Origin of the sequence: Clostridium sp. D5 (assembly GCF_000190355.1) — a bacterium.
Lineage (GTDB): Bacteria > Bacillota > Clostridia > Lachnospirales > Lachnospiraceae > Faecalicatena > Faecalicatena fissicatena_A.
The window spans coordinates 842,142-928,063 of sequence record NZ_GL870809.1; the positions used below are offsets into that span (position 1 = coordinate 842,142).

Genomic DNA, 85,922 nt, shown 5'->3' on the forward strand with positions numbered 1-85,922 from the left:
AATTCCAAATGGTTTCTGATTTCACGGGATATAGAGGTGCAGTTCTTGCCTACAGCGGTGGCAATCTGTTTAAAGGACTGCTGCTCGGAAAGCATTTGTGAGATTGTGATTCTGTCTTCTAATGATAAATGTGTTTTCTTCATAATGAAATCCTCCAATCGTATTCCCAGACACGACTGGAAGAATCATACAAAATTTGTCACACTTAATGCAACATTTCGGATTCTTAAAGTAAATGCAACCGGTAATGGACATAGGGGTTGCATTTACTTTGAAAATTTACAAATGGTGTTGTTTTTGCTTTTTTAGGGAGACGGTCTTGACAAATTTTGGTATCCGTGTATAATATAAAAAATAGCAGTGCTATCTTTTGGGGAGGTGAATGTATGAGTAAAGGGGAAGTGACTAAGCAGCGGATTCTGGATTTGGCGAAGGAGGAGTTTCTTGAGAAGGGGTACGGGGAGCCTCTATGAAAATTTTGTGGATGAGCTGATTGCGGAGGAAGAACGGCAGTCGATGGCGTATCTTAGGGCCATGCGGGAAAAGGGTTTTTCATGTGCGGATATTTCTGAACAGGATCTGCATGTGCTGCTTAGTGCACAGTATTATGCTTTTTTTGAGATTGTAAGGCACAATATGCCAAAGGATGAAGCGCTTAATCGGGTTCGTCTCATTGCTGACTTTTTTCGCCCTGGATGGAAAAATATATATGGGGGATAGAGCCATATATTGTTCTGCGGTTATGCAGCAGAGCCACCCGGGGGTATATTTTTTTGAACATGGGTTAGTTGTATCTAACCTGGTGCATTTTGAAATTGAAAGGAGAACTACCATGAATAATCAAGATCAAACCAAAAAGAAAATTACTGTCCGTGATATTATGACAATCGCGGCCATGATGGTCCTGACGTTAGTTGTAAGCGGGGTAACGGGGCCGCTGACGCTGCCGTTTCCGTTCCTGTATCTGTATGTCTGCGCCGGACTTCAGATGTTTCTGTGCGCAACCTTTTATCTTGTCACAGCAAACCGGCTGAATAAACATGGAATATTCCTTGTGTGGGGTGTTGTCTACGGAGCGCTTCTTGCACTCAGCGGATATATATTTCTGCTTCCTTACTTTGTCGGTGTGGCAGTTATTTGTGAGCTTACCATGACAGGTAAAAATACTTACCGCAGTCCGCTCCGCAATACCATAAGCTGGTCTGTTTGGGGACTGGGTATGATGATCGGCAATGCCGTTCCCATTTGGGCGGCATGGGACTCTTATGTGGAGCAGGCCTCTGCAAGTGGATTCTCTCAGGAAGTCTTTGACATGCAGATTGATATGCTCTCCAGCCCCTGGCATATGATTGGGGCCTGCGCAATCACCGTGGTTTTGTCCGTCCTTGGCTGTGTGTTCGGCAACCGTATTCTCCGCCGCCACTTCCAAAAAGCCGGGGTGCTTCAGTGAGCGGGGAAAAAGCGAAGGAAAAACGAATCAGGCGGGTTAACGTACTGGCGCTGTTGTTTATCACTGTATGCGCATGTGCGGTATCTTATCTTGCCGGGCACATGTGGATGCAAAATATTTTTACCTGTCTGCTGTTCGGGCTGATGGCAGTGCTCGGTTTTGCAAGAACAGGTCTGGGGTTTATGGCTGTTTACCTGATCTGCCACCTGTGGCTGCAGATCAATCTGAATCTTGGCCTTCGCTTTCCATCTCCGATGACATTTTCTTTTATCATTGAGCTTGTTCCAATCCTCATGCCGGTGTATCTGCTGGTGCAGGCACCCTCGGGGAAACTGACTGCAGGACTGCGGCAGCTGCCCCTGCCGACCAGGGTGGCGCTTACGGTCATCGTCATTTTGCGCTTTATGCCATCGGTTATGGCAGAGTTTGCGGATGTAAAGGACGCCATGCGGACAAGAGGATTTTTGCGCTCTCCGTTTCAGGTGCTCCGGCACCCGCTTAACACAATGGAATATGTCATTGTCCCCATGGTTTTTCGCTCCTTAATAATTGCGGACGAACTGGCCTCTTCCTGCATAGTCAGAGGGATCGAAAATCCCTGTAAGAAACAGGGTTACTACCTGAATCAGATGCATCCTGGTGATGGAGTGCTCATGGCCGGTGCACTCATAATTACCGTATTGTTTGCTGTATTGTGAGGTGAAGCGATGCAGACAGTAATTGAAATAAAAAATCTTAGTTTTGCTTACGAGGGAGTGAAGGAGCAGCTCAAAAACATTAACCTGACCGTCCTAAAGGGCGAAGTGGTGGTGCTGACCGGCCCTTCCGGCGGGGGCAAGAGCACACTGACTCGGGTAATTAACGGACTGGTTCCCTATTTCTATGAAGGGATGCTGACGGGAGATGTCCTGCTGATGGGGAAAAAGCTGTCCGATATTCCTTCATGGGAACGGGGCCGTTATGTCGGCAATGTATTCCAGGACCCGCGAAGCCAGTTCTTTGCCAATGAAGTTGCAGGAGAGATAGCCTTTGGCTGTGAGAACTACGGAATGAACCATAAGGAAATTATGGAAAGCGTTGAGCATACGGCCAGGGAGCTGAAAATTGCAGATATACTGGATGAAAAGGTGCGGTTTTTATCCTACGGTATGCGTCAGCGTGTGGCGATCGCCTCAGCCAGGGCCATGGATCCGCTGATCTATGTTATGGATGAACCATCGGCAAATCTGGATATGAAGGCAGCCCAGAATCTTGCCGAGATCCTGCTGGGGCTAAAACGGGAAGGTAAAACGATATTCATCGCCGAACACAGGCTGCATTACCTTCAGGACATTGCGGATCGTATTATCTACCTTCGCGATGGAGAAATCGCTGCTGAATTTCTGCCCCGTGAGGCTGCCGCATTAGCGGCCGGGCACCGCGGACAGCTGGGACTCAGGAGCATGACTCTTGAAAATCTTCCCGTCTTGCCAGACACTGCTGATTCAGAGCAGGACGCTCTCCTGGAAGTTCGTGGACTGAACAAAGCTTTTGGACGGCATTGTGTTGCCGATGATCTGACATTTTCCTGCAGACCCGGCGAAGTGATTGCGGTTGTGGGACCAAATGCAGCAGGGAAAAGCACGCTTGGGAAAATGCTCGCAGGCCTGATGAAAGAGGACTCCGGCGAGGTTAGTTTTGCAAAGAGAAAATTGAAGGTGTCCGGACGGCGGGGGCTGATCTGGTACATCATGCAGGATCTGGACAGTCAGCTTTTTGGAGAAGATTTGATGAATGAGCTGCTGACCGGGCAGAAGAGAACGCCGGAGCGGGAAGAGAGGGCAAAAGCCATACTTGCGTCACTCAATCTCGTGGAATTCATGGAGCAGCATCCAATGACCCTGTCGGGCGGGCAGAAGCAGAGGCTGGCCCTTGGTGTTGCGCTGATGAACGAGTCCCCGGTTATTATTCTGGATGAGCCTACCAGCGGACTCGATGGAAAGAACATGCAGAATGTAAGCAGACAAATCAGGTTGCTTGCAAAACAGGGGCATATTATTTTAATGATTACGCATGACATTGAATGCGCACTGTCCACATGCAGCCGTGCGCTGCATCTTCAGGATGGAAGACTGGCAGATGATTTCAAAATTGAAAGTGCCGGGCAGCTGTTGGCGGTGATGCAATAAAGGAGGAATATCAATGGATGTAAAGAAAAAATCAGGGATATCATACCTGCTGGAGCTGGCGGGAAAGTACAGGCTGCATCTGGCGCTGTCTGCGGTATTCGGGGTGCTGTCCGCTTTGTGTTCATTTGTGCCATATATCATGGTATATCAAACGCTTCTGTTTTTGTTTGAGGGAAATGCGGATACTGGCCTGGCACTGCGGTACGGTATAATTGCGGCATCCGCTATTGTCGGAAAGTTTGTATTTTCCATTATTTCAGGTACATTTTCACATTTGGGGGCATTTAATACGCTCTATAATGTACGCACCCGGATCAGCAGGCATATTGCAAAGGTGAATCTTGGCTTTTTTACAAATCACACTTCAGGGGAGATTAAAAAGGTGATCATCGAGGATGTGGAACGCATAGAAAAATTTCTGGCGCATCAAATCCCGGATATTACATCTGCGCTTTGTGTACCTGTTATCGTATTTATTTACCTGCTGACGGTCAATGTGCCGATGGCCTTCTGCCTGCTGGCCCCGGTTATAATCGGGCTTGTCATTCAGGGGATCGCAATGGCTGTTACCGGAAAACAGATGTCGGCATATCACCGGCTGCTTGGAAAGCTGAATTCGGCCATCATGCAGTTTATTAATGGCATGCCGGTCATGAAGACCTATAACATGACGGCAGAGAGCTACAGTGAATACTCTGATACGGTCACAGAATACAACACCTTCTGGAAGCAATCCACCCGGGACCAGGGATATACATATGGTGTCTTTGTAGCACTGGTGGAAAGCGGCATCCTGTTTGCCCTGCCGGTGGGAGGGTTTCTCTACTTTAGCGGCAGCCTTCTGGTACAGGAGTATCTCTTTTTTATGGTGATGAGCATGGTTTTTCTGTCCAGTCTGCTGAACCTGATGAATCTTGCTATGATGTTCAACCAGATCATGAGCGGTATGAGCCGCATACAGACCATTATGGATCTGCCCTGTACAACAGAAGGGAAGGCAACATTCGAAAAAGGGCAGGAACACAGCGTATCCTTTGAACATGTCACTTTCCGGTATGATAAAACAGACGTACTGCATGATGTAAATCTGACGCTGCCGGCTGGAAGCCTCACAGCCTTTGTGGGGGCGTCCGGCGCGGGAAAAACAACGGCGGCCCAGTTGATACCAAAGTTTTGGGAGGCCGCGGAAGGCGCCGTCAAAATCGACGGTATCAATATTACACAGATCAAAACGGAAAATCTGATGGAACTGGTGTCTTTTGTTTTTCAGGAAACCTTTATGCTCAGCGACAGCATCTATCAGAACATAGCTATCGGAGATGAGAATGCAGTCCGTGAGCAGGTAGAAGCCGCGGCAAAAGCGGCGCAGATCCATGAGTTTATTATGAGCCTTCCGAACGGCTATGACACAAAATTGGGTGAGGACGGCGTTAAGCTCTCCGGCGGAGAAAAGCAGCGCGTCTGCATTGCCAGAGCCATATTAAAGGATGCGCCTGTCATTGTCTTCGACGAGGCTACAAGCTATACGGATATCGAGAACGAACATAAAATCCAGCTGGCCCTTGCGAATTTACTCAAAGGAAAAACAACGGTCATGATTGCCCACCGGCTTCACACGATTGTTGAGGCAGACCAGATCTGCGTCTTTCATCGGGGACGGATCGAAGAGACTGGTACACATAAACAGCTGCTTGCGGCAGACGGGCGATACTCAAAAATGTGGGACGCTTATACAAGGGAGGTGGTATCTTGAACACATTTATGAAAACAATTCGCGAAACAGCCGGAGAACGCATGAAAACCTTATATATGTCCATTGTCCTTTCCTGTGTCGATTCAGTTCTGCACATGGCCATGTTCAGCATGATGATGATTACGATTATTGAGCTGGTAAAGGGCGTATTTACGCCGCAGAAACTCACGCTGTACAGTGGCGTTCTGATAGGGTTGTTCATTGTGCGTGCAATTTTGTATTCTTTGAACTACACCCGCACACAATTTTGCGGCGCTGATATTGCTGCCGATTTAAGGCTGTCTCTCGGCGACCACATCCGCAGCCTGAATCTGGGCTATTTCAATAAAAACAGCATCGGCAGGCTCATGTCCACGCTGACAACAGACATCGCTGACTTTGAACAGATTCTGACACATTCTCTGGCCAGCATTTTCAAAGTGATCTTCTTCAGCGCTCTGGCACTGGCTTTTGCCTTTATGGTATCGTGGCAGTACGCACTGACTGCGGGGGGCCTGATTCTTATTGCGCTGCCGCTTATGAATGCTGGCGGTAAAATGTCACGCAAGTATGGGGCAAGGCAGAAAAACAGCATCAACCGCGTGATTTCCCGTATTGTGGAATACATAAACGGCATCCGGACTTTCAAATTGTATAACCTCACAGGAGAACGCTTCAGACGTCTGGATGACAGTTTTGTGGAGCTGAAAAAGGACTCCGTCAGGCTGGAGCTTTCCATTATGCCTTTTTCCATTCTGTTTTCAATCATTACTTCACTCATGCTGCCTGTTTCTCTGATCATCGGGACGGTCATGCTGCAGGGCGGCAGAATAGATACACAGAGGTTCATAGCGATTATTATGATTGCAGTGTCGCTCTCCAGTATGATGGCGACGCTTGGCAGTTTATATCCGGAGATGACATATCTTGGAAAAGCAGCGGAGAACATTTTGCAGGTCCGGGAAGAAAAACCCCTAGCCTATCAAAAAGATGTGAGTGACTTAAGCGCATATAGTGTGCAGTTCAACCACGTTCATTTCTCTTATGAAAACGACTTGGAAATACTTCACGATATTTGTTTTCAGGCAAAGCCCGGGACCACCACTGCTCTGGTTGGGCCTTCGGGGAGTGGAAAAACCACGATTATCAGCCTGATTTCCAGGTTCTGGGATGTGCAGGGGGGCAGCATTGAGGTGGGCGGTACAAATGTAAAAGAGTTGTCACCGGACAGCCTGACCAGCCACATGGCGGTTGTATTTCAGGATGTTTACCTGCTTCATGATACAATTGCAAATAATATCCGCACAGGACGGCCGGGAGCACCATTAGTGGAAGTGCAGGAGGCGGCAAAAGCGGCACAGTGCCATGAGTTTATTATGGCTCTGCCGGATGGATATGATACCGTTGTAGGTGAGGCCGGCAGTACATTGTCGGGCGGTGAAAGGCAGCGCATCTCCATTGCCCGCGCCTTTATTAAGAACGCGCCTGTTGTACTGCTGGATGAAACCACATCGAGCCTGGATGCAGATAATGAGAGGGAAATCAATAAGGCGTTGGATATGCTTATGAAAGATAAGACGGTTATCGTAATTGCGCATCGCCTTGGTACAGTTGTGAATGCAGATCAAATACTCGTTTTAGAGCATGGAAGGATAAAGGAACGAGGAACCCATACAGAGCTGCTTGCACAAAAAGGATGGTATGCCCAGATGATTGCAGAACAGGAGAAGGCAAAGAAATGGGCGGTATAACCAAACAAGAACAGGGAAGGAGCCCTGTCTGAATACGTACACAAATTGGGGTTGCATGGCGGAAATCCTTTATAGTAAAATATATAGAATAGAGAAAGTAACTATTTTTATTAACAGGAGCATATGCCATGAAGAAAAAAGTGAAGGCCGTACCGGATTATCAGCGGCCATTGATGTTAAGAGTAGTACAGATCAGTATTATATCTGCTGTTGTTGTCCTTACATTACTTGTTTCCATATGGAATGCGGCGGATTTGAAGCGCGTCTTAAACCGAAGCACACAGCAGTATCTTTATGATGTGGCTACGCAGACGGCAAGAGAAATCAGCGAAACCATGCAGCATAAGATGGAGGATCTGGAAGTGGTGGCAGATTCCGTTGCTAAGGGACTGGCGGGTGTAAGCGATGAGGAACTGGCAGAATTTTTAGCACGGAAAGCAGATATTATGGAATTTTCCACGCTTCTTGTTATTGACAGGGATGGAGGAATGGTATCTTCCGGTCTGCATGATGATTTGGAGAGGGAGGAGATGCAGGATATCCTTAATCTTTCCGTTGTAAAGGATGCTTTTGAAGGTAAAGTGGGTGCAAGCTACCTTGAAGGTCAGGAGATTATCTATTCGGTTCCGGTTCCTTCCGGGGGAGAGATACAGGAGGCAGCAGTCGGAATCCGGGAGAAAGAAAAGATGCAGGCGATGATTGCGTCTAAAAGTTTTAGTGGAAATAGTCTGAGCTGTATCATAAACATCCGCGGGGAGGTAATTCTGTCTCCGACCGACCTGAAGCCATTCATGCAGCTGGAAGATATTTTTAAAAATGATTCGGATTCACGGGTGGTTAATGAAATATACGGGATGAAGGAAAACTTGAAAAGTGGCAGAAACGGGATGCTAAAGTTCACGTCTGCCGCACAGGAGGAGCTGTATCTGTCGTACAATTCACTGAACATTAACGACTGGGTTCTGCTTACACTGATACCGGCTGATATCATATCAGAAGGGCTGGATCGCTATGTTCTACGATCTTTTCTGGTTCTGGGATTTTCCGCGGTTGCTTTCTTGTTACTTTTGCTGATTGTTTACCGGCTGTTTCATGACAGCAGAAAGAAGCTGGAAAGATTTGCCTTTATTGATGAAGTGACCGGCGGTATGAATCAGGCGGCTTTCCATATGAAGTATCTGGAGCTGGCTCCGGATATGGAGCCGTCTGCCTACTGCATTGTCCAGCTGAATGTAAAGAAATTCAAACTGATCAACGAACGTTATGGAATCCAGGAAGCAAACGGAATTCTCCGATACATCTATCAGGTTCTGGAACGGAATATTGACAGAAAAAAGAATGAGTTTGCAGCCAGGAGCCAGTCCGATCAATTTTTCCTTTGCCTCAGAGAGGCCAGCCGTGAAGGCATACAGGCGAGGTTGGATAAAATATTTGCAGATATCAAGGCCTTTGAGGATACAGATGTCCCTCACTGTGAATTGTCATTTCAACAGGGGGCCTGCATGATTGATGACCCGTCCCGGGACATAACCATTCTGCAGGACCGTGCCCGGCTGGCATATCAATACGGCGAGATGGGGACGGAGAATTTATGCATGTTCTACAATGACAATATTGTGGAACAGATGAAAAAAGAACAGGAGCTGAATGATCTGTTTGAAAAGTCTATGGCAAACCGCGATTTTCAGGTTTATCTGCAGCCCAAGGTGGGGCTTGAAAGCGGAAGGATTGAGGGGGCTGAAGCTTTGGTGCGCTGGAATCATCCCGAGAAAGGGTTTATATTTCCATCGGATTTTATTCCGTTGTTTGAAAAGAACGGGAAGATCTGCCAGTTGGATCTGTTTATGTTTGAAGAAGTATGTGCATTGCTGAAACGATGGTCTGCGGAGGGAAAGAACCCGGTGCCTGTATCAGTGAATCTTTCCAGGCAGCATTTCCAGAGCAGCCGCTGCCTGGAGCCGTTTATCGAAACCGCGGACAAATATGGCGTTGCTCATGAGATGATTGAATTCGAGCTGACAGAATCTATTTTCTTTGACTATGGACAGATCAACAGGGTAAAAGACGTCATCCGTCAGATGCATGAGCAGAGATTCAGGTGTTCTCTGGATGATTTCGGCTCCGGTTTTTCATCACTGGGCCTGCTCAAAGAATTCGATGTAGACGTTCTCAAGCTGGACCGCCTGTTTTTCCTGGATATGTACAGCGAAAAAGCGAAGGATGTGATCGCCTGCCTGATTGACCTTGCCAAAAGGCTTCACGTGAAGACGGTTGCGGAGGGGATTGAAGATTCAAGACAGCTGGAATACCTGCGTTCTCTTCACTGCGATATGGTGCAGGGATATGTATTTTCCAGGCCGCTGCCGGTGCAGGAATACGAGGGGTGGATATCCTGAGGGAAGCGGCAGAGTGCTTCGCTAAAAATAAAACCCAAAACATAAAAATAGACCATCAGATTCAGAAGGGAGAATAAAGAAAAAACTAAAAAAGTACACATTCAATGGCGCTGCATAAAAATAAACATCACAATCCAAAATTTCTATGACTGGGACTTTTTCCGCAGACAGGTAAAATAAAATCATCAAGAAGATGAGGAATCAACGGAGAAAGGCGGGAAATTGAAACTATGGTTAAAGAATTAGCGGTAGACACTAAAGTGATGGAAAAAATGCCTGCTGGCAGACTCTCGTGGAGCACACGGATCTCTTATGCCAGCGGCGATGTAGCCTGTAATGTAGTATTTGGAATGATCGGGACTCTATTAACTCTGTTTTATACAGATTATGTGGGAATCAACCCGGCGACGGTAGGTCTGATGATGCTTCTGTCGCGTCTGTTTGACGGGGTATCCGACCTGATTATGGGGGTAATTGTAGAGCGCACCAATTCAAAATGGGGGAAATCCAGACCCTGGATTCTCTGGATGAGCGTGCCTTTTTCGCTGTCTGCGGTTCTGCTTTTTACCGTGCCGCATTCTACGGGACTGCTCCAGTTCTTATATTTATTCGTTACTTATAACTTCTGCACCACAATCTGTTACACTGCGATCAACCTTCCCTATGGAAGCCTCTCCGCGATGATGACGCGTGTATCCGAAGAGCGGGATATGCTGAGTGTGGTCAGAATGGGAATGTCGCCCATAGGCAAAATCATTGCGGTTACATGTACGCTTCCTCTGGTCAAGGCATTTGGCGACAACCAGTCGGCGTGGATCAAAACGATGTCGATCTGGGCGGTTATAGCGCTGGTTTTGCTTTTTGTCTGCTTTTTCAAATGCGAGGAAACCGTAAAAATTGAGGCGAAACAGGCGGCCGAAAAGGTATCCCTGAAAAAATCCTTCGGCGTGCTCGTCAAAAACCAGTATTTCTGGGCAGTGCTTGTTTTATGGATGGTGCAGAGCGTATCGTTCGGAATCTCAGGGACGATTCTTCCGTATTACTGTAAATACATATTCGGGAATGACACCTGGATGTACAGCGCCCTCTTCCTGACAGAGACGCTGACGCTGGTGGCCGGTATATTTGCCTGTGCACCGCTGATTAAGAAATTTGGGAAACGAAATGTTGCTCTCGCCGGTACCTTTATTGCACTGGCCGGACAGATTCTGTTCTGTCTGAATCCGCAAAGCTTCGGCTTCATGGTGATGAGCTGCCTGGCGCGTGCCGTGGGCCTGGCTCCCCTGAATGCGGTTGTGTTCGGCATGGTAGGGGATGTAGTGGAATTTGGCCAGTGGAAGACACACATCAGACAGGAAAGCCTGATTTTTGCGGGCGGTTCCATCGGAACAAAGGTAGGGGCAGGGCTTGCCTCGGCCGCCATGACAGGGCTTCTCTCAGTGGCAGGCTATGTCAGCTCCTCAGTGGGAACAGCTGTTCAGCCCGGATCTGCACTGAATATGATTATCAGCATTTACAAATTCGGACCTGCACTTATCGCAGTGGTTGCGATGGTAACGCTCTCACTTTACAAGCTGGATAAAAAATATCCGTCAATTATGGAAGAACTTCTGGCACGTGAGGCCAGAGGAGAGCTTTAGGCAGTGAAACCCTGAAAAGAATATATTTGCGGAAACATCCTGGGCGGTTATAGAATCAGCACAGGATGTTTCCATGTCCGCTGAAAGAAATTGGTCTTTTGGTAAATGCCGGACTGTGGGATATTAGATATAAAAAGCCCCCTCTGTCAGTCAATGTGCAGAGGGGGTTCTGATGTGATCCGTCTTATAGTTCAGGAAGCTTTCCCAATATCATTTCATAATATGCCTTCTGCACCTCTTCCCCTTCACCGTCAGGGCGCAGAAGCGTATCAAGAATCACTCCGTCCTTCAGCAGGACCGCTTTTTTGCTGTAACTGGCAATCCAGGGATCGTGGGTGACCAGGATCACGGTCTTTTTCATGTCCCGGTTGATTGTTTCCAGTGCCTGTATGACCAGCTCCCCGGACTGGCTGTCCAGATTGCCGGTGGGCTCATCTGCCAGGATCAGCTCCGGATGATTGATCAGCGCCCGGCACAGGGCCGCCCGCTGTTTTTCCCCGCCGGACAGTTCGGTCGGATACTTTTCAACAAGATCGGCGATCCCAAAACGGCGGGTCTGTTCCTCCATGCTCTCCTGCATGGTTTTAGAATCCTTTTTATCCAGGATCATAGGAAGCTTGATGTTCTGTTCCACGGTCAGACAGTCCAGAAGGCGCGCATCCTGATGTACAAAACCGATTTCTCTCCGCCGGATATCTGCCAGCTGCGAATCCCACAGATCCTTTGAGTTCTCATCCCTGAAAAACACTTCCCCTTCGGTCGGCTGATCCATCAGCCCAAGTACCCTCAGTAAGGTGCTCTTGCCTCCTCCCGAGCGGCCCATGATGGCAACGAATTCTTCTTCAAAGGCACAAAAATCGATTCCTTTCAGAACCTGGATATTTCCTGTGCCGTATTCTCTAGTCAGGTTTTTTACCTCTATAATCGTATTCATATTACCTCCCATAGTACCTGGTATCCGGTTAGTTTAAGATCTCTCTGATAAAGTGCCGTTCCAGAAAATACATAACCAGCGCGTGAAGAAGGAGATAGAGCGCGGTCTGCAGCAGGAAAACAAGGCTGTAGGACAAAATCTGTGCTCCTGAAAAATGCCGGATTACGGGTGTCAGCACAAAGAAGAACGCAGAGAGAAAAAGTCCCGCGATCAGGGAGCCTGAAGCGTGCAGGGACATTTCCGTGCGGATCAGGCGGATTCTGTCCTTTTCCCGCATCCCGGTGCATTCCAGAAATTGATTCCTGTCCCGCAGTTCTTCGGTATCCAGGCTGTACTTCAGATAGAAGATAAACAGGCCTGCAGCCAGCAGAATCAGTATCACAACGGTAAAAGCCGCTTCCTTCAGGAAAAATTCCGCGGTGATATCGGGAAGGAGCGTATTCTTGTCATAGACGGGCAGGATTTTCGGATCCAGGTAAGAATCCGTCTCGTGTTTTGACGAAAACTCCTTTAGACGATCCTCCACCTGCTGATAATGACTGCTGTCCGTCTGTATCGTAACAAGATGTGTAGGCGTGTCCGCCTCGGCCAGCTCCTGCCCAACTTCCCGGCGGAGTGTGTCAAAGTATTCATCGGAAAAGACGACAATATCTTCCTGGTCACCGCCCAGGAACATTCCTGTGAGAATATACTTTTCCTGGCTTTTTATCTCATAAGCGGGGAACAGGTCATCCATGCTGCCATAGCTGTAGGATGTAAATGCTCCGGCTTTCAGGCGCGGCATCTCACTGTTTTGATACCAGTCCAGCGGATGGGCCTGCTGGGAAGTATCCTGCTGATAGACAATGTGGATCTCCTGATCCGCAAGCCCCAGCGGCTTTACATTCTTTGCGCCCAAAGCTTCTTTCATCTGGATATATACGGATTCCGAGATCCCGATATGTTGTCCAGGCGGGGAAACCATGCCGGTCATACTGGGGGTGAAAAACTGTCTCCAGGAATAGGGCTCTCCCAGGATGGTATTCAGACGCACCATATCGTAATCGTTCAGCTGTACCGAATACTTTGAATCAAGTTCCCTGAAAAAAGATTCATCGTCTTCGTGGGCCAGACAGACAAAATCATAGGGGAGCAGTTCCTTCTCCGGTTCTGTGATGATACTGGCACTTAACCTTGGGATAAATACAGCAAAAGCAAATATGTGGACAGCCAGTAAAAGCACAAAATACTTTGCGTTTGTGCGGAACCGGTATCTCAGAGGAAGAATCTCAAGCAGTTTCTTCAGATAGCGGGCCGGTTTTTTCAAGTACCACTGCATCAGTCTGGAACCGCCGCAGTATACCAGCAGCAGGCATCCCAGCAGCATCCAGAGGATGAGCGAAGTCTGTTCGCCCCACCTGCCGGTCCGGAAACGGCCAACAGACCGTATGATCAGGGCTGCGCCCAGCAGGATACCGGGAGTAAGCAGGTGCCTGGGAAAAGGTTCTTTTTCCACAGATTTCACAATGGACGCAGAGATATCCACATGCTCGAACAGGTGATAGTTAATCAGTGTGGATAACCCGACGAGCAGAAGGTACACAATGAAGGTAACCAGAGCCACCCTACCGTAATCTACGGTTACAACAGCAGATAGATCCGCCGTGTGTATAAAGAGTGCCTTCAGTGCAGGCAGCCCGATCAGTCCAACAATCAGTCCTGCGGCGGCGGAAACCAGAATACAGGCGGCATATTCTAAAGCGATAATCAGCCACAGCGTCTTCTTGCGTATGCCCAGGCTGATAAAGGTTCCGTAATTCTCCATCCGGGTCTTAATATAATTGGATATAATGAGTACAAAAAGCATGACAGAGACAAAAATAACAATGGGAATAAATTCCTTCATAATCGCCAGGAACCTGTCGCCCATTAAAAAGTCTACTTTTTTGTGCAGTGAACCCAGAAATGTCTGCATACCGAATAGAATGAACAAAAGGGCAGCTGACATGGTTCCGGAGATGATAAAGAGTGTGTAACTCTTAAAATTACTGCGGAAGTTGGCCCAGATGACGTCATAGAATTCTCTGGAATACCTTCCGGGGAAATGCATGCGCCTCTTTTTGTCTGCTTTTTCTGCCGTTTCCTTCTGCTTCAGTTCCCGCGCTCTTTTGTGTATTTCCGATCGTTCCACAATATAGCGGCAGCCCAGGGCATCCAGAAGTACAAGGAAGGCCGCCAGCCAATATCCTGCGGTCGGCATATAGAAGAAAAACACCAGGCTGGAAGCCAGATAAATAAATCCGAGCCAGCAGATAATTACCCCCAGCTTCCAGGTCTTCTTATGGAAAAGGAGGAGACAGGAGCGCAGCAGCGAAAGGACGCCTGCGGCAAGCGGCAGGAACAGAAAAGCATAGGCGGGATAGGCGTTGGCTGTCAGTGCAGATGTCGCCGCCTCCTCCATGGTAATATTGTTGGCCGCCGCGGCAAAGGTCATAATACCCCCGGCCTTTTTCAGTGCGTAAAAGTACCCGAGTATCGTGTAAGAGATTCCGTCATAATAAAGCCACTTTGAAAGAAAGATGAGACCGGCTATGAGAAATCCCGTTACTATAGAAAATCTTTCCGCGTATTTTTTCATGTTTTGTACCCCCAAGTATAGTGATCATATGATCTCATAGGAATACTATAGCACTTTTGCCAGGGGAGGTACAATTATATTTGAGCATTCTGAGAAAGAATGTGATGTGAAAAAAGAGAACTCAGAGAGAAAGAATATCTGCAGTAATAAAAAATAAAACTTTGTGAAATGTTGATAAAAACATACAAGTAAAATTAGTGAAAACTCATAAAATCGGTCATATTGCCTAAAAACAATTGACAATAGAAAATGGGATGAGTATAATACAGTTACAACTTGAGAACGTTCTCAAGTTTTTAAAATAAGATAATTGAGAACGTTCTCAAAAAAATGAGAGGGCGGAGGTGGAAGGATGGAACAGAACATTACGATTACAGATGTGGCGAAACTGGCGGGAGTGTCAAGGGCAACCGCAGGGCGCGTGGTCGGCGGATACGGCAACGTATCAGAGAAGAGCAGGGAAAAGGTAATGCAGGCTGTGGAAGCCTTGAATTACAGGCCGAACCTGGTGGCGCAGGGGCTGAGGGGACAGAGCACTAAAACCATTGCCGTGATACTGGGCAGTATCAAGAATAATTACTGCAACAAACTGATATATGCGGTGGAAAAAGAAGCACAGAAACAGGGCTACAACGTTATCGTCTGCAACACCCATGAAAATGTGGCACAGGAAGTCGGGCATCTCCAGAATATGTACGGCAGGCAGGTGGACGGCGTGATTCTGATGTCAACGGTGAAAAAGGAAGACGAGATCAGTGAGCAGTACAGAGAGCTGTATCAGGGCAGCGTCCCGATTGTATTTGTGGACAGAAGAATCAGGGGACTGAATTCCCGGGTAATACAGAGCAATAATGCGGAGGCCTCCTACCAGGCGGCAAAGTATCTCCTGGAACTTGGGCACAGAAAGATCGGTGTGCTTGCGACCGATGATTATTCCACTGTAAATGAAAGAATCAAAGGCTATAAAAAGGCGCTGGAGGAGTATGGCGTAAAATACCGGGACAATCTGGTGATGTTTGCGGCGCACAATGATAAGGAACAGATCCGGAAAAAGACGGCCCAGCTGCTGGACGGGGAATGTCCTACCGCCGTTTATGTCCTGAATAACAGCCTGTGTATCGGCGTACTTATGGAACTGAAAAAGAGACAGATGGACATCCCTGAGGACCTTTCGCTTCTCGTGTGGGATGATGAAGAATTGAACGAGCTGCTGGATATAACGACAGTGGTTCAGCCGATCGAGGAGATTGGTAAGGCTGCGGTGCAGGAACTGATGAAGCAGAAAGAAAAAGTCCCCCAGGAGCAGGGGGAGAAAAGAGAGGTGCTGGAGGCATCCATTGTATTTCGGAAATCCTGCAGAGAAGCCGGTCAGTAAGATAGCAGCACCGAATGGTGTTCTATAAATATTATTTCAAGGAGGAAACAAAATGGATTTAATAATGGGTATGAACAGTGGCTCATCCTTTGACGGAATCGACGTGATCCTGGCAGAGATTGAGATGGACAGCGACGGCTTTCCCAAGGCGCCGCGCTATATCTGCGGAGGTTCCTACGATTGGCCGGGAGAAGTAACGCCAATTGTGAGAGATGCCTTTGAAAACCGCGTGGATATGGTGGGAATCAACAGGCTGAATTACATCTGCGGCGCAGTATTTGCCGAAAAAGCAGTGCAGTTTATGAAAGAAAACAATATCAATCCGCTGGATATCAAAGTGCTGGGGCTGGATACACAGACCATTTACCAGGAGCAGCCAGATCATGCAAAGATCGCTTCCATGTCAGAAGAGGACAAAGGAGACTGGCTCCACAGATGGCTGAACGGACCATATCCGGCGGGCCTGCAGATGGGAGAGAGCTCAGTAATCGCGAACCTGACCAATATCGATACCGTGACGCACTTCCGTCCCGCAGATCATGTATGGGGAGGCGCAGCGGCACCGCTGATGCCATATCTGGATTACATCTTATTCCGCAATGAGGAGAAGCCGGTTATGACACTGAATATTGGCGGAATTGCCAACCTCCATGTGGCAAGTAAGGACAGAAGGGACATGTTCGGATTTGACACCGGCCCGGGAAATGCGGTATCCAACTACCTGTGCAAGAAGCTGACAGGCAAAGAATACGATAAAGACGGTGAACTTGCTTCAAAGGGGAATATCAACGAAGAGATGCTTGATTTCTTTATGCACCATCCGTTCTGGGACAGACCGGTACCAAGGTCAGGCTGGGTAGGAGATTACAATGAGGAATACATAGACAGCGTGATCGCCGGATTCGGACACCTTCCGGTGGAAGATATTCTTGCAACAGCGTGTGCATTTACAGGAGCAGCGGTGGCAAAGAGCATGATTGACAACATCCCTGCGGAAATCATCGAGAAGACAGACAAGCTGTATGCCAGCGGCGGCGGAGTGAGAAACCCTCAGATCATGAAAGAAATCCAGGAAAGAATTCCGGGAAATATCAAAGTGACGACCTCTGCTGAAATCGGCATACCACCGGAATATAAAGAAGCGATTAAGTTTGCGACCATCGCTTATTCAACCATCCACTGTACACCGGGAAATATTCCAGCAGCAGGTCATGCATCACAGTACTCAATCCTTGGCAAAATAGCTCTGGCTCCCCGCCACATAGCAGGAGGCCCGCAACTTTAATTGAATACGTTCTAAATATACCATGAAACCTTACAAATTGCCAGTAATTTAGTGGTTACTACTCACGGCCGTAAGCCGCGTATAGTAACACTTAGCGGGCTATGCGACCAGCCCGCAGATTCGGAAATGGAGAGAATAGATTATGAAAAAAAGAATAGCAGCACTGCTTTGCGCAGCAATGATGGCAGTCTCACTGGCTGCATGCACAAGTGAAGGACCAGGAAAAGATACTTCTGAGCCGGCATCAGATTCCGGACAGACAAAAACAGAGGAAGGAAAGTCAGCGGAAGAAATCACGCTTGGAGTTTCCTTCGGACAGAATGTACATCCATTCTTCGTGGCCATGCAGAAGGGGATTGAGAAGGCATGTGAAGACTATAATGTGAAAAAATGCAATATCCTATCCGCGGACAGCTCTCTGGAGACACAGAATTCTCAGCTTGAAAACCTGGTGACTATGGGATGCGATGCAATCCTGCTGAATCCCTATGATTCAGAAGGCGTAGTCAATGCGGTAAGCGATGCCATGAACGGCGGCGTAGGAGTATTTACAATGGATGTAGACTGTGAAGGTTCCCTTGCATTTGTTGCTTCCGATAATAAAGAGATCGGAAAAATGCTTGCGGAATATGTAATCGAAAAACTGAACGGCAAAGGGAAAATCGCCATTATCGATGGAATTACGGTCAGCTCACTGAAAGACAGGACAGAGGGGTTCATGGAAGTAATCAAGGAGAGCGGGATAGAAATCGTGGCAGAGCAGCAGACCGCACACGCAAGAGATACGGCTCTGGCTTCCGCAGAGAATATTCTGCAGGCAAACCCGGATATCGACGCTTTTGTAGGAATCAATGAAAATTCAGGAATGGCAATTTTAAGCGCGGCGACTTCAGCGAATCTGAAAGACCTGCTGATCACGACCGTGGACGCGACATCAGAGAACATGGCTGCAATCCGCGACGGAAAAGTGGCAGTAGGCGTATCACAGGATCCCTATCAGATGGGCTACAAAGCGGTAGAGCAGGCACTGACCTGGTGTGAAGGCAAAGACGTTGAGGAATTTATCGAAGTTCCTGTTGAGTACATGGACAAGGATAACATCCAGGAATTTATTGACAGAGAAAAAGGATACGGCGTTGAAGTAGATTAGATTGAACTTTTACGGATTTAATTGGAACCATCTGCTTATGTGGATGGTTCCTATCATAAATGAAGAGGTGAAGATATGTCCGATGTAATAGTTAGAATGGAAGGAATATCGAAGGCATTTGCGGGAATCAAGGCGCTGGATAATGTCAGGATTGAACTGCATAAAGGCGAGGTCCACGCACTCATGGGCGAAAACGGGGCAGGGAAATCTACGTTGATGAAGATCATGACAGGAGTGTACTCAAAAGACGAAGGCAGCATGCACCTTTTGAACGAAGAAACCGGACAGATGGAAGAAGTCGAGATGAAATCTCCCCTTATGGCGCAAAAAGCCGGCTTGAGCATGGTGTTTCAGGAACTGAATCTTCTGGAAAATATGAATATAGCAGAGAACATTTTCATCGGCAGAGAGCCGGTTGGCAGGAGCAGGCTGCTGGACAGAGATACTTTAAACAAAAAGGCCAAGGCAGAGCTTTTGAAGGTCAATCTGGATGTAGATCCGGGGACACCGGTCTCCCAGCTGAGCTGCGGTCAGATGCAGTGCGTAGAGATCGCAAAGGCGCTGTCATTTCAGGCCAGAGTCGTAGTGTTTGACGAGCCGACAGCCAGCCTGTCGGAAAAGGAATCCCAGGTGCTTTTCCAGATCATAGAAGATCTGAAAAAACAGGGCGTGTGCATTGTATACATTTCCCACAGAATGGAAGAGGTATTCGAATTATCTGACCGTATAACGGTCTTTCGGAATGGTACATATATAGATACGGTAGAAACAGAGCAGGTGACAGAACCCGATCTGATCAAAATGATGATCGGGCATGAGATTGACGGGCGCAAAGAGTGCGGAAGCGAATTTGTGAATCAGGAGCATGTGATCATGGAAGTGAAGAACGTGCAGGTGTACCCAACAAGCGGTCCGGTCAGCTTTAAGCTCTATGAAAAAGAGATTCTGGGATTCTTCGGCCTTGTTGGTGCGGGAAGAACAGAACTGATGAGGAAGCTGTTTGGCATCGACCCGATCGGGGAAGGTGAAATATATATAAAGGGGAATCAGGTGAGTGTCTCTTCACCGAAAGACGCAATAGGCGCAGGAATCGGACTTGTCCCCGAGGACAGAAAGGGCCTGGGGCTGATACTCGGAATGAGTATCCGGGATAACATGCTCATCTCGAAGCTTGGACAGCTGAAAAGCTTCTGGCTGAACCGGCGTGTGCTGAAAAAGATTACCGGAAACTACATCAGCGATCTGGGGATATCCCTGAGAAATGAAGAGCAGGCGGTTAAAGAACTGAGTGGAGGCAACCAGCAGAAAGTCGTCATTGCAAAATGGCTGGCCATGACGCCGGACATCCTGATTATGGATGAGCCAACAAGAGGAATTGACATCGGCGCAAAGAGCGAGATATATGCATTGATGCGTAAACTGACCGAATCAGGAAAAAGCATCATCATGATTTCATCAGAGATTGCAGAGGTCATGCAGGTAAGCGACAGAATCATAGTCATGCATGAGGGCGGCATTTCCGGTGAAATCGCTGCGGAAGAAGTTTCAAAGAATAGCATAATGCAGGCTGCATTTGGCGGAGGTATGGAAAATGAATAAAACAAAAAAGATAAATCTGAGATCTTTCAGGGAACTGCTTTTGGTTGGCGTTGTAATCATATTATGTATCATCTGGACGATTATGAATTCACAGTTTTTGTCGGCCAACAATATATCCAATATTCTGAGGCAGGCTTCCTACACAGCGATCGCGGCAGTCGGAATGACCATGGTCATCATCATTGGTGAGATCGACCTCTCGGCAGGTTCCCTGGTATGTGCCGCAGGCCTGGTAGGCGCTGTTGTCTGCAAGAATACGGATAATGTATTCTTTTCTGTGATTGCGGCGATTGCAGTAGGCGCAGTGATCGGTACTGTAAACGGTGTTCTCTGTGCAATAGGCAAACTGCCCGGCTTCATCGCATCCCTCGCCAGCATGACCGTGCTGAGGGGGCTGGCCTATATCGTTACGGGAGGTAATTCCGTGGTATGGAGCAATGAAAACTTCACCATGATAGGAACCGGATACATCGTCGGAATTCCTGTACCCGTTATTATCATGGTAATTATCATCATATTCGGCGTCATTCTGACCTCAAAGACCCGTTTCGGCCGCTACATCTATTCTGTTGGCGGAAACATGGAGGCCAGCCGCTGGTCAGGCATTGCAGTAGAAAAGGTAAAGATCCTGGTATACATGATTATGGGAGTCCTGACAGCGATAGCCGGCTTGATCATCACCACCCGTCTCGGCTCGGGGCAGCCCTCAGCCGGCCTGAACTTCGAGATGGACTGTATCACGGCTGCCGTAGTCGGAGGGACAAGCATGTCCGGCGGGCGCGGTAAAGTCATGGGGACAATCGTCGGGGTACTGCTGCTCACTGTGCTAACCAATGGAATGACACTGGTGGGAATGAATACATATTGGCAGCAGGTGTTTAAAGGAGTAATTATTGTAATATCCGTACTAGCAGATACCCACAGCAAAAAGTAGGAATTTGGGAGGCAGTGGGGGTGTGGCTGAGGGGGCGCCTGCTGGAAGGTGGATGCGCCGCTGCCGTCCGGGGAGGTTTATGCTGATTTTGGAAACCGGCCGCTTTGCCTACAATTTCTAACTGTGAAAAAGCCGCATCTTATGGCACCGAGCGTATTCACTTAGAAATCTGATGATTTCTAAGCTCAGACGCTCTTGAAAACTGATTTGGAAATCAGTTTTCAGCCATAAGATGCGGCTTTTTCGCAGTAAGAAATTGTACGGCACGCTAAAGGCTTCCAAAATCAGCATAAGCCTCCCCGGACGGCAGCGGCGCATCCACCTTCCAGCAGGCTGGGCGCATCAGGGCGGACGATATACTGCCTTGGAGGGATTCCGGCGGGGGAAGGCGGATGGGAGTGGATTGGTGGGATAAGTTGGATGGGAGAGATTTTTGAGACTACTGAGTGTATTTTTGCACCACCAGTTCCATTCCATCCGCTGCTCCTGCCTTGATTCCTCCCGTGAGGAGATATTTGTCTTCTGACCAGATGCGTCCAGCTGTGCGGAATTGGAACAGGCATCTCCTGGATGCGTCTTTTAGGGCATTAGCGCCGCTTCATCAAAATCGGAACCGGCATGTGAACTTCCTTCAGGCCCACAAGGCCTGAAGGAAAGCAGACCCGCAGCGAGAATTCATCAGAATTCTCGTGAGTGTCTGCGGTGTTCACCATGCCGGCTCCGATTTTGATTAGCGGCGCTTATGCCCTAATACCGTATCCAGGAGATGCCTGTTCCAATTCCGCACAGCGCCCCTCCTGCCAAAACACCCCCTCTCTAATCAACACTGATAACGTTGACGGGGCAGTTTTCTGCTGCTTCTTCTGCGGTATCTTCTAATTCCGGGGTTATTTCGCTGTAGACCTCTGCCAGGCCGTCATCTGCCATACGGAATACTTCCGGGCAGGTAGCGGCGCAGAGTCCGCATGATATACATCCTTCTCTGTCAATTGCTGCATTCATGTAAATAAGTCTCCTTTCGTAGTGAATCTGCACGGTACCGGCTGGAAGACATGGGTGATTGTTCCAGCGGCCGTGCATGACTATAGTATTGCCCTGTAATCCGAAGAAATACAGTAATTGCAGGAAATTTATTACAGAAAACGGCAGGAACAGTGATATATGAAAGCTGGTATCTGGTTTTTAACTGGTGTATAATACAAGAAAAAGTAAAATGATGGAAGGAGGAGCAAGATGATAGAGATGAATCGTGATTTGTGTATCGGATGCGGGAAATGTGCGGCGGACTGTCCTGTGGGAGCCTTACATATTATAGAAGGAAAAGCTGAATTTTCGGGGCCGTGTTTTCAGTGCGGACACTGTGTGGCAGTCTGTCCGGTACGGGCTGTCGCTATACCGGAATATGAGATGGATGAGGTGGAGGAATATGTACCGGAGACATTTGATATCAGTCCTGAAAATATGCTGCATGCCGTCAAATTCAGGAGAAGTATCCGCAATTACAGACCCGAAAAGATCGAAGGGGAAAAGGTGACAGACATACTGAATGCGGGACGCTATACTGCCACGGCCAGAAACCGGCAGGCATGTACGTTTATTTTTATACAGGATCAGCTGGAAGAATTTAAAGCGCTGGTATGGGAGAACATGCCCGATATCCTTCGGTCACTGCGAAAAGATGCTCCAAGGTATGCTAAGACATTTGAACGGTTTTATGAGAAGTGGAAAGCGGATCCAAAGGACGATAATTTCTTTTATAATTGCCCTGCTTTTCTAGTCATATCAGCGGACAATCATCCTCTGGATGGAGGGCTGGCGGCTGCGAATATCGAAAACATGGCTGTTGCACATGGTCTTGGTGCTTTGTACAGCGGGTATATGATGCGCGTAATCAGCACAAGCCCGGCCCTGAAAAAGTGGCTGGAAATCGAAGGAAAAGGCGTTGCCTGCTGTATGCTGCTGGGATATCCGGCGGTCACATATAAAAGGACAGTGCCAAGACACGGTGGACACATCATAAGAAAATAATCTAATAATAACCCATACAGGCAGGTCAATTCCATCTTAGGAAATGTCCTGCCGTATTTTTTGCCAGACTAACACACTTCCGCATACCCATACCAATCTGCCACTTCCCCGTTCCAACACCATCCGCGATCCGCGTGCCCTGCCGCCTGAGTAAAAGGGGCCGCCTTTGTCTCCCTTGCTGCGGCTCAGCTCCCTCTTTGGGCAGGCGCCCCCTATACAAAAAGTTACTTACTTGGAAAGAAAAAGTTACTTCCTCTATGCTAGGATATTCTTACAAAAGGTTACTGCAGATACTAAGGAAATACAAAATGCGAACTAAATTTCAGAGAGGAAGGGGTTACAAGAGGTGAAAAGGAAAACGAACAGAACATTATACTATTTTCTCATACCGGCACTTTTATTGTATTTAATATTCTGGGTACTGCCGGTTCTGATGTCATTTTTTTACGGCCTGACAGACTGGTCCGGCGTGGGCGATTACAATTTCGTGGGGCTGAAGAATTTTAAGTACTTATTACAAGACGGCACGCTGATTAACACACTGAAAAATACGGGGGTTTATACGATCTTTACTGTTGTATTCGGCAATGTCCTGGCACTGACGCTGGCATTTATCCTGAATATGAAGATGCGCATGAAGGGGGCCTTCCGGACGGTGTTCTACATACCGGCGCTGTTTAGTACGGTTGTTGTGGCTTTTATATGGAGCTATGTCTACGCACCTTACTATGGAATGATTTACAATGTTTTCGATATCTTCGGGGCAGCGGAAGCCGCGCCGAATCTGCTGGGAAGTACGAAGACTGCACTAATTGCCTGTGCTTTCGTGGAGCAGTGGAAGACCTCCGGAACGATGACCCTGATTTATCTGGCCGGGCTTCAGAACCTTCCGGGTGAAGTGATTGAATCCTGCAAAATCGATGGATGTAAATGGCATCAGGAACTGTTCCGTGTGAAAATCCCGATGCTGGCAAATACCATTGCGATTAATGTAATGCTGGGGCTGATCAATGGATTCAAATCCTTTGACTATGTATTTACACTGACAGGCGGCGGACCGGGTTCCTCCACAAGTACACTGATGTACAGCGTCTACAAGCTGGCGTTTGTGGAATATCAGTACGGCCTGGCGGAGGCGCTGGCGGCATCGGCCTTTGTCCTGATTCTTGTAATATCGTGCGTTGTTCTGTTTTTCTTTAAAAAGAGGGAGGTGGAAGCATAATGAAGAAGTCTGTAAAAAAAGAAATTATATTCAGTATTGTCATCGTCCTGTTTTTTGCTATCATGCTTTCTCCGCTATTGATCGCACTGTCGGGGTCTTTTCGTTCACCAGACAATGGCGCATCCTTTTTACAGCTGTTCAATGAATTTTCACTGGAAAGCTATAAAGAGGCGTTCGAGAAGATGCATTATTTCCGTTCCCTGAAGAACAGTGTGATTACCACCTTCAGCAGTGTGGCGATTCTGCTTGTAGTTGCAGCACTGGCGGGCTACGCGCTGGCACGCCTGAAGACAAGGCTGGGCGGATTTCTTCAGATCTTCTTCCTTGCAGGGATGATGATCTCGGCTCAGATGTCAATTATTCCGATTTATAATATCATGCGGTATTTTAAGATCAATAACAGCTATATTGCTCCGATTGTAATGTACGTGACGATATCGATTCCGTTTTCTATCTTCGTGTACACAAATTTTGTGAAGTCGGGTGTGCCGCTTGCCCTGGAGGAGGCTGCCCGGATTGACGGGGCAGGCCGGCTGAAGACATTTTTTCAAGTAGTAGTCCCGCTGACCAAACCGGTGCTGGCTTCTATTATAATTACCCAGGGCGTGCCGATATGGAATGACTTTTTCCTGTCCATGCTGTTTTTATCCTCGTCCACGAAAAAGACGCTGCCTCTGGTTATGCTGTCATTCCTCGGGGATATGCAGAAGCCGACCCAGTGGACCATGCTGTTTGCTGCATGCTTTTTAAGTGCGCTTCCGATGCTGATTGCCTATGCTTTCCTGCAGAAGCAGTTTGTAGGCGGCCTTACAGTAGGTGCGGTGAAGGGATAATGATGCCCTAAACAGTGCAGGATATAGCAGGCGAAAAAGTATGGCACTGCCGGGGCGCGGGCAGATGTAAAGCAGGAAAGATGTGGAAATAAATATCAGGAGTGTAATGTTTTCTGCCGTGTGCGCGCATGTTACAATAGAAGCATGGTGAATTCTCGGAGGTACGGAAAATGAAGAAAAGTTTAAGAACAAAGTTTACACTGGGACTACTGTGCGTTTCTATTATACCGGTCCTGATCCTGTTTTATCTGCACATCAAAAGTTTCTATCAGTTCTATGATGAGAGGACAAGTATTATTGCCAACAGTGAAATGGAAAAGGCGGTTTATCAGATTGATTCCGCCTTTCAGGAGGTGGACGAGCTGGTGGCATCCCTGATACACAGCAGATATGATAACAAATATTGTATACAGTCTATTGCAGATATGGAGTATAACGATACGGATATTACCGCCATGCAGAGACTTACGAACTACAGAGAGTATATTTATATCTGCAGCAACCTGATCTGTAATAATAAATATGTGGAAGGGGTATATCTGTTCACCGAGAGCGGATATACCTATTCTTATACAAAAACAAAAGAGTTTTATCTGGAGCAGAATTTTCAGGATAGCGGCTGGTACAGGAAGATGCGGGATGAAAATCTGTATCAGCTTGTGACATTCTGGGATTCTCCGAGCAGGAGAGTGAACGGCAAAAATATACTGGAGGTCCGTCCGGTTGCGGATGAAAAGGGCCAGAGGACGGGATATATTGCCGTTGTCTGCAACAACAATATTATGGAAGAAATGGACAGCGATTCCGCGCTGGATAACGAGGCCATGATTCTCGACAGCGAGGGCAGGCCCTTATATACAATTATGGGGGATATGGAACTGTCTGAGAAGGAGACCGCCCGAATCAGGGAGAAGGGCAGCGGGATTATAGGTATTAAAGACGGCGGTATCATTTTCCGTACTCTGAGCGTAAATGACTGGAAAATTGTCTCACGTTACGGTGTGGATGAACTGAGTGAGTTATACCAGAAAAATATAATGAATCTGGTCATTTTACTGCTGGTCTGTGTGGGGTTCATTATTATATCTGTTTTTGTGATCGGAAGGCATTTTATAGAGCCAATCGTGAAATTATCCGCCATGATGCTGAAAGTACCGGATGAGGAACCCGTACTGACCCCGGCCTTGCAGAAAAGGGACGATGAAATCGGAATCCTATACAACAAATTCCAGCTGATGGTGATTAAGATTAATGAGCTGATCCAGGAGCAGTATGTCAGCGAGATCAATCTGCTCAAGGAAAAGCTGAACGGCCTGATGTCACAGATTAATTCGCATTTTTTGTTTAATACGCTGGAAAATATCAACTGCCTTGCGGATCTGGATGGAAACCGGAAGATTGCCATGATGTCCAAGTCTCTTGGGGACATGCTGCACTACAGTATGGAATTTGAACGTACAGAGGAAACGCTGGAGGCGGAGATGGAAAATATCCGCAAGTATGTTAAGATCCAGGAAATCCGTTTTGATAATGAGATCCATATTATAGAGGAAATACCAAAGGAACTGAAAACATGCCGGGTCCTGAAGTTTATTCTCCAGCCGCTTGTAGAAAACTCTATTGAGCACGGTCTGATTGGTGAGGAGGATGCGTGGTGGATTAAAGTTGAGGCATGGACCGAGAGTCGTGAACTGTGTATCCGCGTGGAAAATGCCGGTATGTTTATTACGCCTGGGGAACTGGAAGAAATCCGCAGCAATATTACCAGGGAGAAAATCAGGGAGGCTGCGGAATCGGAAGGACTGGAACGCCGGAGAAACAGTATTGGCCTTGTAAATATTCAGCGGAGGATCAAGCTGGTATATTCGGACAAGTACGGCCTGGGAATTTATAACAGAGAAAGCGGCGGACTTGAAGTTGTGATCCGGCTGCCGTTTAAAACCAGATAAGGTGGTGAGCTGATGTATTCTTATATTGTAATAGATGATGAAGTGATTATCCGCAAAGGGCTGATTAAGAAAATCAGTGATATAGAGGGCAGCCGGTATGAATGTGTGGGGGAGGCTGAGAACGGGCTGAAGGGGCTTGAACTTGTGAAAGAGAAAAACCCTGACATAATTATTACCGATATGAAGATGAATAAGATGGATGGAGTACAGTTTTTAGAGACGCTCAGGGACAGCAGGCTGGAGCAGCCGGTAATCGTAATCAGCAGTTTCAAGGATTTTGAATATATGCACAAGGCAATCGAATCCAGGGTGATCGGATATGTGCTCAAGCCATTTTCTTCGGAGGAGATTGGCAGGCAGCTGCAGAAGGCGGTGGAAGAGATCGAGAGCCGAAGCCAGATCGAGACGATTGAAGCCAAAATGCATCTGCTGGATCTGGAGGACAAAAACCGGGGGCTGCAGGATCTGATTATGGGAATCCCGGACGGGCAGGCGTTAAATGAAGGTGACTACCCGGAACAGCTTTACGCACGGCTGATATCCGTGAACCATAAAATAAGGGGGGCGTATGAGACCTGTTTTTCGATCTGTCAGGAGTCTGCCCAGAGCATGAGATGGGCGGTGATAAAAAATACGGTGCAGAAATCCCAGTTTTTTATATTGTTGTACACCGAGAAAGAGCGGGAAAGCTATCTCAAGTTGAAAACGGAACAGATTGCGAAAACTCTTGTGGATAACTTCCGGGAAGAACCGATTGTCTGTGTCATCAGCAGGACGACCAGAAGCATTCACAGATTAAATTCGCTCAGAAAAGATAATGACAGAGCACTTGGCGCCCTGTTTCTGGGGACAAAGAGGGAGATCCTGTATTTTGAAGAGCCGGGGGAAAGCAGGATGATTTATTCCGCGGAGTGCATGGACAGCTGGTTTGGCAGAATGAAGTACGATCCCGGCGAGGTGACGACCGTGATGGACAGTTTCTTTGATAATATCGACATTTCGCAGTTTACGCTGGGGGATGTGCGCAAGACGTGTGAATACATGGTGAAAAAGGTGAACGAATATGCAGAGGAACAGAACATAGAAAAAGATGATATCATGAGATATTTTGACACGAGATATCTGTTTGATGAGAATCTGGACAGAATGAAACGGGAGACTGCCGGTTATATCGCATTGATTTTCCAGTCGGTGGGCGGGCTGGAAGAAAGCGGGCAGGATTTATTCGCTCTGATTGACAGCTATATCCATAAAAACTATAACAGAAAGATTACGCTTTCCATGATTGCGGGAAGCATCTATGTCAATCCCGCCATTTGCCGGAACGTGTTAAAGGAGAAGGGCATCAGCTTTAATGAATATCTGACGGAGATCAGGATCGAACATGCCAAACAGCTGCTGACGAGTTCGGAAGTCAGTATTGAGTATATTTCCAGTGAAATCGGATATACGAATCCAAAGTATTTTTTCAAAGTATTTAAAAAGGCTGTCGGGGAGACTCCGCAGGAGTACCGAAAAAACAGGAGGTAAAGAGCATGATACTGGATGCACACTCTCATCTGGGGGATGATGTAATATTTGACTGCGCACACACGGAGGAAGACCTGCTTGTCAATAACCGGAAATATGGGATCACAGGCGGCATTGTGCAGCCGTTTATTGGCAGGCCTTATATGGAAATTACAAGACAGTACCATGACAGGATATACGAATTCTGCCGGAATAACAGGAATTACTGGGGCATGGCTTCGATTAATCCACATTTCAGGCATGAGGAATATGCAGAAGAAGCCGGGCGCTGTATACGGGAGCTGGGATTTATCGGTCTGAAGCTTACGCCCGTCAGCCATGCGGTGAATCCGGAGTCTGAAGATGGGCTGTTTGTGTTTGAGACGGCCAGGAAGCTTGGGGTTCCTGTCATGGTGCATACCGGGTACGGGATTCCATTTGCCGACCCGGAAAAACTCAGAAAAGCCGCGGCCTTGTACCCGGATGTAAAGATGGTGATTGCACATCTGGGCAGTGGTTTTTATGCAGCCCAGGCCATACATCTGGCGCAGGAATATGAGCAGGTGTATCTGGAACCAAGCGGCTGCGGAATCGGGGAAACCTACGAGGCGCTTCGCGCGCTGGACGGGAAGAAAGTGATGTTTTCATCGGATTCTCCTCTGCAGATACCGACAGAGCTTGCCAAGTACCGGACCATTGTGGAGAGGCATCCTGGCTGGGAGGAGGACATATTCTGCGGGACTGCCTGCGAAGTATTTGGCATATTGCCGGATGGGGAGTAAAAAGTTACTCAGATTCATCAAAAAAGTTACCGGCCCCGTGCTAGGATAAACTTAACAAAAGTTACTGCAGATAACTGAATATTAGATGAAAGGGAGAAATAGAATGAGGAAAAAGTTAGTCAGTTGTTTATTAGTACTGAGTATGGTAGGAACGGCTCTTTTAACAGGCTGTTCTGGAAATGAAAAGAAAGACGATGCGGGGGATAAAAAAGAGACCGAAAAGACAGAACAGACATCCTCCGGCACGGATCCGGCGTTTACATATGACGGGGATGACGTGACCCTGAACTTTATGTTCATCACAGGCGGAGAAAATGAGTTTTATAATGAGACACTGCCGGAGCTGATCAATGAGCAGTTCCCGAACATTGAAATTGAAGTGGAGGAGCTTCCGAGCGATAACTACAAATCTACAATCCAGATGAAGTTTGCAAGCGGCGAGGGCCCGGATATGTTTGAATGGTGGCCGGACAAGCAGGCGGAACCTCTGGTGGAGGCGGGGTACTGCCTGGATCTGAGCGATCTGGAGTGTATCGGCGATTTCCGGGAAGATATGGTCGAATCCTTTACATTTGACGACAAGAATTATGCGGTTCCTCTGGGGTCCAGTTTCCTGACAACCTGGTATAATCAGGAGCTTTTTAAGGAAGCAGGGATATCAGAAGTTCCGATGAACTGGGATGAATTCATAGCATGTTGTGACGCTTTAAAAGAGAAAGGCATTACCCCGATTGTTATGGGGGATAAGGATGCTTATGTGATCCAGTTCGGCACATACATGATGGGCGCATCCTGCATTTACAATGACAATCCTGATTTTGATGACCAGCTCTATACGGGTGAGACGAAGTTTACGGATGATGGATGGAAAGAAACAATCGAGAAATATCAGTATCTGTATGACAACGGATATGTAATGGAAGATACACTGGGATTATCCCACGATCAGGCAAGACAGGCATTCATTGACGGCAAGGCAGCAATGACATTTGACGGAAGCTTTGGCTGGGAGGCACTGATGGCAGACGGCGCTACCGAGTTTGAAAGAGGAATTTTCATGCTTCCGTCTAATGAGAAGGACGAAGAGCTTGTATACAACCTGACTCCGGCGGAAGGAATCTTTGCGGGTGCAAATGAGGGGCATGAGGATGCAATAAAGGCAGTTATGAGCTACTGGTTTACAGAAGGCACCCCGCTGTTTGAGGCATGGTCAGAATCCAATGACAACATTCCGGTACACAAGAGCCTTTCAGATGAGCGCGAGATGATTCAGGAATATATGGCCAGATACGATGGACTGTCCACAATTTACAATCTGAACAACGCATGGCCAAGTGGTGTCAGCGATGAACTGACTGCCAAATTCCAGGAAGTAATTGCGGGAGATACAGATGCGCAGGCGGTTACAAAGGCAATGCAGTAGAAGTTTGAGCAGGTGAAATAAAGGGCCGGAACAGGCGCAGTATGAGACAAACATAATGAAACGGGAACAGCGCCCGGCCAAATACTTATTTTACGATGAAGCAGGAGGATGTCCCAGAAGTTTTTGAGACATCCTCCTTTCTAAAATTAACGAGGTATAGAGATGCTTTATAAGAAATCAGAGGAAGATATATTAGATCCGGAATTATTTCAAAATCCGTCCGCAGAGTACCGGGGGGCCCCTTTCTGGGCATGGAACTGCAGGCTGGACAAGGAATTTCTCATTTCCCAGATCAGCCAGTTTGAGGAAATGGGTATGGGAGGGGCACATATTCACTGCAGAGTGGGGCTGGATACACCCTACCTGGGGGAAGAATTTTTTGATGCCGTATCCGCCTGCAAAGACAGGATGAAACAGGAAGGGCTGCTGTGCTGGCTGTATGATGAGGACCGCTGGCCCTCCGGGACGGCAGGAGGAATCGTTACAAAGGACGAAAAGTACCGTATGCGTTTTCTGGTTTTTGAGCCATATCAACTGCAGGAAGAGCAGCAGGAAGGATATATGGCGGCAGCGAAGGCGGTCAGGAGCGGCAGCAGGACGCTGCTTGGATACTATCGGATCACCCTGGATTCCGAAGGAAAACTGGAATCCTATGAATGTGCGGCGGCTCCAGCTCCGGATGCCTTGCCCGAGGACGGTGCAAAGATCTGGTGTGCCTGGCTGGAGATCTCCGGAAATACGCCCTGGTTTAATAATCAGTCCTACGTAAATACGCTGGATAAGTCAGCCATCGACCGATTTATAGAGGTCACCCATGAAGAATACTACCGGCGGTTCAAGGAGGATTTCGGAACGGTGATACCGGCAATTTTTACGGATGAGCCGCAGATAGCACATAAAGAAAGGCTTGAGGAGCCATTTCAGAAGAAGGCGGTCATCCTGCCTTTTACGGATGATTTCGAGGAGTCCTTTACAGAAACATATGGAATCTCTGTATTGGAGGGGCTGCCGGAATTGATCTGGGAGAAAAAAGGAAATTGTTACTCCCAGGTCAGGTATCTCTACCACCGACATTTGTGTGAACGGTTTTCGGAAGCTTTCGGAGATCATGTGGGCGCATGGTGCAGAGAACATGGAATTGCACTGACCGGCCATATGATGAATGAATGGACCCTGCATTCACAGACAATGGCAGTAGGGGAGGCCATGCGCCCCATGATGAATTTCGGTATACCGGGGATCGATATGCTTTGCGACAGAAGAGAGCTGTCCACGGCCAAGCAGGCTCAGAGCGTTGCCCGCCAGATGGGGCGGGAGGGTGTGATGAGCGAGATCTACGGGGTGACCGGATGGACCTTTGATTTTCGGAACCATAAGCTGGCCGGAGACTGGCAGGCCGCGCTGGGAGTGACGGTGAGGGTTCCCCATCTGACCTGGGTCTCCATGGAGGGGGAGGCAAAGCGGGATTACCCGGCGAGTATCGGTTATCAGTCGCCATGGTACAGAGAATACCATGCGGTGGAGGATCATTTTGCAAGAGTAAACACCGCAATGACCAGAGGGAAGGCAAAGGTAAGAGTCGGGGTGATACACCCGATCGAATCCTACTGGATGTACTGGGGCTGCCAGGCTCACAATGCGGATATCCGGGAGACACTGGATACAGAATTTGAAGAACTTATAGCCTGGCTGCTTTACGGGCTGATCGATTTTGATTTTATATCGGAGTCCATGCTGGAAGATTTGGACAGGCCTGATTCTGATTCCGCAGATGAATCCACAGATCTGTATGGACAAACACCTGATATGGAAGGACATGGAGAAAAGTTGCAGGGCGGGGAACTGCATACGGCACAATTCCTGATCGGTGAGGGGGCATACGAAGTAGTCGTTGTACCCGGCTGTATAACACTCCGTGAGCATACGTATAAAAGACTGCAGGAATATCAGTCTCAGGGCGGAAGAATCTTATTTCTGGGCAAAACCCCCTCCTGCCTTGACGGCAGAGAAAACCGTGATGTTCAAAAACTGGCAGAGAACTGCGGGGTGATTCCTTTCGAGAGGGAAAGCCTTTTGAATGCTCTGGAGCCCTGCCGCGACATTAATTTGTTTACAGAATGCTCAGAGGGGTCTGACCCCTCCAGAATGAAGCACCGGGAAAACCAGCTGCGGACGAAAAATATGTTTTACCAGCTGCGTATGGATAATGGTGCAGAATGGCTGTTTTTGTGCCATGTGAATAAACCCGCGAATGAGGATATCACTTATACTGAGAAACTGACAATTGAGATAAAAGGAGAGTATTGTCCCAGCTTGTATGATACTTTAACCGGGAAGATCACAGCAGAAGCAGCCAGATATGAAAACGGAAAAACCATTATAACGGCATATGTTTCCGCTCATGACAGTCTTCTCTACAGGCTGGTGCCGGGCAGAAGTACTGTGGCGGAGCGCGAAGCGTCACCTATAGTCCTGAGAGAGAAATGCGGTATCTGTCCGGAGGAGAAGAAAAAACTGCTTCCGGAACCGGATCGCTTTATTCTGGAAGAAGAAAACTGCTGTCTTCTTGATCTGGCAGAGTATGCTTTTGACGATGGGGAATGGCAGCCGGAGGAGGAACTGCTCCGGGTGGATAACCGTTTCCGGGAGGTGTTAGGCTATCCGCTTCGAATGGAGGCTCTGGCACAGCCATGGGTGAATCAGGAAAAATCAAAGGAAGGGCACAGACTAAAACTGCGGTTCCATATAGACGCAGAGATACAGGTTGAAGATGTTTATCTGGCACTGGAGCGGCCGGAGAAAATACAGATCTATTTAAATGGTCGGCTGTCCGGCAAGGAAGACAGGGGCTGGTACGTGGATCAGAGTATCCGTAAAATTTATCTGGGATGTATAGAGCCGGGAGAAAATCTTCTGGAACTGCATATTCCTTTTGGAGAGAAAACGAATGTGGAATGGTGCTGGCTGCTCGGAAGGTTTGGCGTACAGGTGCGCGGAAGAAAAAAACTTCTGACAGCATATCCAAAAGAAATATATTATGGGAATTATGCGGCACAGGGACTGCCTTTTTATGCAGGAAATCTTGTATATGAGACGTCCGTGGTTACAGAAGAGGGGCAGCTTTGGACAGAGATTTCCAGATACCGCGGTGCACTTCTGCAGATTGAAGTAGATGAAGAGAAAAAAGGAAACCTGATATACGCACCTTACCGGATGAACCTGGGAAGAGTCAGTGCGGGCAGACATAAGATCCGCATCCGGATCTTCGGAAACCGCGCCAATGCATTTGGCCCGGTGCACAATGCGGACCGGACTGAAACATGGTATGGCCCGAACCTGTGGCGGACCCGTGGAAATAAATGGACATATGAATACCGGCTGGAAGAGATGGGGATTTTGACGGCTCCGCTGTACTGGCTGGAAAAAGAAGAGGAGGAATAAAAGATGAACAAGAAATTTCCTGATGGAGTGTATCCGGTGATGCTGACTCCATTTACAGACGAGAACGAGGTAGATTATGAATCACTGGGAAAACTGGTGGAATGGTATATTACAAGCGGAGCGGCAGGCCTTTTCGCTGACTGCCAGTCCAGCGAGATGTTTTTCCTGTCACTGGAGGAGCGCGTGGAGATTGCGCGGTTTGTCAAGGAAAAGGCAGCCGGCAGGGTACCCGTGGTAGCATCCGGCCATATATCAGATTCCATAGAGGAGCAGGCAGCAGAACTCAACCAGATCGCAGGAACCGGAGTGGATGCGGTGATTCTGCTGACAAACCGTCTGGCGGCAGAGGGGGAGAGTGATGAGGTTTGGCTTGAAAATCTGAAAAAGCTGCTGGCAGAATTACCGGAAGATACAGCGCTTGGATTCTACGAATGCCCGTATCCCTATAAGCGGATTATCTCGCCCGAATTGCTGAAGTGGTGTGCCAACAGCGGCAGATTCTATTTTATCAAAGACACAAGCTGTGATGAGGAAATCATCAGAGAGAAACTGGAAGCCGTGAAGGGCAGCAGCCTAAAACTCTTCAATGCCAACTCTTCTACACTGCTGGAAACGCTGCAGATGGGGGCGAGCGGTTTCAGCGGTGTAATGGCCAATTTCCATATGGATTTGTACGCATGGCTCTGCAGCAATTATGAAAACAGCCCTGAGAAAGCCAGAAAAACCGCTGATTTTCTTACAATCGCCTCACTGATTGAACGTCAGGTCTATCCGGTAAATGCAAAGTACTGCCAGAAACTGCTTGGAAACTTTCATTCAATACATACAAGAACAAAAGATGCGTCACTTCTGAATGCAACGGCAAAATCTGAGATAGAACAGTTAATGCGCCTGACGGACGATATCAGACAGAACATAATGGGGGGAGAACAGAGATGAAAGTACTGGTAACGGCGACCAACTATTCAAAATACTGTCAGCCTGGAAAAAGAATCCTGGAAGAAGCAGGCTGTGAAATTATAGAAAATCCCCATGGCAGACCGTATACTCCTGAGGAGCTGAAAGAGATTGTTGGGGATATAGATGGAGTTATTGCGGGAATTGACACATGGGATGAAGAAATATTTCAGCTTGCGCCGCGTATGAAGGTATTAGCCAGATTTGGAGTCGGCGTGGATAATTTTGATCTGGAAGCAGCAAAAAGGCATGGAATCGTGGTATGCAATTGTCCGGGGATTAATTCCACTGCAGTAGCAGAGCAGACTGTGGCCCTGATGCTGGCGCTTCTCAGACGGGTGCCCGAACTGAATAAGTCCGTTCGAAAAGGAGAATGGACCCGCCCCATGTTCCACGAAATGAAGAGCCGGACAGTGGGGTTCCTGGGATTCGGAGCAATCGCCAGGAATACCGCGGAAAAACTTACCGGTTTTCATCCCAAAATGATAGCTTTCGACAAGTACCCGAACGAAGATGCAGCCAGAAAACTCGGAGTAGAAATTACGACTCTGGACAGAGTACTGGCGGAATCAGATATTCTGTCCCTTCACCTGCCTGCCACAGATGAGACATACCATTTGATATGTGAAGACAGCATTAATAAAATGAAAGACGGCGTGCTCATAGTAAATACAGCAAGGGGCAGCATAGTGGATGAAAAAGCCGCTGCAGAAGCATTAAAAAACGGTAAAATCGGAGGCCTTGGAACCGATGTATTCGAAAGCGAACCGGTGGATCTGCAGAATCCTCTCTTTGGATTCGATAATTATATTGCAGGACCGCATATAGCGGCTGAGACATATGACAACTGTGAGGAAACATCGGTTATGACAGCAGAGTCAGTCCTGAGAGTGTTCAGGGGCGAAGCGCCTCATAATCCGATTGTGTGAAACCACTGGCCGGTTTTAGAGAATCAGGATTGATGAACGCAGTAAATGGTTTATTGATAATTAAAAAGTGATGCTCTTGATATGAAGCAAGGCATCACTTTTTTGTTATCGGATAGCCAGGCCTCATTAAAGATCCTGGAAATCCCGTTATTCATCCCTGACAGGCAACATTCCTCTCGAAAAACATACGCATCTCAAACTGCCTTAGTTTGCGGCTTAGTGCAATTTGTTTTGTTGTTTGTTTTTAAAGAAAACTTTTTACCTTTGTATAAATCCCATCCGCGTCAAGCCCGTACTTAGCAAGCAGTTTTACAGCAGGTCCGGATTCCCCAAACACATCGTTTGTGCCGATCTTCAGTACTTTAGCCGGATAGTTTTCGCTCAGGCAGTCGCATACGGCACTTCCAAGTCCTCCGATAACAGAATGTTCTTCTACAGTTACAATCTTTCCGGTCTCTTTTGCGGCTTTTATGACGAGTTCCTCATCCAGCGGCTTGATGGTGTGGATATTGATGACTCTGGCCTGAACACCTTCAGCTGCCAGTCTCTCTGCGGCTTCGAGGGCTGCAGATACACACAGTCCGGTAGCAATGATGGTGATATCTTTTCCGTCTTTCAGTGTGATTCCTTTTCCAAGTTCAAATTTGTAGTCAGGCGTATCATTGATTACAGGCACTGCCAGACGTCCAAAGCGGAGATACACGGGGCCATCGTATTCATAAGCTGCTTTTACTGCGGCACGTGCTTCCACATCATCTGCCGGATTGATGACAACCATGCCCGGGATCGCACGCATAAGCGCGATATCTTCATTACACTGATGTGTAGCACCATCTTCACCTACGGAAATACCTGCATGTGTGGCACCGATTTTTACATTCAGGTGCGGGTATCCAACGGAGTTTCTTACCTGTTCAAAAGCACGTCCTGCCGCGAACATTGCAAAAGAGCTTGCAAATGGGACTTTTCCTGCGGCAGCCAGGCCTGCGGCTACGCCGATCATATTACCCTCCGCAATGCCGCAGTCGATAAATCTTTCAGGGAATGCTTTCTTAAAAACGCCGGTTTTGGTTGCAGCGGCAAGGTCGGCATCCAGCACTACGAGTTCTTCATGTTCTTTGCCCAGTTCAACAAGAGCGTTTCCATAACTTTCACGGGTAGCAATTCTCTTTACTTCTGACATAATGCTTCACCTGCCTTTTCTAATTCTTCCATAGCAACTGCGTACTGCTCGTCGTTTGGTGCGGTTCCATGCCAGGAAGCCTGATTTTCCATAAAGGAAACTCCTTTTCCTTTTACCGTCTTCATTACGATTGCAGTGGGCATGCCCTTTGTATTCTTTGCCTCGTCGAAAGCGGCTTTCAGCTGGTCAAAGTCATTGCCGTCGGCTACGTTGATGACATGGAAATTAAATGCCTCGAACTTCTTATCGATCGGATAAGGAGAGCATACATCGTCGATTGCGCCGTCGATCTGAAGTCCGTTATTGTCTACGATGACAACAAGATTATCCAGTTTGTGATGTCCGGCAAGCATGGCAGCTTCCCATACCTGGCCTTCCTGAATCTCACCGTCCCCCAGGAGTGCATAAGTACGGTAGGAATCCCTGCTTAATTTTGCAGCAAGTGCCATCCCCACGGCTGCGGATACCCCCTGTCCCAGAGAACCGCTGGACATATCAACGCCGGGGATGTGTTTCATATCCGGATGTCCCTGCAGTATGGAGCCGATCTGGCGGAGTGTAGTGAGTGTGCTTACCGGAAAATATCCTCTGTGCGCAAGTGCAGCGTACAGGCCCGGAGCTGTGTGCCCCTTGGAGAGGACAAAACGGTCACGGTTCGGATCCTTTGGATTTTCGGGATCGATGTTCATTTCCTCAAAATATAAATAGGTAAACAGGTCTGCGGCAGAAAGGGATCCGCCCGGATGGCCTGCTTTTGCACTGTGAACGGAAGTGACGATTCCCTTGCGCACTTCGTTCGCTATTTGCTGCAGTTTTTGTTTATTCATTAGTTGCCTCCTCAAATTTTTTATAGAAATTCTCAATATTCACAGATGTATCCTCGCTGAATACTGAGGAGCCTGCCACAATTACGTTTGCGCCGGCTTTGATGACATCTTTGACATTCTCCAGTTTGATCCCCCCGTCGACTTCAATATCCACGGTAAGCTCCATCTCGTCAATCATCTCACGGAGCCGTGTGATCTTCGGAAGTACATTTGGAATAAATGATGCTCCGCCGAATCCTGGATTTACAGTCATAAGAAGCACCATATCCACATCTTCCAGTACATATTCTATAGAAGAGAGCGGTGTGGCGGGATTCAGAACGACCCCGGCTTTTATCCCCTGGTTCTTAATCGCCTGGATGGTGCGGTGAAGATGGCGGCAGGCCTCTGCATGTACTGTGATGATGTCTGCGCCGGCCCTTACAAAGTCGTTTATATAACGGTAAGGCTCCTCAATCATCAAATGTACATCAAACGGTTTGTCGGTATATCTGCGTATGGACTGGATGACGGGCAGGCCGATTGAAATGTTGGGGACAAACATGCCATCCATGACGTCGATATGTATATAATCGGCGGGAGAGAGATGCAAAATGGTGATCTCTTTCCTGAGTTCTGCAAAATCAGCGGAAAGAATTGAAGGTGCTAATTTTATCATGAGTTACCTCCCGGTTTTCGTTTTTTAGTTAGAAAATGCTGCAAAATTGCGGAAGGTACAATCTTGCAATTTCGCAGCATATTTCAGTCAAATACAGGGCAGCAGTCTGCCTGATATTTGTTTCCCGCGGCAGCTGCCGGATGGGGACGCAAACCCATCCGGCCTGCTGCGGGAATTATAAAGTGAAGGAGTCAATAGGCTTATTTACCAGCGATATAGTCTTCCAGCATAGCGCGGCACTGATCGTCAGGATGCTGTACCGGTGGGTGTTTCATGAAGTAGGAGCTTGGTTCTTCGATTGCGCCTGCAAGTCCTCTGTCTTTTGCGAGCATGCAGCATCTTACAGCGTCAACGCTGATTCCGCCTGAGTTCGGGCTGTCGATAACATCCAGCTTCAGGTTCAGGTTTACAGGAGCACCGCCGAATTTCTGGCCTTCGATGCAGATGATTGCGGTCTTCTGGTCACCCTGGTTGTCAACAAAAGCAAATCCAGGAGCGATCGGCACGTCATGTTTCAAGATACTTGCGATGGCGTCATGCTTTGTAACATGCTTTGTCTCACCGCGCATAACCAGGTTGATAAAGTCTGTATTTCCAGCATAGTTGAGCTGATAAGATTTTGTGATCTTGATTCCCCTGTCTTCGAACAGTTTTGCAAGTGCTCTGTGGACGATGGTTGCACCTAACTGGCTCTTCCAGTCATCTCCGATTACCGGGATGCCTGCTTTTTTGCATTTGTCAGCGATTGCCGGTGTGCTGGCGATCAGCTCAGGAATTCCGTTAACAACGCCGCATCCAGCTTCACATGCAGCATCTACATAAAATCTTGCCGCATCGTGTGATCCTGTAGGAAGGTTGATGAGGATGACATCAACTTTGTAATCTTTGAGCGCTTTTACTACGTCTACCGGCTCCTGTGAGTCATCAATTGTAAAGTAATCTTTGCCGTAGTAGTGCTGCAGATGATCCGGTGCTCCGTCCAGGACAGGTCCTTTTAATACAGGTGCTCCGAGGTTCGGAACGTCACAGATCTTGTATGTACAGTTTGGCCATTCCAGAATTGCCTCGCTGACATCTTTGCCAACCTTCTTGGAATCAATATCAAATCCTACAACAACTTCGATATCGGAAGGAACATACCCTCCCAGGTTATAATGCATAAGTCCGCCGACTTCTTCTGCAATCTCCGGTGTCTTATAGAACTCGATTCCCTGAACGAGAGAGCATGCACAGTTACCTACTCCCACAAGTGCCAATCTGATTTTTTTCTCTGCCATAGTTTTTTCCTCCTGAGATAATTTGGATTATTATGTATTTGATGCTAAAGCAAATGATAAAGTTAACGTTTAAGTAAACGGACAAAAAAATATATATGATGTCCCCTGTATGAAAATGTGAAAAGATAAACTAAATGATAGTTAACGTTAACTGTATCATTTGCTTTGCTTCATGACCCCATTCTAAATCCAAAAAATGAAAAAGTCAATTGGTATATATTCACAAAAAGACGGAATAAATTTAGTCAAAATTATTAAAAAGTGGTATTGAGAACAAAAAAACGGGTTAAGACATATAAAAAATGATTATTTTGAGTATAAAATGTTGGACAATGTTTAAATAGTAAGCTATACTAAAAACTAAGAAAACACGATAACTTTAATGATAACTTAAATGTTACTTATTTTTTCAGTAGATATGTGTTATAATGTGTTTAGAAAAAAGTTATGCCGCTAAGACTGCAGTTTAAGTATTGGCAGGCTGGATGGAGGGGAATTTTAGTGAAGAATGAAAAAGTAGATATTGTTGCCATAGGAAATATTGTAAAAGAGACCATTTTTCTGACGGATAAGATAGTAGGGCCGGTTCTGGGAAGCCCCTGTGCATATACGAGTCTGGCGCTGGCAAAGGCCGGCAAGAGTACAGGTATTGTGACGTACTGTGGGGAAGAGATGCAGAATGTGATCGAAAGGGAGCTGCGTATGGTGGATACGACCGGATGCATCCCTTACTTATATACAACAGAGAACCATTTGATCTATCAGGAAGAAGAGAAAAACAGGGTTGAGTATTTTAAAGTGGCTCCGGTGATCAGTTATGATGTGATTCCGGAGACTTATCTGGAAGCCACGACATTTTTTATCTGTCCCATGGATTACGAGGTGGATATTGAGATATGCAGAAAGCTGAATGCAGCCGGAAAGCGTATTATCGTAGATCTCGGCGGGTACGGTGGTACTACATCATATAACCATTTCCCGATAGGAACATACCGGGGCAGAAAGCTGGTGGATGATTTATGTGAAAGTGCATTTATAATAAAAGCCAGTCAGGATGACCTGCATTATCTGATGCCGGACCAGAGCATAGAAGAGTGCCTGGAGTATCTGACTTCGAGAGGTCCGAAATATGCAGTAGTTACGATGGGCGCGCGGGGAGCGGCTTTCCAGGCGGCAGGAGGAAAAGTGCAGTTCTCCGGAAGTTATGCTACAATGGAAGGAAAGGAAAAGAATCTGACGGGAGCGGGAGATGCTTTCTCAGCAGGTTTGATGGCGGCTCTGGATGAAAAACCAGATGATATCGTTTATGCAGTTGAGTATGCAAACAGTATGGCTTCGCTGATTCTGGAGGAGAACGGAGGATGTGTGGAGAACAGAATGCCGGTCGACAGAATGGTCAAGCTTCGAATGGAGGGAAAATTATAATATGAAAAAAGTAACAAGACTGAAGGATCTGGCAGAGGGACTTGGTGTAAGCATAACGACAGTCTCAAAGGCTCTGAACGGCCATCCGGATATATCGGCAAAAAGGAGGAAAGAGATCCTGGATTATGCCAAAGAAGTGAATTATGTACCGAATCAGGTGGCCCGGAGCTTCCGCCAGCAGAGGACCAACATGGTCGGCATAGTCATCAGCGATAATGCCAATCCATTTTATGCCAGAGTCATCCGTGGTATAGAGGAGACGCTGTCGGCCCACGGTTACCACTGTGTCGTGATGAACAGCCATGAAGATGTGGACAAAGAGATCCAGCTTGTAGATGAGCTCAGAGGTCTGAACGTAGCCGGAGTGATCCTGACTCCTGCCGCGGGAAATAAAAAGAGCTGTGAGCTTCTTCAGAAGTATGATATCCCCTATGTTCTCGTCAACCGTTACCTGGAGAAGGATGAGGACACCTATGTTGTGCTGGACGATTATCAGGCAGCATATATGACGGCAAAGCATCTCTGCAGTTACGGCAATGAAAAGATCTTCTTCCTGAATTTTCTGCCCAGTGTATCGTCCGCCCAGAACAGGCTGGAGGGATACAAACAGGCGCTGGAAGACTGTGGGATGCCGTACGAGCCGAACCTGGTAGTATCCGGCTGCACGGATCAGGCAGACGGATATGAAAGTATGAAGCGGATACTGGAGCGCAATAAGCCCCCCCTGTCAGTCATGTGCTACAGCGACTACATCGCAATAGGAGCAATCTGTGCAATCCAGGAGCGGGGATTCAACCTGCCCCATGATATAGCGCTCAGCGGCAATGACGATATCGGAATACTGTCCTTCGTAAAGCCGCGCCTGACAACCATCGGATCGCCCAAGCTAAGAATGGGGATTGAAAGCGCCAGGCTTTTGATTGAACTGATGGAGGCGAGGGCAAAGCAAGAGGATGACGAGGCAGAAGAAACAGAACCAGAAGAGCAGAAACATGTGGTCATGAAACCAGAACTCATACTCAGAGAAACCTCATAAGGAAGGATTTAGCTCACGAGCTTTAGTCTCGGGGGCGGATGATGGGGGGACGCTTGCCGAGAGCCGGGACGTGCTGTGGAAAGCACCTGTCCTGTTTGATATGCAGGCCGCTGCGCCAACCAGCAGTAAGAGGAAATCCGCAAAATCAGCCGGAACCGAACGCATTCACCGCCTAATCTGATGATTAGGCGGCTCAGGCGTTCTGAAAAGTTGCTTCGGAAGCAACTTTTCTCCGGCTGATTTTGCGGATTTCCTCTAACTGCTGATAGGCTCGCTTTGATGCATTTCAAACAGGACAGGTGCTTTCCACAGCACGTCCCGGCTCTCGGTAAGCTAGGTTCATCAGGCCGGAAGGTAAGAGCGCGTGCACCGGGGGATCCTGGACCGGGGCAGCGGATGGGAATGGCTGTGCGGGAGTGGTGATCTGGGGAGAGGTGATTCGTAAGCTTCCTGTGAGGCCTCCATTTTTTAGCCTAAAACAAATATCATAGGCCCAGCAATAAAAATAATTAATACCTACAGAAAGATGAGAGCTACGCATAGTGAATATCCATCCGCAGCCCCGGTCTGAGCCCCCAGCCGGGGAATTAGTACTTACCTACCGACTGGATGAACCCAGCCAGGCGGACTGTAAGCCACAGACCTTCCTGCCTGTAAGGGCGGTTTAAAACTCCTTAAAGCGGACGATTAGAAGTTCTTATAGAGCCAGGGGCGCCCAGAAGGGATGAAAATTGATTTTCCAAATCAATTTTCATTCCGGCCTAAGGCCAGAAAGCATCAGGCTTTCTGGCTGCATGTCGGATGTGCCCTTCTGGGCGCCCCTGGCTCTATTAGAACTTCTTCGTCAAGCGACCAGGATTTTAAACCGCCCTTACAGGCAGGAAGGTCTGCGGCTTACAGTCCGCCTGGCGCCCCTCATTTAGCAGAAAGTAATAAATATCATCAGCCGTATTTGTGAAAATGTGACTATTGACTTTTGTTATCTTTGCGGTTAAAATTTGAATCAGATAAGAAGTTAACGTTAAAGTAAACGTTATATTTTTTGCTCAAAAACTTTAACGTTAACTTTATCGGTAACTGTAATTTATTACAACATTTTAGGAGGAAAAAACTATGGCAGAGAAAAAAATCAGACTGGCACTTGTGGGAGTAGGGAACTGTGCATGCTCTCTTGTTCAGGGAATCGAGTTTTATAAGACACCGGAGATTGCAGAAGAGGCCGGGGGACTTATGCATTATAACCTGGGGGGATATGTTCCTTCTGACATCGAGGTTGTTGTGGGATTTGACATTGATTCCAAGAAGGTTGGCAAGGATGTCAGTGAAGCAATTCTGGAGAAACCAAACTGTACATATAAGATTTGTGATGTTCCGAACCTTGGGGCACCTGTGTTAAAAGGACCGGTTCTGGACGGGGCACCGGATCATCTGCAGCACTACTATGGCAAAGACTATTTTACAATCGATGACTCACAGGAGCCGGTAGACGTAGTAAAAGCACTGAAAGATTATAAAGTTGATGTGATTCTCATCAACCTTCCTACGGGATCACATGATGCGGCAAGATTTTATGTGGATGCTGCATGTGAAGCCGGATGCGGCGTTGTTAACGGAATTCCTGAGCTGATCGCCAGCACACCGGAAATCTCTGATAAATGTAAGAAAGCGGGAATCCCGGTGATCGGGGATGACTGGAAGAGCCAGCTGGGAGCAACGATTGTCCACAGAGCGCTTGCAAAACTGTTCGAGGACAGAGGAATTAAGATTACAAAGTCCTATCAGCTCAACTATGCTGGTAATACAGATTTTATCAACCTGGTTATGCGCGGCGAGACAAAGCATGTGACAAAACATGACGCCATTGCGAGTATCCTGAAACATGATGTTCCGATTGCTCCTGGATTTGCTTTTGTTGACAACCAGGATGACCAGAAGACCGCTATTATCTGTATCGAAGGCCAGAAGTTCGGTGGAGCTCCTGTCAATCTGAACCTGAAACTGGACGTTATCGATAGCCCGAACTCAGGCGGAATCAGCGTTGACGCTGTCAGATGCTGCATGCTGGCAAAAGACAGAGGACTTGCAGGCGCAATCGAAGAGCCAAGTTCCTACTTCATGAAGCACCCGCCGGTACAGCATCCGGATGACCAGTGCCGTGCTATGCTCGAAGACTTTATTGCTGGTAATTAAACTAAACTTACAGATAGGCAGGGATGAAAAATGGAAAATAAATTAGATATCGTTGTAATTGGTACAATTATAAAAGAAACCATACAGTTCCCAAACAGAACCATCGGTCCTGTCCTGGGAAGCCCGGCGGCATATTCAAGCCTTGTTATGGCTGCACAGGGAAGAAATGTGGGAATCGTCACATATTATGGCAATGACATGGAAGGCATTATTTCAGAGATAGATGTTCTGGACAGAAGGGGCATTCTGCCTTATGAGTATACGACTACGAATCTGCTTGTATACAGAGAAGACGGCACCAAATACGTAGAGTATCAGAAGGCGGCTCCGAATATCGTTTTTGAAGACATTCATGAAGATTATCTGAATGCAGACTATTTTAAAATCTGTCCGATGAATTATGAAGTAGAGCTGGATCTTGTGAAAAAGCTTCACGAGAGAAACAAAACAGTATTTGTTGACCTGGGAGGTTACGGCGGCGCCACAAGTGATATCCGCCATTCCGTAGAAGAGGCTTATGGAAGAATGGTAATAGACACCCTGTGTAAAAACAGTACGATTATTAAGGCGAGCGAAGAGGATCTGCAGTCCATTATACCGGGAAGAACAGCGGAAGAGGCTGTAAAATACCTGGTAGATTCAGGCGCCAGGAATGTGGTTGTAACACTTGGCGGCAAGGGGGTACTGTTCAAGGAAGGCAGTAAAAAGATCGTTTATATCGAACCGTTTGTGGCTAAGAGCGAAGTGGAAGACGGAAGCCTTGACTTTACAGGCGCCGGAGACTCATTTGGCGCGGGATTTATGGCATCTTACGTAAAAGAACAGGATATGTACAAGGCCGCATTGAACGGAAATGCAACTGCATCTCTGGTCATTCAGAGATCAGGCGGATGTACATTCGGACGTATGCCGGCTAAGGAAAAGGTACAGAAACGTATTGCAACAGGAGAATAAAGAACAGGAAGCTGTGAAGTTGTTGTCTGGTTACCGTTTACAGGCCTGCCTGTAAACAGTAACGTTGTCTGATGATTGAAAGAGGAGGAATATGCAATGAAAAGTTATACAGATGCGGAACTTATGAATAAGGCAAAAGAAAAAATATTGGCGGAGTCAGAGGCTTTGAAAGTAGTTTCTGATGAAGTGGATGAGGCTTATGCAGAGACGATCAAAGCAATTCTGGAATGCAAAGGGAGGGTGATCCTTACAGGACTAGGAAAAACAGGACATATCGGTAAGAAAATAGCGGCATCTTTTGCAAGCCTTGGAGTACCCGCATATTTCGTGCACAGCTGCGAATCACTGCACGGGGACATGGGAATGATTACGAAAGATGATGTTGTGATTATGATATCCAACAGCGGAAAATCACAGGAAATATTAAACATGCTTCCGCCTCTGAAGATCATAGGCGCAAAGACTGTTTCTATCACAAAAGACAAACAGTCACCTCTGGCACAGCAGACAGATATCGCAATCCTGGTCAATGCAGGACAGGAAGTAGACCATATGGGACTCGCGCCTACATCCAGCTCAACGGCAGCACTGGCAGCGGGAGATGCACTTGCAACGGTAGTATCAGAGATCAAGGACTTCAAACGGGAGAACTTTGCCCTGAGCCATCCGGGCGGAGCGCTGGGCCAGCAGCTGATCAAAGAATACCAGGAAAAGGTTGGAAAGTAAAATAATAATATACCAGGCTCATCAGGAAAACTTGGTTCGCAATATAATCCTCTGGCATATAGTACATCGAAAAAAAGCAATGTACTAGAATAAGCCAGAGGATTGTTCGCATTGCAGATGCCGGATGAGATGGTTGAAGGAGACGTAGTATGATTAAGAAAAAAGCAGTGATTTTTGACATGGACGGGCTGATGATTGACAGTGAAAGAGTGACATGGGAAGGATATCAGAGAGAGTGCCGCCTCAGAGGGTATGAGATGACGCTGGATTTTTATATGCAGATGCTGGGGCACCCGATGGCCGCAGTGCGGAAGATGATGCAGGAACATTTTGGTGATTCATTTCCGATGGAGGAGATTATCCAAAGTGTGCATCACAATATGGATCTGCAGTTTTCCACAAAAGGCGTCCCGGTCAAGCCGGGGCTGATGAATCTTCTGAAGTATACGAAGGAACACGGCTACAGGACGATGGTTGCCACATCCAGCGACCGGGACCGGGTAGAGCAGATCTTGAAATACGCCGGAATAGAAGAATATTTCAATGACATTATCTGCGGAAATGAAGTGGCCCAGGGAAAGCCCAACCCCGATATCTTTCTGAAAGGGTGCAGAAAGCTTGCCGTAGAGCCGGAAGAAACCTATGTGGTTGAGGATTCTGAGATGGGGGTACTGGCAGCATTTCGGGCAGGGATTGATGTGATCTGTGTTCCGGATATGAAGGAACCGGAAGAAGAATACCGGGAGATGACGCTGTGTGTTGTCCGTTCGCTTAGCGAGGCCAAGGATGTGATTGCGGCCAGGGACAGCGGCAATTAATCTGCGGGATAGGACAGGAGCAGAAGTACGGCGGAAATGATAATAAAACTGGAACCACTTCAGATTTATTATCAAACACAGCAGCCGCGTCGTTGTTGAGTATATTTCCCGATTTACAGGTGGAGATTTCACACTTCTGCACATTTGGCAATTGGGAGAAATAGATAAATTTATATTCCCCTATTTGTGGAAAAATGACAATTGACTTTTTATGGGTTTGCGCGTAAAATTTTAATCAGATAAGGAGTTAACGTTAAAGTAAACGTTATATTTTTTTACCAAACTTACTTTAACGATAACTTTATCGAGAACTTATGGCGGGGATATCGGGTTCGGAAGGAATGTATTCTGGATAACAGAAGAATCATATCAATACCGCCGGGCAGCGGAGAAAAAGATCCAATATTCAAGAGACATGGAGGAGGAAACAGGATGATGAATATGAAAAAAGTTTTAACAATGGTATTGGCAGGTTGTATGGTGTTTGGACTCGCGGGATGTGAAAAGGCGTCTGATTCAGGAAGTGCGGACAAAGGCGGCGGTAATGCCGATGCAGAGATAACGATCGGCTATTCTTTCCCGGGTTCCAATAATGAATTCTGGGGTTCCAATGCTCTGAACTCCGCAAAGCAGGCCGCCGAAGCACTGGGATTTAAGCTGATTGCCGACGACTGTGATTATGACCAGGCCGAACAGATTTCCGATGTTGACAGTATGATTTCTTCCGGAATCAATGCTCTTGTTCTGGCACCGCAGGATGCATCGGTATGCGCAGGAATTACCGCGGCATGCAAAGCGGCAGACATTCCGGTTGTTATTATAGACCGGTGGCCGGGAGATGATCTGAAGGCTGGAGAAGATTATGTATGCTTTATCGGACCGGATGATGAGCAGGCAGGATATGACATCGCGATGTCACTCATAGATTCCGGATGTAAAAAGCTTCTTGGTGTGGGAGGCGTACAGGGAACTTCCGTAGGAGAAGGCAGGAAAGCAGGTCTTGACAAGGCATTGAAGGAGAATCCGGATGTGGAGCTTTTACAGTATGAATATGCGGGAGATACATGGGATGACGGAGACAAGGCGTTCCGCAACTTATATCAGGCACATTCCGAGGTAGACGGAGTATGGTGCTTTAATGATTCCATGGCCCTTGCCACAGTAAACGTAGTAAAAGAAGAAGGAAAGCTGGAAAAGATTAAAGTCGGCGGCATGGACCTGCTCAGCAATTCTGTAGAGTCCATGGAAGCGAAAGAACTCTGGTTCTCAACCGGAGGCCACTATATGGAAGCCGGATTTGGCGCAGTTGTGGCATACGATGCTGCAAAAGGCGTGGAATATAACGGCGAAGAGAAGGTTCAGATGAGTCTGCTGCGTGTTGACCAGACAAACGTAGGCGAATTTAAAGAGCAGTTCCTTGATAAAGAGCAGTCTTATGACTGGGCAGGTGCCAGCAGGGCAGAAAACCCGGATGTAGAATATAACTTCAACCTGACACTTGAGTAACAGCTAATATTTACTCCTCCGGCACGGTGCCGGGGGAGGAGCGTTTTAAACTGGAAGGAGGAAAAACATTGGCAGAAAAAAGAAATGCGGTTGTCCTGCGCGGTATTAAAAAGTATTTCCCGGGAACAAAGGCGCTGGACTGGGGCGACGATGACACGATTGAGATCAAAGAGGGCGAGATTCACGGTCTGGTCGGGGAGAACGGTGCTGGTAAGTCTACAACATTTCAGATCCTGATGGGTATTTATGACAAGACGGACGGTGAGATGGAACTTTTCGGGGAACCCTATAACCCCAAAAACGTCCATGACGCGGAATCGGCAGGGCTGGCGATTATCATGCAGCAGCCGAACTTTGCCAACAACCTGACTGTTGCTGAGAATATATTTCTGGGGCAGGACAAGAGGTTTACGAACAAAGCCGGACTGATCGACTGGAAAAAACAGTATGCAGCGGCAGAAGAGATCCTGCACAGATTTAAATATGACCATATCAAACCGACGGATCTGCTGTCAGATCTGGGCTTTGAGGAGACAAAACAGGTAGAGATTGCGCGGGCACTTTCGACGAATCCAAAAGTACTGCTTGTAGACGAGACATCGGCGGCTATCTCCAAAAGTTCTGTGGAAAATCTGTATCAGCTGCTTCGGGAGCAGCGGGATAATGGATGTGCAATTATCTACATATCGCACTTTATAGAAGAGGTGTATGACCTCTGCGACAGAGTCAGCATACTGAGGGATGGAAAGCTGATCACTAAAATGGAAGTGAACGAGTCGGTTTCACCGGATCTGATTATCCAGAACATGGTAGGCCGTGATGTATCGGATGCAATTTACAGAAGCGAGGACAACAGCTCCATCGGTGACGTGCTTCTGGAGACAAAAGGATTGACAAGGGCGGGAGAATTTGAAGACATTAATATCCAGATCCATGCAGGAGAAGTCGTCGGTATCGCCGGAATCGGAGGATGCGGTTCGGAGAGTTTTGGAAAAGCATTGTTCGGATATGACCAGACCGAACGGGGAGAGATTTATTTTAAAGGAAAGCCTGTCAAGGTACATTCACCGCTGGAAGCGATGCGAATCGGTATTGGATATATACCAAAAGACCGGGATAAGGAAGGACTGTTCCTGATTTATGATTCCACAATGAATATTTCTGCGGGCAATATGAAGAACGTCAGCAAGCATGCAGTCATAAACCACAAAAAGGAAAAAGAAATTGCAGTTGAGTCAATTAAGAAGTTCCTGATCAAGACTCCTTCAGAGGCGACACCGGTATCTGACCTGAGCGGGGGAAACAGACAGAAAGTGGCAATCTCCAAGTGGGTGGTTAATGAATCCGAGTTCCTGATTGTAAACTCTCCTACAAGAGGAGTAGATGTAGGCGCTAAATACGAGATTTATAAAATACTGGAAGATTTAAAGAATCAGGGAAAAGGGATTTTACTGATTTCTGATGAGCTCCCGGAGCTGATCGGAATGAGCGACAGGGTATACTGCTTCAGACGGGGCAAGGTGTCGGGAGAATTCTCAAGAGATACATTTACTGAAGAGCGGCTTGCAGTACAGATGGTCTGATTCTATATAGAAAGGAATATTAAAAAATGGAAAATAAAAATGTAGTGACAGGTTTTATAAAAAAGAATATTTCTTTGGCGGCGTTTGTGATTTTATTTATATTGTTCTCATTTTCGACTGCCGGTAAATTTTTGAACGTTAGCAACCTTTTGAGCGTACTGACTTCATCTACAGACCTTCTGATCTGTGCACTGGGCGGAACATTTATCATCCTGATGGGAAGTATCGATCTCTCCGTCGGTTCCATGATCAGTCTCTGCGGAGTAATTGTAGCTAAGATCTACCTGTCAACCAACAACCTGCTCGTTGCGCTTCTTGCTACAGTAGCAGTATCACTTGTGTGTTACTTATTCATGGGAATTATCCATGTACGCCTGAAAGTACCGACATTCATCGTAACACTTGGTATGCTTTCCATAGCCCGTGCGCTTGTTACTATGATCAGCGGCGGTTCTATCACGATGGTTGATTATAATGGGGCAATCAAACAGGTATTCGGATTAAGGCCATGGATTCTGATTATTGCAATCGCGGCATTTGTCATTGTATTCATCATAGAACGTTTTACACTCTTCGGACGCTACACCAGACTGGTCGGCGGTGAGGAGAATGTAGCAAGATTAAGTGGTATTAATGTAAGAAAGCAGAAAGTGCTGGTGTTCTTGTTTGCAGGAGTTCTGACAGCACTCGGCGGTATCGTTATGGCAGCCCGTATCGGTTCGGGTTCTCCTTCTGTCGGAGTCGGATATGAGCTGGACGTTATCACAGCCGTTGTACTGGGCGGAACATCTCAGACCGGTGGTGTCGGCGGTGTAAGAGGTACTCTCATCGGTGTACTGACCATCGGTATTCTCGCAAACGGCCTGGTACTCTGGGGAATGCCTTCAGAAGTCCAGCTGCTGATCAAGGGGCTTGTTGTTATCTTTGCTGTTGCCGTTTCAACAGAGAGAAAGCCGAATATGATCGTCAGATAATGAAAGACTGGAGGAAAAATAAATGATAGCATTAGGCAGCGACCATGGCGGATTTGCATTAAAAGAGGAGATCAAAGAATATCTGACAGGTCAGGGAATCGAAGTCCGGGATTTTGGAAGCTTTCATCCGGAGGCCGTGGATTACGCAGATACAGCGTATCCGCTGGCAAAAGCAGTGGCAGCGGGAGAATGTGAAAAAGGAATTCTGTGCTGCGGCACAGGGATCGGAATATCCATCGCAGCCAATAAGGTGAAGGGAATCCGTGCAGCCTGCTGTTCCGACTGTTTCAGCGCAAAGCTTACGAGACAGCACAACGATGCCAATGTGCTCTGTATGGGCGGTCGTGTTGTGGGGGCGGGGCTGGCACTCATGATGACAGATCTGTTTTTGAACACAGAGTTTGAAGGCGGCCGGCATCAGACCAGAATCGATAAAATTGCAAAGATTGAAAGTGAACAGTAAAAGGAGGATGCAACATGGCATTGGTGACAACAACTGAAATGTTCAAAAAGGCATATGACGGCGGCTATGCGATCGGGGCATTTAATGTAAATAACATGGAGATTATACAGGGGATCACGGAAGCGGCACAGCAGGAACAGTCACCGGTTATTCTCCAGGTATCGGCAGGCGCAAGGAAATATGCAAAGCATATTTACCTGATGAAACTTGTGGAAGCGGCGGTGCTGGATGTGGACATTCCGATTGCGCTGCATCTGGATCACGGGGAGGACTTTGAGATCTGTAAATCCTGTATAGACGGGGGCTTTACCTCTGTAATGATCGACGGTTCCAAACACGGCTTTGAAGACAATATCGCACTGACAAAAAAGGTGGTAGAGTATGCCCACAGCAAAGGGGTTGTGGTAGAGGGAGAGCTGGGAAAACTGGCAGGTATAGAAGACGATGTAAATGTGAGTGCAGAAGATGCATCCTACACGAACCCCGATGAAGTGGAAGAGTTTGTAAACCGGACAGGTGTCGATTCACTGGCAATTGCAATCGGAACAAGCCACGGGGCATTCAAGTTCAAACCCGGACAAAAACCACAGCTTAGGTTTGATATCCTTTCCGAGATCGAGAAACGACTTCCTGATTATCCGATCGTGCTTCACGGTTCCTCATCCGTAAATCAGGAATATGTAGATATGATACGCAAGTATAACGGAATTTTGGATGATGCGATTGGAATTCCTGAAGATATGCTCAGACAGGCTGCCAAGTCGGCAGTATGCAAAATCAATATAGATTCAGATGTGCGCCTGGCCATGACAGCCGCGGTGAGACAGGACATTATAGAAAATCCTTCTCATTTTGACCCAAGGCAATACCTGCGGCCGGGCAGAGACAATGTAAGAGAACTGGTAAAACATAAAATACAGTGTGTATTAGGCTCATCAGGAAAAGCCTGATTCGGATACTGCGTATCCAGGAGAACAACTCTTTGGCTTTGAGGGGCCAGAGAGTTGTTTTTTGGGGGGAAAGTTTTAAATACTATTTTAAAAATTGTTATCCTGTGGCGGTTGTTCTGAAGCATTGGCAGCAGAAGAAGCAAATGATATACAGGCAGGGAGGAGAGCGAGATGTTAGAAAAAGATATTCCGCCAGACAGCGGACGTAAGGAACAGGCAGGGGATTGTGCTCTGGAATTTCACCATATAAGCGTTATCGCATCAGATTACGAGGAAGCGGTTCGGTTCTACGTGGATTATATGGGATTTGAAATCTTCAGGGAATCATTTTCCGTCAATAAAAATGCAAAGAAGCTGGAATTGTACAGCGGCGGGCGATATATAGCCGAGCTTTTTATCCGGGAAGACGGCACCAACAGGAAAGAGGACAAAACAGCAGACCCCGCCCTGCCGGGATTCAACCATTTCTCTTTGTTGACGGATGATGTGGAACGCATGGTGGAACGCATGAGCAAAAATGACGTACCTGTAACAGAGGTGAAAAGAGACCGGATAACCGGAAAAAAATACGCATTTTGCTGGGACCCTGAGGGGACGAAGATCGAATTTTATGAAAGGTAAGGAACAGAAAAATGGAGATTTGGAAAGAGGCTTATTTGCAGCTGCAGAACGGAAGTGATGTGAGAGGCGTTGCGCTGGAGGGGACTGAGGGGGAAGAGGTGAACCTGACGGAAGATATTGTGCGGGATATAGCCATGGCATTTGCAGAATATCTGGCAGAGCGCGGCACAGGCGGTGAATTGAGGGTCGGCGTGGGTAATGACTCCCGGCTTTCCGCACAGGAACTGAAAAGAGGAGTGGTAAACGGTCTGGGAAGAAGAGGCTGCAAGGTATATGACTGCGGGCTGACCTCTACACCATCTATGTTTATGTCAACAGTTCTGGAGGGATTCGGGTATGACGGGGCGGTCATGATTACCGCAAGCCATCTTCCGTCCAACAGGAACGGCATGAAGTTTTTCACAAAAGAGGGCGGGCTGGAGAGCCGGGATATCAAGGCCATACTGGAGCGGGCGGCGCTGATATCAAGAATGAACTATGAGACAGAGTACCATAAAGCCGAGGAAGCAGATCTGGTGGGAGCTTACACGGAGCATCTGAGAAAACTGATCTGTGAGGAGGTCTGCGCCGGGGACTATGAACATCCGCTGAAAGGGCTGCACATTGTGATTGATGCGTCCAACGGAGTGAGCGGGTATTTTAAGAATGTGCTGGAGCCGCTGGGAGCCTCCACCGAGGGTAGTATCTGCATGAATCCTGACGGTACCTTCCCGGTGCACGTACCCAATCCGGAAAATGAAAAGGCCATGGATACCGTAAAGAGGGCCGTGCTGGATGCAAAGGCGGATCTGGGTGTGATATTTGATACGGACGGAGACCGGGCGGCCGTTGTATTTGCAGACGGTGAGGAAGTGAATAAAAATGCCATCATCGCTCTGATGGCGGCCATACTATCAGAAAAATATCCGAATACAACGATCGTAACAGACTCTGTAACATCAGATTATCTGACAGAATTTTTGGAGAAGCAGCTTAACATGAAGCATCACAGATTTAAGCGCGGTTATAAGAATGTGATTAATGAGGCCATACGATTGAATAAAGAAGGGGAAGAAACGCATCTGGCAATCGAAACTTCGGGCCACGGAGCGGTGAAAGAAAACTATTTTCTGGACGACGGCGCTTATATGAGCGTGGTGATCATCAGCCGGCTGGCGGTATGCAGGCGGGAAGGGCGGAAACTAGAAGATATGACAGCCGGTTTGAAAAAAGCCGCCGAGAGCAGGGAGCTCCGCCTGCAGATCCGGACACCGGAGTATAAAGAGTACGGCAGGAAAGTGCTGGAGGATTTCAGAAAATTTGCAGAGGAAGAGAAGACCTTTCATATTGCAGAACCAAATTATGAGGGGATACGCATCAACTTTCAGGATGAGGAAGTGAGCGGCTGGATGCTGATCAGGATGTCGCTGCACGACCCGATTATACCGCTGAATTTTGAGGCCGACAAAACAGGCGGAATTGCAGTGATTATCAGCAGAATCAGGCCGTTCTTGGAAAGATATGAAAGTTTAAGCAAAATTCCTGAATGAGCGGCAGAATATGAGGGGTATACATGGACGGCGGAAAAGACGGGTCGGCATTTGACCATGCCGAAATGATCATAACTATGTTGGAAAGTTTAAAGGGCTGATGCCTGATAAAAAAGGGGCTGTGATTCGTGCAGATTACAAAAATAATAACCGATGAGACATTAAAGGAACTGAGGGCGCATGGGACAGAGGAATTTCCTTTCCAGTACAACTGGGAAGAGGTACAGCAGTTTGATGAAGAAAAGATTGAATGGCATTGGCATAGAGAGTTTGAATTTGTAAAGGTTATGCATGGTATTGTATTCTGTCTGATCGGAAATAAGCAGATCAGGCTGGAAGAAGGCGAAGGGCTATTTATAAACACAAGGGTTGTACACAGTATAGAAAACTGCCAGAATGGGGTGATCTCCAATATTTTATTCTCACCTGATCTGATTGCAGCAGAAACATCGATTATTTATGAAAAATATATCAGAGACTTTATCGAATCAGATTGTTCTCATATTGTTCTGAGACCCGATATGGAATGGCAGGAGCAGGCTCTTGGGAAGCTGGATGATATTTTCAAGACATGCAGCAGTAAAAAGCTCTGTGAACTGGATATGCATATACGAATCTGCGATTTGTGGATGCTGCTCTGCAGCCACAGGGAGGCACTGGTCAAAATGGAGAAGCTGGGTATTTCGCTGCGTTCCCAGTCACGCCTGCGCAAGATGATGAGGTACATTGAGACAAATTATTCGGAAAAGCTGTATCTCGAGGACATAGCCCAGGCGGCGAATATCAGTAAAAGCGAGGCGATCCGCTGTTTTCAGATGGGGATGCAGATATCCCCGGTGGAATATCTCAACCAGTACCGGCTGTATCAGGCTAAAATTGAGCTGGAGACAACAGAGGATTCTATTATACATATCGCGGTTGGTGCAGGATATGACAACAGCAGCTATTTTACCAGGATTTTTAAGCGGACTTATGGAATTACTCCGAGGGAACTGCGCAGAAAAAGCGGAAAGACAGAAGAACATGTCTGTAGCTGCTGATAATGTTTTGGGCATATTGTGCTATTATATGGATCGATATTGAAAGAAATTAGCTAAAAATACCAGTATAATGAAGTCAAGCTTAAAGCCAAAGGAAAAGTTGACAAACTTCAGCAGAATAACTTTATTTTTTTATACATAAGCTGTAACGTTAACTTTAACCTTAACTACTATTATTAAAAATCTAAGGAGGTAACTATTATGAGACAAATTGGAGTAGGTATTGTAGGAGCCGGTTCTATCGCCGAGATTGGACACTGCCCGTCAATCGCAGCACTGCCAAATGCAAAGCTGGCTGCACTGTGCGACACAAATGTTGAGATTTTGGAGAAAATGAGCAAAAAGTGGGAGCCGGAAAAAACATATACTGACTACGAGCAGATGCTGGAAGATAAGAACGTAGAGGTAGTTATCGTAGGTACACCCAACCGTTTCCACGCTCAGCAGGCAATTGATGCAATGAGAGCGAAAAAACATGTTATCGTAGAAAAACCATTTGCCTGCACACACAATGAAGCATGGAAGATGGTAGAAGTATCCAAAAAAGAAGGCGTTTTCCTGATGGCAGGAACAAACCAGCGTTTCTGGGAGCAGAACAGGATTGCAAGACAGCTGATGGACGAAGGATTTATCGGAAAACCGATGATGGGACGTTCTTCACTGCATGAAGGATGGAGCCTTTATCACGAGCAGTTATCCTACACCACATTCCGTTCCGATCCGAAGCTGGCCGGAGCAGGCGCTTTATTCGATCTGGGAGCTCACAGAGCCGACCTTCTGATGTTCCTGATGGGAAGCAAACCGAAACGTGTAATGGGTATTATTAAGAGACTGGGAACACCGGAAGAATATACAGAACTGGATGACTCCTTCTGGATCACAATCGAATTTGAAAATGGCGCTACAGGTGTTATCAGTGGTGACAGATATTCACCATGTGTATCCAATATTTCAGAAGTATACGGAACTGAGGGAACCATCTTCACAGGTTCTGAAGCAACGAACCCATATCAGACGGCTCCTCTTGCAGTATATACAGACAAAGATTTCAAGCAGAGCGAACTTCCTGAGATTGTAAAAGAGTATCGTTATCCGCAGTTATTCTGGTCAGAAGATATTATGCAGCCGGACGGAAATGTTCCGAAACGCTGGGTGCCGATCTATCCGAAACGTGGCTGGGCATACAAATCTATGCTGGAGCACTTCCTTGACTGTGTGGAAAAGGATGTACCGCCGTCACTGACACCAGAAGACAGTGCGCTCGTTACAGACGTACTTGTTGGAGCCTACAAATCTATGGAAACCAATTCATGGGTAGATTTACCGCTTACAGAGGAATATATCGTGCCTCATTACGATGCACCAGTTATAAAATAGTTAGTTGTTATCTGTGTAATGTAATCTATAAATCGGGAGGGAATATATATGAAGAATATAAAAAAGGTATTGGCAGTATTGTTAACAGGTTGTATGATATTTGGTCTTGCAGCATGCGGTTCAGACAAGAAAACAGAAGGCGATACTAAAAAAGAAGACACCGGTGGAAAGACAGAAAAGACAGAAAGCACAGAAAAAATAACAATCGGATATTCTTATCCTACTGCAAACAATGAATTTTGGGGCAATGCCTTAACTTATGTAAAACAGGCAGCCGATGAGCTTGGCTTCAATGTTACGGCAGACGACTGCAACAATGACCAGTCAGAACAGATCAAAGACGTGGACAGTATGATTTCCGGAGGTATTGATGCCCTGGTTCTGGGTCCGCAGGATGCATCAGTATGTGCCGGTATCTCTGCGGCATGTAAAGAAAAAGGGATTCCACTTGTTATCATTGACCGTTGGCCTGGAGATGATCTGAAGGCAGGGGAAGACTACGTATGCTTTATCGGACCTGATGATAAAGAAGCTGGTTATCAGATCGCTATGTCCATGATCGATGCAGGATGCACGAAGCTTTTAGGAATCGGAGGATTCCAGGGAACTTCTGTTGCAGAGGGCAGAAAAGAGGGACTCGACAGGGCACTGAAAGAAAATCCTGATGTAGAACTGCTTCAGTTCGAATATGCAGGCGAGAACTGGGACGATGGTGACAAGACATTCCGTAATCTGTATCAGTCACATCCTGAGGTAGACGGCGTATGGTGCTATAATGATTCTCTGGCTCTGGCTACAGTAAACGTACTCAAAGAAGAGGGTAAGATAAAAGATGTCAAAGTAGGCGGAATGGATCTGCTGAATCCTGCTGTTGAATCAATGAAGGCAAAAGAACTGTGGTTCTCTACAGGCGGCCATTATCTGCAGGCAGCATTCGGTGCAGTCGTAGCATTCGATGTCGTAAATGGCAATACATACGATGGAGAGAAGAATGTACAGCTGGAACTGCTGGCAGTATCACAGGAGAATATCGATCAGTTTGAAGAAAAGTTCATGTCCGGAGATGCACCGATTGAATGGAAGAATATATCCAAGGTAACAAACCCGGATGCAAAATATGAATTCAAAATCTCTCTCGAATAACTTACATAATCTTTTATAATGATTTTGATGAAATAATGACAGAATAAATGAAACAGCAGGCAGCTCTTTAACAGGAGTTGCCTGCTGTTTTACTTATTCAGGTCTGCTTTTTTGCATTCTAATCAGGCAGTATCACAGCTCACGTTTTTTATATTCCAGCCCCCACGCGACCATAGAATCCAGAACCGGTTTTAAGCTCAGTCCCGTCTCGGTAAGGGAATACTCTACCCTGGGCGGCACCTCGGGATACACTTTTCTGTTCACCAGTCCGGCGGCTTCCATAGCACGGAGATGGCTTGTGAGTACCTTCTGGGTAATTCCGTTCACAGAACGCATCAGTTCGTTAAAACGTTTGGTTCCATCCAGCAAATCTCGTATGATGAGTACCTTCCACTTGTCTCCGATCAGCTGCAGTGTCATCTCTACAGGACATTCCGGAAGATTCTTTGCAGTATCCATAACAGGACCTCCTTGTACATAAATGATTAAAAAAAAACAAGTCTTTCTTCTATATTATAATGGGATTATAATAATATTGGTATGAAACCTGCTGTATGAGAAAAAATATAAATATGCAAGATTTACTTTTCTCAGCAGATGAAAAGGTGTTACAGTATGTTATATATTCCTATGTTGATTATATACTGCTAAATGGAAAAATAGCAAGTACTGACAAAAAAGTAACAAAGTATAATTGAAGTAACTTAGTATCGTAAAGATACTAAGCAACTTTGAGGTGCGTACTTTACATTGCGACCGCAACCGCTTATTATGGCTGTATAGAGAAACGAAGCAGGTACCATATGAAGAAAGGCGGGGATGATTGTGAATGAAAAGGCCAGGGACCATAATTATATTGCGATATATTAAGAGACCTCAGGCAGGCTCTTAAATCTGCAGGCAGCAGAGAGGAACAAAAGAAAGGCAGGAAGAACAACAAGATGTCCGAAGTATGGATGAACATACAATTATATTTTGCCAGCCGTCTGGATGAGTATCTGGTCTGTCTGTGGGAACACGTCAGCATCAGTATCCTCGCACTGCTGGCAGCTGCACTTATAGGAATTCCATGTGGTTATCTTTGTATAAGATATGTAAGATGCAAAAAATGGCTTGTAGGGATATTTCAGATACTGCGTATTATTCCAAGTCTTGCCATACTGATTCTCCTGATTCCAATTATGGGAACCGGGGTGAAACCGGCTATGACAGCGCTTGTGCTTATGGCGGTGCCCCCGATACTTATGAATACGGCAGACGGTTTTGAGGAGGTCCCCGAATTTATGTTGGAGACAGCAGCCGGTCAGGGGATGACCAGGCGGCAGATATTCTGGAAGGTTCAGGTACCTCTTGCCGTGCCCTATATGCTGACCGGCGCCAGGACAGCAGTCATTGAGATTGTTGCCAGCGCCTCCATTGCGGCAAAAATCGGGGCCGGCGGGCTGGGCGGGATCATCTTTACCGGACTGGGCCTGAACAGGACAGACCTGCTGCTGATTGGAGGCGTCTCAGTGGCACTTCTGTCGCTGATGGCAGGAATGATTTTTGGCGGGCTGGAGAAAATATTTATACCATGGCGGTCGCCAGGCAGAAGAAAAGACAAAGTACACAGAACAAGGAGGAAAGTTTTATGAAATTGAAGTTGAAAAAGGCAGTAATCGTGGCAGTGTGCCTGGCGATGATGACATCGCTGGCAGCCTGCCAAAGTAAAGAGAACAAAGACGGCGGCAGTGAGGGGAAAAAGGAAGAAGCGGTAATCCGTGTGGGATCTAAAGATTTCACAGAAGGAATGATCGTGTCCGAGGTCTATTCCCTGGCGCTTGAAGATGCAGGGTATAAAGTGGAGAGAGTATTTGACATTGCAGGTTCTGTCATTCATACGTCTCTGATCAACGATGAGATTGATATGTATCCGGAGTATACAGGGACAGCACTTCTTTCTGTTCTTGGAATGGATGTAATTACCGATCCGCAGAAGGTATATGACACGGTAAAAGAAGAATATGAGAAGCAGTTTCAGCTTACCTGGCTTGACTATTCTCAGGCCAATGACGGTCAGGGCCTGGTGATTCGTACCGCGGTTGCCAATGAGCTGGGGATTAAGACAATATCCGATATGCAGAAGCATGCCAGTGAGCTGCGTTTTGCATCACAGGGAGAATTCGACGAGCGGGAAGACGGTATACCGGCGCTGGAAAAAGCATACGGCAAGCTGGACTGGAAATCTTCCAAAATATATGACAACGGCCTGAAGTATGAGGTATTATCAAATGATGAAGCAGATGTGGCTCCAGTTTACACCACGGAGGGACAACTGGCTGATAAGGAACAGTTCACCCTTCTGGAAGACGATAAAAAAGTGTGGCCGCCTTATAATCTGGCACCCGTTATCCAGGATTCTGTGCTGGAGGCACATCCTGATATTGCAGATATCCTGAACAAGATCAGCGCGTCCATGGATACGGAATCTCTGACAGCGCTCAATGCCAGGGTCGACATGGACAAAGAAGAAATCGAAGACGTGGCACTGGAGTACTATGAATCTATCAAATAAGTCAGTCGGAAAGGGGCAGCAGTTATGTCAGCAGCAATCACCTTCAGCAATGTAAGCAAACAGTTTCCGGGAACCAGTTATTATGCGGTGGAGCGCCTTTCTTTTTCCGTGGAGGAAGGGGAATTTGTTACCATCCTGGGATCTTCCGGCTGTGGAAAGACCACGTTGCTGAAAATGATTAACCGGCTGTATGAGCCGGATGAAGGAAGTATTTTTCTGTTTGGCGAAGACACTGCCAAAATAGATGTCGTCAGGCTCAGGCGGGGGATCGGATACGTGATACAGCAGACGGGTCTCTTTCCCCATATGACGATTGCGGAAAATGTGGCCACAGTCCCCAAACTTTTAAAGTGGGACAAGGAGCGGATACAGAACCGTGTACGGGAGCTTCTGGAGCTTGTGAAACTGGATCCCGATGAATTCCAGGGCCGCTACCCCTCCCAGCTGTCCGGCGGACAGCAGCAGAGGGTGGGGCTGGCAAGAGCACTTGCGGTGGAGCCGGAGGTCATGCTGATGGATGAACCATTCGGTGCCGTGGATGCCATCACCCGCACCGGTCTGCAGGATGAACTGCTCAGCCTGCACCGGGGGCTGGGGAAGACCTTCCTGCTGGTTACTCACGATATACATGAGGCGTTCAAGCTGGGAACGCGGGTCATGATTATGAACGAAGGAAAAATCAGTCAGTTCGATACACCCGAAAGCATCATCAGGCAACCGGCTGATGAATTTACGGCGGCACTGATCCGATCTGCAAAAGAGCAGGAGAAAATGTGGGAGGGATACATATGAGTAAATGGAGCGTGTATCTGACCAGACATTATGACGATTTGCTGGAGGCTTTGCTGGAACACCTGCAGATCACCGCGGTCACGCTGCTGTTATCGCTGATTATTGCTTCAGCGCTTACAATAATGGCTATTTATTCAAAAAAGACCGGCGAGATACTGGTCCATATCTTTTCGGTATTGTATTCGGTACCGAGCCTTGCAATGTTCGCATTTTTGATTCCGGTCACAGGATTGGGCAAGACAACGGCAGTGATCGTCCTGGTTGTTTACAATCAGTATCTGCTTCTGCGTAACTTCATCTCCGGGCTGTACGGAGTTGACCCGGCGGTGGTGGAAGCCGCGGAGGGTCTGGGGATGCGGCGCATGCAGGTGCTGTGCCAGATCCGGATTCCGCTTGCCAAAAAGGCGCTGTTTACCGGGATCCAGCTGGCAGTAGTATCTACCATCGGGATCGCCACAATTGCGGCAATGATCAATGCTGGCGGACTTGGAACGATACTGTTTGACGGATTGAGAACATTAAATGTTATTAAGATCGTTATAGGCAGCATTCTTTCTGCGGGGCTGGCTCTGGGGATTAATGCCATATTCCAGGTGGCGGAGAAAAGGATGTGATCAATTTAACATGTAATTAGTCTCCGGCGATCAGCACATCGGATTCCAGAATCCTGGTGAGGAGTTCCCTGGCTTCTGCAATATTTTTTTCTCTTGTAATGTTCTCTGAGTGCCCTTCGTTGATAAAACCTACGATACCGTAGCATAAGAAACCAGCGATCTTCTTGGGAGAATACCGGAGGCTGAGGACCCGGCTTTCTTTATTAGTGTGCATTTCAACAGTTTCCAGCACATAATTATAAAAGGCAAATGCCAGATAGGGATTCTCATCCGGGATTGTATGGCGGAAGAAATCATGATTTTCATAATAGAGTTTCATGATGCTGTCCAGTACGTTGCAGTAACTGATGACTGGGCTGGCCCCGGGGTTATTGGCTGCCTGCATTTCTTCATAGACAGCAGTTCCCTCCTGTATCATATCCTGGAAAATGTCATCCACCAGAGCGTATTTGTCGCTGTAATGAGTATAAAAGGTAATGCGGCTGGTATCTGCCCGACTGCACAGTTCCGTGATGGATACCTGCTCAAAGGGCATATCTGTGAGCATGGAGATGAGAGTGGTTTTGAGGTTCTTTTTTGTTTTTCTGATGCGTCTGTCTTCCATAATAATTTACAATTTCTCCAATCTGTATAAATAACTTACAAATATAAAATACTGTAAGTTGTTATCAAATTCTGCATTTGCTATAATTTTAACACGTGTTAAAATAACGGTCAATGTGTCAGTTTATTGTCTGCAATCAGATAATAGGCTGATTTAAAGTTGTGAGAAGATATGAAAGGAAGAGGATTATGCCGGATATTGCAATTATGACGGACAGCAATTGTGGAGTTTTGCCGGAAGATGGCAGACAGATGGGGATCACGATTGTCCCCATGCCCATCCAGATTGACGGGAAAACGTATCTTGAAGGCGTGGATATTACATCGGAAGTATTCTACGATCTTCAGGCAAAGGGCGCGTCAGTGACATCTTCCCAGCCCGCGCCAGGGGAAGTGATGGAGATGTGGTACAAGCTTCTGAAAGAACATGAGGAGATTGTCTATATACCTATGTCCAGCGGTCTGAGCAATTCCTGTCAGAGCGCCCTTATATTCGCACAGGAATTTGAGGGAAGGGTACATGTTGTGAACAACCGAAGGATATCTATTACGCAGATCCAGTCGGTAAAAGATGCATTATACATGGTGGGACAGGGGATGAGCGGGGCACAGATCAAGGAAACACTGGAAGCCGAAGCCATGGATGCTGCGATTTATATAGCTGTTGATACGCTGGAATATCTGAAAAAAGGCGGAAGAGTAACGGCAGCCGGGGCAGCCATTGGAAGTGTACTGAATATCAAACCGGTTCTTACCATTCAGGGAGACAAACTGGATGCATATGCAAAGGTAAGGGGGATGAAGTCAGCTTTCCGTACCATGTGCAAGGCGCTTCACAACGACATTTCCACCAGATTTAAAGAACTGCATGACAGCCATCAGCTGATGCTGGGAATTGCAAATACCGCAATGGAGCCCGAAGTCCTGGAACAATGGATCGTCCAGATGCGGGCAGAATTTCCTGGGGAAGAGATCACACACAGTCCGCTGATGCTCAGCATAGGCTGCCATACCGGTCCGGGTGCCCTGGGTATTGGGGCTTACAGAAAACATTAGGATGCAGGAAAATATATACCAGAGCTGCCATGCAACATTTACTTTTGAGTACAGCTAAGATTCTGCAAAGATATGTGAAGATCATGTGAAAATTTACTGGATACTATTGACAGTTCGACTTAGAAGCGTTAATATGTTTTATGTCAAACAGTTGAACATACAACTATAAGCAGGGGTTAAAATGAGAACAAAAAGATATATAGGAATTGAGATACGGACTCTGGATAATCTTATTAAAAGGTTTATCGACGGCAACATTAACAAATCTAATCTTTGCCGTCTTACTGGATCAAATGGGTGGATCATTGATTATATCAAAAAGAATCCTCAAAGGCCGATCTATCAGAAAGATCTGGAGGCAGAGTTTAATGTTACCCGTTCGACGGCATCAAAGGTCCTGAATCTGATGGAAGAAAAAGGATTGATTATACGTGAGAGCGTACCCGAAGATGCAAGACTGAAAAAACTGGTGCTGACACCGAAAGCAATTCAAATAGCGGAAGAGATGGATGCTAACCGGGAAGAAATAGAGGGACAGATCACGAAGGGCTTTTCCGAAGATGAGCTGGAGCAGCTTTATTCCTATATTGAACGAATCAGAAAAAATGTGACTAAAATTTAAGCCGGCCTGTGCCGGCTTATGCTTACTACGGATTGTTTGATGTCTGACAAATTGTGAGCAGGAGGTTTAGACATGGTAAAAACATTGGCAAAAAGTATCAGAGAGTATAAAAAAGATTCCATACTGACGCCCATATTAGTATCGCTGGAGGTTGTGCTGGAGGTCATCATCCCTCTTTTGATGGCGAATCTGATTGACTATGGGATCGACAAAGGGGATATGGGCTATATAGGGAAGACGGGGATTTTTCTGCTCATAGCCGCATTTTTATCCCTGTTTTTTGGGGCTGCGGCCGGGAAGACGGCGGCTCATGCTTCCGCGGGGCTTGCGAAGAACCTGCGGAAAGATATGTACTATAATGTACAGAACTTTTCATTTTCAAATATAGATAAATTTTCCACATCCAGTATTGTGACAAGACTGACAACGGATGTTACAAATGTGCAGAATGCATATCAGATGACCATACGTATGGCTATGCGCGCACCGGTTATGCTGATCTTTTCTCTGTTCTGTGCAATTCGGGTCAGCGCCAAGCTGTCCATCGTATTTCTGATCTGTGTTCCGGTACTGGGCATCGGACTGTATCTGATTATGACGAGAGTACATCCTATTTTCAGAAGGGTATTTAAGACCTATGATAAACTGAATAATGTAGTACAGGAAAATGTGCACGGTATCCGTGTTGTAAAATCTTTTGTACGGGAAGATTATGAAAACAGTAAATTCCAGAAGATTTCCGAGAAGATCTACAGAGATTTTTCAAAAGCAGAGAAGACGCTTGCTTTTAACATGCCGCTCATGCAGTTCTGTATGTATGCCTGCATGCTGGTCTTTTCCTGGTTCGGAGCCAGACTGATCATAGCAGGCGGCGGCAGCCCGGATGCGGGACTGAGCACAGGCGGGCTGATGAGTCTGTTTACTTATGCAACACAGGTTTTGATGAGCCTGATGATGCTGTCCATGGCATTTGTTATGATCACGATGTCCAAAGCATCGGCGGAAAGAATTGCAGAAATCCTGACGGAGACAAGTGACCTTCAGGACGGGGAGAATCCGGTCATGGAAGTGGCGGACGGTTCCATCACATATAAAAATGTATCTTTTAGTTATTCTAAAAAGGCAAATAAAAAGTGTCTGAGTGATATTAATCTGGAAATTGCTTCGGGAGAAACCATAGGCATCATCGGCGGCACCGGATCTTCCAAATCCACGCTGGTTCAGCTGATACCGAGGCTTTATGATGTGACGGAAGGCTCCTTGAAAGTTGGGGGTGTGGATGTAAGGGATTATGATATTGAAGTTTTGAGGAACCAGGTAGCTATGGTGCTGCAGAAAAATGAGCTGTTTTCGGGTACTATCAAGGATAACCTGCGCTGGGGAAACGAGCATGCGACGGACGAAGAATTGATTCATGCCTGTCAGCTGGCCCAGGCAGATGACTTTGTACAAAGATTCCCTGATGGGTATGACACACATATCGAACAGGGCGGTTCCAACGTATCCGGCGGACAGAAGCAGCGTCTCTGCATCGCAAGGGCGCTCCTGAAAAAGCCGAAGATCCTCATATTGGATGACTCCACCAGCGCGGTGGATACGAAGACCGATGCCATGATACGTAAGGCATTCCGGGAAGAAATTCCGGATACAACAAAGATTATAATTGCACAGAGAATTTCCTCAGTCCAGGACGCGGATAAGATCATTGTACTGGATGACGGCCAAATCGATGGATTCGGAAGTCATGAGGAGCTGCTTCAGAACAATGCAATTTACAGAGAAGTTTTTGAATCTCAGCAGAAAGGAGGAAGCGAAGATGAATAAGAAACAACAACTGGATATGCAGACGCTAAAACGTCTTCTCTCGTATCTGAAACAATATAAAGGCAGATTTTTGTTTGTACTGATCTGTATTTTAATGAGTGCCGGGGCGAGTGTACTTGCATCCCTGTTTCTGGAAACCCTGATTGATGATTACATTACTCCTCTGCTGGTGCAGGCGGTGCCCGATTTTGGCGGGCTGCTCCGGGTCATTATTATGATGGCCGGTATCTATCTGATCGGTGTACTTGCCACACTCTTTTACAACAGGATGATGGCAGTGATATCTCAGGGAATATTAAAGGATATCCGTGACCAAATGTTTTCTCATATGCAGACCCTGCCGATCAAATATTTTGACACGCATTCCCACGGGGACGTGATGAGCCACTATACGAACGATACCGACACGCTGCGTCAGATGATGTCACAGAGCGTGCCGCAGCTTTTCTCCTCTGTTATCACGATTGTAGCCGTATTTTTCGCCATGCTTTCCATCAGTATATGGATGACCTTATTCGTACTGGTATTTGTAGTCATTATCCTTCAGGTTGTAAAGAAGGTGGCCGGAAACAGCGGAAAGTACTTTGTACGGCAGCAGGAATCCATCGGAGATGTCAATGGTTATATCGAGGAAATGATTAACGGACAGAAGGTCGTAAAGGTATTCTGCCACGAGGACAAGGCAAAAGAGATGTTTGATGAAAAGAATGAAAAACTGTTCGGTGAGGCCTCCCAGGCCAACACCTATGCCAACATTCTCATGCCGATCATGAACAATCTGGGATATATCCTGTACGTTCTGATCGCAATTGTAGGCGGGGCACTGGGAATATGGGGCGTGACAAACGTCAGCCTGACCGGTGTGGGCGTCATAACACTTGGTATGATTGCCTCCTTTTTACAGCTTTCCAGAAGTTTCATCCAGCCGCTTGGGCAGGTGTCACAGCAGCTGAGCGCGATTATCATGGCGCTGGCAGGAGCAAGGCGTATCTTCCAGCTGATTGATGAGGAAAGTGAAGCAGATAACGGATACGTCACACTGGTAAATGCAAAATACGAAAACGGTGTTCTCACCGAGACACCTGAGCGCACCGGTCTGTGGGCATGGAAACATCCCCACGAGGACGGAACCCTGACCTACGCAGAACTCAAAGGCGAGGTCCGTATGTTCGACGTGGATTTTGGCTACGAGGAAAACAAGGTCGTTCTCCACAATATTACGCTGTATGCCGAACCAGGACAGAAGGTCGCATTCGTAGGGGCAACCGGTGCCGGCAAGACCACAATAACAAATCTGATCAACCGTTTTTATGACATAGCAGACGGCAAGATCCGCTACGACGGCATCAATATCAACAAAATCCGAAAGTCCGACCTGCGCCGTTCACTGGGCATCGTACTTCAGGATGTCAACCTGTTTACAGGAACCGTCATGGAGAACCTGAGGTACGGCAAACTGGACGCAACAGATGAAGACTGTATAGCAGCCGCAAAACGCGCCAACGCGGACGGATTTATCCGGATGCTGCCGGACGGTTATGACACCGTACTTTCCGGAGACGGCAGCGGCCTGTCACAGGGCCAGCGTCAGCTGATCTCCATAGCAAGGGCGGCTGTAGCAGATCCTCCGGTCATGATACTGGATGAGGCAACCTCCTCCATAGACACAAGAACCGAGGCCATCGTCCAGCGAGGCATGGATGCACTGATGAAAGGCCGTACCGTCTTCGTCATTGCCCACAGACTCTCAACCGTACAGAACTCCGACGTAATCATGGTACTGGAACTGGGCGAAATCATAGAAAGAGGAAGCCATCAGGAACTCATCCAAAAACACGGCAAATACTATCAGTTGTATACGGGGGCTTTTGAGTTGGCGTAGGTGCTGGATATAAAGGGGCGCGCTGTTGACGGCTGGACGGGAAGCTGCCGCAGAATGTGTATGCTGTATGAAAATGCGGCCGTTTATTAACGAATTCTAAGAAGCAAGCAGGCGGGAAACAGGGGCACGGGATGACACAGCGCGAGAAATCCGATGATTTCTCGCACTGGGTCATCCGACACCGTGATTCGGAATCACGGTGTCTCCCCTGTTTCCCGCCTGCTTGCTTCAAGAATTCGTAAATGCACTCAAGCATTTTCATACAGCATGCACATTCTGCGGCAGCTTCCCGTCCAGCCGTCAACAGCGCTGCGTGCATCCGGCCGGGAGGAAAAGCAAAAGCTCCCGGGAGGAATCACTGCGCGGATGCAGCGGATGGTTAACTGGCGGCGCGTGGCTTACTAGGTACTTATAGAGATATTAGATTTGTTACACGTATATGGCTCGTCTGCCATCCCCAGCATACAGTTTCCCGCGTATCCGAATTGATCCACTGCCCCGGCCTGTATTCCTCCCGAATGTGCCGGACTACCGATCGGATGGACGCAGCCTGTGCGAAGCGGGAGAGGGACGACGGAGCGGGGAAACGGGGATGGGCCTTTACAGATGCATAGAATGCGCTTTAGAACGGCTTAATGGAAGGCATGCCGGATTTTGAGGCTGAAATCGGCTCACAAAGCCGATTTCAAGGAGACCAGAGCTGCACAATCATCAAGATTGTGCAGTGATTGTCTCCGGGGCCTCAAAATCCGGCATGCCTTCCATTTAGCCGTTCTTAGCAAATGGACCGCATCAGTAAAGGCCCATCCCCGTTTCCCCGCTCCGCCGTCCCCCTCCCGCTTCGCACAGGCGGAACCCCTCCCAATCTCATCCCCAGCCCATTCACAAATACTATTGTGATTCTTGACGGATTCACTTATAATAGTAGAAAAGTAATGGATGCATCAGGCTGCTGCAATATTTTACCGCAGTTTCAGCGGGGCACGATAGGAGAGATGAATGGCGATTAATAATACGGCAAGAATGATACTGAAGGCACTTTCTTTTGATGGGATTGAGGTGGAGGCTTCACGGCATCTGGCAGACTTGAAGAGGCTGGATCCGATGAAGATTTTTTATAAGAAGATTGACTATAAGATTTATAACCGCGGGTATGAGGTACCCACGAGGATATTTTTTCCGAATGAAAAGGCGTTTAAGAGTGTGGGGCCGATCCTGCATAAGGTAATGCTGTTTATTCACGGCGGCGGCTGGGTGACAGAGAGTGTGGACAATTATGAGCGTATCTGCGCCAGGCTTGCGGATGCTACGGAGCATGTGGTGGTCTCGGTGGACTACAGGCTGGCTCCGGAGAATAAGTTCCCCACCGGTCTGGAGGACTGTTATGCGGCGGCCAGGGCTTTATTTACGAAACGGTTTATTCTGAATGTAAACCCGGAGGATATTACGCTGATCGGGGACAGCGCAGGGGGCAACCTGGCGGCGGCGCTTTCACTTCTGGCAAGGGACAGAGGGGAATTTCTCCCAAGGCGGCAGGTGCTGATCTATCCTGCGGTCAACAGTGACTATTCGGAGAATTCGACGTTTGAGTCTGTGCGGGAAAATGGGACAGACTATCTGCTCACTGCGGGTAAGATGCGGGATTATATAGAATTATATGCAGACAGTGAGGAGGATAAAAAGAATCCTTACTTTGCACCGATTTATGCAAAAGACCTGACAAATCAGCCGGATACGCTTGTGATTACAGCTGAGTTTGACCCGCTCAGGGATGAGGGGGAAGCCTATGGGGAGAAACTTAAGGAGGCGGGTAACAAGGTGGAAATATGCAGGATTAAGGATGCACTACATGGGTACTTTGCTCTTGGGATCAAGAACTTTCATGTGCAGGAGAGCTTTGACCGAATCAATGAATTTCTGGGAAATGAACCAGTTCAGGGGGTGTAAGGCGTGCAGCAGAAACGTGCATATTGGAGAAGGCTGGATAATGCAGCAAAATTATTTTCAGCTACGAGCAATAAGAAGGATACCAGAGTGTTCCGGTTCTATTGTGTTCTGAAGGAAGAGATAGATGGGGAGCGGCTGCAGGAAGCCCTGGACAGAACGGTGGTTACGTATCCTGTCTTTTTATCTGTTATGAGGAAGGGACTTTTCTGGCATTATCTGGAGAAGAGCAGGCTCAGGCCTGTGGTAAAGGAAGAGTATAAGGAACCGTGCAGCAGTCTGTATGTGCGGGACAAGAAGTCACTGCTTTTTGAAGTGACATACTATGGCCGCAGGATTAATTTTGAAGTGTTCCATGCGCTGACTGATGGGACGGGCGCTACGGAATTTCTGAAAGAGCTGGTAAAAAATTATTTGTATATAGCGCATAAAGAGGAGGGGCTTGCTGATGTTCCTCTGCTGGATGAGAATGTCACGATCCAGGATCAGGAGAGCGACAGTTTTTCACAATATTATACGGAAGTAAAAAAGAAAAAGGATAAAAAGCCAAGGGCATACCAGCTGAAGAAGCCACGGAAAGAAGTGGGGCAGCTTCAGGTGAATGAAGCGGTCATCTCTGTGAATGAGGTGCTCGGGCGGTCAAGGGAACTTGGAGTATCTATGACGGTATTTCTGACGAGTGTATTTTTGCAGGCGATTCACCGTGAAATGTCCAAGCAGCAGGAGAAGCATCCGGTGGTGCTGATGGTGCCTGTCAATCTGAGAAAGTTTTTCCCGTCTGACTCCATGCTTAATTTCTTTAACTGGATTGAGCCGGGATATCATTTCGGCGAGGGGGGCGGAAGCTTTGAGGATGTGCTGCAGCATGTGAAGGATTATTTTGCCGGGGAGCTTACAACCGAGCGTGTGGCCGAGCATATGAATGAACTCATCGCACTGGAGATGCATCCTATACTCCGGCTGGCTCCGCTGGAACTGAAGAATCTGGGAATCCGGGCAGGGGCCAGGTATGCGGAACGGGATGTGACTGCAATCTTTTCCAACATGAGTGCGGTCAGAATGCCCAGTGAATATGAACCCTATATAGAACGTTTCGGAGTGTACACAAGCACTCCGAAGCTGGAGCTTTGCATGTGCTCCTTCGGAGATAAACTTTCCCTTGGATTTACATCCAGATTCGATACTTTGAATATTCAGAGGAATTTTTATCGGATACTAAGGGAACAGGGGATTGCTGTGGAGAAGATAGAGCCGGAATTTCCGCAGCCGGACATGCCGGGCGAACTGGAGATTAAGGTATTCCGGTTTTTCTCTTTTGTGTGTCTGGTTGCTGCGGTGGGATTTGTGGCCGCAGATTTCAATTTTCATCCCACGATCCGATGGCCGGTATTTACCGCAGCCGGGATTGCCAGTATGTGGCTGGCGCTGGCGATTGGATTTGTCAAGCGGTATAATCTGATGAAGAACGCGATGTGGCAGCTGATCATTGTGACGGTGGGGTGCATTTTGTGGGATGCCTTTACGGGCTGGCATGGGTGGTCTGTGGACTTTGTGCTGCCGTCCGTCTGTATGGTGATTCTGCTTTCGATGTTCATTATTACGAAGGTACAGAGAAATACGGCAAGAGAATATATGATCTATTTTGTGATGGCAGGCGGATACGGAGTTCTGCTTCCGCTGATACTGCTGCTCACGGGCGCGGTAAAATTTCAGCTTATAAGTACGATATGTGTGGTTGTGTGCTTTCTGTTTCTGGCAGCGCTTGTTATATTTAAGGGAAAAGAATTCAGGGAAGAGATGCATAAAAAGTTTCATGTATAAAAAGTAGACCAGATTTACGGGAGACTCCGAACATTCAGGCTTAAGGAATGTTCGGAGTTTTTGCTGCCCTGCACTATATCGCACTACTCTTTCCAGAATTTTACCATATACGCCTCGGCTTCGATTGATTCCAGTTCAAATTTACCGGCCACTTTAGCTTTTGTATCTTCCCTGGACAGATTCATTTCCTGGCAAAAGTCTATCAATGTCTGAATCCCCCCTAACCGTATTCCTTCCCGTAACCCCTCCTGACGTCCTTCTTCCTTTACATGTCTCATATGTTTTTCTTCATCATATTCATAGATACTCACACTCTTCGCCTCCGCTCTGTTTTTTCTAAGAAATTCTGCCAGAATATCATCCCTGATACACTCTGTAATTGCCAGCTCTACAGCTGCTTCAAGACTCATGCTTTTGGCATATTCCCTAACTCTTGCAACATACTCCGAATAGTCCTTCAATACCTTACAGGTATCTAACAGCATTTCATTATGCCCCGGATTTATATTTAACATCAGGGCGGTAAGTTCTAAAGCATACTCTGGTTCCTGTATCGTAAATGCATCTGAAAGCCTTAATACTTTTATATCCTCCAGCTCATCGACGCCGTTATAGAAGATGACAAACCTCGGAGTAGGAAGCTGTACATGTTCCCTTCCATACAGATTTGCATCTTTCGTTATGACCGAATATAAATCCGCTGCATACATCAGACAGCGCAGCGGAAGATTTGGACTGAACGTTGACTGATGTTCATATAAAGTCAGGCGGGAATCAATGATAAACGACAGGTCATTCCTCATCGACATATAAATAGCATTTTCCAGAGTATTGATTTCCAGTAATTCAGGATTCTCATATTCGGTCCCGTTCATTGCATTATACAACTCCAGTAATGCCCTTTTCTCACTGAATATCATCTCAAACAATCTGGATTTGTAGGTTCGCTTTACCCCGCTTATCCATAACCGAAACCTCTCTGCTGTTTAAAATGGAATCAAAGCATTGAGATTTCACATATTGATATCTGTCATAAGAAATGATACCAGATGCGGGCTTACCCGTTTAGAAGTTTTAGAAATATATCCATGCTTTTAACATATCTTAGCATAATAGTTCTATGAATACCAGTCTGTTCTCTCCATAAATTGTTACAGCAGCCTCATCACCGGATTTTACATTGTATTACGTGCGATAGTTGTGGTATTATAAATCCGTAGGCATAATTTTATTGCCCGCATCCCGTTACATACATATTACGGGCAGACATGCAGCAGACTGTATGTTAGAGATACAATTATTTTTAGGAAGGACAAGACTATATGAAACTTTTGATTCAAAACGGACATGTTTTAGATCCTCTGACAGGGCTGGACGGCATCATCGATGTGCTGACAGACGGAGATAAGATCGTGAAGGTTGCAAAAGATATATCGGATGCTGCAGATCAGACGATTGATGCATCCGGCTGCTATGTTATGCCGGGCTTCATAGATCTGCATGTGCATCTGCGCGATCCTGGGCTGACCCATAAAGAAACACTGGAGACCGGCGGCCGTGCTGCGGCGCGGGGCGGGGTGACCACCGTATGCGCAATGCCGAATACAAAGCCTATTATCGATACAAAAGAGATGGTCGAGGATGTGCATAAAAGAGCCGCAGATGAATCTCCGGTTCATGTGATTCAGCTGGGTGCTGTCACGAAAGGTGAGGCCGGAGAAGAACTGGCAGATATCAGGGGAATGGCCGAGGCAGGATGCCATGCCATCAGTGAGGACGGCAAGTCAGTCATGAACGCTTCACTGTACCGTAGGGGAATGAAGCTGGCCAAAGAGAACAATATATCTGTCTTTGCACACTGTGAAGACATCGGTATGGTAGAAGGCGGCGTCATGAATGCCGGGCCGAAGGCGGAGTCTCTTGGAGTAAAGGGAATCACCAACGCGGTGGAAGATGTCATTGTCGCAAGAGATATTCTGCTGGCGAAGGAGACCGGAGTACGCCTGCACCTCTGCCATTGTTCCACGGCAGACAGCGTAAGGATGATAGAGGCCGCCAAAAAAGACGGCCTGCCGGTGACCGGAGAAGTGTGCCCGCATCATTTTATCCTGTCAACAGATGACATCAGTGAGAACAACGGACAGTACAAGATGAATCCGCCGCTGCGTGCACCAAGAGATGTGGAGGCACTGAGAGAAGGGCTGAAAAACGGCATCATGGATGTGATTTCCACGGACCATGCCCCCCACGCGGAGGAAGAAAAAAACCTTCCCATGGAAAAAGCCGCATTCGGCATCGTCGGCCTGGAGACATCGGCCAGCCTGACTTATACAGAGCTGGTTGAGAAGGGAGTTCTCACTCCAATGCAGATGGCGGAAAAGATGAGCTATAATCCGGCACAGATACTGGGATTGCAGGACAAAGGCTCCGTATCAGAGGGCAAGGCGGCGGATATCGTTATCTTTGATCCCTCTGCAGAATACAGAATCGATAAAAATACGTTCCTTTCAAAGGGGAAGAATACACCGTTTGACGGATATCCGGTCAAAGGAGAAGTTTGCTGTACCATCGTTGATGGACGAATTGTATATACAAGATAAAAAACGGAGGGCAAAGGGGTCAGACCCCTGTGTCACAGGGGTCTGACCCCTTTGTCCTCCATTTTCAGAATATTCAGATAATTGAGGAGGTTTTTTCATGATTAACAAGCTGATAAGTAAGATTAAAAAGACAGGTGCTCCGATTGTAGTGGGACTGGATCCTATGATGAACTATATCCCTGAACATATTCAGGAGAAGGCTTTTGGAGAGTACGGAGAGACTCTGGAAGGCGCTGCGGAGGCAATCTGGCAGTTTAATAAGGAGATTGTGGATAAGACATACGACCTGATTCCGGCTGTGAAGCCTCAGATCGCTATGTATGAGCAGTTTGGAGTGCCGGGACTGATGGCTTTTAAGAAAACCGTGGATTACTGTAAGGATAAAGACCTGGTTGTGATCGGCGATATTAAACGGGGGGATATTGGTTCTACTTCTGCAGCTTATGCGGTGGGACACCTTGGAAAAGTGAAGGTGGGAAGCAGAGAATACCTTCCCTTTGACGAAGACTTTGCGACAGTGAATCCTTATCTTGGATCTGATGGCGTGAATCCGTTTATTGATGTATGTAAGTCGGAGAAAAAAGGTCTGTTTATACTTGTAAAAACATCCAATCCTTCCAGCGGTGAGTTCCAGGATCAGCTGATCAACGGCAGACCGCTTTATGAGCTGGTCGGCGAAAAGGTTGCCGAGTGGGGCGCTCAGTGCATGGGAGAAGAGTACAGTTATATCGGCGCAGTAGTGGGCGCGACTTATCCTGAGATGGGAAAAGTGCTCCGCAAAGTGATGCCGAACTCTTATATTCTGGTACCGGGATATGGTGCACAGGGCGGACAGGGCAAGGATCTGGTCCACTTCTTCAATGAGGATGGCCTGGGTGCAATCGTAAATTCCTCCCGGGGAATCATCGCGGCATATAAGCAGGAAGCTTATGCAAAATACGGTGCTCAGAACTTTGGAGATGCTTCCAGAGCCGCAGTTGAGGCTATGGTGGCGGATATCCGGGGCGCCCTGGAGAACAGATAAGCCATAAAGAGATTGAATACGTTCAGAGGAGAACTGGCCGCTGTACAGGACAGCGCCTGTTCAGAGAAGGAGAAAGACAATGTCTAATAAACAAAAAGAATCTGCCCTGATTGTATCTCAGCAATGCATTGCGGCAGATATTTACAGCATGTGGATACAGACAGAAAAGATTGCCGGTCTGGCAGTGCCAGGGCAGTTTATTTCTATGTATACGAAGGATGGCAGTAAATTGCTGCCACGCCCCATCAGCCTGTGTGAGATAGATAAAGAGAAAAAGCAGATCCGTGTTGTGTACCGGGTAACAGGGGAAGGCACCGGAACAGAGCAGTTTTCTAAAATGACAGAGGGAGAGCGGATTGATATTCTGGGACCTTTGGGAAATGGTTTCCCGGTCGGGGAAGCAGAGGGCAAAAAAGCGGTCCTGATTGGCGGCGGAATCGGTGTGCCGCCGATGCTGGAACTGGCAAAACAGCTTACGGGAGAGAAGGCCATGGTAATGGGGTACCGGGACGAGCAGTTCCTGAAAGAAGAATTCCTTCGGCAGGGCAGCCTCTATATCGCGACTGAGGACGGCAGTGAAGGAACGAAAGGAAATGTAATGGATGCCATTGCTGAAAATGCGTTGTCGGCCGATATCATTTATGCCTGCGGGCCGTCTCCTATGTTGCGTGCTATCAAGCAGTATGCCGAAGAAAAAAACATTGTATGCTATGTATCAATGGAGGAGAAGATGGCCTGCGGAATCGGGGCATGTCTGGCCTGTGTGTGCCGGTCAAAAGAGATCGACGGCCACAGCCATGTACACAACAAGCGTGTCTGTAAGGACGGGCCGGTATTCTTATCGACGGAGGTGGAAATCTAATGAATACAACAGTGAACCTTGCCGGTGTGGAACTGAAGAATCCCGTTATGACGGCTTCCGGTACCTTCGGGTCCGGGGAGGAGTATAGTGAGTTTGTAGATTTGAACCGCCTCGGCGCAGTCGTAACAAAGGGAGTGGCCAATGTGCCGTGGCCGGGAAATCCGACGCCCAGAATTGCAGAAACCTATGGTGGAATGATGAACGCCATCGGTCTGCAGAATCCCGGGATCGATGTTTTCTGCGAGCGGGATATCCCGTTTCTTAAAAAGTATGATACTAAGATTATCGTAAATGTCTGCGGCAAGACAACGGAAGAATATTGTGAGGTTGTGGAACGGCTGGCAGATGAGCCGGTGGATCTTTTAGAAATCAATATATCCTGCCCCAATGTAAAAGAGGGAGGCATTGCTTTTGGACAGAACCCGAAAGCGGTGGAAGAGATCACCAGAGAAGTGAAAAGGCGTGCGAAACAGCCTGTTATTATGAAGCTGAGCCCCAATGTCACGGATATTACAGAGACGGCAAAAGCGGCAGAGGCAGGCGGTGCGGATGTCCTGTCCCTGATCAATACACTGACGGGTATGAAGATCGATATACACAGGCAGGCGTTTGCCCTGGCAAATAAGACCGGCGGTGTATCAGGGCCGGCGGTAAAACCCATCGCCGTGCGTATGGTTTATCAGGTTGCCAATGCAGTGAAGGTTCCGGTGATCGGGATGGGCGGAATTACTACTTATGAGGATGCAGTTGAGTTTATCCTGGCGGGCGCCACAGCTGTTTCCGTAGGAACAGCCAACTTCTTCAATCCGACGGCTACAGTGGAAATTGTGGAGGGGATTGAACGGTATATGGAAAAATACCATTTCGAGAATATCAGCGAGATGGTTGGGGTCGTTAAATAAGAGGGGAGTTTTGGGAGCAGGGGTTTTGCGGCTGAGCGGGGCGCTTTATGGAATCGGGGTATGGCTCTTTCGGATGCGGCATTCGGGAAGCGCTGCCACTAATCAGAATGGAAGCCAACATGATGAACACCGCCGACAAACACGGGAATGCCGGATGCATTCCCGCTTGAGTCGGCTGCTTCTCAGGACTGGAAGTCCTGAGAATCGTTCACATGTTGGCTTCCATTTTGATGAAGTAGCAGCGCTTCCCGAATGACGCATCCGAAAGAGCCATACCCCGATTCCATAAAGCTTGGTGCATCAGGGCGGAAAATCCTGTTCCCGGCGGGAACTCTGTTTTTAGAGAGCAGGATGTAGAATGGAGGCGGATTTCTATGCATGAGGTGTGAGAAGAACTGGTGGTCAGGCTGGAAGAGCTGATGAGAACGTTTATACGGTTGGGATTTAAGGCAGTTGTGACTTGCGTGGACGGGAGCGTGCTGGATGAGAGCTTTGCCGGCAGAAAGACCAGTTTTAGAAAAATCGGACTTAAAAGTACGTCCTCATTTTAAATTTCATCCCCCATAGATTCCTTAATTGAAAATATATGGAAGGTGTGTTAAAATTGAAAAGAAATTTACAGGTTATTCCTTTGTCTTTAGCAGTAAAAGACAGGAATGAAAAGCTGCCGCAATTGTAACATAATATAGGAACGTTTCAAACCATGCGGCCGGGACTGAAAAATAAGAAAAGGGCAAAAGCCCTGTAAATACGGAGGTTAATAAGAATGGAACAGTACAAGCAGGAGTTTATTGAATTTATGATTGACTGTGAGGTTTTGAAATTCGGAGATTTTGTGACAAAGAGCGGCAGAAAGACGCCTTTTTTTGTGAATACTGGATTTTACCGCACAGGAACACAGCTGAGGAAATTAGGTGAATACTATGCAAAAGCGATCGAGCAGAAGTTTGGTTTTGATTTTGATGTATTATTCGGACCTGCATACAAAGGAATTCCGCTGACGGTAGCAGCTACTATGGCTATCAGCGAGTTTTACGGAAAAGACATCCGGTACTGCTCAAACAGAAAAGAGGTAAAAGACCACGGGGACAAGGGAATCCTCCTTGGCAGTCCGATTCAGGACGGCGATAAGGTTGTGATTATCGAAGACGTGACGACTGCGGGGACTTCTATCCAGGAGACACTGCCGATTATCAATGCACAGGGAGATGTCTCTCCGATCGGGCTTGTTGTGTCTGTTGACCGCATGGAGCGCGGCCAGGGAACGAAGAGCGCACTGTCAGAGATTCAGGAAAAGTACGGGCTGGAAACGACAGCGATCGTGACCATGGCAGAGGTTGTGGAGCATCTTTACAACAGGCCTTACAAAGGAAAAATCATCATAGATGACACATTAAAGGCAGCAATTGATGCATATTACGAGAAATATGGCGTAAAGTAAGGAGGTAGTTTTATGGAAAAAGCCTATAAGACCATGCAGAGCGCAGGTGCGGGGAGCATCGTGCTTGGTATCATCATGATTGTGACAGGAGTGGCCGCAGGGATTATTGCGATAATTAACGGCGCCCGGCTTCTGAAGAACAAGAATGAGATTACTTTTTAACCGTGGGTGAGTGCGTAAAAGGGGTAAAATTTTGAGTCAGAGACAAGTAAAAAAGATCCGTACCCTGGGGAAAGTGCTGTTCGTGCTGTACATTTTCTTTCTCCTTTATTTTCTGATCTTTTCAGACTGGTATGGGCGAACCGGTGTTTCAGGGGAATACCGGTATAATTTGGTACTATTTAAAGAGATAAAGCGATTCGTAGAATACCGGGAAGAATTAGGGGCCTTCGCGGTATTCACTAATTTATTCGGAAATATACTTATATTTGTGCCTTTTGGGTTCTTCATTTCGATGGCGAGCAGAGCCAGAGGTTTTTTTATGACATTATTTTACAGTTTCGGCCTGAGTCTGTGCGTGGAAGTCTTCCAGCTTTTGACAAAAGTGGGCAGCTTCGATGTGGATGATCTTCTGTTAAACACGATTGGCGGCGTGCTGGGGTATATTTTGTTCTCAATTTGCAATATGATAAGGAGAAGGCATTATGGGCATGGCAAAAAGCACTAAAGACAGACAGAAGGAAAAGGAGAAGGACCGTAAAAAACGCGGTTCCAGGAAATACGGTCAGGCGAAGTTCAAGCACTCCCGTATGGGAATCTATTCCTGTGTTTATGCAGGCGGTTCGCTGGCGATCCTTCTGATCTGTATTCTGGCGGCGTTTGTTATGCGCGGTAATACATTTGGAATTATCGGGGGGCTGGGAATTATCTCCATAGTGCTGGCGGCGCTTGGAATAAGGGCCGGGGTCAAAGGAATGCGGGAACGGGAAAAGCGTTATATAACCTGTAAGGCAGGCATAACGTTAAATATTATCATACTGCTGGGACTGGCAGCAATATTTTTAGGAGGTCTTATGTAAATGGAAGAAAAAGAATTGCAGGCAGAAAGAAACAGTGAACACAGAGAACGGCATGAGCTCACAATAGACAGGATCAGAAGGGCGGCACAAGAAGAGTCGATCAGTACGGCTTTCCAGCCGTTTTTTCGGAGTACGGCTGCATTTCTCCTTCAGATAGAGGATGCGCGCAGGAAGATTGAAAGCAAAACGTGGGAGACTTTAAGCCTCGAGCAGATGCAGGAGATAAATAAAGCTTTGTACGAAGATATTCTGGAGGAACAGTACGGGCACAGCTATGCAGATCCGGCATATGCGGTGAAGCAGCTGGGGGAAGAATACGGGCAGTTATTAAGCCTTCTGTATACGGAACTGCGGGGCGGGATTCCCTTTGCATTTGAGAATCGTCTGGACTATCTGACAATTCAGAATGAACTGTTCATCGAAATCTATAACTGTTTCGAGACAGAGGAACTTCCGGAATATAAGACGCTGAAGGATATTATATACTGGTATGCCAGCGACTACTGTGATGTATTTCTGGCAGACCGTATTGAAGAACAGATTTGTCCGCAGTATTCCTTTGCAGCGGATATCATTATGGGAATGGATCTGGATGACGTAAGATATCTGTACAGGTTCGGCGAATATATTACGGAGAATGAGCTGGGAACGGCCAGGCATCTGAATGAACTGCCTCCGGAGACGCTGAAGAAGATGGCGGATGTGTATACGGAAGGATACCGCGTCGGATTCATCAATACCGGGAAAGATCTGTCCATAAAATCAGTGGTGAATATACGTTATTCTCTTGGATTTGAAAAGGTGGTAAAACTCGCCATTAAGAATTTTGAAAAAATGGGCCTGAAGCCGGTGATTTACCGCGCTGCGTCCAGTGTCATAACCAAGAAAGAACAGTTCAAGATCGGATATTGCGGGGCCATTGCAAATAAGCAGTATGAATATGACCACCGCCAGGATCAGGCGCTGTTCATGGACAAGCGCTACATTGAGCGGAAGCTGGATGTGATTCGGAATACCTACGAAAAGAATAAAGAACAGGCTGCCCAGTTTGCGGGACCGGCTGTGATGGAAATCTTCGGCGAAAAGCCGTTTTCTCCAAAGGCAAAACTGGAGGCCCCAAGCTACAGTGAGGCGCAGCGTTCCCTTTCACTTCTCTATGACAGCAAGTCCGGACAGATGACAAACCAGTATATCAAAGGGGAAGAAAGAAGCTTTACGATTATTGCCTATCCGGTTCTGGAGATCGGGAAGGATTATGCGGCTATTTTTGATGAAGTCATCCGCATCAACACACTGGACGCGGGACTTTATGAGCAGGTTCAGCAGGCGCTTATCGATGCCCTGGATCAGGGCGTGAGCGTACACATTCTTGGAAAAGGGGAGAATCAGACGGACCTGAGTGTGCAGCTTCACCGCCTGGAAGACCCGGAGAAAGAAACGATATTTGAAAACTGCGTGGCTGACGTGAATATTCCGGTGGGCGAAGTATTTACCTCGCCGGTTCTGGAAGGAACCAGCGGCGTTCTGCATGTAAGCAGTGTTTACCTGAACGAACTGCAGTATCAGAATCTGAAGATTACATTCGAGGATGGAATGATAGCAGATTATACATGCACGAACTTTGAGAACGAGGAAGACAACCGGATATATATCTATGAAAATATTCTCCACAACCACAAGAGCCTGCCCCTCGGCGAGTTTGCAATCGGCACCAACACAACGGCCTATGTGGCGGCGAAGAAGTACGGGATTGAAGATAAGATGCCGATCCTGATTGCGGAAAAGATGGGACCTCATTTTGCGGTGGGGGACACCTGTTACAGCTGGAGTGAAGATATCCGGGTCTATAATCCGAACGGCAAGGAGATCGTGGCAAAGGACAATACGGTTTCCATACTGAGGAAAGAGGATGTTGCAAAGGCATATTTCCAGTGCCATACAGATATAACCATACCTTATGAAGAGTTAGAAGAAATAAGTGTAGTGACAAAAGAAGGAAATAATATTATACTATTGAAGGATGGAAGGTTCGTACTTGAAGGAACCGAGGCTCTTAACGAGCCCTTTAATAAGTGAGCGTACAAAGTGAGAAAGGTGGAAGAGACATGCCAAAAGTAGGAATAGTTATGGGAAGCGACTCTGACCTGAAGGTTATGAGTAAAGCTGCAAGTATGCTGGAGAAGCTGGGAATCGATTATGAGATGACAATCATCTCGGCACACCGCGAGCCGGATGTATTTTTCGAATGGGCAAAAGCAGCAGAGGGAAAAGGAATCAAAGTAATCATTGCAGGAGCAGGTATGGCTGCACACCTTCCGGGTATGTGCGCAGCGCTGTTCCCGATGCCTGTAGTAGGAGTGCCGATGTCAGGCAAGAACCTGGCCGGAGAAGACGCACTGTTTTCAATCGTACAGATGCCGCCCGGAATCCCGGTAGCAACCGTGGCAATCGATGGCGGAATGAATGCTGCAATTCTGGCAGCCAAGATTCTGGCTACTTCAGACGGGGCGCTTTTGGACAAGCTGAAAGCATATTCTGTTGAGATGAAGGAGACTGTGCAGGGAAAGGCAGCCAAACTGGAAGAAATCGGTTACGAAGCGTATCTTGAGAATAAATAGAAGCAGTGAAGAACGAGTATAGATAGAATGGAGAAATGATATGGATTATAAAAACGCAGGCGTTGATATAGAAGCTGGCTACAAGTCAGTGGAGCTCATGAAAAAGCATGTGCAGGAGACCATGAGATCTGAGGTACTGACAAATCTGGGCGGATTTTCAGGTGCATTTTCCCTGGAGAAGTTTAAGAATATGGAAAAGCCAACGCTGGTATCCGGAACAGACGGGGTAGGTACGAAACTGAAGCTGGCTTTTATTATGGATAAACACGATACAGTCGGTATTGACTGTGTGGCAATGTGTGTAAATGATATTGCCTGTGCAGGAGGAGAACCTTTATTCTTCCTTGATTATATCGCATGCGGTAAAAATGAACCTGAAAAGATCGCTACTATTGTCAGTGGCGTGGCAGAGGGGTGCAAGCAGTCCAATGCAGCTCTGATCGGCGGGGAAACGGCAGAGATGCCTGGCTTCTATCCGGAAGATGAGTATGACATGGCAGGATTTGCAGTCGGCATCGTAGATGAGAAAGACCTGATCACAGGAAAAGACCTGAAAGCTGGGGATATTCTCATCGGTATGGCATCTTCAGGTGTTCACAGCAACGGTTTCTCACTGGTAAGAAATGTATTTAACATGAAGAGAGAAGCCCTGGATACATATTATGACAGTCTGGGTAAGACATTGGGTGAAGCCCTTCTGGTTCCTACAAAAATCTATGTAAAGGCACTTCGCAGCATCAAAGAGGCAGGTGTTACGATTAAGGCTTGCAGTCATATCACCGGCGGCGGTTTCTATGAGAATGTGCCGCGTATGTTAAAAGACGATACCCGCGCGGTGATCCAAAAAGACAGTTATCCGATACCGCCGATTTTCAACATGCTGTCTGTGGACGGTGAAATAGAAGAACAGATGATGTACAACACATTTAACATGGGACTTGGCATGATTATGGCAGTGGACGAAGCTGATGTAGATAAGACAATGGAGGCAATTAAGGCGGCCGGAGAAGATCCATATGTAGTAGGCCGGATCGAAGCCGGAGAAAAAGGAGTTACCTTATGCTAAAGATTGTTGTTCTGGTGTCGGGCGGCGGGACCAATCTGCAGGCGATTATCGACAGCGTCAAAGACGGTACGGTGTCCAATACAGAGATTGCGGGCGTGATCAGCAACAATAAAAATGCCCGGGCACTGGAACGTGCCAGTGAGAGCGGGATCAGTGCCTGTTGTGTATCACCGAAAGATTATGAATCCAGGGAAGTGTTCAATGCAAAGCTTTTAGAGGCAGTGGACGCATACGAACCGGATCTGATAGTGCTGGCGGGATTTCTCGTTGTGATTCCTCCGGCTATGACAGCAAAATATAAGAACCGTATGATCAATATTCATCCGTCGCTGATTCCGGCTTTCTGTGGGAAAGGCTATTATGGGCTGAAGGTTCATGAGGCAGCGCTGGAACGCGGTGTAAAAGTGGTTGGTGCGACGGTGCATTTTGTAGATGAGGGGACGGATACAGGCCCGATCATCCTCCAGAAAGCGGTGGAAGTAGAGCAGGGAGATACCCCGGAAGTTCTGCAGCGCAGAGTGATGGAACAGGCAGAGTGGAAGATTCTTCCGAAAGCGATAGATTTAATTGCCAATGATAAAATCACAGTAGTAGATGGCAAAACAGTAATTTCGAAATAGAGGAGGCTGCGATGAAGGTATTAATTGTAGGAAGCGGTGGAAGAGAGCATGCGATTGCGGCAAGTGCGGCAAAAAGCAGCAAGGTTGAAAAGATGTACTGTGCACCTGGAAACGCAGGAATTGCGGAGTATGCAGAGTGTGTGGATATCGGAGCCATGGAGTTTGAAAAACTGACTGCTTTTGCAAAAGAAGCTGAGATCGACCTTGTAATTGTCGGCATGGATGACCCGCTGGTGGGCGGTCTTGTAGACGAGCTGGAAGCTGCTGGAATCCGTACATTCGGGCCTCGTAAAAATGCCGCAATACTGGAAGGCTCCAAAGCGTTTTCCAAAGATCTGATGAAGAAATACAATATACCCACAGCCGGTTATGAGAACTTTACAGATCCGGACAAAGCACTTGTATATCTGGAGACAGCGAAGTTCCCGATCGTTTTGAAGGCAGATGGGCTGGCACTAGGCAAGGGTGTACTGATCTGCAATACCCTGGAGGAGGCCAAAGAAGGCGTGAAGGCCATCATGCTGGATAAGAAGTTCGGCTCTGCGGGAAATGAGATGGTCATCGAGGAATTTATGACTGGCCGTGAAGTATCTGTACTTTCCTTTGTAGACGGAAAGACCATTAAGACCATGACTTCCGCACAGGACCATAAGAGAGCGGGAGACGGAGATACCGGACTGAATACCGGAGGCATGGGTACATTCTCCCCAAGTCCGTTCTACACAAAAGAAGTAGAGGAGTTCTGCAACCAGTATGTCTACCAGGCAACCGTGGATGCCATGGCAGCAGAGGGCAGAGAGTTCAAGGGCGTGATCTTCTTCGGGCTGATGCTGACGGAGGAAGGCCCGAAGGTACTGGAATACAATGCACGTTTTGGAGACCCGGAAGCCCAGGTAGTGCTTCCGCGCATGAAAAACGATCTGATCGAAGTGGTAGAGGCATGTATCGACGGGACACTGGATCAGATAGACCTTCAGTTTGAGGAAAATGCAGCAGTATGTGTTGTGCTGGCTTCAGACGGATATCCGGTCAAATACGACAAAGGGTTCGAGATCACAGGGCTGGAGGAATTCAAAAAGCATGAGGGATATTACTGCTTCCATGCAGGAACAAAGTTCGACGGGGACAAAATAGTCACGAACGGCGGACGCGTTCTGGGAATCACAGCAAAAGGAAAAGATCTCAAAGAGGCCAGGGCGAATGCCTATGCCGCTGTCGAATGGGCAAAATTTGATAATAAATATATGCGTAACGATATCGGGAAAGCTATCGACGAAGCATAAAATATGCAGCAGGATTTCGGAAGAATTATAGTCTGGAATCCTGCTGTTTTTCTGTGTTTTACTACGCTTCGGGAGTTTCTGCCGGAAGAAAGTGCAACAGACTTTGGAATAAAAGAATCGTATATCCTAAACCAACAAAACGCGCTGCGAGCTGCCAGTTCGATCCACTGCCCCCGTGTAATATTCCTCCCCGTATGCAGCTTTACATTCCGCCTTGATGAAGCCCAGCCTGCCTGGGACGGGATCGCCGGGGGTGCGGGGGAACTTACTGTGTGCTTTCCGGGGGCATAGAGAGCGCCTTACGAACACTTAATAAAAACCATACCGGGCGGGAAGGCTAAAATCTGCTTTACCAAGCAGATTTTAAAACGGCCTGAGCCGTGCAATTCAT

The 85,922-nt window shown here is 47.3% G+C and carries 73 protein-coding genes; 63 read left to right on the forward strand and 10 right to left on the reverse strand.

From position 1 onward, the window contains the following. Positions 1 to 444: 444 nt before the first annotated feature. The 8 genes from HMPREF0240_RS03665 to HMPREF0240_RS03700 all read left to right on the forward strand — a co-directional run bounded on the left by HMPREF0240_RS03665 (position 445) and on the right by HMPREF0240_RS03700 (position 11,137). Positions 445 to 720, forward strand: coding sequence for a transcriptional regulator, TetR family (locus HMPREF0240_RS03665; protein WP_009002100.1), 276 nt, complete (start codon positions 445 to 447; stop codon positions 718 to 720). A gap of 112 nt (positions 721 to 832) precedes the next feature. Further along, positions 833 to 1,450 (forward strand): MptD family putative ECF transporter S component, encoded by a 618-nt coding sequence (locus tag HMPREF0240_RS03670; RefSeq protein ID WP_009002101.1) that lies wholly within the window; start codon positions 833 to 835, stop codon positions 1,448 to 1,450. Then, positions 1,447 to 2,148, forward strand: coding sequence for an energy-coupling factor transporter transmembrane component T (locus HMPREF0240_RS03675; RefSeq protein ID WP_009002102.1), 702 nt, complete (start codon positions 1,447 to 1,449; stop codon positions 2,146 to 2,148). The genes HMPREF0240_RS03670 and HMPREF0240_RS03675 overlap by 4 nt, the downstream gene beginning before the upstream one ends. A gap of 9 nt (positions 2,149 to 2,157) precedes the next feature. Beyond that, entirely contained in the window at positions 2,158 to 3,618 is a 1,461-nt protein-coding gene (locus tag HMPREF0240_RS03680) for an ABC transporter ATP-binding protein (protein ID WP_009002103.1), read from the forward strand. Positions 3,619 to 3,631: 13 nt separating this feature from the next. After that, positions 3,632 to 5,371, forward strand: coding sequence for an ABC transporter ATP-binding protein (locus HMPREF0240_RS03685; protein ID WP_009002104.1), 1,740 nt, complete (start codon positions 3,632 to 3,634; stop codon positions 5,369 to 5,371). Beyond that, entirely contained in the window at positions 5,368 to 7,101 is a 1,734-nt protein-coding gene (locus HMPREF0240_RS03690) for an ABC transporter ATP-binding protein (protein ID WP_035312334.1), read from the forward strand. Before HMPREF0240_RS03685 ends, HMPREF0240_RS03690 begins: the two co-directional genes overlap by 4 nt. Positions 7,102 to 7,229: 128 nt before the next feature. Continuing rightward, positions 7,230 to 9,497: an EAL domain-containing protein gene (locus tag HMPREF0240_RS03695; RefSeq protein ID WP_009002106.1), complete on the forward strand. Its 2,268-nt coding sequence runs from the start codon at positions 7,230 to 7,232 to the stop codon at positions 9,495 to 9,497. A gap of 230 nt (positions 9,498 to 9,727) precedes the next feature. Then, on the forward strand, positions 9,728 to 11,137 hold the full coding sequence (locus HMPREF0240_RS03700; protein ID WP_009002107.1) for a glycoside-pentoside-hexuronide (GPH):cation symporter: 1,410 nt from the start codon (positions 9,728 to 9,730) through the stop codon (positions 11,135 to 11,137). 184 nt (positions 11,138 to 11,321) lie between these two features. On the opposite strand, the gene HMPREF0240_RS03705 is transcribed toward HMPREF0240_RS03700, so the two are convergent. Together HMPREF0240_RS03705 and HMPREF0240_RS03710 are read right to left on the reverse strand one after the other, a co-directional pair. Then, positions 11,322 to 12,071 (reverse strand): ABC transporter ATP-binding protein, encoded by a 750-nt coding sequence (locus HMPREF0240_RS03705; protein WP_148486300.1) that lies wholly within the window; start codon positions 12,069 to 12,071, stop codon positions 11,322 to 11,324. A 28-nt stretch (positions 12,072 to 12,099) separates the two neighbouring features. After that, positions 12,100 to 14,688, reverse strand: a complete 2,589-nt coding sequence (locus HMPREF0240_RS03710) for an ABC transporter permease (RefSeq protein ID WP_009002109.1) — start codon at positions 14,686 to 14,688, stop codon at positions 12,100 to 12,102. 352 nt (positions 14,689 to 15,040) lie between these two features. Between HMPREF0240_RS03710 and HMPREF0240_RS03715 the strand changes: the two genes are divergently transcribed. From HMPREF0240_RS03715 to HMPREF0240_RS03735, 5 genes are all read left to right on the forward strand, one after another. After that, positions 15,041 to 16,063, forward strand: coding sequence for a LacI family DNA-binding transcriptional regulator (locus HMPREF0240_RS03715; RefSeq protein WP_009002110.1), 1,023 nt, complete (start codon positions 15,041 to 15,043; stop codon positions 16,061 to 16,063). Between the two features lie 52 nt (positions 16,064 to 16,115). Then, positions 16,116 to 17,348, forward strand: a complete 1,233-nt coding sequence (locus HMPREF0240_RS03720) for an anhydro-N-acetylmuramic acid kinase (protein ID WP_009002111.1) — start codon at positions 16,116 to 16,118, stop codon at positions 17,346 to 17,348. A 142-nt stretch (positions 17,349 to 17,490) separates the two neighbouring features. Next, the gene (locus HMPREF0240_RS03725) at positions 17,491 to 18,498 is read left to right on the forward strand and encodes a sugar ABC transporter substrate-binding protein (RefSeq protein ID WP_009002112.1); all 1,008 of its coding nucleotides are present in this window, start codon (positions 17,491 to 17,493) and stop codon (positions 18,496 to 18,498) included. A gap of 75 nt (positions 18,499 to 18,573) precedes the next feature. Then, positions 18,574 to 20,097 carry a sugar ABC transporter ATP-binding protein gene (locus HMPREF0240_RS03730; protein WP_009002113.1) on the forward strand — a complete coding sequence of 508 codons (1,524 nt, stop codon included), beginning with the start codon at positions 18,574 to 18,576 and terminating at the stop codon, positions 20,095 to 20,097. Next, positions 20,090 to 21,031, forward strand: coding sequence for a ribose ABC transporter permease (locus tag HMPREF0240_RS03735; RefSeq protein ID WP_009002114.1), 942 nt, complete (start codon positions 20,090 to 20,092; stop codon positions 21,029 to 21,031). The genes HMPREF0240_RS03730 and HMPREF0240_RS03735 overlap by 8 nt, the downstream gene beginning before the upstream one ends. Positions 21,032 to 21,847: 816 nt before the next feature. On the opposite strand, the gene HMPREF0240_RS03740 is transcribed toward HMPREF0240_RS03735, so the two are convergent. After that, positions 21,848 to 22,033: a ferredoxin gene (locus HMPREF0240_RS03740; protein WP_035312335.1), complete on the reverse strand. Its 186-nt coding sequence runs from the start codon at positions 22,031 to 22,033 to the stop codon at positions 21,848 to 21,850. A gap of 231 nt (positions 22,034 to 22,264) precedes the next feature. On the opposite strand from HMPREF0240_RS03740, the gene HMPREF0240_RS03745 reads away from it, so the two are divergent. The 10 genes from HMPREF0240_RS03745 to HMPREF0240_RS03795 all read left to right on the forward strand — a co-directional run bounded on the left by HMPREF0240_RS03745 (position 22,265) and on the right by HMPREF0240_RS03795 (position 36,104). Further along, positions 22,265 to 23,059 (forward strand): nitroreductase family protein, encoded by a 795-nt coding sequence (locus HMPREF0240_RS03745; protein ID WP_009002116.1) that lies wholly within the window; start codon positions 22,265 to 22,267, stop codon positions 23,057 to 23,059. Between the two features lie 346 nt (positions 23,060 to 23,405). Next, positions 23,406 to 24,281 (forward strand): sugar ABC transporter permease, encoded by an 876-nt coding sequence (locus HMPREF0240_RS03755; RefSeq protein WP_009002117.1) that lies wholly within the window; start codon positions 23,406 to 23,408, stop codon positions 24,279 to 24,281. Next, a complete protein-coding gene (locus tag HMPREF0240_RS03760; protein WP_009002118.1) occupies positions 24,281 to 25,114 on the forward strand; it encodes a carbohydrate ABC transporter permease in 834 nt (277 codons plus the stop codon). The genes HMPREF0240_RS03755 and HMPREF0240_RS03760 overlap by 1 nt, the downstream gene beginning before the upstream one ends. Positions 25,115 to 25,284: 170 nt before the next feature. Continuing rightward, positions 25,285 to 27,063: a sensor histidine kinase gene (locus HMPREF0240_RS03765; RefSeq protein ID WP_009002119.1), complete on the forward strand. Its 1,779-nt coding sequence runs from the start codon at positions 25,285 to 25,287 to the stop codon at positions 27,061 to 27,063. A 12-nt stretch (positions 27,064 to 27,075) separates the two neighbouring features. After that, on the forward strand, positions 27,076 to 28,593 hold the full coding sequence (locus HMPREF0240_RS03770) for a response regulator (RefSeq protein ID WP_009002120.1): 1,518 nt from the start codon (positions 27,076 to 27,078) through the stop codon (positions 28,591 to 28,593). Between the two features lie 5 nt (positions 28,594 to 28,598). Further along, on the forward strand, positions 28,599 to 29,354 hold the full coding sequence (locus HMPREF0240_RS03775) for an amidohydrolase family protein (RefSeq protein WP_009002121.1): 756 nt from the start codon (positions 28,599 to 28,601) through the stop codon (positions 29,352 to 29,354). Positions 29,355 to 29,457: 103 nt separating this feature from the next. Next, positions 29,458 to 30,777 carry an extracellular solute-binding protein gene (locus HMPREF0240_RS03780; protein ID WP_035312337.1) on the forward strand — a complete coding sequence of 440 codons (1,320 nt, stop codon included), beginning with the start codon at positions 29,458 to 29,460 and terminating at the stop codon, positions 30,775 to 30,777. Between the two features lie 162 nt (positions 30,778 to 30,939). Continuing rightward, positions 30,940 to 34,218 carry a hypothetical protein gene (locus HMPREF0240_RS03785; protein WP_009002123.1) on the forward strand — a complete coding sequence of 1,093 codons (3,279 nt, stop codon included), beginning with the start codon at positions 30,940 to 30,942 and terminating at the stop codon, positions 34,216 to 34,218. Positions 34,219 to 34,221: 3 nt separating this feature from the next. Continuing rightward, positions 34,222 to 35,157: a dihydrodipicolinate synthase family protein gene (locus HMPREF0240_RS03790; RefSeq protein ID WP_009002124.1), complete on the forward strand. Its 936-nt coding sequence runs from the start codon at positions 34,222 to 34,224 to the stop codon at positions 35,155 to 35,157. Next, positions 35,154 to 36,104, forward strand: a complete 951-nt coding sequence (locus tag HMPREF0240_RS03795; RefSeq protein ID WP_009002125.1) for a phosphoglycerate dehydrogenase — start codon at positions 35,154 to 35,156, stop codon at positions 36,102 to 36,104. Before HMPREF0240_RS03790 ends, HMPREF0240_RS03795 begins: the two co-directional genes overlap by 4 nt. 244 nt (positions 36,105 to 36,348) lie before the next feature. On the opposite strand, the gene HMPREF0240_RS03800 is transcribed toward HMPREF0240_RS03795, so the two are convergent. The 4 genes from HMPREF0240_RS03800 to HMPREF0240_RS03815 form a co-directional block, all read right to left on the reverse strand. Then, on the reverse strand, positions 36,349 to 37,287 hold the full coding sequence (locus HMPREF0240_RS03800) for a transketolase family protein (RefSeq protein WP_009002126.1): 939 nt from the start codon (positions 37,285 to 37,287) through the stop codon (positions 36,349 to 36,351). Further along, a complete protein-coding gene (locus tag HMPREF0240_RS03805; protein ID WP_009002127.1) occupies positions 37,275 to 38,114 on the reverse strand; it encodes a transketolase in 840 nt (279 codons plus the stop codon). The genes HMPREF0240_RS03800 and HMPREF0240_RS03805 overlap by 13 nt, the downstream gene beginning before the upstream one ends. Next, the gene (gene rpe / locus HMPREF0240_RS03810; RefSeq protein ID WP_009002128.1) at positions 38,107 to 38,772 is read right to left on the reverse strand and encodes a ribulose-phosphate 3-epimerase; all 666 of its coding nucleotides are present in this window, start codon (positions 38,770 to 38,772) and stop codon (positions 38,107 to 38,109) included. Before rpe ends, HMPREF0240_RS03805 begins: the two co-directional genes overlap by 8 nt. 200 nt (positions 38,773 to 38,972) lie before the next feature. Then, a complete protein-coding gene (locus HMPREF0240_RS03815; RefSeq protein WP_009002129.1) occupies positions 38,973 to 40,049 on the reverse strand; it encodes an inositol-3-phosphate synthase in 1,077 nt (358 codons plus the stop codon). Positions 40,050 to 40,550: 501 nt separating this feature from the next. On the opposite strand from HMPREF0240_RS03815, the gene HMPREF0240_RS03820 reads away from it, so the two are divergent. From HMPREF0240_RS03820 to HMPREF0240_RS03895, 16 genes are all read left to right on the forward strand, one after another. Next, positions 40,551 to 41,474 carry a carbohydrate kinase family protein gene (locus HMPREF0240_RS03820; RefSeq protein WP_009002130.1) on the forward strand — a complete coding sequence of 308 codons (924 nt, stop codon included), beginning with the start codon at positions 40,551 to 40,553 and terminating at the stop codon, positions 41,472 to 41,474. 1 nt (position 41,475) lies between these two features. Further along, the gene (locus tag HMPREF0240_RS03825; RefSeq protein WP_009002131.1) at positions 41,476 to 42,510 is read left to right on the forward strand and encodes a LacI family DNA-binding transcriptional regulator; all 1,035 of its coding nucleotides are present in this window, start codon (positions 41,476 to 41,478) and stop codon (positions 42,508 to 42,510) included. Between the two features lie 1,113 nt (positions 42,511 to 43,623). Next, positions 43,624 to 44,700, forward strand: a complete 1,077-nt coding sequence (locus HMPREF0240_RS03830) for an inositol-3-phosphate synthase (protein WP_009002132.1) — start codon at positions 43,624 to 43,626, stop codon at positions 44,698 to 44,700. A gap of 30 nt (positions 44,701 to 44,730) precedes the next feature. After that, on the forward strand, positions 44,731 to 45,654 hold the full coding sequence (locus HMPREF0240_RS03835) for a carbohydrate kinase family protein (protein ID WP_009002133.1): 924 nt from the start codon (positions 44,731 to 44,733) through the stop codon (positions 45,652 to 45,654). Positions 45,655 to 45,750: 96 nt separating this feature from the next. Next, positions 45,751 to 46,380: an SIS domain-containing protein gene (locus tag HMPREF0240_RS03840; protein ID WP_035312338.1), complete on the forward strand. Its 630-nt coding sequence runs from the start codon at positions 45,751 to 45,753 to the stop codon at positions 46,378 to 46,380. Between the two features lie 149 nt (positions 46,381 to 46,529). Further along, positions 46,530 to 47,198, forward strand: coding sequence for an HAD family phosphatase (locus HMPREF0240_RS03845; protein WP_009002134.1), 669 nt, complete (start codon positions 46,530 to 46,532; stop codon positions 47,196 to 47,198). Between the two features lie 432 nt (positions 47,199 to 47,630). Beyond that, on the forward strand, positions 47,631 to 48,704 hold the full coding sequence (locus tag HMPREF0240_RS03850; protein WP_009002135.1) for a substrate-binding domain-containing protein: 1,074 nt from the start codon (positions 47,631 to 47,633) through the stop codon (positions 48,702 to 48,704). A 68-nt stretch (positions 48,705 to 48,772) separates the two neighbouring features. After that, on the forward strand, positions 48,773 to 50,287 hold the full coding sequence (locus tag HMPREF0240_RS03855) for a sugar ABC transporter ATP-binding protein (protein WP_148486280.1): 1,515 nt from the start codon (positions 48,773 to 48,775) through the stop codon (positions 50,285 to 50,287). Between the two features lie 26 nt (positions 50,288 to 50,313). Continuing rightward, complete coding sequence (locus HMPREF0240_RS03860) at positions 50,314 to 51,261, forward strand: ABC transporter permease (RefSeq protein ID WP_009002137.1); 948 nt, start codon at positions 50,314 to 50,316, stop codon at positions 51,259 to 51,261. Between the two features lie 22 nt (positions 51,262 to 51,283). Next, a complete protein-coding gene (gene rpiB, locus HMPREF0240_RS03865; protein ID WP_009002138.1) occupies positions 51,284 to 51,724 on the forward strand; it encodes a ribose 5-phosphate isomerase B in 441 nt (146 codons plus the stop codon). Between the two features lie 14 nt (positions 51,725 to 51,738). Further along, the gene (fba, locus tag HMPREF0240_RS03870; protein ID WP_009002139.1) at positions 51,739 to 52,674 is read left to right on the forward strand and encodes a class II fructose-1,6-bisphosphate aldolase; all 936 of its coding nucleotides are present in this window, start codon (positions 51,739 to 51,741) and stop codon (positions 52,672 to 52,674) included. 171 nt (positions 52,675 to 52,845) lie between these two features. Continuing rightward, positions 52,846 to 53,295, forward strand: a complete 450-nt coding sequence (locus tag HMPREF0240_RS03875) for a VOC family protein (RefSeq protein WP_035312339.1) — start codon at positions 52,846 to 52,848, stop codon at positions 53,293 to 53,295. A gap of 11 nt (positions 53,296 to 53,306) precedes the next feature. Further along, on the forward strand, positions 53,307 to 54,824 hold the full coding sequence (locus tag HMPREF0240_RS03880) for a phosphoglucomutase (protein ID WP_009002141.1): 1,518 nt from the start codon (positions 53,307 to 53,309) through the stop codon (positions 54,822 to 54,824). Between the two features lie 128 nt (positions 54,825 to 54,952). Next, positions 54,953 to 55,864 (forward strand): AraC family transcriptional regulator, encoded by a 912-nt coding sequence (locus HMPREF0240_RS03885; protein ID WP_009002142.1) that lies wholly within the window; start codon positions 54,953 to 54,955, stop codon positions 55,862 to 55,864. Between the two features lie 201 nt (positions 55,865 to 56,065). After that, positions 56,066 to 57,241 carry a Gfo/Idh/MocA family oxidoreductase gene (locus tag HMPREF0240_RS03890; protein ID WP_009002143.1) on the forward strand — a complete coding sequence of 392 codons (1,176 nt, stop codon included), beginning with the start codon at positions 56,066 to 56,068 and terminating at the stop codon, positions 57,239 to 57,241. Between the two features lie 48 nt (positions 57,242 to 57,289). Next, entirely contained in the window at positions 57,290 to 58,384 is a 1,095-nt protein-coding gene (locus tag HMPREF0240_RS03895; RefSeq protein WP_035312341.1) for a substrate-binding domain-containing protein, read from the forward strand. A 132-nt stretch (positions 58,385 to 58,516) separates the two neighbouring features. Here the strand turns inward: HMPREF0240_RS03895 and HMPREF0240_RS03900 are convergent, their stop codons facing one another. Continuing rightward, on the reverse strand, positions 58,517 to 58,843 hold the full coding sequence (locus HMPREF0240_RS03900) for a helix-turn-helix domain-containing protein (protein ID WP_009002145.1): 327 nt from the start codon (positions 58,841 to 58,843) through the stop codon (positions 58,517 to 58,519). 482 nt (positions 58,844 to 59,325) lie between these two features. Between HMPREF0240_RS03900 and HMPREF0240_RS03905 the strand changes: the two genes are divergently transcribed. From HMPREF0240_RS03905 to HMPREF0240_RS03920, 4 genes are read left to right on the forward strand one after another with little or no spacing between them, the layout of a single operon-like run. Continuing rightward, entirely contained in the window at positions 59,326 to 60,018 is a 693-nt protein-coding gene (locus HMPREF0240_RS03905; RefSeq protein ID WP_009002146.1) for an ABC transporter permease, read from the forward strand. Then, positions 60,015 to 60,938 (forward strand): glycine betaine ABC transporter substrate-binding protein, encoded by a 924-nt coding sequence (locus HMPREF0240_RS03910; protein WP_035312342.1) that lies wholly within the window; start codon positions 60,015 to 60,017, stop codon positions 60,936 to 60,938. Before HMPREF0240_RS03905 ends, HMPREF0240_RS03910 begins: the two co-directional genes overlap by 4 nt. Before the next feature lie 24 nt (positions 60,939 to 60,962). Then, the gene (locus HMPREF0240_RS03915) at positions 60,963 to 61,730 is read left to right on the forward strand and encodes an ABC transporter ATP-binding protein (protein ID WP_009002148.1); all 768 of its coding nucleotides are present in this window, start codon (positions 60,963 to 60,965) and stop codon (positions 61,728 to 61,730) included. Then, positions 61,727 to 62,344 (forward strand): ABC transporter permease, encoded by a 618-nt coding sequence (locus HMPREF0240_RS03920; RefSeq protein WP_035312343.1) that lies wholly within the window; start codon positions 61,727 to 61,729, stop codon positions 62,342 to 62,344. Before HMPREF0240_RS03915 ends, HMPREF0240_RS03920 begins: the two co-directional genes overlap by 4 nt. Positions 62,345 to 62,360: 16 nt before the next feature. On the opposite strand, the gene HMPREF0240_RS03925 is transcribed toward HMPREF0240_RS03920, so the two are convergent. Then, complete coding sequence (locus HMPREF0240_RS03925; RefSeq protein WP_009002150.1) at positions 62,361 to 62,948, reverse strand: TetR family transcriptional regulator; 588 nt, start codon at positions 62,946 to 62,948, stop codon at positions 62,361 to 62,363. A 188-nt stretch (positions 62,949 to 63,136) separates the two neighbouring features. Between HMPREF0240_RS03925 and HMPREF0240_RS03930 the strand changes: the two genes are divergently transcribed. The 6 genes from HMPREF0240_RS03930 to HMPREF0240_RS03955 all read left to right on the forward strand — a co-directional run bounded on the left by HMPREF0240_RS03930 (position 63,137) and on the right by HMPREF0240_RS03955 (position 72,096). Then, complete coding sequence (locus HMPREF0240_RS03930; RefSeq protein WP_009002151.1) at positions 63,137 to 64,003, forward strand: DegV family protein; 867 nt, start codon at positions 63,137 to 63,139, stop codon at positions 64,001 to 64,003. A gap of 181 nt (positions 64,004 to 64,184) precedes the next feature. After that, positions 64,185 to 64,625, forward strand: coding sequence for a MarR family transcriptional regulator (locus HMPREF0240_RS03935; RefSeq protein WP_035312344.1), 441 nt, complete (start codon positions 64,185 to 64,187; stop codon positions 64,623 to 64,625). 72 nt (positions 64,626 to 64,697) lie between these two features. Further along, positions 64,698 to 66,449, forward strand: a complete 1,752-nt coding sequence (locus tag HMPREF0240_RS03940; protein ID WP_009002152.1) for an ABC transporter transmembrane domain-containing protein — start codon at positions 64,698 to 64,700, stop codon at positions 66,447 to 66,449. Then, positions 66,442 to 68,331, forward strand: coding sequence for an ABC transporter ATP-binding protein (locus HMPREF0240_RS03945; protein WP_148486281.1), 1,890 nt, complete (start codon positions 66,442 to 66,444; stop codon positions 68,329 to 68,331). The genes HMPREF0240_RS03940 and HMPREF0240_RS03945 overlap by 8 nt, the downstream gene beginning before the upstream one ends. A gap of 999 nt (positions 68,332 to 69,330) precedes the next feature. Then, the gene (locus HMPREF0240_RS03950) at positions 69,331 to 70,278 is read left to right on the forward strand and encodes an alpha/beta hydrolase (protein WP_009002154.1); all 948 of its coding nucleotides are present in this window, start codon (positions 69,331 to 69,333) and stop codon (positions 70,276 to 70,278) included. A 3-nt stretch (positions 70,279 to 70,281) separates the two neighbouring features. Continuing rightward, positions 70,282 to 72,096 carry a DUF6320 domain-containing protein gene (locus tag HMPREF0240_RS03955; RefSeq protein WP_009002155.1) on the forward strand — a complete coding sequence of 605 codons (1,815 nt, stop codon included), beginning with the start codon at positions 70,282 to 70,284 and terminating at the stop codon, positions 72,094 to 72,096. Between the two features lie 83 nt (positions 72,097 to 72,179). Here the strand turns inward: HMPREF0240_RS03955 and HMPREF0240_RS03960 are convergent, their stop codons facing one another. Then, on the reverse strand, positions 72,180 to 72,971 hold the full coding sequence (locus tag HMPREF0240_RS03960) for a hypothetical protein (RefSeq protein ID WP_347462547.1): 792 nt from the start codon (positions 72,969 to 72,971) through the stop codon (positions 72,180 to 72,182). 447 nt (positions 72,972 to 73,418) lie between these two features. Between HMPREF0240_RS03960 and HMPREF0240_RS03965 the strand changes: the two genes are divergently transcribed. The 14 genes from HMPREF0240_RS03965 (at position 73,419) to purD (ending at position 85,531) form a co-directional block, all read left to right on the forward strand. Further along, a complete protein-coding gene (locus HMPREF0240_RS03965) occupies positions 73,419 to 74,696 on the forward strand; it encodes a dihydroorotase (protein WP_009002157.1) in 1,278 nt (425 codons plus the stop codon). Between the two features lie 97 nt (positions 74,697 to 74,793). Continuing rightward, a complete protein-coding gene (gene pyrF, locus HMPREF0240_RS03970) occupies positions 74,794 to 75,720 on the forward strand; it encodes an orotidine-5'-phosphate decarboxylase (protein WP_009002158.1) in 927 nt (308 codons plus the stop codon). A 79-nt stretch (positions 75,721 to 75,799) separates the two neighbouring features. Then, positions 75,800 to 76,582 (forward strand): dihydroorotate dehydrogenase electron transfer subunit, encoded by a 783-nt coding sequence (locus tag HMPREF0240_RS03975; RefSeq protein ID WP_009002159.1) that lies wholly within the window; start codon positions 75,800 to 75,802, stop codon positions 76,580 to 76,582. Then, on the forward strand, positions 76,582 to 77,484 hold the full coding sequence (locus HMPREF0240_RS03980) for a dihydroorotate dehydrogenase (RefSeq protein WP_009002160.1): 903 nt from the start codon (positions 76,582 to 76,584) through the stop codon (positions 77,482 to 77,484). Before HMPREF0240_RS03975 ends, HMPREF0240_RS03980 begins: the two co-directional genes overlap by 1 nt. 419 nt (positions 77,485 to 77,903) lie before the next feature. Further along, positions 77,904 to 78,035 carry a hypothetical protein gene (locus HMPREF0240_RS25165; protein ID WP_278245574.1) on the forward strand — a complete coding sequence of 44 codons (132 nt, stop codon included), beginning with the start codon at positions 77,904 to 77,906 and terminating at the stop codon, positions 78,033 to 78,035. A 215-nt stretch (positions 78,036 to 78,250) separates the two neighbouring features. Next, positions 78,251 to 78,925 (forward strand): orotate phosphoribosyltransferase, encoded by a 675-nt coding sequence (gene pyrE / locus HMPREF0240_RS03985; protein WP_009002162.1) that lies wholly within the window; start codon positions 78,251 to 78,253, stop codon positions 78,923 to 78,925. 12 nt (positions 78,926 to 78,937) lie between these two features. Next, complete coding sequence (locus HMPREF0240_RS24580) at positions 78,938 to 79,087, forward strand: hypothetical protein (protein WP_009002163.1); 150 nt, start codon at positions 78,938 to 78,940, stop codon at positions 79,085 to 79,087. A 31-nt stretch (positions 79,088 to 79,118) separates the two neighbouring features. Continuing rightward, on the forward strand, positions 79,119 to 79,592 hold the full coding sequence (locus tag HMPREF0240_RS03995) for a VanZ family protein (RefSeq protein WP_009002164.1): 474 nt from the start codon (positions 79,119 to 79,121) through the stop codon (positions 79,590 to 79,592). Next, a complete protein-coding gene (locus HMPREF0240_RS04000; RefSeq protein ID WP_009002165.1) occupies positions 79,570 to 79,944 on the forward strand; it encodes a DUF6142 family protein in 375 nt (124 codons plus the stop codon). Before HMPREF0240_RS03995 ends, HMPREF0240_RS04000 begins: the two co-directional genes overlap by 23 nt. Then, positions 79,945 to 82,020 carry an aminopeptidase gene (locus tag HMPREF0240_RS04005; RefSeq protein WP_009002166.1) on the forward strand — a complete coding sequence of 692 codons (2,076 nt, stop codon included), beginning with the start codon at positions 79,945 to 79,947 and terminating at the stop codon, positions 82,018 to 82,020. It begins immediately after the preceding gene. A 29-nt stretch (positions 82,021 to 82,049) separates the two neighbouring features. After that, the gene (gene purE / locus HMPREF0240_RS04010) at positions 82,050 to 82,562 is read left to right on the forward strand and encodes a 5-(carboxyamino)imidazole ribonucleotide mutase (protein ID WP_009002167.1); all 513 of its coding nucleotides are present in this window, start codon (positions 82,050 to 82,052) and stop codon (positions 82,560 to 82,562) included. Between the two features lie 40 nt (positions 82,563 to 82,602). Then, on the forward strand, positions 82,603 to 83,628 hold the full coding sequence (gene purM / locus HMPREF0240_RS04015; protein WP_009002168.1) for a phosphoribosylformylglycinamidine cyclo-ligase: 1,026 nt from the start codon (positions 82,603 to 82,605) through the stop codon (positions 83,626 to 83,628). Beyond that, positions 83,622 to 84,248: a phosphoribosylglycinamide formyltransferase gene (purN, locus tag HMPREF0240_RS04020; protein WP_009002169.1), complete on the forward strand. Its 627-nt coding sequence runs from the start codon at positions 83,622 to 83,624 to the stop codon at positions 84,246 to 84,248. The genes purM and purN overlap by 7 nt, the downstream gene beginning before the upstream one ends. Before the next feature lie 11 nt (positions 84,249 to 84,259). Next, positions 84,260 to 85,531 (forward strand): phosphoribosylamine--glycine ligase, encoded by a 1,272-nt coding sequence (purD, locus tag HMPREF0240_RS04025; protein WP_009002170.1) that lies wholly within the window; start codon positions 84,260 to 84,262, stop codon positions 85,529 to 85,531. Positions 85,532 to 85,922: the final 391 nt, after the last annotated feature.

Excerpts from the sequence above, each read along its gene's own strand:
- HMPREF0240_RS03670 (WP_009002101.1), top strand. The coding sequence starts at position 833 with ATGAATAATCAAGATCAAACCAAAAAGAAAATTACTGTCCGTGATATT.
- HMPREF0240_RS03680 (WP_009002103.1), top strand. The coding sequence starts at position 2,158 with ATGCAGACAGTAATTGAAATAAAAAATCTTAGTTTTGCTTACGAGGGA.
- HMPREF0240_RS03685 (WP_009002104.1), top strand. The coding sequence starts at position 3,632 with ATGGATGTAAAGAAAAAATCAGGGATATCATACCTGCTGGAGCTGGCG.
- HMPREF0240_RS03695 (WP_009002106.1), top strand. The coding sequence starts at position 7,230 with ATGAAGAAAAAAGTGAAGGCCGTACCGGATTATCAGCGGCCATTGATG.
- HMPREF0240_RS03700 (WP_009002107.1), top strand. The coding sequence starts at position 9,728 with ATGGTTAAAGAATTAGCGGTAGACACTAAAGTGATGGAAAAAATGCCT.
- HMPREF0240_RS03705 (WP_148486300.1), bottom strand. The coding sequence starts at position 12,071 with ATGAATACGATTATAGAGGTAAAAAACCTGACTAGAGAATACGGCACA.
- HMPREF0240_RS03710 (WP_009002109.1), bottom strand. The coding sequence starts at position 14,688 with ATGAAAAAATACGCGGAAAGATTTTCTATAGTAACGGGATTTCTCATA.
- HMPREF0240_RS03715 (WP_009002110.1), top strand. The coding sequence starts at position 15,041 with ATGGAACAGAACATTACGATTACAGATGTGGCGAAACTGGCGGGAGTG.
- HMPREF0240_RS03720 (WP_009002111.1), top strand. The coding sequence starts at position 16,116 with ATGGATTTAATAATGGGTATGAACAGTGGCTCATCCTTTGACGGAATC.
- HMPREF0240_RS03725 (WP_009002112.1), top strand. The coding sequence starts at position 17,491 with ATGAAAAAAAGAATAGCAGCACTGCTTTGCGCAGCAATGATGGCAGTC.
- HMPREF0240_RS03730 (WP_009002113.1), top strand. The coding sequence starts at position 18,574 with ATGTCCGATGTAATAGTTAGAATGGAAGGAATATCGAAGGCATTTGCG.
- HMPREF0240_RS03735 (WP_009002114.1), top strand. The coding sequence starts at position 20,090 with ATGAATAAAACAAAAAAGATAAATCTGAGATCTTTCAGGGAACTGCTT.
- HMPREF0240_RS03740 (WP_035312335.1), bottom strand. The coding sequence starts at position 22,033 with ATGAATGCAGCAATTGACAGAGAAGGATGTATATCATGCGGACTCTGC.
- HMPREF0240_RS03745 (WP_009002116.1), top strand. The coding sequence starts at position 22,265 with ATGATAGAGATGAATCGTGATTTGTGTATCGGATGCGGGAAATGTGCG.
- HMPREF0240_RS03760 (WP_009002118.1), top strand. The coding sequence starts at position 24,281 with ATGAAGAAGTCTGTAAAAAAAGAAATTATATTCAGTATTGTCATCGTC.
- HMPREF0240_RS03765 (WP_009002119.1), top strand. The coding sequence starts at position 25,285 with ATGAAGAAAAGTTTAAGAACAAAGTTTACACTGGGACTACTGTGCGTT.
- HMPREF0240_RS03770 (WP_009002120.1), top strand. The coding sequence starts at position 27,076 with ATGTATTCTTATATTGTAATAGATGATGAAGTGATTATCCGCAAAGGG.
- HMPREF0240_RS03775 (WP_009002121.1), top strand. The coding sequence starts at position 28,599 with ATGATACTGGATGCACACTCTCATCTGGGGGATGATGTAATATTTGAC.
- HMPREF0240_RS03780 (WP_035312337.1), top strand. The coding sequence starts at position 29,458 with ATGAGGAAAAAGTTAGTCAGTTGTTTATTAGTACTGAGTATGGTAGGA.
- HMPREF0240_RS03785 (WP_009002123.1), top strand. The coding sequence starts at position 30,940 with ATGCTTTATAAGAAATCAGAGGAAGATATATTAGATCCGGAATTATTT.
- HMPREF0240_RS03790 (WP_009002124.1), top strand. The coding sequence starts at position 34,222 with ATGAACAAGAAATTTCCTGATGGAGTGTATCCGGTGATGCTGACTCCA.
- HMPREF0240_RS03795 (WP_009002125.1), top strand. The coding sequence starts at position 35,154 with ATGAAAGTACTGGTAACGGCGACCAACTATTCAAAATACTGTCAGCCT.
- HMPREF0240_RS03800 (WP_009002126.1), bottom strand. The coding sequence starts at position 37,287 with ATGTCAGAAGTAAAGAGAATTGCTACCCGTGAAAGTTATGGAAACGCT.
- HMPREF0240_RS03805 (WP_009002127.1), bottom strand. The coding sequence starts at position 38,114 with ATGAATAAACAAAAACTGCAGCAAATAGCGAACGAAGTGCGCAAGGGA.
- rpe (WP_009002128.1), bottom strand. The coding sequence starts at position 38,772 with ATGATAAAATTAGCACCTTCAATTCTTTCCGCTGATTTTGCAGAACTC.
- HMPREF0240_RS03815 (WP_009002129.1), bottom strand. The coding sequence starts at position 40,049 with ATGGCAGAGAAAAAAATCAGATTGGCACTTGTGGGAGTAGGTAACTGT.
- HMPREF0240_RS03825 (WP_009002131.1), top strand. The coding sequence starts at position 41,476 with ATGAAAAAAGTAACAAGACTGAAGGATCTGGCAGAGGGACTTGGTGTA.
- HMPREF0240_RS03830 (WP_009002132.1), top strand. The coding sequence starts at position 43,624 with ATGGCAGAGAAAAAAATCAGACTGGCACTTGTGGGAGTAGGGAACTGT.
- HMPREF0240_RS03835 (WP_009002133.1), top strand. The coding sequence starts at position 44,731 with ATGGAAAATAAATTAGATATCGTTGTAATTGGTACAATTATAAAAGAA.
- HMPREF0240_RS03840 (WP_035312338.1), top strand. The coding sequence starts at position 45,751 with ATGAAAAGTTATACAGATGCGGAACTTATGAATAAGGCAAAAGAAAAA.
- HMPREF0240_RS03845 (WP_009002134.1), top strand. The coding sequence starts at position 46,530 with ATGATTAAGAAAAAAGCAGTGATTTTTGACATGGACGGGCTGATGATT.
- HMPREF0240_RS03850 (WP_009002135.1), top strand. The coding sequence starts at position 47,631 with ATGATGAATATGAAAAAAGTTTTAACAATGGTATTGGCAGGTTGTATG.
- HMPREF0240_RS03860 (WP_009002137.1), top strand. The coding sequence starts at position 50,314 with ATGGAAAATAAAAATGTAGTGACAGGTTTTATAAAAAAGAATATTTCT.
- rpiB (WP_009002138.1), top strand. The coding sequence starts at position 51,284 with ATGATAGCATTAGGCAGCGACCATGGCGGATTTGCATTAAAAGAGGAG.
- fba (WP_009002139.1), top strand. The coding sequence starts at position 51,739 with ATGGCATTGGTGACAACAACTGAAATGTTCAAAAAGGCATATGACGGC.
- HMPREF0240_RS03875 (WP_035312339.1), top strand. The coding sequence starts at position 52,846 with ATGTTAGAAAAAGATATTCCGCCAGACAGCGGACGTAAGGAACAGGCA.
- HMPREF0240_RS03880 (WP_009002141.1), top strand. The coding sequence starts at position 53,307 with ATGGAGATTTGGAAAGAGGCTTATTTGCAGCTGCAGAACGGAAGTGAT.
- HMPREF0240_RS03890 (WP_009002143.1), top strand. The coding sequence starts at position 56,066 with ATGAGACAAATTGGAGTAGGTATTGTAGGAGCCGGTTCTATCGCCGAG.
- HMPREF0240_RS03895 (WP_035312341.1), top strand. The coding sequence starts at position 57,290 with ATGAAGAATATAAAAAAGGTATTGGCAGTATTGTTAACAGGTTGTATG.
- HMPREF0240_RS03900 (WP_009002145.1), bottom strand. The coding sequence starts at position 58,843 with ATGGATACTGCAAAGAATCTTCCGGAATGTCCTGTAGAGATGACACTG.
- HMPREF0240_RS03905 (WP_009002146.1), top strand. The coding sequence starts at position 59,326 with ATGTCCGAAGTATGGATGAACATACAATTATATTTTGCCAGCCGTCTG.
- HMPREF0240_RS03910 (WP_035312342.1), top strand. The coding sequence starts at position 60,015 with ATGAAATTGAAGTTGAAAAAGGCAGTAATCGTGGCAGTGTGCCTGGCG.
- HMPREF0240_RS03915 (WP_009002148.1), top strand. The coding sequence starts at position 60,963 with ATGTCAGCAGCAATCACCTTCAGCAATGTAAGCAAACAGTTTCCGGGA.
- HMPREF0240_RS03920 (WP_035312343.1), top strand. The coding sequence starts at position 61,727 with ATGAGTAAATGGAGCGTGTATCTGACCAGACATTATGACGATTTGCTG.
- HMPREF0240_RS03925 (WP_009002150.1), bottom strand. The coding sequence starts at position 62,948 with ATGGAAGACAGACGCATCAGAAAAACAAAAAAGAACCTCAAAACCACT.
- HMPREF0240_RS03930 (WP_009002151.1), top strand. The coding sequence starts at position 63,137 with ATGCCGGATATTGCAATTATGACGGACAGCAATTGTGGAGTTTTGCCG.
- HMPREF0240_RS03935 (WP_035312344.1), top strand. The coding sequence starts at position 64,185 with ATGAGAACAAAAAGATATATAGGAATTGAGATACGGACTCTGGATAAT.
- HMPREF0240_RS03940 (WP_009002152.1), top strand. The coding sequence starts at position 64,698 with ATGGTAAAAACATTGGCAAAAAGTATCAGAGAGTATAAAAAAGATTCC.
- HMPREF0240_RS03945 (WP_148486281.1), top strand. The coding sequence starts at position 66,442 with ATGAATAAGAAACAACAACTGGATATGCAGACGCTAAAACGTCTTCTC.
- HMPREF0240_RS03950 (WP_009002154.1), top strand. The coding sequence starts at position 69,331 with ATGGCGATTAATAATACGGCAAGAATGATACTGAAGGCACTTTCTTTT.
- HMPREF0240_RS03960 (WP_347462547.1), bottom strand. The coding sequence starts at position 72,971 with ATGAACGGGACCGAATATGAGAATCCTGAATTACTGGAAATCAATACT.
- HMPREF0240_RS03965 (WP_009002157.1), top strand. The coding sequence starts at position 73,419 with ATGAAACTTTTGATTCAAAACGGACATGTTTTAGATCCTCTGACAGGG.
- pyrF (WP_009002158.1), top strand. The coding sequence starts at position 74,794 with ATGATTAACAAGCTGATAAGTAAGATTAAAAAGACAGGTGCTCCGATT.
- HMPREF0240_RS03975 (WP_009002159.1), top strand. The coding sequence starts at position 75,800 with ATGTCTAATAAACAAAAAGAATCTGCCCTGATTGTATCTCAGCAATGC.
- HMPREF0240_RS03980 (WP_009002160.1), top strand. The coding sequence starts at position 76,582 with ATGAATACAACAGTGAACCTTGCCGGTGTGGAACTGAAGAATCCCGTT.
- HMPREF0240_RS25165 (WP_278245574.1), top strand. The coding sequence starts at position 77,904 with ATGAGAACGTTTATACGGTTGGGATTTAAGGCAGTTGTGACTTGCGTG.
- pyrE (WP_009002162.1), top strand. The coding sequence starts at position 78,251 with ATGGAACAGTACAAGCAGGAGTTTATTGAATTTATGATTGACTGTGAG.
- HMPREF0240_RS24580 (WP_009002163.1), top strand. The coding sequence starts at position 78,938 with ATGGAAAAAGCCTATAAGACCATGCAGAGCGCAGGTGCGGGGAGCATC.
- HMPREF0240_RS04000 (WP_009002165.1), top strand. The coding sequence starts at position 79,570 with ATGGGCATGGCAAAAAGCACTAAAGACAGACAGAAGGAAAAGGAGAAG.
- HMPREF0240_RS04005 (WP_009002166.1), top strand. The coding sequence starts at position 79,945 with ATGGAAGAAAAAGAATTGCAGGCAGAAAGAAACAGTGAACACAGAGAA.
- purE (WP_009002167.1), top strand. The coding sequence starts at position 82,050 with ATGCCAAAAGTAGGAATAGTTATGGGAAGCGACTCTGACCTGAAGGTT.
- purM (WP_009002168.1), top strand. The coding sequence starts at position 82,603 with ATGGATTATAAAAACGCAGGCGTTGATATAGAAGCTGGCTACAAGTCA.
- purN (WP_009002169.1), top strand. The coding sequence starts at position 83,622 with ATGCTAAAGATTGTTGTTCTGGTGTCGGGCGGCGGGACCAATCTGCAG.
- purD (WP_009002170.1), top strand. The coding sequence starts at position 84,260 with ATGAAGGTATTAATTGTAGGAAGCGGTGGAAGAGAGCATGCGATTGCG.